The following is a 115,343-nucleotide window of genomic DNA, read 5'->3' as shown; positions in this document are numbered from 1 at the left end:
TCCCGGCCTTCGTCGAGATCACCAGGTCCCGGCGTGGCACCAGCCCCTCCATGAGCTGCCCGAGCAGATACTCGGCCTCCCCGTCGCCGTACACGTCCGCCGTGTCGACGAGGGTCCCGCCCGCCTCCCAGAACGCCTTCAACAGGTCCGCGGCGTCGTGCTCGTCGGTGTCCCGGCCCCAGGTGAGGGTGCCGAGTCCGATCCGGGACACACGCAGGCCGGTACGGCCGAGATGCCTCTGCTCCATGTGGGCTGAGATTACTGGCCCGAACTCAGTGCGGGGGGACCCTGTGGACAACCAGGATCACCCGAGCCCGAAGCCGTCCCCGCCCGGGCTCCCTGCCGCCGGGCCCGAGGGCGCGCTAGGGTGCCGCACAAGGGACGTTACTGATCAGTAAGGGGATCGGCCATGCAGCTCGGGATCAACCTCGGCTACTGGGGCGCCGGAATGGACGCCGACAATCTCACCGTGGCCAAGGAGGCCGACCGCCTGGGCTACGCGGTCTGCTGGGCCGCCGAGGCGTACGGCTCGGACGCGGCCACCGTGCTCACCTGGGTCGCCGCACAGACCGAGCGCATCGACGTCGGCTCGGCCATCTTCCAGATCCCGGCCCGCCAGCCCGCGATGACCGCGATGACCGCCGCGACGCTCGACTCGCTCTCCGGTGGCCGCTTCCGCCTCGGCCTCGGCGTCTCCGGACCGCAGGTCTCCGAGGGCTGGTACGGCGTCAAGTTCGACAAGCCGCTGGCCCGCACCCGCGAGTACGTCGAGATCATCCGCAAGGCGATGACCCGCGAGCGCCTGTCGTACGAGGGTGAGCACTGGACGCTGCCGCTGCCGGACGGGCCGGGCAAGCCCATCAAGCTGACCGTGCACCCGCAGCGCGAGCACATCCCGCTCTACATCGCGGCGATCGGCCCCAAGAACCTGGAGCAGACCGGCGAGATCGCCGACGGCGCCTTGCTGATCTTCCCCTCTGCCGAGCACCTGGAGGAGACCACGCTGCGGCACCTGCGCGCGGGCCGCGAGAAGGCCGGCCTGACGATGGACGGCTTCGACGTCTGCCCGACGCTGCCGATCGCCCTCGGCGACGACAAGGGCGTGGCCACGCTCGCCGACAACTTCCGCCCCTACACCGCGCTGTACGTCGGCGGCATGGGCAGCCGCAAGCAGAACTTCTACAACCAGCTCGCCCAGCGCATGGGCTACGAGAAGGAAGCCGCCGAGATCCAGGACAAGTACCTGTCCGGCGACAAGGAGGGCGCCGCAGCCGCCGTACCGCACGACCTGATCGACAAGACGACCCTGCTGGGCTCGGTCGACCGGATCGCGGACCGGATGAAGTCCTACGCCGAAGCCGGAGTCACCACCCTCACCCTCGCTCCCGCGGGCTTCACACTCGACGAGCGCCTCGCCTCGCTCCGCGCCGGCACGGAGGCCCTCGAACGCGCCGGACTGTGACACCGGACGACCGCGGTAGGTTTCCGCGGCCGTGGTGGGGGCTCGGGGGTCTTCCCCGCCACGGCCGTCACGGGGAACAACGCGCCGACAGCCCCCGTGGTTACGCGTCGCAGAGGCCTCCGGCGTCCATCGTTCGGCGGATTTGTCCGACACAGGTGTTGCCGCACCCCTGACAGCGCCTTTGACTCGTTCTTTGCGGAGTTCTGGGAGTTCTGCAGAGAAGGGGCAGTGATGCTTTCGGCCAAGAGTCTGTTCCAGGAGATCCTCGACAACGACGAGTCGTTCCAGCTCTTCTGTTCCATCGCCGTCAGCGGGGAGTCACAAGGGGGCTGGGAGAACGCGCGCATCGCGGCTCTCGTACCGGACAGTGAGCGCGCGCTCGCACCCAAGATCACCCGCCATGGCGTCGACGAGGACAAACACGGGCGCATCTTCAACGCCCTCATGAAGAAGCGTGGCCTGGAACCCGTCGAGGTCCCGCCTGCCACCGACTACACCATGCTCCTGGAGAACAACGGCATCGGCCTCGCCCACGAGAAGCTCAAGGGCGATCAGGCGCTCACCGTCCAGGACATCGTCACCTACCTCGCGCACAGCAGAGTCACCGAGCAGCGCGCCTCCGAGGAGATGGAGCTCCTCCGCAAGCACTTCGCCGACCATCCCGACCTCGGCCGAGCCGTCAAGATGATCTCCAACGACGAGGACAACCACCTCGCGTACTGCCACGAGGAACTGCTGCGCTTCGCGGCGGCGGGCCACGGCCGGATGATCCAGCGCATCCTGCGCGAGTGCGCGCTCGCCGAGATCCGCATCTACCGGGACGTCAGCCTCGCCGTGATGGCCAACATGGGGCGCATCCTCGGCTGGTCGAAGGCCAAGGCCGGCGTCCTCGCCGCGGGCATCCACGCCGTCTACCTGTACGAGCGGCTCGGCGGCTGGCGCCGCATGGTCTCCCTGAAGATGCCCGAGCGCCGCGACGCCCTGGGCGGGCCGGCTTCGGCGGCACCCGAGTTCGCCTGACGGCATGAGCCACGCGCGCGTGCCGCTCGTACCCGACAGGGGTACGGGGCACGCGCGCGTGGAGCCCGATCAGTGACACCGCGGAACTCCTGTGCCTCCCGAACCGGGGCACATCCCGGCGGCGGCTTACGCTGGGCCGCATGCCCACGTTGATCCTTGTCCGGCACGGACGTTCCACCGCCAACACCGCGGGACTGCTCGCCGGGTGGACGCCCGGCGTCTCCCTCGACGAGCGCGGCGCCGAACAGGCCGCCGAGCTGCCCGGGCGGCTCGGCGGGCTGCCGATATCCGAGGTCGTCACCAGCCCCCTGGAGCGCTGCCAGGAAACCCTGCGACCCCTGCTCGACGCCCGGCCCGAACTGCGCGCGCACACCGACGAGCGCATCGGGGAGTGCCACTACGGCGACTGGTCAGGCCGCAAGCTCGCCGAGCTGATGGACGAGCCGCTGATGGAGGTCGTACAGGCGCATCCGTCCGCCGCCGCGTTCCCGGGCGGCGAGTCGATGCGGGCGATGCAGACCCGGGCCGCCGAAGCCGTACGCGAGTGGAACGCGCGCGTGGAGCGCGATCACGGTGCCGACGCCGTGTACCTCATGTGCTCCCACGGCGACATCATCAAGTCCCTCGTCGCGGACGCACTGGGGCTTCATCTGGACCTCTTCCAGCGGATTTCCGTAGAACCATGTTCCATCACCGCGATCCGCTACACACGGCTGCGGCCGTTTCTCGTACGCCTCGGGGACACCGGCGATTTCGCCTCCCTCGCACCGCGTGAGGAGCCCCCGGGCGGTGACGCCACGGTGGGTGGCAGTGCGGGCGCACCGTGATCGTCAGCCGCAGTAGGGTGAAGCGGTCGAAGCAGCGCAGCAGTTGTCAGCAGCAGACGCAGTCGATGGCAGAAGCACTCGATCCAATGGAGACAGGACGTGTCCCGTCAGGTGTTCCTCTACGACCCACCGGACCGTTTCGTGGCCGGTACGGTCGGGCTGCCCGGGCGCCGTACCTTCTTCCTGCAGGCCACCGCCGGGCCCCGGGTGACCAGCGTGGCTCTGGAGAAGACGCAGGTGGCGGCGCTCGCCGAGCGGATGGACGAGCTTCTCGACGAGGTCGTACGCCGTACGGGAGGCAGCGCTGCCGTCCCGGCGGTGGCCCCGACGGAGGTCTCCGACACCGCACCTCTGGAGACTCCCGTGGAGGAGGAGTTCCGGGTCGGCACCATGGCGCTGGCCTGGGACGGTGACGAGCAGCGCATGATCGTCGAGGCGCAGGCCCTCGTCGAGTTGGACGCCGACTCCGAGGAGGACCTCGCCGCCGCCGAGGAAAGGCTCCTGCAGGACGAGGAGAACGGCCCGCCGATGCTCCGGGTCCGCCTCACCGGTGCACAGGCCAGGGCCTTCGCCAAGCGCGCCCTGGACGTCGTCAACGCGGGCCGGCCGCCCTGCCCGCTGTGCAGTCTCCCGCTCGATCCGGAAGGACACGTATGTCCGCGCCAGAACGGATACCGCCGCGAGGCGTGACGACCACGGCCGAGCTGCTCGCCGAGGGCGAGCTGACGGTGCGCGGCCAGGTGCGTGAGGCCTCCAACGCGGTCCTCCTGTGTGATGTGACGTACGAGGACCGCACCGAGCCCTGCGTCTACAAGCCGGTCGCCGGCGAGCGCCCGCTGTGGGACTTCCCCGACGGGACCCTCGCCCAGCGGGAGGTCGCCGCGTACGAGGTGTCCGAGGCGACCGGCTGGGGGCTCGTCCCCGCCACCGTGCTGCGCGACGGGCCGTACGGCGAGGGCATGTGCCAACAGTGGATCGAGCCGGTGCCCGGTGCCGAGCTGCTCGCGCTGGTCGACGGCGAGGAGTCCGGCGAGGGCTGGAAGGCCATCGGGTTCGCCGAGGTGGGTGAGGGGCGTACGGCGCTGCTCGTGCACGCCGACGACGAGCGGCTGCGCAGGCTCGCCGTACTCGACGCCGTGATCAACAACGCCGACCGCAAGGGCGGGCATCTGCTGCCCACCGGTGAGGGGCGGCTGTACGGCATCGACCACGGGGTGACCTTCAACACCGAGAACAAGCTGCGCACCCTGCTGTGGGGGTGGGCGGGGGAGAAGCTCACCCCTGAGGCCGTCGACGTTCTCGGAGGACTCAAGGACGCCCTGGACGGGGCGCTGGGCCTGCGGCTGGCCGAACTCATCACGCAGGCCGAACTGGACGCCACACGTGCGCGTGTCGCCGATCTGCTCACCACAGGACGGCACCCGGAGCCCTCGGGGGAGTGGCCCGCGATCCCGTGGCCGCCCGTGTAGTACGGCCGGCACGGCGAGGCATACGGCAGCCGCGTATGCAAGAGGGCCTTCCCGGCCACCGGGCCCGATGCGGTTCGTATACGGAAGATGCGTCCGGTTAGGCTCAAGACATGTATGCCTGGCCCGCTTCTGAGGTCCCCGCCCTGCCTGGACAGGGCCGCGGCCTCCGGATCCACGACACCGCGACCGGGGGTCTGATCACCCTCGATCCCGGACCCGTCGCCCGTATCTACGTCTGCGGCATCACCCCGTACGACGCGACCCACCTCGGTCACGCGGCGACCTACAACGCGTTCGACCTCGTTCAGCGCGTGTGGCTCGACACCAAGCGGCAGGTTCACTACGTCCAGAACGTGACGGACGTCGACGATCCGCTTCTCGAGCGCGCCGCCCGGGACGACGTCGACTGGGTGGCGCTCGCCGAGAAGGAGACCGCCCTCTTCCGCGAGGACATGACCGCCCTGCGGATGCTGCCCCCGAAGCAGTACATCGGCGCCGTCGAGGCGATACCCGGGATCGTCCCGCTCGTCGAGCGGCTGCGCGACGCCGGAGCCGCGTACGAACTCGAGGGCGACGTCTACTTCTCCGTGGAGGCGGACCCGCACTTCGGGAAAGTGTCCAACCTCGACGCTGCCGCGATGCGGCTGCTGTCCGCCGAGCGCGGCGGTGACCCGGAGCGTCCGGGCAAGAAGAACCCGCTCGACCCGATGCTGTGGATGGCCGCCCGGGAGGGCGAGCCCAGCTGGGACGGCGCATCGCTCGGCCGGGGCCGGCCCGGCTGGCACATCGAGTGCGTCGCGATCGCCCTCGACCACCTGGGCATGGGCTTCGACGTCCAGGGCGGCGGCTCCGATCTCGCCTTCCCGCACCACGAGATGGGCGCCTCCCACGCGCAGGCGCTGACCGGGGAGTTCCCGTTCGCGCAGGCGTATGTGCATGCGGGCATGGTCGCGCTCGACGGCGAGAAGATGTCGAAGTCCAAGGGCAACCTGGTCTTCGTGTCGAAGCTGCGGCGTGACGGAGTCGACCCGGCGGCCATCCGGCTCGCCCTGCTCTCGCACCACTACCGGGCCGACTGGGAGTGGACCGACCAGGTCCTCGAGGACGCCCTCGCGCGTCTCGACCGCTGGCGGGCCGCCGTGTCGCGGCCCGACGGACCGCCCGCCGACGCGCTCATCGAGGAGATCCGCGAGGCCCTCGCGAACGACCTGGACGCGCCCGCCGCGCTCACGGCCGTTGACCGCTGGGCCGCCCTCCAGCAGGAACAGGGCGGCAGCGACGAGGGCGCCCCCGGTGTCGTATCGCGTGCCGTGGACGCGCTCCTAGGGGTGGCCCTGTAAGGCTGCCGAGCAGGTTCAGAAGCAACCGAGGGCGGTGCGTCGCGTACGCACCGCCCTTGTGGTTCCGCTCCTACGGTTCAGTCCTCCGACGAGTCGTCAGCCGAGCCCTCGTCATCGGCCCCCGGGCGCTGCGGCTTCGAAGGCCGGGGACGGCCGCCCGGGTTGTCCCGGAGGAACGGGGCGGGGTCGCCGCTCTCCGTCGCATGACCGCCGGCCTGGCCCGCCGCCGGGCCGCTGCCGTCCCGCCGCCGCAGATAGCGCTCGAACTCGCGGGCGATCGCGTCGCCCGAGGCCTCGGGAAGCTCGGCGGTGTCCCGGGCCTCCTCCAGCGACTGCACGTACTCGGCGACCTCGCTGTCCTCCGCGGCCAGCTGGTCCACGCCCAGCTGCCAGGCCCGCGCGTCCTCGGGCAGCTCGCCCAGCGGGATACGCAGGTCGATGAGGTCCTCCAGACGGTTGAGGAGGGCCAGCGTCGCCTTCGGGTTCGGCGGCTGCGAGACGTAGTGCGGCACGGCCGCCCACAAGGAGACCGCCGGTACGCCCGCGTGTGTGCACGCCTCCTGGAGGATGCCGACGATGCCCGTCGGCCCCTCGTACTTGGTCTCCTCAAGGTCCATGGTGCGGGCCAGGTCCGCGTCGGACGTGACACTGCTGACCGGGACCGGACGCGTGTGCGGGGTGTCGCCGAGCAGGGCGCCCATGATCACCACCAGCTCCACGCCCAGCTCATGGGCGAAGCCCAGGATCTCGTTGCAGAACGAGCGCCAGCGCATGGACGGTTCGATGCCGCGGACCAGGACCAGGTCGCGCGGCTTCTCGCCGCCGACCCGGACCACCGACAACCTTGTCGTCGGCCAGGTGATCTTGCGTACGCCGCCGTCCAGCCACACCGTGGGCCGGTTGACCTGGAAGTCGTAGTAGTCCTCGGCGTCGAGCGCCGCGAAGACCTCGCCCTTCCACTCCCTGTCGAGATGCGCGACCGCGGTGGAGGCGGCGTCGCCGGCGTCGTTCCAGCCCTCGAACGCGGCCACCATGACCGGGTCGACCAGCTCGGGAACCCCCTCGAGCTCGATCACCCAGCGCCTCCTTCCGACGTGCCCTCACGTACGCCCCAACCTTACGGCGTGCGTACGGGGCGCCCGCAGCCCCCTTGCATGGGGGAGTGAACGCATCACTGCCCCGTTCGCCACCCCGGAACACCCCCAAGTCATCCGAGCTGTAATGGACGGTTCATCACAGGGTGCTGCGCAGCCACTGCTCCACACTCGCGATGTGCACCGTCGCCCAGGAGCGGGCCGCCTCCGCGTCGCGGTCGCGCAGGGCCGCGAGGATCGCGCGGTGCTCGTGCAGGGTGCGGCTGACCGCGTCCTCCTGGGTCAGCCCGCGCCAGATGCGGGCTCGGGTGGTGGGTCCGGAGAGACCGTCGAGGAGCGAGCAGAGCACGGAGTTGCCGGAGCTCTGCACGATGCCGCGGTGGAACTCCAGGTCGCAGGCGACGAGTTCCTCCACCGAGGGCTGCGCGCCCAGCGCGTCCAGCTGGGCCGTGAGCGCGTCGAGTTGCTGCTCGCTGATGCGCAGGGCGGCCATCGAGGTCGCGGCCGGCTCCAGGATGCGGCGTACGGCCAGGAACTCCAGGACCGTGTCGTCGCGGTGGAAGTCGACGACGAAGCTCAGCGCCTCCAGGAGGAGTTGCGGGTCCAGGCTGGTGACGTAGGTGCCGTCGCCCTGCCGTACGTCCAGGATGCGGATCAGGGACAGCGCCCGTACGGCCTCCCGAAGGGAGTTGCGGGACAGGCCCAGGTCGGCGGCGAGCTCGCTCTCCTTGGGCAGCCGGTCGCCGGGGCGCAGCGCGCCGGAGACGATCATTCCCTTGATCTTTTCGATCGCCTCATCGGTGACTGCCATGGCGGGCCTCCCTGTCGATCAGATATGTCGCTCAGACATCCGATGTCTCATTATGGGGCTTCGACGGCCCAGGTGAGGCCCGTGCGGGACGATCAAACACAACATGGGGGAGGGGCGGCTCCACCGGGTGGAAGCCGCCCCACGGGCCGGACCGCGCGGCCCCTGCTCCTTGTCGCTACTTCTTGTCGAGAAGATCCTGCACCTTGCCGCGGACCTCGTCCGTCGCGAGCCCGCGGATCGTCAGCGTCGTACGGCGGCGCAGCACGTCGTCCGCCGTCTCGGCCCACTCGTTGTCCCGGGCGTAGACGACCTGCGCCCAGATCTCCGGGGCGTCCGGGTGGACCCGCTCGGCGAGCTCCGGGTCGTCGTTCGCGAGGCGGGCGATGTCGAAGGCCAGCGAGCCGTAGTGGGTGGCCAGGTGCCTGGCGGTGTCCGGCGCCATGCGCGGTCCCGGTGCCGGGTGGTCGACGAGCAGGCGGTGCGCGACCGCGCGCGGGTTGGCGACCCCGGGCAGCGGCAGTTTCTTCGGCAGCTCGGAGACCGGCTCGAAGTCCTCGCCGAGCGGACGGCCCGGCAGCGACTCCAGTTGCCTCATGACCGTACGGCCGATGTGCCGGAACGTCGTCCACTTGCCGCCCGCGACGGACAGCATGCCGCCCCGGCCCTCGGTGACGACCGTCTCCCGCTTGGCCTTCGAGGTGTCGCCGGGCCCGCCGGGCAGGACGCGCAGACCCGCGAAGGAGTACGTGATCAGGTCACGGGACAATTGCTGGTCACGTATCGAGAACGCGGCCTCGTCCAGGATCTGCGCGATGTCCTTCTCGTTGACCGCGACGTCCGCGGGGTCGCCCTCATACGCCTCGTCGGTCGTGCCGAGCAGCAGCATGTCCTCCCAGGGGAGGGCGAAGGTGATGCGGTACTTGTCGATCGGGGTGGCCAGCGCCGCCTTCCATGGCGATGTCCGCTTGAGGACGAGGTGTGCGCCCTTCGACAGACGTATGGAAGGCGCCGCGTTCGCGTTCTCCATCCGGCGCAGGTGGTCGACCCACGGCCCGGTCGCGTTGAGCACAAGGCGTGCCGACACCCCGAACTCGCCGCCGTCGAGGCGGTCGCGCAGCTCGGCGCCGGTCACCCGGCCCTTGGTGAAGCGCAGGCCGGTGACCTCGGCGTGGTTCAGTACGACGGCGCCCGACTCGACGGCCGCGCGGACCGTCATCAGCGCCATCCGGGAGTCGTTCATCTGGTCGTCGCCGTACACGGCCACGGCCTTGAGGTTGTCCGTACGCAGCTCGGGCACGTCTTGCGCGGCCTTCGACGGGCTCAGCAGATGACCCACGCCGTCACCGAAGGCCGACAGCGCCGAGTACGCGAACACACCGGCCCCGAGCTTCGCCGCGCCGTGCGGCCCGCCCTTGTACACGGGGAGGTAGAACGTGAGCGGATTCGCCAGGTGGGGGGCCACCTGGCGGGAGACCGCACGGCGCTCGAAGTGGTTCTCCGCGACCAGCTTCACCGCGCCGGTCTGCAGATAGCGCAGACCGCCGTGGAGCAGCTTGGAGGAGGCGGAGGAGGTGGCACCGGCGAAGTCGCCGGCGTCGACCAGCGCCACCCGCAGCCCGGACTGCGCGGCATGCCAGGCGGTGGAGATGCCCAGGATGCCGCCGCCGATGACGAGAAGGTCGTACGTCGCCTTGGAGAGCCGCTCCCGGGTCTCGGCGCGGCTCACTGCTTTTGAATGCAACACAGCAAAGCCGGAGGCCGGGCGCGTACCGAGGGCAGGTACGGACTGCAGGGTGGACTGACTGGTCATGCGGATTCTTACTCCTGTCAGTTTTCTTCGTCTTCGAGCCAGCCCATGGTCCGCTCCACGGCCTTGAGCCAGCTCTTGTACTCGCGGTCGCGGGTCTCCGCGGCCATGTTGGGGGTCCACTCGGCGGCCCGGCGCCAGTTGGCGCGCAGGTCGTCGGTGCTGTTCCAGAAGCCGACGGCGAGACCGGCGGCGTAGGCGGCGCCGAGGCAGGTGGTCTCGGCGACCATCGGGCGCACCACGGGGGCGTCCAGGAAGTCCGAGAGGGTCTGCATCAGCAGGTTGTTGGAGGTCATGCCGCCGTCGACCTTGAGGGCCGCGAGTTCGACGCCGGAGTCCTTGGTCATGGCGTCGCTGATCTCACGGGTCTGCCAGGCAGTGGCTTCCAGAACGGCGCGCGCGATGTGCGCCTTGGTGACGTAGCGGGTCAGGCCGGCGATCACACCGCGGGCGTCCGGGCGCCAGTACGGGGCGAACAGGCCGGAGAACGCCGGGACGAAGTAGGCGCCGCCGTTGTCCTCCACCGACGAGGCCAGGGTCTCGATCTCGGCGGCGGTGCTGATCAGGCCCATCTGGTCGCGCATCCACTGCACCAGCGCGCCGGTGACGGCGATGGAGCCCTCCAGGGCGTAGACCGGCGCCTGGTCGCCGATCCGGTAGCCGACCGTGGTCAGCAGGCCCGAGTACGAGTTGATGATCTTGTCGCCGGTGTTCATCAGCATGAAGGTGCCGGTGCCGTACGTCGACTTGGCCTCGCCCTCGGCGAAGCAGGTCTGGCCGAACAGGGCCGCCTGCTGGTCGCCGAGCGCGGAGGCGACCGGGATGCCGCCGAGCAGGTCGCCCAGCTTGCCGCCGGTGATCTCGCCGTACACCTCGGCGGAGGAGCGGATCTCGGGCAGCATCGCCAGCGGGACACCGATGGACTCGGCGATCTTCTCGTCCCACTGCATCGTGTGCAGGTTCATGAGGAGGGTGCGGGAGGCGTTGGTGACGTCGGTGACGTGGTGGCCGCCGTCGACACCGCCGGTCAGGTTCCAGATGACCCAGGAGTCCATGGTGCCGAAGAGGATGTCGCCGGCCTCGGCGCGCTCGCGCAGGCCCTCGACGTTGTCGAGCAGCCAGCGTGCCTTCGGCCCGGCGAAGTACGAGGCGAGCGGCAGGCCCGTCTCGCGGCGGAAGCGGTCCTGGCCGACGTTGCGGCCGAGTTCCCTGCAGAGGGCGTCGGTGCGGGTGTCCTGCCAGACGATGGCGTTGTGGACGGGCTCACCGGTGTTCTTGTCCCAGAGCAGCGTGGTCTCGCGCTGGTTGGTGATGCCGATGGCCTTGATGTCGTCGCGGGTGATGCCGGCCTTCTCGATGGCACTGGCCACGACCTCCTGGACGTTGGTCCAGATCTCGGCGGCGTTGTGCTCGACCCAGCCCGGCTTGGGGAAGATCTGCTCGTGCTCCTTCTGGTCGACGGAGACGATCCGGCCGTCGCGGTCGAAGACGATGCAGCGGCTGGAGGTGGTGCCCTGGTCGATGGCGGCGATGAAGGGGCCTGCGGTGTGGGCGTCGGTCACGGTGTGCTCCCTGAAAATCCGTGGTCAAAGGGGCGGTCTGAGAGGCTGGCTCACGGCGTGTTGCTCGCGGCTACAAGTGAACGTACGGCGCTGAGGGGCCGCACGGCTCTAGGCAAAAGCGACGTTGTAGATACCTGCGGCGATCGCTCCGCCGATCAGCGGACCGACGACCGGGATCCAGGCGTAGCCCCAGTCGGAACCGCCCTTGTTGGGCAGGGGCAGCAGGGCGTGGACGATACGCGGGCCGAGGTCACGGGCCGGGTTGATCGCGTACCCGGTCGGACCGCCCAGCGAGAGGCCGATGCTGACGACCACGAGCGCGGTGATCAGCGCGCCGAGGGTGCCGAGACCCTTGCCGCTGTCGTTCAGGCCCTGGGTGAGGACCGCGAGCACCAGCACGATCGTGGCGATGATCTCCGTGGCGAGGTTCTGCGCGGCGATCCGGACCTCGGGGCCGGTGGAGAAGATGCCGAGCACCGGGCCGGCCTGGGCCTCCTGCGCCTCGACGGACTTGAGGTCCTGAGCTCCCGGACCGCCGACGATCTCCCGGTCGGTGAGGTGGGCGTGGAACTGTCCGTAGTACGCGACCCAGACCAGCGCCGCGCCGATCATGGCGCCGAGGAGCTGTCCCGCCCAGTAGGTGGGGACGTCGCCCCACTCACCGTCCTTGATGGCGATGCCGAGCGTGACGGCGGGGTTCAGGTGGGCACCGGAGAGGGGTGCCGAGGTGTAGACGGCGGTGAGTACCGCGAAGCCCCACCCGAAGGCGATGGCGAGCCATCCGGCGTTACGCGCCTTGGAGGCCTTCAGCGTGACGGCGGCACAGACTCCGCCGCCGAGGAGGATGAGTATGGCGGTACCGATGGTCTCGCCGATGAAGATGTCGGAGCTGGACACCCGCGACTCCTTTGTCCTTCGTCCAGGGGAATGCCGAACCCCGGGTCTCTCCGGTGGTCCGTGCTCTCAAGGATGAGAGCGATGCCGGCCCTTGGCGTTGCCACACTCTAGCGCGTATTGCCGGTAGCTGTTCGACAATGCCGACCGTTGGACGCGAGTCTTGTCCCAGGCTCAGCGGCACGTCAAGAGCTCTGTTGCCGAATCTCTTGCCGACCTCGTGATCGTTACTGATCGAAAGAGGGCCGGGGCATCGACGATGCCCCGGCCCTGACTCCTGCTGGTCTCCTGCGAACGCTCAGAACCGGGCGGCGCCCAGGTCCCGCGACACGGCGCGGGCGCAGTCGCGTACCGCCGCGATCAGCTCGGGGCGCAGCTCCCCGTTCGCACAGATCCGCTCCACGGCCCCGGTGACACCCACCGCGCCGACCGGCATCCGCCGCCGGTCGTGGATGGGCGCGGCGACGGACGCGACGCCCTCCCAGGTCTCCTCCACGTCGGCCCCGTATCCACGCGCGCGGGTGATGTCCAGGACCCCCTCGAACGCGTCCAGTTCGCTGATCGTGCGCGCGGTGAACGCCTTGCGCTCGGCCTCCACGACCTCGCTGTGCGCCACCGGGTCGTACGCCGACAGCACCTTGCCCAGCGCCGTGGAGTGCAGCGGCTGCATGGCACCGACCTCCAGGACCTGACGGCTGTCGTCGGGCCTGAAGACGTGGTGCACGATCAGCACTCCGTGCTGGTGCAGGACCCCGAGGTAGACGCTCTCGCCGCTGGAGCGGGCCAGATCGTCGGTCCAGACGAGGGCACGCGCGCGCAGCTCGTGGACGTCCAGATACGTGGTGCCGAGGCGCAGCAGCTCCGCGCCCAGCTGATAGCGCCCGGAGGCCGCGTCCTGCTCGACGAAGCCCTCCTGCTGAAGCGTGCGCAGTATCCCGTGGGCCGTGCCCTTGGCGAGACCGAGCGAAGAGGCGATGTCCGACAGGCCGAGCCGCCGCTCACCGCCCGCGAGGAGCCGCAGCATCGCGGCCGCCCGTTCGAGCGACTGGATGTTCCGTGCCATCGCAGTCCTGCCTCCGTCCCCTTCGACCGTCGACATGCGGACTCCTGTGCCGCCGTTCGACAATGCTGAACACTATCGGTCGTTGCCGACCTCCCGCTAATGGGTGGCCGTCAGATGTCGTCACAGGTTCCGGCCGGATCCTCACCGGCGCCCCGTCCGTCACGCCCGTCCGTCCTGCGGACTCCCCTGACCGTCCGAAGCGCTCCCGGCTACCCTGGCTTGGTGCGTCCTCCGCCGGAAGCCGCATAGCCGACAGCCGTCGCACCACAGGGAGCCCTTTCATGGCCTCGTCGCCAACCCCTTCCGCCGACAGCCGGACCCGCATCACCGCCCTTCGCGAGGCGCTCGCCACCCGTGTGGTGGTGGCCGACGGCGCCATGGGCACGATGCTGCAGGCCCAGGACCCGACGCTCGAGGATTTCGAGAACCTCGAGGGCTGCAACGAGATCCTGAACGTCACGCGTCCCGACATCGTGCGTTCCGTCCACGAGGAGTACTTCTCCGTAGGCGTCGACTGCGTCGAGACGAACACCTTCGGCTCGAACCACTCAGCTGCCGGCGAGTACGAGATCGCCGACCGGATCTTCGAGCTGTCCGAGGCGGGCGCCCGGATCGCCCGCGAGGTCGCCGACGAGTTCGGCGCCAAGGACGGTCGCCAGCGCTGGGTCCTCGGCTCGATCGGCCCGGGCACCAAGCTGCCGTCGCTCGGCCACATCGCGTACGACGCACTGCGTGACGGCTACCAGCAGAACGCCGAGGGCCTGCTCGCCGGTGGCGCGGACGCCCTGATCGTGGAGACCACGCAGGATCTGCTGCAGACCAAGTCAAGTCTGATCGGTGCGCGCCGCGCGATGGATGCCGTGGGCGTGAACGTGCCGCTGATCTGCTCGCTCGCCTTCGAGACCACGGGCGTCATGCTGCTCGGTTCGGAGATCGGTGCGGCGCTGACCGCGCTGGAGCCGCTCGGTATCGACCTGATCGGCCTGAACTGCTCGACCGGCCCGGCCGAGATGAGTGAGCACCTGCGCTATCTGGCCCGCCACTCGCGTACGCCGCTGATGTGCATGCCGAACGCCGGGCTGCCCATCCTCACGAAGGACGGCGCGTACTTCCCGCTGACACCGCCCGAGATGGCCGACGCCCAGGAGAACTTCGTACGCGATTACGGCCTCTCCCTGATCGGCGGCTGCTGCGGCTCGACGCCCGAGCACCTGCGCCAAGTCGTCGAGCGTGTACGCGATCTGGCCCCGGCCGAGCGCCACCCGCAGCCCGAGCCGGGCGCCGCCTCCCTCTACCAGACCGTGCCGTTCCGTCAGGACACCGCGTACATGGCGATCGGTGAGCGCACCAACGCCAACGGCTCGAAGAAGTTCCGCGAGGCCATGCTGGAGGGCCGCTGGGACGACTGCGTGGAGATGGCCCGCGAGCAGATCCGCGAGGGCGCCCACATGCTCGACCTGTGCGTGGACTACGTGGGCCGTGACGGCGTCGCCGACATGGAGGAGCTGGCCGGCCGCTTCGCCACCGCCTCCACGCTGCCGATCGTCCTGGACTCCACCGAAGTCGACGTGATCCGGGCCGGGTTGGAGAAGCTCGGCGGCCGCGCGGTCATCAACTCGGTCAACTACGAGGACGGCGACGGCCCCGAGTCCCGGTTCGCGAAGGTCACCAAGCTCGCCCAGGAGCACGGCGCCGCGCTGATCGCCCTGACCATCGACGAGGAGGGCCAGGCCCGTACCCCGGAGCACAAGGTCGCGATCGCCGAGCGGCTGATCGCCGACCTGACCGGCAACTGGGGCATCCACGAGTCGGACATCCTCATCGACACCCTGACCTTCACCATCTGCACCGGCCAGGAAGAGTCCCGTAAGGACGGCATCGCCACGATCGAGGCGATCCGCGAGCTCAAGCGCCGCCACCCGGATGTGCAGACCACGCTGGGCCTGTCGAACATCTCCTTCGGCCTCAACCCGGCCGCCCGCGTCCTGCTCAACTCGGTCTTCCTGGACGAGTGCGTCAAGGCGGGCCTGGACTCGGCGATCGTCCACGCGTCGAAGATCCTCCCGATCGCCCGCTTCACCGAGGAAGAGGTCCAGACGGCCCTCGACCTGATCTACGACCGCCGCGCCGAGGGATACGACCCGCTCCAGAAGCTCATGGCCCTGTTCGAGGGCGCCACCACCAAGTCCCTGAAGGCGGGCCGCGCCGAGGAACTGGCCGCCCTGCCGCTGGACGAGCGCCTCAAGCGCCGCATCATCGACGGCGAGAAGAACGGCCTCGAACAGGACCTGGACGACGCTCTCCAGGAGCGCCCTGCCCTGGACATCGTCAACGAGACGCTGCTGGACGGCATGAAGGTGGTCGGCGAGCTGTTCGGCTCCGGCCAGATGCAGCTGCCGTTCGTGCTCCAGTCCGCCGAGGTGATGAAGACCGCGGTCGCCTACCTCGAACCGCACATGGAGAAGGTCGAGGGCGACGAGGCCGGCAAGGGCACCATCGTGCTCGCCACCGTGCGCGGCGACGTGCACGACATCGGCAAGAACCTGGTCGACATCATCCTGTCCAACAACGGCTACAACGTGGTCAACCTGGGCATCAAGCAGCCCGTCTCCGCGATCCTGGAGGCCGCCGAGGAGCACAAGGCCGATGTCATCGGCATGTCCGGCCTCCTGGTCAAGTCCACGGTGATCATGAAGGAGAACCTGCAGGAGCTCAACCAGCGCAAGATGGCCGCCGACTACCCGGTCATCCTCGGCGGAGCGGCCCTGACCCGGGCGTACGTCGAACAGGACCTGCACGAGATCTACGAGGGCGAAGTCCGCTACGCCCGCGACGCGTTCGAGGGCCTGCGGCTGATGGACGCGCTGATCGGCGTCAAGCGGGGTGTGCCGGGAGCGTCCCTGCCCGAGCTGAAGCAGCGCCGGGTCAGGGCCACCGCCCAGACCGTCGTCGAGGAACGCCCCGAGGAGGGCGCGGTCCGCTCCGACGTGGCCATCGACAACCCCATCCCCCAGCCGCCGTTCTGGGGAACCCGTGTCATCAAGGGCATCCAGCTCAAGGAGTACGCCTCCTGGCTGGACGAGGGCGCGCTGTTCAAGGGCCAGTGGGGCCTCAAGCAGGCGCGTACGGGCGACGGGCCGACGTACGAGGAGCTGGTGGAGACCGAGGGCCGGCCGCGGCTGCGGGGACTGCTGGACCAGCTGCAGACCGGGAACCTGCTGGAAGCGGCCGTCGTCTACGGCTACTTCCCGTGTGTGTCCAAGGACGACGACCTGATCCTGCTGGACGAGGCGGGCAACGAGCGCACCCGCTTCACCTTCCCGCGCCAGCGCCGTGGCCGCCGGCTGTGCCTGGCCGACTTCTTCCGCCCCGAGGAGTCTGGCGAGACGGACGTGGTCGGCCTCCAGGTCGTCACCGTCGGCTCCCGGATCGGCGAGGAGACGGCGAAGCTGTTCGCCTCCGACGCCTACCGCGACTACCTCGAACTGCACGGCCTGTCCGTGCAGTTGGCCGAGGCCCTGGCGGAGTACTGGCACGCGCGCGTGCGTTCCGAACTCGGCTTCGCCGGGGAGGACCCGGCCGAGATCGAGGACATGTTCGCGCTGAAGTACCGCGGCGCCCGCTTCTCGCTGGGCTACGGCGCCTGCCCGGACCTGGAGGACCGCGCCAAGATCGCCGAACTGCTGGAGCCGGAGCGGATCGGCGTCCAGCTGTCCGAGGAGTTCCAGCTCCACCCCGAGCAGTCCACGGACGCGATCGTCATCCACCACCCCGAGGCGAAGTACTTCAACGCCCGCTGAGGCGGACCGCGAGGGCACCCGACAGGGCCCCGAGGGCACACTGAGATGGCCCCACGGCGGGTCTGGAGTGTGCCCTCGCACACGTCGGTCAAACGCGGCACTTCCGCGGCGAGAGTCGTACACTGGTCGGTCCAGCGCAGGCCGGTTCCTCACCAGGAGCCGGCCTTCTCGTCCCTCTCGGAGGTGTGCCCGGATGACCAGTACGGTCCCCGCATTCGGTACTCGTACGGCCGAAGGCTCCGCCCTGCAGGCGGTGCTCCTCGACATGGACGGAACCCTGGTGGACACCGAGGGCTTCTGGTGGGACGCCGAGGTCGAGGTGTTCGCGCGCCTCGGCCACCGGCTCGACGACTCCTGGCGGCATGTCGTGGTCGGCGGCCCCATGACCCGCAGCGCGGGTTTCCTCATCGAGGCCACCGGAGCCGACATCACCCTCGCCGAGCTCACGGTGCTGCTGAACGACGGATTCGAGGACCGGATCAGCCGCGCCCTGCCGCTGATGCCGGGCGCCGCGAGGCTGCTCGCCGAGCTGTCCGCGCACGAGATCCCCACGGCGCTGGTCTCCGCCTCGCACCGCCGCATCATCGACCGCGTACTGACCTCGCTCGGCCCGGCAAACTTCGGGCTGACCGTCGCGGGGGACGAGATCGAGCGCACCAAGCCGCACCCCGACCCGTATCTGCTCGCGGCCAGGGGCCTCGGCGCGGACCCGGCCAGATGCGTGGTCATCGAGGACACCGCGACGGGTATCGCGTCCGCCGAGGCCGCGGGCTGCCATGTGGTGGCCGTACCCTCCGTCGCGCCGATCACCCCGGCCGTTCGGCGCACCGTCGTGCCCTCGCTGGAAGAGGTCGACCTGTCCTTCCTGCGCGGGCTGCTGACGGTCTGAGGGACTGCCAGGACTGCTTGCGGACGGGAATGTGCCGGGCGCTCACCTCGCGTGAAAAGTTGAATACGAGAGAAAACTGGAAAGCACTACGTGTGCAGGCCACCCGAGTAATTCAATCTTCACCGGATGACTGAATTGCAGGGCGGTTCAACCCAGTTGGCCCTGTGATGTTCACCACCCATCAATAGGGTCGACATAAGGGCCGCGATATGCCGTAAGTCCCTTACTGGCGGTACGGGACGTGCCCTTGTGTCCCGTTTGGTGGAACCGTGCGCGACTCGTTCCACTGTCGGGTTTTCAGTGCGTCCACGCCCGGTTTCGCAGCGTGATGGGAAGTCAACTCCGGTATTGGCGAGACGTCCTGCTGGTGCGGACTAATCTCATTGGCGAGAACCTCGCCGTAACACCCGTGACCCGCTTGCGACACCCCGGCATGCCGGGTTCACGGATCGAAAGCTCTGGAGAACTTCGAGCATGAACCGTAAGACCTTGGTGCTGCCGGCCGTGATCGGCCTGCTCGCCCCGGTCCTCGCCGCCTGCGGCGGATCCGCCGGCGGGGGCAGCAGCGATGACGCCATAGTCGTGGGCACCACCGACCGGTTCGCCGCCTCGAAGGAGGCACCCGCGCCACTGGACCCGGCGTACGCGTACGACGTCGGCACCTGGAACGTCCTGAGGCAGACCGTCCAGACGCTGATGACCCTGCCCGACGGCGGCGGCGACCCCCAGCCGGAGGCCGCCCAGCGCTGCGGCTTCACCGACACCGGCAACGAGCGGTACGCGTGCACCCTGCGCTCGGGCCTCAAGTTCGCGAACGGCGACCCCGTGACCGCGGACGATGTGAAGTTCTCGATCGAACGTGCGCTGCGGATCCAGGCCGACAGCGGTGTTTTCGCACTGCTCTCGGGCATCGACACCGTCGAGACCAAGGGCGACCGCGAGGTGATCTTCCATCTCAAGAACGCCGACGCCACGTTCCCGTTCAAGCTGTCGACGCCGGTCGCGGGCATCGTCAACCCCGACGACTACGACAAGAACAAGCTGCGCGACGGCTTCTCGGTGGACGGCTCCGGCCCGTACACCCTCGATGCCGAGGTCAAGAACGACGAACTCGTCAACGCCGTCTTCACCAGGAACCCCAACTACCAGGGGCAGTTGAAGGTGAAGAACGACAAGGTCGAACTCCGCTCCTTCGACAGCGCCGACGCCATGGGTGCCGCGCTGAACAAGGGCACCGTCAACGTGATGACCCGCACCATGTCGCCCGCGCAGATCAGGAAGCTCCAGAACGCCAAGTCCACGGACATCGACCTGATCGAGCAGCCCGGCCTGGAGATCCGCTACCTGGGCTTCAACACCAACGACCCGTCGGTGAAGTCCAAGGCCGTCCGTCAGGCGATGGCGCAGGTCATCAACCGCGGTGAACTCGTCTCCGATGTGTACGGCACCGGCGCCGACCCGCTGTACTCCATGGTGCCGACCACCATCACAGGTCACGCCAACTCGTTCTTCAACAAGTACGGCGAGCCCGACACCGTCAAGGCCAAGGCCCTGCTGTCCGAGGCGAACGTCACCACGCCGGTGAAGCTGACCCTGCACTACACGGACGACCACTACGGGCCCGCCACCAAAGAGGAGTTCGAGCTGCTGAGGAAGCAGCTGAACGGCAGCGGCCTGTTCGAGGTCGACGTCAAGGGCGAGAAGTGGGCGACGTTCCGCCCGAACGAGCAGAGGGGCAAGTACGCGGTCTACGGCATGGGCTGGTTCCCGGACTTCCCCGACGCCGACAACTACCTCGCGCCGTTCCTCGACAAGAACAACACCATCAACTCGCCCTACGCGAACCCCGAGATCCGGGGCACCCTGATCCCGGAGTCCCGCCGGCAGGCCGACCGGCTCACCGCGGCGCGGAGCATCGAGGAGATCCAGAACATCGTCGCCGAGGACGTCCCCATGCTGCCGCTGTGGCAGGGCAAGCAGTACATCGCCGCACGGGACGACATCACCGGCGCCGAACGGACCCTCAACTCCACCGCCACGCTCCAGCTATGGGAACTGGGCCGCGGCGTCAGCAGCTGACCCAACACACCGTCAGCAGCCGACCCCCGCACGGCGAAAGCGGCTGACCGGAACTCACCGCCGGATTTCTCAGACCAACGACAAGGCACACGTACGTGAACATGCGCACCAAATGGTCGGTTCTGTCCACCGCGACGGCGCTGGCCGGCACTCTGCTGACCGGCTGCGGCTCCCAGGGGGGCGAATCCGGTGGCACCGGCTCGTCCGTCGTCATCGGGATGACCGACGACGTCCTGGCCACCGATCCCGCCTCGGGCTACGACCCGGGCTCCTGGCTGTTGTTCAACAACGTCTTCCAGTCCCTGCTGAGCTTCCCCAAGGGCGGCACGGAACCGGAGCCGGAGGCCGCGAAGTCGTGCTCCTTCACCGACGCGGACACCAGGGTCTACCAGTGCACCCTGCGCGACGGTCTGAAGTTCAGCAACGGTGACGAACTCACCTCTCAGGACGTCAAGTTCTCCTTCGACCGCATGATGAAGATCGACGACGCCGACGGCCCCGCGATCATGTTCCCTATGCTCGACAAGGTCGAGACCCCGGACGAGAAGACGGTCGTCTTCCAGCTGAAGGTCCCCGACGCCACCTTCCCCAGCAAGATCGCCTCCGGTGCCGGCTCGATCGTGAACCACCGGGAGTACGACGCGGACGGGCTGCGCGAGGACGGCAAGGCCATCGGCTCGGGCCCGTACCAACTCGACTCCTTCAGCGAGGACGAGGCCGTGTTCTCGGCCAACGAGAACTACAAGGGCAATGCCGACGTGCGGAACTCCGGCGTGACCCTCAAGTTCTTCCACGGCGACCGCTCACGCCTGCGCAAGGCCCTCACCGACACCAAGGTCGACGTCGCCTACCGCGGTCTCGCCGCCCAGGACGTCGCGGACATCGAGAACGACACGTCCACCAGCCAGGGCATCGACGTCATCGAGGGCTCCAGCGCCGAGGTGCAGCACCTGGTCTTCAACACCCAGGACCCGGTGGCGGGCAAGCTGAGCGTCCGCAAGGCGATCGCCCACCTCCTGGACCGCGAGGCCCTCGTCGAGGAGGTCTACGACTCCACGGCGACACCGCTGTACTCGATCATCCCGGCCGGCGTCACCGGCCACAACACGGCCTTCTTCGACACCTACGGCGCCCGCCCCTCGCGCACCAAGGCCGAGGACGTGCTGCGCGCCGACGGCATCACCGACAAGGTGAAGCTGACCCTCTGGTCGACCCCGACCCGCTACGGTCCGTCCACGGACCAGGAGTTCGAGGCGATCGCCAAGCAGCTCAACGCCAGCGGCCTGTTCGACGCGAGCGTGAAGTCGGTCGCCTACGACCAGTACGAGAAGGACATCGAGGCCGGCAAGTACGGCGTGTACGTGAAGGGCTGGGTGCCGGACTACCCCGACCCGGACAACTTCACGGCCCCGTTCTTCGGCGAGGGCAACGTCCTCGGCAACGGCTATACGAACTCCACGGTCACCGGCCGGCTCATCCCCGAGACCGCCGCCCTGAGCGACCGCGCCTCGACCGAGCAGCAGTACGGGCAGCTCCAGGACATCGTCGCCGAGGAGGTCCCGGTCCTCCCGATCTGGCAGGCCAAGCAGTACGCGGTCGTCCGCGACAACGTGTACGGCCTGGAGTACTGCCTCGACGCGTCGACCGTGTTCCGGTTCTGGGAGATCAGCAAGGACTGAGGCTTCCGCGTATACGGCGATGGCCGCCCCCGGTCTTCGGAAAGGGGGCGGCCATCGCCGTATACGGGTGCGCGGTCGGTCACTGCGCGCCGGGGCGCACCAGTCCGCTCTCGTACGCGTACACCGCCGCCTGTACGCGGTCACGCAGGCCCAGCTTGGTGAGGACGTGACCCACATGCGTCTTGACCGTGGTCTCGCTGACGAAGAGGTCCGCGGCGATCTCCGCGTTCGACAAGCCGCGGGCCACCAGCTTCAGCACCTCCACCTCACGCTCGGTCAGCGTGTGCAGCGTGTCCGGCACCGGCTCGTCGCCCGAGGGCAGATGACCCGCGTACTTGTCCAGCAGTCGGCGCGTGATGCTCGGCGCGAGCATCGCCTCGCCCGCGGCGACCACACGGATCGCCTGCACCAACTCGTTGGCCGGGGCGTCCTTGAGCAGGAAGCCGCTGGCGCCCGCGCGCAGCGCCTCCACCACGTACTCGTCGAGGTCGAAAGTGGTCAGCACCAGGACCTTCGCGGGTCCGTCCCGGCCGGGGCCGGTGATCTGCCGGGTCGCCTCGACACCGTCCATCCGTGGCATACGGATGTCCATCAGAACCACATCGGGCTGCAGGGCACGCACCTGGTCGAGTGCCTGGAGACCGTCTCCGGCCTCGCCGACGACCGCGATGTCCTGCTCCGCCTCCAGGATCATCCGGAAGCCGGTACGCAGCAGCGGCTGGTCGTCGACCAGTAGGACACGGATGGCCACGTAAGTCTCCTTCGCTAGTCCGGCCCCATTCTGCCCTGCGCGTGTGGTTCGGTCCGACTCCGGGGCTCTCCAGCCGCTGCCGGCTCCCCGCCGCCCGACTCGGGCCCCCTGACCGGCAGCGACTGCATCTCCCGGGGGGCAACCCCCGGACCCCCGGCCGAATCCGACTCGGCCACCCTCACCGGCAGCGGGTACGGCGGGGGAGTGCCACCGAATTCCGGGCATACCGCCTGGTGGTCGCACCAGCCGCACAGTTTGGTGGGCCGCGGTCGCCAGTCGCCCGTCTCGGTGGCCAGCCGGATCGCGTCCCACAGCGCGTGCAGCTTGCGCTCGACCCGCTCCAGGTCCGCGACCACCGGGTCGTACGTCAGCACATCACCGCTGCCGAGATAGACGAGCTGGAGGCGACGCGGGACGACCTTCTTCAGGCGCCAGACCACCAGGGCGTAGAACTTCATCTGGAACAGCGCGCCCTCGGCGTACTCCGGTCTAGGCGCCTTGCCCGTCTTGTAGTCGACGATCCGCACCTCGCCCGTCGGCGCGACATCGACCCGGTCGATGATCCCGCGCAACTTCAGACCCGACTCGAGCCGGGCCTCCACGAACAGCTCGCGCTCGGCGGGCTCGAGACGGGTCGGGTCCTCCAGCGTGAACCACCGCTCCACAAGCTGCTCGGCCTCGGCGAGCCAGCGCGCCAGCCGCTCACCCGCGGCCTGCTCGTCGGCGTCGGCGAACAACTCGGCCAGCTCCGGCTTCGCCGTCCGCAGCCGGTCCCACTGACCGGGGATCAGCGACTTCGCGCGCGGCACCGTGCGCTCGGTGGCCGGGGCGTCGAAGAGCCGCTCCAGGACCGAGTGCACCAGCGTGCCCCGCGTGGCCGCCTCGCTCGGCTTCTCGGGCAGCTTGTCGATCACCCGGAAGCGGTACAGCAGCGGACACTGCATGAAGTCACCGGCACGTGAGGGCGACAACGAGGCCGGGGGCACAGCCACGGCGGCCCTGGACCTGCTGCCGGAGCCCGTGCCGGTGCCCGGTTGCGCGACGCCGTCGTCGGTACTGGTTTCCATGCCGACAGACCTTACGGCCCGCCACTGACAACGCCACACACAGTGACCTGCGTACGGGCGCGACCGCCCGGGAAACAGTGAGGGTGCCGGGGCGAAGCGCACCGCGACGGCCGCATACCATCGACGGCAGAACCTCTCGCTCTGCATGATCGTGAGCGGGAGACGCGTCGAACGAGGGGACATCGTGGACGAGAGCGGCGGGAGCGGGCAGCCGCGATCCGGAACGGACGAAGCGACCGAGCACCCCGCGGTGCCGGACGCCACCACCGCACGCCCGCACCCAGACGCGGAGCCGACGAGCGCCGACACCCGCCCAGAGCCCACCGACTCCACCGCCCCCAACGGCCCGACGGACACGGTGGCTTGGGAAAAACAGCCCACACCCGCACACCGCTCCGGCACGACGGCGGACGCCACGGGGCCCTCGGCCACGGACGCCTCGGCCGAAGGCCCGGACGGCTCGATCGAGCCGGCCAAGGCCCGCCGAGGCGAGGGCACGGACGGTTCCGGCCCCGGCGGCGGTGCCCCGGACGCGCGGCCCCCCGCCGCAGGCGGCGGCTCCGGAACCCCGCCGCCGCAGCGCGGCAAGGGGCCCGGCGGCGGGCTGCTCATGGGCCGCCCGTTCGGAGTGCCCGTGTACGTCGCGCCCAGCTGGTTCCTCGTCGCGGCACTCATCACCTGGGTCTTCGGCGGCCAACTCGAGCGCGTACTGCCCGAACTCGGCGGCGCCCGCTACCTCGTGTCCCTCTTCTTCGCAGTCGCCTTCTACGCCTCCGTACTCGTCCACGAACTGGCCCACACGGTCGCCGCCCTGCGCTTCAAACTGCCGGTGCGCCGCATCCAGCTGCAGTTCTTCGGCGGCGTCTCCGAGATCGAGAAGGAGTCCGAGACCCCAGGCCGCGAGTTCATCCTCGCCTTCGTCGGCCCCCTGCTCTCCCTCGTCCTCGCCGGCCTCTTCTACCTCGCCCTGCTGACCGTCGAGCCGGGCACCGTCCCCGGCGTACTGCTGGCCGGCCTGATGATCTCCAACCTGATCGTCGCCGCGTTCAACCTGCTCCCCGGGCTGCCCCTCGACGGCGGCCGTATGCTCCGCGCCGTCGTCTGGAAGATCACCGGCAAGCCGATGACCGGCACCATCGCCGCCGCCTGGGTCGGCCGCGCCCTCGCGATCTCCGTACTGATCGGACTGCCCCTGCTCACCCAGTCCGGCGCACTCGGCGCCGAAGCCGAGGACATCGGCGGCATGGACACCGTCATGGACGCCCTGCTCGCCGCGATCCTCGCCGCGATCATCTGGACCGGCGCCGGAAACAGCCTCCGCATGGCCCGCCTCAGGGAACACCTCCCGGAGCTGCGCGCCCGCTCCCTCACCCGCCGCGCCGTCCCCGTAGAGACCGACACCCCGCTCTCTGAAGCGCTGCGCCGCGCCAACGACGCCGGTGCCCGCGCCCTGGTCGTGGTCGACGCCCACGGAGAGCCCCTCTCCCTGGTCCGCGAAGCCGCCATCGTCGGCGTACCGGAGCACCGCCGCCCCTGGGTCGCGGTCAGCGGCCTCGCCCAGGACCTCACGGACGGCATGCGGATCTCCGCCGAACTCGCAGGCGAGGAACTCCTCGACGTTCTGCGGGCCACCCCTGCCACCGAGTACCTGGTGGTGGAGGAGTCCGGCGAGATCTACGGTGTCCTGTCCGCGGCCGACGTGGAGCGCGCTTTCGTGAAGGCCATGGCCAGGCCCAGCTGAACTCAGGCGCACGCGCGCGTGGTCTGCGGCCTGCGCCCAGGCCGGTAGGCTGGTCACATGTCCGAACCGACCGGTGCCGCCCGCCGACGCGGGCCCTTCAAGGTCGGGGACCAGGTCCAGCTCACTGACCCCAAGGGACGCCACTACACGTTCACGCTCGAAGCCGGGAAGAACTTTCACACCCACAAGGGGTCCTTCCCGCACGACGAGCTGATCGGCGCCCCCGAGGGCAGCGTTGTCCGCACCACGGGGAACGTCGCCTATCTCGCGCTGCGCCCCCTGCTCCCCGACTACGTCCTGTCCATGCCCCGCGGCGCCGCCGTGGTCTATCCCAAGGACGCGGGGCAGATCCTGTCCTTCGCCGACATCTTCCCCGGCGCCCGCGTCGTGGAGGCCGGCGTCGGCTCCGGCTCGCTCAGCAGCTTCCTGCTGCGCGCCATCGGCGACCACGGCATGCTGCACAGCTACGAGCGCCGCGCCGACTTCGCCGAGATCGCCCAGGCGAACGTGGAGCGCTACTTCGGCGGCCCGCACCCCGCCTGGCAGCTCACCGTCGGCGACCTCCAGGACAACCTGTCGGACACGGACGTCGACCGCGTCATCCTCGACATGCTCGCCCCCTGGGAATGCCTGGAGGCCGTCTCCAAGGCGCTCGTCCCCGGCGGCATCCTGTGCTGCTACGTCGCGACCACCACCCAGCTCGCCCGGACCGTCGAGTCCATCCGCGAGATCGGCTGCTTCAACGAGCCGACCGCCTGGGAGTCGATGATCCGCAACTGGCACGTCGAGGGCCTCGCCGTCCGCCCCGACCACCGCATGATCGGGCACACCGGCTTCCTGCTCACCGCCCGCCGCCTCGCCGACGGCGTCGAACCCCCCATGCGCCGCCGCCGCCCCGCCAAGGGCGCATACGGCGAGGACTACACCGGCCCGAACGCCGACGGAGGCACCGGCCGCTGAGGCGGCCCCGTGCCGCACACAACGCGCAAGCACCGTGGTCGAGTTCCCGAAACCCCTCGGGAACTCGGCCACGGCGCTTTTCTGTTGACACCGCGACAGAACTGCGCACCCCGCCGTTCCCCCTCACTGTGACGTATGGCACCATGCTGGCCACCCCCACCGGCACAGCCCTCACAGGAGACACATCTCTCGTGCAGCAATCCGCCGTCCCGGAACTGGCACACACCCACGCCCGCCCGATCCACTGGGTCGCCACAGCCACCGCCCTGGCCGGAGTCGTCGCAGCCTCCGCCTTCCTCCAGCCCGACCAGGCCACCGCCGCCCAGCCCGGCCGCGGCGCACAAAGCGCCCCCGCCGCCACCGCGCCACCCGATCCCACCCGCGTCGACTTCCCCGTGGAGTGCGGCCCCACCAAGGTCATCGTGCAGAAGAAGGCCTCCGGAGACCTCGACGGCGACGGCCGCCCCGAAACGGTCGCCGTGGTCCGCTGCGACGCGATCGCGGGCGCTCCGCCGAGCGGCATGTACGTACTCACCCAGGCCGCCGACGCCACCGAACCCCACATCGTGGCCACCCTGGTCGACCCGAAAGACCGCCTCACCGTCACAGACTTCGTCGTACGTGACGCTTCCGTCACCGCCACCCTGCTCGGCTACTCCTCGCCCGACGTCCCGCGTTGCTGCCCGGACGTGGACGAACGCGCCAAGTGGCAGTGGAAAAACGGCACATTCGTCCGTTCCGTCCCCGCCGGCGCCCAGAGCGTGTGACCAAAGAGACAAACCAGAACGGCCCGGAACGCAAAGTGGCTTGACGTAACCGTCGAACTACTCCGCGTCCGGGCCGTACACCTCAGCCTTGTCCGAAACCCGACGCACATGGATGCACTCGCCCGGGCACTCCTTCGCGGAGTCGGCAACATCACGCAAAAGCGTCAGGGGCACGGGCGTTGTGGCCCCCGGAGCCTGCAACAACTCCTCGCCGGCCCCCTTTACATAGGCCAGTCCGTCGATGTCCAACTCGAAGACCTCGGGTGCATACTGGGCGCAGATGCCGTCGCCGGTGCAGAGGTCCTGATCGATCCACACCTCCAGGTCCTCGCCGCCGACGCCGGCCTCTTGCTGAACGCTCATGACTCCTGCCGATCCTGTGCCGAGCGAACCGGAATAAAACGCAAGTCGGCCCAGCTCTGACGGGTGTTGAACACTTCGACCCTACCTCCGCCCGCTTCCCAACCATGTTCAGTGGGTATTTCCCTGGCGTGAGGGAGAGCGCAAGGGTGAAGATCGGACACACCCCGACCGTCTTTGTGATCTAGGGGTTTCAATCGACACCCACCCAGGTAGGGTCTGGAAGCGTCCAGCTCCCCTTGGAGGAGGTGAGGACCGTGGCAGCCCACGACGACGACATGAACCGCGGCATCCGCCCGGGACGAGGGTCCGAGGACCCCGCCGGGCAGATTGCCTATCTTGAGCAGGAGATCGCCGTCCTGCGACGTAAGCTCGCCGACTCTCCGCGACACACGAGAATTCTCGAAGAGCGGATCGTCGAGCTGCAGACCAACCTGGCCGGCGTGTCCGCGCAGAACGAGCGGCTCGCCAACACACTCCGTGAGGCCCGAGACCAGATCGTGGCCCTCAAGGAGGAAGTCGACCGGCTCGCACAGCCGCCGGCCGGCTTCGGCGTCTTCCTCACGGCGAACGAGGACGGCACGGCCGACATCTTCACCGGCGGCCGCAAGCTCCGCGTGAACGTCAGCCCCAGCGTCGAACTCGACGAGCTCAGGCGCGGCCAGGAAGTGATGCTCAACGAAGCGCTCAACGTGGTCGAAGCCATGGAGTACGAGCGAGTCGGGGACATCGTCACCCTCAAGGAAATCCTCGAGGACGGCGAGCGCGCCCTGGTACTCGGGCACACCGACGAGGAACGGGTGGTACGGCTCGCCGAGCCGCTGCTGGACGTCACCATCCGCCCCGGCGACGCCCTCCTGCTCGAACCCCGATCCGGCTACGTCTACGAGGTCGTACCCAAGAGCGAGGTCGAAGAACTCGTCCTCGAAGAGGTCCCCGACATCGGCTACGAACAGATCGGCGGCCTGGGCAACCAGATCGAAATGATCCGCGACGCAGTCGAGCTCCCGTACCTCTACCCCGACCTCTTCAAGGAGCACGAACTGCGGCCGCCCAAGGGCGTCCTGCTGTACGGACCCCCCGGATGCGGCAAGACACTCATCGCCAAGGCCGTCGCCAACTCACTGGCCAAAAAAGTCGCCGAGGTGACCGGACAGGCCACCGGCAAGAGCTTCTTCCTCAACATCAAGGGCCCCGAGCTTCTCAACAAGTACGTCGGCGAGACCGAGCGGCAAATCCGCCTCGTCTTCCAGCGCGCCCGTGAGAAGGCCAGCGAAGGCACACCCGTCATCGTCTTCTTCGACGAGATGGAATCCCTCTTCCGCACCCGTGGATCAGGCGTCAGCTCAGACGTGGAAAACACCATCGTCCCGCAGCTGCTCGCCGAGATCGACGGCGTGGAAGGCCTGCAGAACGTGGTCGTGATCGGCGCCTCCAACCGCGAGGACATGATCGACCCCGCCATCCTGCGCCCCGGACGCCTCGACGTGAAGATCAAAATCGAGCGCCCGGACGCCGAAGCGGCCAAGGACATCTTCCAGAAGTACCTCACCGAGCGCCTCCCCCTGCACCCCGAGGACATCGGCGAGCACGGCGGCGACAAGGGCGCCACGGTCCAGGGCATGATCCAGACCGCGGTCGAGCAGATGTACGCCGAATCCGAGGAGAACCGCTTCCTCGAGGTCACCTACGCCAACGGCGACAAGGAAGTCCTCTACTTCAAGGACTTCAACTCCGGCGCCATGATCGAGAACATCGTCGGCCGCGCCAAGAAAATGGCCATCAAGGACTTCCTCGAACACAACCAGAAGGGCCTCAGGGTCGCCCACCTGCTCCAGGCCTGCGTCGACGAATTCAAGGAGAACGAAGACCTGCCCAACACCACCAACCCGGACGACTGGGCCCGCATCTCCGGAAAGAAGGGCGAACGGATCGTCTACATCCGCACCCTCATCACCGGAAAGCAGGGCGCAGACACCGGACGCTCCATCGACACGGTGGCGAACACCGGTCAGTACCTGTAAAAGACAGGGCGACTGCGGGTGCCCTCACCGGGTACCCGCAGTCGACTGTTTTCCAGGGCACCACCGGAGCGGAGCAATGACGCAAATGATCTCCCCACCAGCGCAAAGGCGTTCTAGGCTCTTCCATACCGCCGAGTCGCGCAGTGCGGGGACGGGCACCGCACACGCACCGGAGAACCAGCGGTACTTGAGCGGAGCCCCCGACCGAGGGCGCCGCCGGGCAAGGAGGGCCGCATGACCGTACGGCGAGTAATGGGCATCGAGACCGAGTACGGAATCTCCGTACCCGGCCACCCCAACGCCAATGCCATGCTCACCTCGTCCCAGATCGTCAACGCCTACGCGGCGGCGATGCACCGGGCGCGCCGCGCCCGGTGGGACTTCGAGGAGGAGAACCCGCTGCGGGACGCACGAGGCTTCGACCTCGCCCGCGAGGCCGCCGACGCCAGCCAGCTCACCGACGAGGACATCGGCCTCGCCAATGTCATCCTCACCAACGGAGCACGGCTGTACGTGGACCACGCACACCCCGAATACAGCGCACCAGAGGTCACCAACCCACGGGACGCAGTCCTGTGGGACAAAGCCGGCGAGCGCATCATGGCAGAAGCCGCCGAACGCGCGGCCCAGCTCCCCGGCGCCCAGCCGATCCACCTCTACAAAAACAACACCGACAACAAAGGCGCCTCCTACGGCACACACGAGAACTACCTGATGAAGCGGGAAACCCCCTTCTCAGACATCGTGCGCCACCTCACACCGTTCTTCGTCTCACGCCAGGTCGTCACCGGCGCAGGCCGCGTCGGCATCGGCCAGGACGGCCACGAACACGGCTTCCAGCTCAGCCAGCGCGCCGACTACTTCGAAGTCGAAGTCGGCCTGGAAACCACCCTCAAGCGGCCCATCATCAACACCCGCGACGAGCCGCACGCCGACGCGGAGAAATACCGCCGCCTGCACGTGATCATCGGTGACGCGAACCTGTCGGAGATCTCCACGTACCTGAAGCTGGGCACGACCGCCCTGGTCCTGTCCATGATCGAGGACGGCTTCATCGCGGTCGACCTCGCCGTCGACCAGCCCGTACGCACCCTCCACCAGGTCTCACACGACCCCTCACTGAAGCGCCTGGTCACCCTCCGCAGCGGCCGGACACTCACCGCAGTCCAACTCCAGATGGAGTACTTCGAACTCGCACGCAAATACGTCGAGGAACGGTACGGCGCCGACGCGGACACACAGACCAAGGACGTACTCACCCGCTGGGAAGACGTCCTCGGCCGCCTCGAAAGCGACCCCATGAGCCTCGCCGGCGAACTCGACTGGGTCGCCAAACGCGAGCTCATGGAAGGCTACCGACGCCGCGACAACCTCGAATGGGACGCAGCACGCCTCCACCTCGTCGACCTCCAGTACGCCGACGTACGCCCCGAAAAGGGCCTCTACAACCGTCTGGCGGCCCGCGGCAAGATGAAGCGCCTCCTGAACGACACAGACGTGGAACGGGCCCGCACCAAGCCACCGGAGGACACCCGCGCCTACTTCCGCGGACGCTGCCTCGAGCAGTACGCGGACGACGTCGCAGCCGCCTCCTGGGACTCGGTGATCTTCGACCTCCCCGGCCGGGACTCGCTCCAACGCGTACCAACCCTCGAGCCGCTTCGCGGAACGCGTAATCACGTGAAAGAGCTCCTGGACCGCTGCCGTACCGCAGAAGACCTGGTCAGGGTCCTCTCCGGCGGCTGAACGAACCCGGTCGGTCCCACCAGCGGAACGGGGCCGGCGGGGTGGAAAAGGGCGCCGTCCGGGAATCATGAAGGTGGCCCCCGGACGTTGTAGCAACTGTGGGGCCAATGTCGGACCCTGCTTGTAGGGTCTGATCAAGAACGTCGAACCGAGCGGGGTGAGGGTTATGGCGACCAAGGACACCGGCGGCGGCCAGCAGAAGGCAACGCGTTCCACCGAGGAGGTCGAGGAGACTGCACAGGATGCGCAGGCATCGGAAGACCTCAAGGAACGCCAGGAGAAGCTGAGCGACGACGTGGACTCCGTCCTGGACGAAATCGATGACGTCCTCGAGGAGAACGCAGAGGATTTCGTGAGGTCATTCGTTCAAAAGGGCGGGCAGTAGAGGCCAGGATCCATTTTCGCCTTCGATATGAAGGTTCGGGGTGGGTGAGTGGCCGAACGAGGGCAGCTGAAGCGCTGTGTGCGGTGTGGCGAGAGCAAGCCGTACACAGCCTTCTCCCGCAAGCGAACGAACCTTGATGGCTTGCAGCGCCACTGTCGGGATTGTGCAACCAACTATCACTGCACGAAGCAGGAGGTCTTGCCTCAGGGACTCCGCCCCAAGATGGATGTGCCCGAGGGGCATAAGCGCTGTCCGGGATGCGGTGAAGTGAAGCCGTACAGCGAGTGGCATCGCAGGAGAAGCGCTGCTGATGGCTTGGCCAGTCGCTGCAAGACTTGCAGAGCGGCGGCGGCGCCCGCAGGTCACCTGCGGCGTAAGTGCGGCATAACCGAAGCCGAGCGCGACGAGATGATCGCCTCCCAGATGGGGCTCTGTGTGATCTGCCTGAAAGCCCCGGCAGTCCAGGTGGATCACTGCCACAAGACGGGTAGGGTCCGTGGCGTACTGTGCTTCAACTGCAATTCCGGCCTCGGCCTGTTGAGGGATGACCCCGAAGCGATGAACCGAGCTGCCGACTACCTGGAAGGAAACGCGTGGAAGCCAACACTCGTAGCACCGGGCGTCTACCGGCTGCCTTCCTGACGCCTGGTTCGTCGTCCTTCATGGACTTCCTGTCCGATCACCAGCCCGAAATCCTGCCGGGGAACCGGCAGTTGCCCGCCGTCAAGGGAGTGATCGAGGCGCCGCACGGCACCACGATCGTGGCCACCACGTTCCCCGGTGGCGTCGTGCTTGCCGGTGACCGGCGGGCCACCATGGGGAATGTCATCGCGCAGCGGGACATCGAGAAGGTGTTCCCGGCTGATGAGTACTCGGCGGTGGGGATCGCGGGTACGGCGGGTCTGGCTGTTGAGATGGTGAAGCTTTTCCAGTTGGAGCTGGAGCACTTCGAGAAGGTCGAGGGTGCGCAGCTCTCCTTGGAGGGCAAGGCGAACCGTCTGTCGACGATGATCCGGTCCAATCTCGGCATGGCCATGCAGGGCCTGGCTGTGGTGCCGATCTTCGCGGGGTATGACGTGGACCGTGAGAAGGGGCGCATCTTCTCGTACGACGTCACGGGCGGCCGTTCGGAGGAGCATGGCTTCGCTGCCACGGGCTCGGGTTCGATCTTTGCGCGCGGTGCCATGAAGAAGCTGTACAGCGAGGACATGACTGAGGAGCAGGCGACGACGCTGGTCGTGCAGGCTCTGTATGACGCGGCCGACGACGACTCGGCGACCGGTGGTCCCGATGTCGCGCGTCGGATCTATCCGCTCGTCACCGTGATCACCGAGGACGGGTTCCGCCGTCTCACGGATGAGGAGTCTTCCGAGATCGCCCGCTCGATTCTGGAGCGGCGTATGGAGCAGCCCGACGGTCCGCGTGCCGCGTTGCTCTGACTGCGGCCCTTGTGGGCCCCTCTTGTCCAGGTGATCGAGTGACTTTCACAGAAAGGGACGGATAGCCGGTGTCGACGCCGTTCTATGTCTCACCCCAGCAGGCCATGGCCGACCGGGCGGAGTATGCGCGCAAGGGCATTGCCCGTGGCCGCAGCCTGGTTGTGCTGCAGTTCGCCGACGGCATTGTCTTCGTCGGCGAGAACCCGTCCCGTGCGCTGCACAAGTTCAGCGAGATCTATGACCGGATCGGCTTTGCGGCCGCCGGCAAGTACAACGAGTACGAGAATCTCCGCATCGGTGGTGTTCGCTACGCTGACCTGCGGGGTTATACCTACGACCGTGACGATGTGACCGCTCGCGGTCTTGCCAATGTGTATGCCCAGACGCTCGGCACGATCTTCTCGAGTGCGGCGGAGAAGCCGTATGAGGTGGAGCTTGTGGTCGCCGAGGTCGGGGTGACGCCTGATGGTGACCAGATTTACCGGTTGCCGCATGATGGATCGATCGTGGACGAGCATGGCTCGGTCGCGGTCGGTGGCAATGCCGAGCAGATCAGCACTTATCTGGATCAGCGTCACCGGGAGGGCATGACGCTCGCGGAGGCGCTGAAGCTGGCCGTTCAGGCCCTGTCTCGCGACACCAACGGGAGTGAGCGGGAGATTCCCGCCGAGCGCCTGGAGGTGGCGGTTCTGGACCGTACGCGTCCGCAGCAGCGCAAGTTCAAGCGCATTGTGGGCCGCCAGTTGTCCCGTCTGTTGCAGGGGGAGAGTGCGGACGGGGCTGGAGATGCCGCCGAGTCCGATGGATCCGATGAGGCCGATGGGTCTGAAGCGTCCGGCGCGTCCGACGAGAAGTAATCCCGGCCATTCACCCTTTGTGCCCCGGTCCCGCTTCGCTGCGGGGTCGGGGCGCAGTGGCGTTCAGGAGGGACGTGGCGGGGCCGTGGAGCCCCGTACGACCAGTTCGACGGGGATGTTGCCTTCCGGTGGTGTTTCGCCTTCCAGGACTGCGAGCAGGGCTGTCATGCCGCGCTCGCCGAAGAGTTCGGCGTCGAGGCGGACGGTGGTGAGTTCGGGTTCGATGGCTGTGGCGAGGGCCAGGTCGTCGAAGCCGGTCACGGAGATGTCGTGGGGGATGCGCAGGCCGAGGTGGCGCGCGGCCTTGTAGGCGCCGACAGCGAGTTTGTCGTCGTCGCAGACGACGGCGGTGGGCCGTGGGTCCGGGCCGTGCAGGGCGTCCTCGGCTGCGGCACGTGCACCCTCGATGGTGATCGGTGCCTTTGCCGTGCGTACCTCGGTGCCGGCTCTCTCTCCCACGCGGGCGGCGAGTTCCCGGGCGCGTACGTCGAAGGTCCAGGAGTCGATGTCCGCGGCGAGGTGCAGGAACCGGCGGTGGCCCAGTGTCAGCAGGTGTTCGGTGATCTGGCGCATGCCGTCGGTGATGTCGAGGTTGACGGTGGTGGCGCCTTGGCTGCCGGCCGGGTCGCTGTCCAGCATGACGAGGGGGAGGTCGTCGCCGCGGATTTCTGTGAGGGCTTCGGAGGCCATGGAGGAGGCGATGACGCCGTCCAGGGCGGCTCGTGCGGAGGCGAAGGGGTCGCGGGCAGGGCCGATGCCTTCGGGTGAGGGGTACAGGACGACGCCGAAGCCGTGTTTGGCGGCGATGCGGGCGGCTCCTTCGTAGACGGCGGCGAAGAACTCGTTGGTGAGCGCGGGCACCACCAGGAGGGCCGTTCGTGCCTGGCCGAGTCGTAGGTTGCGGGCGGCGAGGTTCGGCCGGTAGCCGAGTTCCCGTGCGGCCTGGCGTACTCGCTCGGCTGTTGCCTCGGAGACTCGTCCGCGCCATTTGTCGCCCAGTACGAGGGAGACGGCGGCCTGGGAGACTCCGGCGGCCTGGGCGACGTCGCGGCTCGTGGGGCGGGTGCTTCCTCGTGCCACCGTCGACCTGCTCTTTCTGCTGGACTCGCGGACTGGGCACATGGTACGTATGACCAAGGGCGTTATACGTACAACGTCAGTCGTCAAGGGCTACGAGAAGGGCGTGACATGGCCGCGCGTTACCTGGAGATCCTCAGAACGAGGCACGCTGCTCGGCTGCTGGTCGGCACTCTTGTGGGGCGGCTGCCGAACGCCGTGGCCGCGATCGCCGTCCTGCTGTTCGTCCGCGCCGAGGGCGGCAGCTACAGCCTCGCCGGCGCGCTGGCGGCGGTGTACGGGGTGTCGAATGCCGTGGGGCAGCCGGTGCTCGGGCGTCTGGTGGACCTCTTCGGGCAGCCGCGTGTGCAACTGCCTGCCGCGCTCGTCTCCGCCCTCGGTATGGCGGTGTTCGCCTTCACGGGCATCGGGGCGCTTGCGCTCGCGTATGTCCTGATGGTGGTGGCCGGGTTCTTCACGCCGCCTCTGGAGGGCGGTCTGCGGGCGTTGTGGCCCACGGTCCTCCGTAAGGAGGAACAGGTGCACACGGCGTACGCGATGGATGCCGTGGCGCAGGAAGTCATGTTCACCGTGGGGCCGTTGCTCGTCACGCTGTGTGTGTCGCTGTGGTCGGCGCAGGCCGCGCTTCTTGTGTTGAACGTCATAGGGGTGCTGGGCGCGCTCTCCGTGGTGGTGTCGCGGCCTTCGCGCGCGTGGCGTTCGGCGCCGCGGGAGGCGCACTGGCTCGGTGCGTTGCGCTCGGCCGGTCTGCTCGTCCTGCTCGGCGCGTTCCTTTTCGTGGGCATCGCGCTGGGCTCGATCAACGTTGCTGCGATGGCGTACGCGGACGACAACGGCGGGGATGTGACGTACGGCTGGCTGATGGCGGCCATCGGGCTCGGCGCGCTTGTCGGGGGCACCGTGTACGGGGCGCGGCAGTGGAGCGGTGCGCCGGAGCGTCGACTGCGGGTGCTTGTGGCGCTTCTGGCGGTGTTCTACGTACCGCTGACGTTGACGCCGGGTGTGGTTGCCATGGCGGTGCTGATCGCGCTCTCCGGGGTGTTTCTGGCGCCCTGTATCGCTTGCTCGTTCGTCCTGGTCGACCGGTATGCGCCGAGGGGCACCGTGACCGAGGCGTTCTCCTGGCTTGTGACGACGTTCACGGTGGGAATGTCGGTCGGGACGGGTCTCGCGGGACCGGTCGTCGAGTGGGGTGGCGCGGTGTCGGGCTTCGCTCTGCCGGGTGTCGCGGGGGCTGTTGCGCTGCTTGTTCTGCTGGCCACGGGGCGGGTCCTCGCAGCTACGGGCAGCGGTGCGGTGGTTGAAGTCGCATCGGAAAATGATCGAAACGGTGCACCCGAACCTCGTTTCAGCACAGGGCATCAGGCGTAATGTTCAGTCATGGACCGCCGCATTTTCGGGCTGGAGAACGAGTACGGCGTCACGTGTACGTTCAGGGGACAGCGTCGGCTGTCTCCCGACGAGGTGGCGCGGTACCTCTTCCGCCGTGTCGTGTCATGGGGCCGCAGCAGCAATGTCTTTCTGCGAAACGGCGCCCGCCTCTATCTCGACGTGGGGTCACATCCGGAATACGCCACACCGGAATGTGACAACGTGACAGAGCTCGTCACCCACGACAAGGCTGGCGAGCGCATTCTGGAAGGACTCCTGGTAGACGCCGAACGACGCCTGCACGAGGAAGGAATCGCGGGCGACGTCTACCTCTTCAAGAACAACACCGACTCGGCGGGCAACTCCTACGGCTGCCACGAGAACTATCTGGTGGCCCGCCATGGGGAGTTCTCCCGGCTCGCGGACATCCTCATCCCGTTCCTCGTCACCAGGCAGCTTCTCTGTGGTGCCGGCAAGGTGCTGCAGACCCCGCGTGGCGCGGTGTACTGCGTCAGTCAGCGGGCCGAGCACATCTGGGAGGGCGTCTCCTCGGCGACGACCCGTTCCCGGCCGATCATCAACACGCGTGACGAACCCCACGCGGACGCCGAGCGCTACCGTCGCCTGCACGTCATCGTGGGCGACTCGAACATGTCCGAGACGACCATGCTCCTCAAGGTCGGCGCCACCGATCTCGTACTGCGCATGATCGAGGCGGGCACGGTGATGCGCGATCTGACCCTGGAGAACCCGATCCGGGCGATCCGCGAGGTCAGCCATGACATCACGGGCCGCCGCAAGGTGCGCCTGGCCAGCGGCCGTGAGGCCTCCGCCCTGGAGGTGCAGCGGGAGTACTACGAGAAGGCCGTGGACTTCTGTGAGCGGCGCGGCATCCGCACCGGCACCGTCGAGCAGGTCCTCGAGCTGTGGGGCCGCACGCTGGACTCGATCGAGTCCGAGGACCTCGACCGGATCGGTACCGAGATCGACTGGGTGATGAAGTACAAGCTCATCGAGCGGTACCGCGCCAAGCACAACATGACGATGTCGCATCCGCGGGTCGCGCAGATAGACCTCGCATATCACGACATCCACCGTCGTCGAGGGCTGTACTACCTGCTGGAGAAGAAGGGGCAGGCCACCCGGATCTGCAATGACCTGAAGATCTTCGAGGGCAAGTCCGTGCCGCCGCAGACCACCCGGGCACGGCTGCGCGGCGACTTCATCCGGCGGGCGCAGGAGCAGCGCCGGGACTTCACCGTCGACTGGGTTCATCTCAAGCTCAACGACCAGGCACAGCGCACCGTGTTGTGCAAGGACCCGTTCCGTTCCGTCGACGACCGGGTGGAAAAGCTCATCGCCGGAATGTGAGCCGTCAGTTCCTGCCGATATTGCGGAACGCAACGCAGGGCGCCGTACGTTCTTCGTACGGCGCCCTTCTCACGCCGTAGAGTTGCGCGCACGCCCACCGCAAGATCGACCGATACGAGGCCCCCACTGTGCGCCGACGCTCACTCCTGATTGCCGCTCCCGCCGGACTGCTCACGCTCGCCGGCTGCGGTGGCGACGACACGGCCGACAAGGACAAGGCCAGCAGCAGTACGTCCCCCTCGGCGGCCCCGTCGGCCAGTGCGCCCCCGCCGCCGAAGCTCGTCGACGGGCCGTTGCCGGCCATCACCGCCGGTGCGAAGCTCGACGAGAAGCCGACCATTGCCAAGGGCAGCGGTGATCCCTCGAAGGACCTCGCGGTCAAGACGGTCATCGCGGGCAACGGCAAGACGCTGGCCGAGAACGACTTCGTCAAGGTGAACTACCTCGCTCAGGTCTGGACCACGGCGAAGGTCTTCGACAACTCCTACGACCGCAAGGCGCCCATCGTCATCCAGCTCGCTCAGGGCCAGGTCATGGACGGCTGGCGCTACGCCCTGATGGGCAAGAAGGCCGGCAGCCGCGTCCTGATGGCTGTGCCTCCGGCCTGGGGCTTCGGCGAGCAGGGCAACCCCCAGGCGGGCGTCAAGGGCACCGACACGCTGGTGTGTGTCCTCGATGTCCAGGACACCTTCAATGCGAAGAGCTCCGCCAAGGGCTCCGAGGTCGCGCAGGACAACATCGACCTGCCCAAGGTCGGCACCAACACCGACGGCAAGGCCCCCTCCATCGAGGTGCCGAAGAAGGACGCGCCGACGAAGCTCGTCGCGAACTACATCCTGGAGGGGGACGGCGAGGAGGTCGCGGCGAGCGACAGCGTCCTCGTGCAGTACAAGGGGGTGCTCTGGGCCGACGGCAAGGAGTTCGACTCCACGTACAGCAGGCAGCAGCTCACCTCGTTCTCGCTGCAGCAGGTCGTCAAGGGCTGGGCGCAGGGCCTGACCGGCAAGAAGGTCGGCAGCCGTGTACTCATCGTCGTCCCGCCGAAGCTCGGGTACGGCGACAGCCCGCCGCAGGGCAGCCCCATCAAGAAGGACTCGGTGCTGGTGTTCACGGTCGACATCCTCGCGAAGATGTAAGGCGTGCGGGGATGTAAGACTGTCGGTGTTGCCCCAGTTGCCTTTCGCATACAGCAGGAGCCAAAGACGTGAGCATCGAGAAGCCGGAGATCGACTTCCCCGAAGGCCCGCCCCCCGCGGACCTCGAGATCAAGGACATCTGGGAGGGCGAGGGGCCGGTCGCGAAGGCCGGCGACTTCGTCAAGGTCCATTACGTGGGCGTGGCCTACTCCAGCGGCGAGGAGTTCGACGCTTCCTGGAACCGTGGTACGCCGCTGGAGTTCCAGCTCGGTGTCGGCCAGGTCATCTCCGGCTGGGACCAGGGTGTGCAGGGCATGAAGGTCGGCGGACGCCGTCAGCTGACCATCCCCGCCCACCTCGCGTACGGCGATCGCGGTGCCGGTGGCGGCCGTATCGCGCCGGGCGAGGCGCTGATCTTCGTCTGCGACCTGGTCGCAGTCTGATCTTCGAGGTCTGAATCTTCGCGGGGGCCGTCCGCGAGTGGCTCGTGGCCCGGTCTTCGTACGCCGTGTGATCGCGGTCCGACCGGACCCGATCACCTGGGGCCCATGCCTGTCGGGCATGGGCCCTCGGCTTTTGCCACGACACTCCGGAGCGGTACGGTCATCGATCGGAAGCACCATAGGGAAGGGCGTCGATGGCCATTGCCAAGGCCGAGCGGCTGATGAACCTGGCGCTGTGTCTGCTTGGGACGCGGCGGCCGCTCAGCAAGCGTGAGCTGCGCGATTCCATCGAGGCTTACGTCGAGGCCTTCAGGCCGGGCAGCGGTGCGGTCGGCTCGGACGACTCCTTCAACCGGATGTTCGAGCGCGACAAGGACGATCTGCGCGAGCTCGGCCTGGTCATCGAGACGGTGGAGAGCCTCGACGGCGAGGTCGGCTATCTCGCCCGCCGCGACAGCAACCGCCTGCCGCCCATCACGCTCGACGCCGAGGAGGCCGCCGCCCTGGGCCTGGTCGCCAAGGTCTGGCAGCAGGCCCGCCTCGCGGGTGCGGCGAGCGGCGCCCTGCAGAAGCTGCGTGCGGCCGGACTACCCGAGGACGTCGACCCGTACGAGGCCCATGGCGCCCTGGAGCCGCACATCCCCGTGCACGAGGCGGCCTTCGAACCGCTGATGCTCGCCTGTCGCGACCGCCGCCCCGTCTCCTTCGACTACCGCAAGGCCACCGCCGCCCGCCCCGAGCCCCGCATCGTCGAGCCCTGGGCGCTGGAGTGCTGGCGCGGCCACTGGTATCTGGCCGGCTGGGACCGTGACCGGGGCGCCGAGCGCGTTTTCCGGCTGTCGCGGATCACCGGCAAGGTCCGTACCCGCAGCGGGAAGTTCACGGCTGAGGTGCCCGATGTCGTCACCGTGCGGGAGACCGTCGCGAGCTGGGCCGGAGAGACCGCCGACCGCTCCGCGCTGATCCGGCTGCGGACCGGGGCGGGTTACCCGCTGCGCGCCAAGGCCGTCTCGGTACGGGAACTGGGCGACGGCTGGGACGAGTTGGAGATCCCGTACGGGCATGGGCTTGACGCCTGGCTTGTGGAGTTCGGGCCCGATGTGGTGGTCCTGGAGCCTGCCGAGCTGCGGGCCGATGTCGTGGACCGGCTGCGCGCCGTGGCCAAGGGCTGAGAGGGCGTAGGAGAAGTGGCGGGAAAACCGGTCAGGCCCGTGAGTGCCATCGACCAGACGCGGCGGATGCTGTCCCTGGTGACGTATCTGCGGGAGCGCCCAGGTGCGCGCGTCAGCGATGTCGCCCGGGCCTTCGGGATCACCGAGGACGAGCTGATCTCCGACCTCGATGTGCTGCCGCTGTGCGGGACCAGCTTCCGCGGCGGCGATCTGCTGGACATCGACACCGACGGCGACCGGATCTGGTGGCGCAACCCGGGCGCCCTGGGCGCGGAGGCGGCCGAGCCGCTGCGGATCGCCGCCGACGAGGCGACCGCGCTGCTGGTGGCCGCCCGGGCCGTGTCCACCCTGCCCGGGCTGCGTGAGGGCGACCGGCAGGCGCTGCTGCGGGCCACCGCCAAGGTGGAGGCCGCGGCGGGCGAGGCGGCGGGTGCCAGTGCCCGGCTGTCGGTGACGTTCGAGTCCGAGGGCGGGGTCTTCGCGGACGTCGACCGGGCGATCTCCGAGCGGCGCCGACTGTGGATCCGCTACTACTCGCCCGGGCGCGACGAGCTCACCGAGCGCGAGATCGACCCGATCCGCCTGGTCAGCGTCGGCCACACCTACGTGGAGGCCTGGTGCCGCCGCTCCGAGGCGCGGCGCACCTTCCGGCTCGACCGGGTCGCGGAGATCCGCATCCTGGACGAGCCGTCCGCGCCGCCCGAGGTGGAACTGCGGGACCTCTCCGAGGGGCTGGTGCAGCCCGCCGCCGAGGATCCCGAGGTGGTCGTCGAGGTCGGGCCGGGCGGGCGCTGGGTCGCCGAGTACTACCCGCACGACAGCGCCGATGAACTCCCGGACGGCGGGCTGCGTATCACCCTGCGTGCCTCCGATCCCGCCTCGCTGCGCCGCCTCGCGCTGCGGCTCGGGCGGGACGGCCGGATCGTCTCGCCGCGGGAGGTCGCGGACAGTGCCCGGCAGGCGGCACATGAGGCGCTCGCGGCGTACGACGTGCCACAGGGCGTGGCGGCGAATCTCCCCGAGGAGCCGCACGGAGTTCAGGACGGGCTGTACGGCAGGCAGGAGCAAGGGCTGTGAGCAGGTCGGCGATGTCTGGTACGCAGGGAATGTCCGTGACGTCCGCGTTCTCGGGCATGACGAGAGTGGATCCCGTGGTGTTCAAGGCTGCCTGCCCCGACTGCCGCGCCCACTTCGAACTCTCCGCGAACGCCCTGCGCCTGGCGATCGGCGCCACACCGAAGACGACCTTCTACTCCTTCACCTGCCCGGAGTGCGACGCGGCGGTGCGCAAGCCGGCCGGCGAGCGGATCGTGGAACTCCTCACCGGCGGAGGGGTGCGGACCCTGCGGCTGCACTCCACCGTCTAGGCTCTGCGCATGTTCTGGCCGATGCTCGCGATCGCTGTGGGTTTCCTGGGAATCGCCGTACTCGGCGTCCTCGCCGTCCGGGTCTTCCTGGAAGCCGAGCGTCTGGGCAGGCAGGTCACGGATTCCGCACGTCGGATCAACCGCGCGGCAGAAGACCTGGAACGGGCCTCCGCGACCGCGGCGCGTTCTGTCGATGCGCTGTGAGCCGTCCCTGCCGGGCGCTTTGAGTCACTCTGACCTGTCAACTTCCCAGCATCGGCAGGTACGCTGCTGGACGCGGCCCCGAGAACGAGGCGCGGGCCGCAGACCGGGAGTACGCACAGGGATTGCCTCGCGTTCACCCCTGCGCGTTACGATCGCTGTCAGCACGATCCTCGGACAGGTGTCCGACGGGTCGGACGGCAACCCCGCCCCAGCCGCCTCGGTGAGAAGGTAAAGACATATGTTCGGAAGGCTCGGAGCTCCCGAGATCATTCTCATCCTCGTCGTCATCATCCTGCTCTTCGGCGCGAAGAAGCTTCCGGACATGGCTCGCTCCCTGGGCAAGTCCGCCCGCATCCTCAAGAGCGAGGCCAAGGCGATGAAGACCGAGGGCAAGGACGACAGTGCCACCCCGGCAGGTCCGCCGCACGACGACCAGCAGCCCCCGGCCCAGCGCACCATCCAGGCCGCGCCCGGCGATGTGACCAGCTCCCGCCCGGTCACCGAGCCGACGGACACGACCAAGCGCTGACGCAGGGCCGGTGACCTCCGGCCCGCTGCACGAGATGGGAACGTGGGTTGCTCAAGTCTGCCCGCAAGAACGAAGAGAAGGATCCCGAGGGGCGGATGCCCCTCGCGGAGCACCTTCGTGAGCTCCGCAACCGGCTCGCGAAGGCGATGCTGGCCATCGTCCTCGTCACGGTCGTCGCCGCCTTCTTCTACAACGACATCATCAACTTTTTCACCGAGCCGATCCTCAAAGAGGTCGGCTGCTCGAAGTCCTTCGAGGAACTGGCGCAGGCTTCCGACGACAGCAACCCCTGTGCGCGGATCACGATCAACGGTCTGATCACGCCCTTCACCCTGGCGCTGAAGGTGTCCCTCATGGCCGGCGTCGTCCTCGCCTCGCCGGTCTGGCTCTACCAGCTCTGGGCGTTCGTCGCGCCCGGACTGCACAAGGGCGAGAAGAAGTACGCCTATGCGTTCGTCGGGTCCGGTGTCCCGCTGTTCCTCATCGGCGCCTTCTTCGCGTACTCGGTGCTCCCCACCACCGCGAAGGTCCTGATCGAGTTCACGCCCTTCGGTGTGGACAACCTGCTGCCGCTGGACGATCTGCTCGACCTCGTCACGCGCATGGTGGTCGTCTTCGGGCTCTCCTTCGAGCTGCCGCTGCTCTTGGTGATGCTCAACATGACCGGGGCGATCTCCGGAAAGCGCATGGCCGGCTGGTGGCGCGGCATGATCATGGGCATCACGCTGTTCGCCGCGATCGCCACGCCGAGCACGGACCCGCTGACGATGATGGCGCTGGCCGCCCCCATCTGGATCCTGTACTTCTTGGCGACCGGCTTCTCACTGCTGAACGACCGTCGCAGGGCCCGCCGCGAAGCCATGGGCCCGGACGACGACGAGGCCTCCGAACTCGACCTGACGCCCGAGGACATCGGCGAGATCGAATCCGTCTCGGCCAGCCGCGCCCTGCCGGCGCAGACGGACACCGACCGCCAGCGCGATCCCGACCGGGTCAACGGCTACGACGACGTGACCTGACAGACGCACACCGGGACCGGCCCCGCGGGCCTGAGCTGGGTGGATTCCCGGTGGGCGGGGTCGGATCCGGATATTGATCGTCCTGTTGTCAGTGGCTGACGGTACGCTCGAAAGCACGATGACAGAGGATCTCTCACCGGCCGAGCGGTACGAGGCAGCGCGGCAGCGCGCTGTCGAGCAGGCCACCGCACTCGCGTCCTTCCGCGAGATGTACGACTTCGGCCTCGACCCCTTCCAGATCGAGGCCTGCCAGGCGCTCGAGTCGGGCAAGGGTGTGCTGGTGGCCGCGCCCACCGGCTCGGGCAAGACGATCGTGGGCGAGTTCGCCGTCCACCTCGCCCTCCAGCAGGGCAAGAAGTGCTTCTACACCACGCCCATCAAGGCGCTGTCGAACCAGAAGTACACCGATCTGGCGCGTCGTTACGGCGCCGAGAAGGTCGGCCTGCTCACCGGCGACAACAGCGTCAACTCCGACGCCCCGGTGGTCGTGATGACCACCGAGGTGCTCCGCAACATGCTCTACGCGGGCTCGCAGACCCTCCTCGGCCTGGGTTACGTCGTCATGGACGAGGTGCACTACCTCTCGGACCGCTTCCGCGGCGCCGTCTGGGAGGAAGTGATCATCCACCTCCCCGAGTCGGTGACGCTGGTGTCGCTCTCGGCGACGGTGTCGAACGCCGAGGAGTTCGGCGACTGGCTCGACACGGTGCGCGGCGACACCGAAGTGATCGTCTCCGAGCACCGCCCCGTGCCGCTGTTCCAGCACGTACTGGCCGGACGCCGCATCTACGACCTCTTCGAGGAGGGCGAGGGCCACAAGAAGGCCGTCAACCCCGACCTCACCCGCCTGGCCCGCATGGAGGCGACCCGGCCCTCGTACCAGGACCGCAGACGGGGCCGCAATATGCGCGAGGCCGACCGCGAGCGCGAGCGGCGGCAGAGATCGCGCGTATGGACACCGGGCCGCCCCGAAGTCATCGAACGGCTCGACTCCGAAGGGCTGCTGCCCGCCATCACGTTCATCTTCAGCCGCGCCGCCTGCGAGGCCGCCGTCCAGCAGTGCCTGTACGCGGGCCTGAGGCTGAACGACGACGAGTCGCGCCTCAAGGTCCGCGCCCTCGTCGAAGGACGTACGTCCTCCATACCGGCCGAGGACCTCCACGTCCTGGGCTACTACGAGTGGCTGGAAGGCCTGGAGCGCGGCATCGCGGCTCACCACGCGGGCATGCTGCCGACGTTCAAGGAGGTCGTCGAGGAGCTGTTCGTACGCGGCCTGGTCAAGGCCGTGTTCGCCACCGAGACCCTCGCCCTCGGCATCAACATGCCCGCCCGCTCGGTGGTGTTGGAGAAGCTCGTCAAGTGGAACGGCGAGCAGCACGCCGACATCACTCCCGGCGAGTACACCCAGCTGACCGGCCGCGCAGGTCGCCGTGGCATCGATGTCGAGGGCCACGCCGTCGTGCTGTGGCAGCGCGGCATAAGCCCCGAGCATCTCGCGGGCCTCGCGGGCACACGCACGTACCCGCTGCGCTCCAGCTTCAAGCCGTCGTACAACATGGCGGTGAACCTCGTCGAGCAGTTCGGCCGGCACCGCTCGCGCGAACTCCTTGAGACGTCGTTCGCGCAGTTCCAGGCCGACAAGTCGGTCGTGGGGATCTCCCGCCAGGTGCAGCGCAACGAAGAGGGACTTGAGGGCTACAAGGCCTCCATGACCTGCCACTTGGGCGACTTCGACGAGTACGCGCGACTGCGTCGCGAACTCAAGGACCGCGAGACCGAGCTGGCCAAGCAGGGCGCAGCGCAGCGGCGAGCGGAAGCGGCCGTGGCGCTGGAAAAGCTCAAGCCCGGCGATGTGATCCATGTGCCGACCGGCAAGTTCGCGGGTCTTGCGCTGGTGCTGGACCCCGGGCTGTCCGCCGGTCGGTCCAACGGCCACCGCGGCTTCGAGCACCACGACGGGCCGCGGCCCCTGGTCCTCACCGCCGAGCGGCAGGTCAAGCGCCTCGCCTCGATCGACTTCCCGGTGCCCGTCGAGGCGCTGGAGCGGATGCGCATCCCGAAGTCGTTCAACCCGCGCTCGCCGCAGTCACGCCGCGATCTCGCCTCCGCGCTGCGCACCAAGGCCGGACACATCGTTCCCGACCGGCACCACAAGCGGCGCTCCGAGGCCGTCGACGACCGGGAGATCGCCCGGCTGCGCACCGCACTGCGCGCACACCCCTGCCACGGGTGCAATGACCGTGAGGACCACGCCCGTTGGGCCGAGCGCTACCACCGGCTGCTGCGCGACACCTCGCAGCTGGAGCGGCGCATCGAGGGGCGGACGAACACCATCGCCCGTACCTTCGACCGGATCGTCGCGCTGCTGACCGAGCTCGACTATCTGCGCGGCGACGAGGTCACCGAGCACGGCAAGCGGCTCGCCCGGCTCTACGGAGAGCTGGACCTGCTCGCCAGCGAATGCCTGCGCGCCGGCGTCTGGGAAGGCCTCGCGCCGGCCGAACTGGCCGCGTGCGCCTCGGCGTTGGTGTACGAGGCCCGGGTCGGCGACGACGCGCTCGCGCCGAAGCTGCCGTCCGGCAAGGTGAAGGCCGCGCTCGGCGAGATGGTCCGCATCTGGGGTCGTCTGGACGCCCTGGAGGAGGACTTCCGGATCAGCCAGACCGAGGGCGTCGGTCAGCGCGAGCCGGACCTGGGCTTCGCCTGGGCGGCGTACGAGTGGGCCTCCGGCAAGGGGCTCGACGAAGTGCTCCGCGAGGCCGAGATGCCCGCCGGTGACTTTGTGCGCTGGTGCAAGCAGGTCATCGACGTACTCGGCCAGATTTCGGCGGCGGCGCCGGTTTCCGGCACCAAGGGGTCCACCGTGGCGAAGAACGCGCGGAAGGCTGTGGACGGGCTGCTGCGGGGGGTCGTCGCTTACTCGTCGGTGGGGTGAGCGGGCGTTCGTCTGCCGGCACCGGCCGGTTCCCGTGTCAGTCGCCGAGCGACTCCAGGTACGCGCGCCAGCCCCCGTACTCCGTGATGTCCCGCGCATCGTCGAGCGCGCCCGGCTCGCACAGGAATCCCGGTACGTCACTGCCGTCGGCCAGCGTCACCCGGCCCAGCGTCATCGGCCGGGGCAGCGCGGCGGTGAGGCGGCCGAGGCCCTCGGCGGGCAGTCGCCACACCTCGGCCTCGATCGCGGCCCCGTTGGCGCCGACGTGGACCAGGCCCGGCTTGGGCGGGTCGGTGGCCAGGGCGTGCAGCCGGTAGACGGGTGCGGTCTTCGTCGTACGTTCCAACTGGGCGCCCTGGGCGAGGAGTTGGCCGTTCAGGGGCTGGTCCGACAGGTGCGCGCCGAGTACGGCGAGCCGGACGGGCGGCGCTTCCAGGGTTCGGGCGATGCGGACGAGACGTTCGTCGGTGAACGCGGGGCCGATCAGCATGACGCCGAAGGGGAGCCCCGCCACCTGGCCCGCAGGGACGGCGACGGCGGCCAGGTCGAAGAGGTTGGTGGAGTTGGTGAAGCGGCCGAGGCGGGCGTTCGTGCCCAGCGGGTCGGCGGCTACCTCGGCGAGGGTGGGATGGCCGGGCGCGGTCGGCAGGAGCAGGGCGTCCGCGTCGCCGAGTGACTCCAGTGCGCGGGTGCGCAGGGCTGCGAGACGCTCCTGGTCGGCGAAGAGCTGGTGCGCCGGGATGTCCCGGGCGCGGGTGATGATCCCGGCGACCGTGGGATCCAGGCCGTCGCCGCCCTCGGAGAGCAACTTGTCGACAAAACTTCCTACAGCTGTGTAGCGCTCCGCCACGAAGGCTCCTTCGTAGAGCATCGTGGCGGCCGCCGTGAAGGGGGCGAGGTCGATGGTGCGCAACTCGGCGCCTGCGGCCTGTAGTTGGGTCACGGCTGCCTCATATGCCTGTGGCCAGCCCTCGTCCATTTCGCCGAGCTGGTCTCGGGGTGGGACGGCTATGCGCCAGGGGCCCGGGGCGCGCTGGGGGAGTGCGGGGAGTTCTCGGGCGGGTGGGGAGGTCATGTGGGTGAGGGCCTGTTCCGCCTCCGGGAGGGTGCGGGCGAAGACCGTTACGCAGTCCAGGGAGGCGCAGGCCGGGACCACGCCTTGTGTGGGGACGAGGCCTCGGGTGGGTTTCAGGCCGACGATTCCGTTGAACGCGGCGGGGACGCGGCCGCTGCCCGCGGTGTCTGTGCCGAGCGCGAAGTCGACGATGCCGAGCGCTACCGCTACGGCTGAGCCGGAGCTGGAGCCGCCGCTGATTCTTTGCGGGTCGATGGCGTTGCGTACGGCGCCGTGGGGGGAGCGGGTGCCGACGAGGCCTGTGGCGAACTGGTCCAGGTTCGTGGTGCCGAGGGCGATCGCGCCTGCCGCGCGTAGGCGGGCGACCGCCGGGGCGTCGGCCTCCGGCTGGTACGCGTAGGAAGGGCAGCCGGCGGTTGTGGGGAGGCCCGCTACGTCGATGTTGCCCTTCGCTGCGAACAGTTGCCCTGCGAGGGGGAGGTGTTCGCCTGCGGCCACCCGTGCGTCGATTTGACGGGCCTCTGTCTCGACCTCCGCCTTTGGGCGCAGGTCGATCCAGACCTCGGGGCGGTTCACCGTCTTGATGCGGGCGTAGGCCAATTGGACTCGGGTGACGGTGGAGGGCGACATCGGTGCTCCTTGCGCTGGGGTTTCGTTGTCGGGTGCGGCCCGGTGGCCGTCTGTGCCCACCCGTTCCGCTCTGCGGAACGCCTGCCCACAGACGAGCGGGACGCCTGCCCACAGACGAGCGGGACGCCTGCCCACAGACGAGCGGGACGCCCGCCCACAGACCGCCGGGCGGAGTCAGCTCGTGGGCGCCAGCACCAGCAGCGCCGTGCCCGGTTCCACCTGGGCCCCCGGCTTGGTGAGGATCTGTGTCACCACGCCGTCCATCGGCGCGTGCACCCTTGACTCCATCTTCATGGCCTCCAGGGCGAGGAGTGGCTGGCCCATGGTCACCTCGTCGCCCTGGGCGACGTTCAGCTGCCAGACCGACGCGGCGAATTCGGCCTCCACCAGGTGGCCGCCCGGTGGGACCGTCACCTCCGGCCGGGCTGGTGACGGAGCCGAGGCTGTCTCCGCCCTGGTGAACTCGCCCGATGCCTCCCAGGCGTCCCGTTCCGCTGCGAAGGCGGCGCCCTGGCGGGTCCTGAACTCGGCGATCGAGCCGGCGTTCTCGGTCAGGAACGCCTCGTACTCGGCGAGTGAGAAGACGCCCTCCTCGATCTGAGGAACGAAACGGCCCGAGATGATGTCGGCCCGTAGTTCCAGCAGTTCGTCCGGGGTCACCGGGTACCACTTGATGCGGTCGAAGAAGCGCAGCAGCCAGGGGGAGCCGGGTTCGAAGGCGCCGCGTTGCTGCCAGCCGGACCAGACCTGGGTCGTGCGGCCGACGAACTGGTAGCCGCCGGGGCCCTCCATCCCGTAGACGCAGAGGTACGCGCCGCCGATGCCGACCGAGTTCTCGGCGGTCCAGGTGCGGGCCGGGTTGTACTTCGTCGTGACCAGGCGGTGACGGGGATCCAGAGGCGTGGCCACCGGGGCGCCCAGGTACACATCACCCAGGCCGAGGACCAGGTACTCGGAGTCGAAGACCGTCCGGTACACGTCCTCCACCGAGTCCAGGCCGTTGACCCGGCGGATGAACTCGATGTTCCAGGGGCACCAGGGCGCGTCGTCGCGGACGCCCGCCATATAGCGGGCGATCGCCTCGCGGGTCGCCGGGTCGTCCCAGGAGAGGGGGAGGTGGACGGTTCGGGACGGCACGACCAGTTGGTCCGTCGAGGGCAGTGTGGCCACCAACGACCGTACTGCCGTGAGGAGTTGGTGCTGGGGGAGGCGGTGCGGATCCGTCTGGATCTGAAGGGAGCGGATGCCCGGCGTGAGGTCGGTGACTCCCTCGAGGCGGGCCTCCGTCACCGCCTCCATCAGGGCGTGCACCCGCATACGCAGCGCCAGGTCCAGCTGCATGGGCCCGAACTCGACCAGCAGATGGTCGTCGCCGCTGCGGCGGTACGTCACGTCGCCGTCCCGCGCCAGCACGCCACCGTCCACGATCGCGGGCCGCGCCGCACCCTCCCCCACTCTCGGCTCCGCTCGAGCGGGGGGACCCCCATCGTCCACCGGTACAAAGCGCACCGTGTCCCCGGGACGCAGCTGGCCGAGCTTCCAGCGCTCCACGCTGAGGACTGTCGCCGGGCACACGAACCCGCCGAGCGAGGGGCCGTCGGGACCGAGCAGGACCGGCATGTCGCCCGTGTAGTCGACAGCGCCGACCGAGTACGGGGTGTCGTGGATGTTGGACGGGTGCAGGCCCGCCTCGCCGCCATCGGAGCGGGCCCAGCGGGGCTTCGGACCGACCAGCCGTACGCCCGTGCGTGCCGAGTTGAAGTGCACCTTCCAGTCGGCCGCGTAGAAGTCGTGGATGTCCTCCTCGGTGAAGAACTCCGGTGCCGCGTGCGGGCCTTCGAGCGCGCCCACCTGCCATACGGCACTGAACACCGGCCGCTCGCCCTCCGGCACCGCCGCCCCCGAGGACGCGACCGCGCCCCCGTGCAGCACGTCCCCGGTCCGCAGCGCCCGCCCGCCGTGGCCGCCGAACCGGCCCAGCGTGAAGGTCGAGGCGCTCCCCAGGAACGCCGGGACATCCAGGCCGCCCGCGAAGAGTACGTACGTCCGCAGGCCGTGCTCGGCAGGAGTGCCGATCTCCAGTACGCCCCCTGCCGGCACCGTCACCGGCTCCCACTGCGCGACCGCCCCGCCGTCGACCGTCACCGGCGCCGGAGCACCCGTGACACACACCGTCGTCGCGTGCGTGAACCTCAATGACGGTCCCCGCAAGGTGCATTCGAGACCGGGCGCGCCCTCGTCGTTGCCCAGCGCGCGGTTGCCGAGCCGGAACGACAGGTCGTCCATCGGCCCGCACGGCGGCACGCCCACCTGCCAGTAGCCGGTCCGCCCCGGCCAGTCCTGGACCGTCGTCAGCGTCCCGCCGGAGACGACTTCGATACGCGGCGTGGGATCGCTCACGTCGGCGAGCGTCGCTGTCGAGTGCGCCGCCGCCCGGAAGTCGTCCGACGCGAGCGCCGCCCGCACCAGCCCCAGGTTCGTCTCGATGCCGTCGACCCGGGTCCCGGCCAGCGCCTCGTCCAGCCGTGCCAGCGCCTGCGCACGGTCGGAGCCGTACGCGACGAGCTTGGCGAGCAGGGGGTCGTACGACGTGGTGACCTCGGTGCCCGTCTCGACCCAGCCGTCCACCCGTACGTCCGGTGGGAATTCGACCCGGGTCAACAGGCCCGCGCTGGGCCGGTGTTCACGCGAGGGATCCTCGGCATACACGCGGGCCTCGACGGCATGACCGCGTGGCGCCCCAGGGTCTCGTACGACATCGAAGTCCCCGCGCGCCACACGCAGCATCCACGCGACGAGGTCGACCCCGTAGATCTCCTCGGTGACCGGATGCTCCACCTGGAGGCGGGTGTTGACCTCCAGGAAGTACGCCTCCTCGCGCACCGCGTCGTACACGAACTCGACGGTTCCGGCCGAGCGGTAGTCGACCGAGGCGCACAAGTCCCGGGCGGCGGAGGTCAGTTGCTCGCGTACGTGGGCGGGGAGCCCGGGTGCGGGAGCCTCCTCCACCACCTTCTGGTTGCGGCGCTGGAGTGAGCAGTCGCGGTCGCCGAAGGTGACGACGCGGCCGGCGCCGTCGCCGAAGACCTGCACCTCGACATGGCGGGCCTGCTCGACGAGCCGCTCCAGGAACACTCCGGCCAGGGAGAAGGAGGCCGCGGCGACGCGCTGTACCCGGTCCCAGGCCTCGGTCAACTCATCGGCAGAGCGACATGCCGACATACCGATCCCGCCCCCGCCCCCCGTGGCCTTGAGCATCACCGGGTAGCCGATGCGATCCGCGGCCTCCAGAGCCTCGTCCAGCGAGGCGAGCAGTCCCGTGCCCGGAGCGAGCGGCACCCCGGCCGCCTCAGCCGCCGCCCGGGCTGTGTGCTTCGCCCCGAACAGCTCCAGCTGCTCGGGCGTCGGGCCCACGAACACGATCCCCGCCTCCTCGCAGCGCCGCGCGAACGCCGCGTCCTCGGAGAGGAAGCCGTAGCCCGGGTGGATCGCTCCGGCACCCGTGTCCTTCGCCGCCTTCAGGACGAGATCGGCGTCGAGATACGACTCCTTGGCGGGTGCCGGGCCCAGCCGGACGGCTTGGTCGGCCAAGCGCACATGGGGCGCCGAGCGATCGGCGTCGGAGTACACGGCGACCGTACGCAGGCCCAACTCCCGTGCCGTACGCATGATCCGGACCGCGATCTCGCCCCGGTTGGCGACGAGGAGCGTGTCGAAGGCCGTTCCTCCCTCGCTCATCGAGCGCCCGCCTCACCGATGGTCATCTCCACGGCCGTCGGCTCGAAGCCGTTGCAAGGGTTGTTGATCTGCGGGCAGTTGGAGACCAGGACGAGTACGTCGCGCTCGGCGCGCAGCGTCAGCTTCAGGCCCGGGGCGGAGAGACCGTCGACGATGCCGAGGGTGCCGTCCTTCTCGACCGGCACGTTCATGTACCAATTGATGTTCGAGACGAGATCGCGCTTCCCGAGGCCGTACCTGGCGCCCTCCGCGAGGAAGTTGTCGACGCACGCGTGCTGCGACCAGGTGTGGTGGCCGTAACGCAGGGTGTTCGACTCCTTGGAGCAGGCGCCGCCCACCGTGTCGTGCCGGCCGACCTCGTCCTCGACCACGGTCATCAGCGGGGTGTGCTCGTTGGACATGAGCACACTGCCGGTGGTCAGGAAGATGTTGCCCTGGGCGTGGATCGTGTCGGGCGCGCTGTAGCGGACGGCCGTGTCATGGGCGTCGTACGCGAGGAAGTCGACGGCCTGGTTGCCGTGCAGGTCGGTGATGGTGAGCGTCTCGCCGCTCCGCACGATGGCGGACCAGGCGGAGCGGGCCGGGACGACGGTCGTGGCGGCGGTCATGCGAGCCCCCTCGCGGCAAGGAATTCGGCGGTGTTGAGGAAGGCTCGGCGGCCCTCGGGGGAGGCCTCCCACAGCGGGTCGCCGGGCGGCGTGGCTTCGGCGCGCCAGGCCAGCACCTCCAGCGGGGTGCTCGTGTAGTCGGCGCGCGGGTCGGCCGGGTGGGGCACATTGGCCAGCAGCACTGTGGCGTCCTGCTCGGCCCGCAGCGTCACGCTCCCGCCCTCTCCGGCCGAGCCGGTGAAGTCGAGGGAGCCGTCGTCGCGTACCTCCACGCCCTGGAAGAAGGACAGCGACGGCGGGAGATCCCGGGGTGCCAGACCGTTCTTCGCGGCGGCCAGCTTGAACAGCTCACGCCCGGCCGGAGACGCGGACTGCGGCGTCCCGTCCCCGTACCGCTCCGTGTTCCGTACGAGGGTGGAGGTGCCGCACAGCGCGTCGTGCCGCCCGGAGGTGTCGGCGATCACCGAGGCGAGGACGCGGCCCTGGTCGGAGAGGAGCAGCCGGTCCTCGCCGAGGTAGGCGTTCCACTGGACCTTGACCGTGTCCGCCACGTTCAGCCGTTCCCAGGGGCGGTCGGCGGCGAACAGGAGGAGATGCGCGCAGGCATCGCCCCTGAGGTCGGTCAGCCGCAGCTCCGTGCCGCGGGCCAGCACCCTGTGTGTGTAGTTGCCGCCCGCCACCGTCTCCGCCCACACCAGATGGCCCGCCTCGCAGGGCGGCGCGGGCCAGGCGCTCGCCGGGACCACCGGCATCGCCTCGGCGCGGGCGCCTTCCTGGGCGCGGGCGTGCGCCCGGGCTCCGTACGTGGTCGCAGTCGCCATCGCGGGACCTCCGGCTCGGCAGGGGCGGTCATGTCCGTGCGTGATGTCCGTACGTCATGTGGGTACGTCATGTCCGTACGGAATTTCTGTCGCCCGACAGAAATTAGGAGCCGTGCGGGTCGGTGCCGTTGCCCGGGCGTTGCCGCCCCGTTACCGATGTCTCACCGAGATCGCCGTCCGGGGCCGTGTGCGACGATCGAAGACATGGGCACCAGCGGACGACGAGTGGGCAGGCCACGGGCCGAGCGACGACCGGACAGCGGTCTCTCGCCGCGTGACGAACTGCTCGCCGCCGCCGCGGAGTTGTTCACGACGCGTGGGTACGCGGCCACGACCACCCGGGCCGTCGCCGAGCGGGCGGGCATGCGCCAGGCGTCGATGTACCACTACGTCTCCGGCAAGGAGGAGCTGCTCGCCGAGCTCCTGGAGTCCACCGTCACCCCCTCGCTGACCTTCGCCCGGGAGCTCCTCGCCGAGGACATGACTCCGGCCGAGGGCCGGCTGTGGGACCTGTGCCGCACGGACGTCGAGCTGCTCTGCGGGGGTCCGCACAACCTCGGCGGGCTCTATCTGCTGCCCGAGGTGCGCGCCGAACGCTTCGCCGGCTTCCATGCCGTACGGGCCGAACTCAAGGACACCTACCGGCAGTTGATCGCCGCGACCGAGGCGGGCGGCGCGCTCGTCAAGAGTGAGCTGGATCTGCGGACGGACCTGGTGTTCGGGCTCATCGAGGGCGTCATCCTGGTCCACCGCTCCGACCCCGACCGACCCGTCTCGGCCTTCGCCGAAGCCACCGCGGACGCGGCGCTGCGAATCGCGGGAATCTGAGCCGGAATTCGCCTCGGCGAGTCGGGCCTCACCCCTTCTGATGAGGGGTTTTCGTGCGCTCGTGCGCGGTGACGCATCGTGTTCGAATAGTGCCCGAGCGTATAAATGAGGCCGAGCGTACTCCTGCCGCGCGGGCGATTTCAGGCGCTTGCTGAATATGACTTGGCGATGATCTGGTCGGACTAAGCTCGCCCGCAGCGCCCCGAGTTGCGGCGTATTCGTGCGCTTGTTCCCCAATGTTCTGAAGATCCAGAGAACTCCCCCCAGATCCCCAGCCGATTTGTCTTAGAGGGCATACATGGTGAGTGTTCAATCGCCTCCCGTTGGCCGTGAACTTCCTTACGCCCGCGTGCTGTTGCTGCCGGCCATACTGATGGCCGCGGCGTCCGGAGCCGCCGTCGCCCTGGTCGCGGAAGCGGCCCGGGTCGCCGTCGGCTGGTGCGGAGGCATCGCGACGCTCCTGGTGATCGCGACCGCGGCCGAAGCGGTCCGCCGCGGGCGCCTCGTCCGTGCCGTCCGCGCCGAGCTCGCGCGCCGTACGGCCTACTTGGACCGGCGCATCGCCGCCCAGGACGACGAGATCTTCCACCTCGGCAAGGAGCTGCTGCCCGCCGCGCTGTACCGGCTGCGCAGTGGCGATTCCCCCGACGAGGCGATCCGTAAAACCGCCGAGGCGGACCCCGCCGTCCGGGAACTCCCCGAGTCCCAACGCGAGTTGCTGCGCATCCTGCTGTCGATCGTGGACCACGAGGAAGCGATGCGCGACGCTTCGCAGCGCGCCTTCGTCAATATCGCCCGGCGTGTCCAGGCGATCGTCCACCAGCAGAACAAGGAACTGCGCGAGATGGAGGAGGACCACGGGCGCAACCCCGAGGTCTTCGACGACCTGCTGCGCATCGACCACGGCACCGCGCTGATCGGCCGCCTCGCCGACTCCATCGCCGTGCTCGGCGGCTCCCGCCCGGGCCGCGTATGGCCCAAGCCCGTGCCGCTCTACAGCGTGCTGCGCGGTGCCATGTCCCGGATCCTGGAGTACCGGCGCATCGAGCTGCACTCCATCGCCAAGGTCAACGTCAACGGCCCGTCGGTCGAACCGGTCATCCACGCCGCCGCCGAACTCCTCGACAACGCCACGCGCTACTCGCCGCCGCAGACCAAGGTGCACGTCACCGCCGTCGAGGTGCAGACCGGTGTCGCCATCGAGATCGAGGACGCCGGCGTCAGCCTCAGCGAGGATGCGCGCCGCCGGGCCGAGGGCATGCTCGAGAAGGCCCAGATCGGTATCGACCTCAACGACCTCGGCGAGGCGCCGCGGCTCGGCATGGCCGTCGTGGGTCGCCTCACGCAGATGTACAAGATGCAGGTCTCGCTGCGGCAGTCCGCGTACGGCGGGGTGCGCGCCGTGATCGTCGTGCCCCGCGACATGCTCACCGAGGAAACCGACCCCGCCTCCGGCCTCGCCCACGGCATCGGCGCCTCCTCCGTACCCAAGGTGGACTTCGGCGGTGTCGAGGGACCGGAGCGCAAGCCCAAGCGGCGCCGTCCCACCACAGGCCCCCACGTCCCCGACTCGGTGGCCGCGATGGAGGACGACGTCCCCGAGGTGACCGAGTGGACGGCGAACGGTCTGCCGCAGCGCCGCAGCCGGGTCAAGATCCCGTTCAGCCAGCGGGTGGCCGAGGCCCGGGCGGCCGAGGCGGAGGCGGAGGCCGCGCGCAAGGCCGGCCGCCCCGTCATCGACTGGTCCGCCTCCTCCACCGCGGCGCAGCCCGAGCCGAAGAAGGACGAACCCGAACCCGGACTGTGGGTCGAGGCGTTCATGGCCGGCCTGAAGGGCGGAAACGACGACCAGGACGACCAGGACAAGACACCAGGCGCGAAGAACACTCCGGCCCCTGCCGAGGCCGACGACGAGGGGGACCTCAAGTGATCCAGCAGCGAGCCAACTTCGACTGGATGCTCAAGGAGCTGTCCGACGGGGTGCAAGGGACCCGGCAGGTCGTCGTGCTCTCCGCCGACGGCCTGCGCATCGCCCGGTACGGCGGTGATCCCGACGCCGCCGACCGCATCGCCGCGGCCTGCGCCGGACTGCAGAGCCTGGCCGCGGCTGTCGCCACCGAGATCCCGGACACCGACGGCCGGATGCGGATGGTGATCATCGAGATCCACGGCGGCTACTTCTACATGATGGCCGCGGGCCCGGGCGCCTATCTCGCCGTCCTCGCGGACGAGACCGTCGACGCCGGGCTCATGAGCAACCGCATGCGCGACCTCGTCGTACGGATCGGCGCCCACCTGACGAGTCCGCCCCGGCGGAACGGGACGGCCGTATGACTCCTCCGCAACGACGACGGCGCTTCCCCAAGGAACCGCCGGAGCACAGTCCCGAGCAGATCCCGGACCCGGCACAGGTGCCGACGATACGAGAGGGGCAGGGCGAGACGAACCAGCCGGGGAGGCTGTACATCCTCACCGGCCAGGTCGAGGACGGCGATCGTGCCCCGCTCGACCTGGTGACCCTCATCGTGGCGAGTGACGACGCGCCACCGCCCACCGCCCAGCCGGAACAGTCGGCACTGCTCCAGCTCTGCAGGACCCCTCTGTCCGTGGCCGAGCTCTCGGCCTATCTCAATCTGCCGTTCAGCGTGGTGACCGTACTGCTGACGGAGCTGCTGGCGGCCGAACTGGTACAGGCGCGCGCCCCGATCGTCCGCTCGGAGCTGCCCGACCGTTCCCTCCTCGAAGCGGTGATGCATGGACTTCAAAAGCTCTGACACCATCACGGGCCCTCGCGCCGAGGACCATCTTCCGCACACGGCGCAGGCCGCCGTGAAGATCGTGATCGTGGGTGGTTTCGGCGTCGGCAAGACGACCATGGTGGGCTCCGTCAGCGAGATCAGGCCGCTGACCACGGAGGAGACCATGACGCAGGCCGGCGTCGGAGTCGACGACAACTACGGCTCGGAGAGCAAGACGGCCACCACCGTGGCCATGGACTTCGGCCGCATCAGCATCACCGAACAGCTGGTGCTGTACCTGTTCGGCACCCCCGGCCAGGAGCGCTTCTGGTTCCTGTGGAACGGCCTGTTCGAGGGCGCCCTGGGCGCGGTCGTACTGATCGACACCCGGCGCCTGGAAGTCAGCTTCGACGTCATCGGCCGCCTGGAGGAGCGCGGGGTGCCGTTCGTCGTCGCCGTCAACGACTTCCCGGACGCGCCCCGTTACCCCATGGAGGACCTGCGCGCAGCACTCGACCTTCCCGAGGAGATCCCCATCGTGAAGTGCGACGCGCGCCGCAGGGCCTCCAGTCGTGACGTGCTGATGACCCTGATGCGCTTCCTGCACTCGATCGCCATGGCCTCCGCGTCCGCCTGATCTGCCCGTCAACTGCCAAGCCAACGACACCACTTCAGCTTCGAATTCGACCCCAGCTTCGAAAGCGACCACCGTGACGCCTGAACCCCACTCCCGAACCGGTATGGACGACCCCGGTATGTACGACTCCACGCCCGGCCCGCCGCCGGGCTGCCCGGCCCACGGCATGGGCCCCGGCGGACTGCGCCGCCTGTACGGCCCCGAGGCGGAGGACCTGGGGGCCCTGTACGAGAAACTCCGCGCCGAACACGGCAACGTCGCCCCCGCGCTGCTCCACAACGACGTGCCGATCTGGGTGGTGCTCGGCCACACCGAGAACCTGCACATGGTCCGCACCCCCTCGCAGTACACCCGCGACAGCCGCATCTGGAACCCCCTCCGGGACGGCACAGCGGGCCCCGATCACCCGCTCATGCCCCTCTTCGCCTGGCAGCCCATCTGCGCCATGGCCGAGGGCGACGAGCACCTGCGGTTGCGCGGGGCCGTCGTGGGCGCCATGTCGACCATCGACCACCGTGGCATCCGCCGCTCCATCAACCGCTCGACGCAGCGCCTGGTCAACCGCTTCTGCGAGGACGGCAACGCCGACCTGGTCAGCCAGTTCGCCGAGCACCTCCCGATGGCCGTGCTGTGCGAGATCCTCGGCATGCCCGAGGAGTACAACGACCGCATGGTGCACTCCGCCCGCGACATGATCAGGGGCACCGAGACCGCGATCGCCAGCAACGAGTACGTCATGGGCGCCCTGAACCGGCTCACCATCCGCCGTCGTGCCCAGCCCCAGGACGACTTCACCAGCCACCTCATCAGGCATCCGGCAGCGCTCACCGACGACGAGGTGGCGCAGCACCTGCGTCTCGTACTGATCGCCGCGTACGAGGCCACCGCCAACCTCATCTCCAATGTGCTGCGCATGGTGCTCACCGACCCGCGCTTCCGCGCCCAGCTCAACGGCGGCCAGATGACGGTGCCCGAGGCGGTCGAGCAGTCCCTGTGGGACGAGCCGCCGTTCAGCGCCGTCCTGGGCTACTTCGCCAAGCAGGAAACCGAGTTGGGCGGTCAGTGCATCCGCAAGGGCGACGGGCTGCTGCTCGGGATCGCACCCGGCAACGTCGACCCGCGCGTCCGCCCGGACCTCACGGCCAACATGCAGGGCAACCGCTCGCACCTCGCCTTCGGCAGCGGCCCGCACGAATGCCCGGGCCAGGACATCGGCCGCGCCATCGCCGACGTCGGCGTCGACGCGCTCCTGATGCGGCTGCCGGACGTCCGACTCGCCTGCGAGGAACACGAGTTGCGCTGGACCACGTCCATCTCCTCCCGGCACCTGGTGGAGCTCCCGGTGACGTTCATGGCGAAGCCGCCGCAGGACGACACGCAACAGCCCGGCGCACATCCCGCTGACCAGCGGCCGCGTGCGGACTGGCAGGTCACCACACCCGCCCCGCCGTCCGAACCCGCCCCGGCACCGCGGCCTGCGACTCCCCAGCCCGAGTCCGAGGCCGTGGCTCCGCCCGCGGGCCCCGAGCGCCGCCTCGGCGCCTGGCAGCGCTTCGTCCGCTGGTGGCGCGGCTACTGACGAGGCGTCACCGAGCGGCCCAGTTCTCGTACGCGGACCACGCCCCCAGCGTCCGGCCGCTCACGAACGAGTGGCTGCGCCCCGTGACCGGATCGGTGAACTCCAGCACCCGCGCCAGCAGTTGGAGCGGGCGCCGGAAGTCACCGGCCGGTACGGGGCCGGTCACCACCGGGTAGAGGGGATCGCCGAGGATCGGCACACCCAGCGCGTTCATGTGCACCCGCAGCTGGTGGGTCTGACCGGTGCGGGGCAGCAGCCGGTAGCGGGCGCGTCCGTCGCGGTGCCCGACCAGCTCGATCAAGGTCACGGCGTTCGGCTCGCCCGGCACCTCACGGGCGGCCGGCACCCCGCGCTCCTTCTCGATCCGGCTGCGCACGGTGCGCGGCAGCGTCAGCGACTCCCGGTACGGTGCCACCGCCTCGTACTCCTTGCGTACGAGGCGGTCGCGGAACAGCGACTGATACGCGCCGCGTTCCTCGGGCCGCACCGTGAACAGCACCAGCCCGGCCGTGAGCCGGTCGAGCCGGTGCGCGGCCGTGAGTGTGGGAATGCCCAGCTCCCGCCGCAGCCGCGCGAGAGCCGTCTCGGCGACATGACTGCCGCGCGGCGTCGTGGCCAGGAAGTGCGGCTTGTCGACCACGACGATGCGCTCGTCGCGATACACCACATCAAGGCCGAACGGCACCGGCACCTCGTCCGGCAGCTCCCGGTGGAACCACACGAACATCCCCGGCACATACGCCGCGTCGGCCGCCACCGCCCGCCCGTCCGCCCCGACGATCAGCCCCGCGTCGAGCATCCCGTCGATCACCCCGGCCCCCGCCGCGAGCCGCTCCACCAGATGCTCCCGCACGGTGCCCCACGCCCCCTCGACCGGCAACCGCACCCGCACCGGATCCACCCCCTCACGCTGCGGCAGGGGAGCGGGCGGAATCCGTTTCCTACGTCTCACCTGGTCAAGCGTACGCAGCGGCCTCCGCGACCGTCGTACGCGCCTTGTACACCCGATACGCGCCACCGAGGACGAGCGTCACGCCGAGGAACAGCACCGTGAACCACTGGAAGTACCAGTGCCCGCCCGCCGGGTCGTACACCTCCGCGCGGGGCCAGGCGAGGTTGATCGTCATGAACAGGCCGTAGAGCAGGGCGAGTGCGTTGACGGGGACGCCCCAGCGGCCGAGGGAGAAGTACGGGCGGCCCGTTTCGTCAGTGCCTGCGGCTCCTTCGGCGGCGAAGTTGCCACGCAGGCGCTGCCAGAGGAGCGGTCCGGTCACCATCGCGTACGCGAGATAGAGCATCACGATGCAGGTGGTGCCGATGGCGAGGAATGCCTCCGGCGAGGCGAAGTTGAGGAGCAGGAGGGCCGCGGCGAGGACGCCGACGACCAGGGCGGGCGCGCTCGGCATTCCGGTGCGCGGGTTGACCTTCGCGAGCCGTCGGGAGAACGGCAGCTGGCCGTCGCGAGCCATCGAGAACAGCATGCGGCAGGCCGACGTCTGGATCGCGAGGGTCGCCACCGCGATGGCCACCACCACATCGGCGAGCAGCAGCCGGCCCACCCCGTCGCCCAGGCTGCTGGTCAGGACGTAACTCAGGCCCTCGACGCCGAGCCGGCCGTCGGTCAGGCTGGGCGCGGCCAGCAGACCGCCGAGGATGATCAGTCCGCCGAGCAGGCCGGCCGCACCGAGCGCGGTGAGGATCGTACGGGGCGCGGTACGCCGCGGATGATGCGTCTCCTCGCTCATCTCACCCGCGCTGTCGAAGCCGATCATCACGTACGCCGCCGCGAACGAACCCACCAGCAGCGCCCCGAACAGGCCGGACTGGGCGGCCGTTCCGGTGTGGAATGTGATGCCGGGGGAGCGCTCGGAGTGGGTGAGCAGGAGCACGATGATGAGGACGGCGCCGATGATCTCCGCGGTGACGCCTACGCGGTTGATCAGGGACATCACACGGATGTCGATGACGTTCACGAAGGTCGTCAGGACCAGCAGGAGCACGCCGAACAGTGCCGCGTTGGCCGCGCCGCTCGCCGACGTCGGCGCCGGGTCGTCGCCGATCAGCTGGAAGCCGGACCAGATCGCGGGCAGCACCATCTGCAGGGCGAGCGCCGCGGCAGCGACCACCACGATCTGCCCGATCACCATGATCCAGCCGGCGAACCAGCCGAAGGTGAGGTTGGAGAGCCGGGACGACCACTGGTAGATGGCACCGGAGATCGGATAGCGCGCGGCAAGCTCCGCGAAGCACGCGGCCACCAGCAACTGGCCGATCAGCACGGCCGGCCAGGCCCAGAAGAACACCGGGCCGCCGAAGGTGTAGCCGAACGCGAAGAACTGGAAGACGGTCGTCAGCACCGAGATGAAGGAGAACCCGGCGGCGAACGAGGCATAGCGGCCCAGGCTGCGATGCAGCTCCTGGCGGTAGCCGAACTCGGCGAGGGAGCCGTCGCCGGAGGAGTCCGGTGGCTCGGAATGGACGTCGGAGGAGACGGTCGTCGTCACGGCGGCACCTGCCTTGGGCACAGGGGAGCGGAATGGGGAGCGCGGAATTCCTGTCGGGCGACAGAAATTAGGCAGCGGCTGTTTCGCTCGCATGACGCGGCCATGTCTGCCACGGGCCGAAGTCCTCACGCTCTTGCGGGCGGCTCCGAGTCGCTCGTGGGCAGCATTCAGGGCGAAGAGGCTCAACTCAGCTCAAAGCGTGCCTAGTTGTGCTGCGTCGGTGTGCACGATGGTGTCCTGCAAGGGGTGCGGGGCTGTCTCAATTTGCGGCTCCGTCGCGTGGGAGCGACCAGCCACCACGAACCCGTAGCCGAAGACGAACCCGAACACCCACGAACCCACCCCCTCAACCGCCAGAGGCGACCGTCAGCGACAGAAGATCCCGCGCCGGCCCCGCAGGCCGATGCCCCATCGGCCACACCGCGCGAAGCGCCCGGCTGAGGCGCACGTCCGCCACAGGGATCGAGACGAGGCGGCGAGCCGAAAGCTCCTCGCCGAGAGCGAGCTCGCTCAGAACCGCCGGCCCCGCACCGCTCACCGCGGAAGCCTTCACCGCCGTAGTGGACGAGAGCTCGATCAACGGCCGAGCGAGCCCTCCGAGCGCCGCGTCCAGCACCTGACGCGTCCCGGAACCCTTCTCGCGAAGGATCAGCGGCGTCGCCGCCAGCTCCGTCGCCTCGAGCGGCCGACGCCGCCGCGCCCACGGATGCCCGGGCGCCGTCACCACGATCAGCCGGTCGTGGGCGATGACCGCCGAGTCGAGGCCGGTCGGCACGGACAGCCCCTCCACGAAGCCGAGATCGGCCTCGTCGGCGAGAAGCCGCTCGGCCACGACAGCGGAGTTCCCGGCGTGCAACGACACGGCCGTGTCCGGACGCTGGGCGCGCAGCGCGATCAGCCACCCCGGCAGCAGATACTCCGCGATCGTCATGCTCGCGGCCACCCGCAACCTCGAGTCCCGCCGGTCACGCAACGCCTGCGCACCGGCATCGAACGCCTCCGCCGCCTCCACGATCCGCCGCGCCCAGTCCGTCACCAGCGCACCGGCGTCCGTGAGCCGCGACCCCGTGGGCGAACGGTCCACCAGAGCCACGCCCAACTGCCGCTCCATCGACCGGATCCGGCTGCTGGCCGCCGGTTGCGTGATCCCCAACTCCCGCGCCGCCCGCCCCAGACTCCCCAGCCGCGCCACAGCAAGCAGCAACTCCAACGCCCCGAGCTCGGGGACCCGGCGGGCAAGCCCGCCGGCGAACCCGGAAAACTCCTGTTCAGCCGCACTCATAAGCCCACTCTATGTGGGAGCGCCAAGCCCCAAGGGGCTCGCACCTGGCCTCCGGCGGTTGGGCGGGTTGGGTTCGTTGTCTTGTGCGGGTTCGTTGTGGCTGGTCGCGCCGTTCCCCGCGGGGTGCCTCCGGCGGTTGGGCGGTTGGGTTCGTTTTCAGGTGCGGGTGCGTGGTGGCTGGTCGCGCCGTTCCCCGCGCCCCTGGGTGGGTGGTGGGTGCGGGGCCGTGGGCCGGTGCGTCAGCCCGTCGCAGGCCGGGCATACGGCCCTTTGCTGGTACACGGTCCTGGTGGCCTGAGACAGAACCTAAGCGACGGGCATACGACGCACCGGCCCACGGCCCCTCCCGCCGGTGGGAGGGTGCGGGTGCGTTGGGGTGCGGGCTCTTTGGGAACCTGCTCAACCGATGGAGTTGCCAAGCACAGTCGGCGCCGCCACCAACGAAGGGCCGTACCAAGTGAGATGCCGCCCGCTGACCAGCGCGCAGGGCCGGCCCTCGAACGCCTCGGGGCCGTCCTCGGCCGTGAACCGGTACGGCTCGTCCGGCAGCACGACGTACTCCGCGGACCTCAACTCCTCGATGGGCACGCGCGGATAGCGCTCCGGGTGCGTCGCGTACACGTTGTCCACGCCCAGCCGCGCCAGTACGTCACCCGCGAAGGTGTCCCGGCCGAGCACCATCCACGGCCGCCGCCAGATCGGCACGACCGCACGGAGGCGGTGCTCCGGCACCGGCAGGTCCGCCCAGACCGCCTCCGCCTCGTCCAGCCACCGGGGCCGACCCCGAACCCCGCATGCCCCAAGCACCCGCTCCAGCTCACGAAACGCCTGCGGCACATCCCGCACCTCGGTCACCAGCACCTCGAGCCCCGCTTCCCGCAGGGCGGTCAGATCCGGCTCTCGGTTCTCCTCCTCGTTGGCGATCACGAGGTCGGGCGCGAGCCGCACGATCCGCTCGACGTCGGGGTTCTTCGTGCCCCCGATCCGTACGACATCGAGATCGACGGGGTGAGCGCACCAGTCCGTCGCCCCGGCCAGCACGCCCGGCGCAGTCACGGCCACGGCCTCCGTGAGGGATGGCACAAGGGACACCACCCTCACCGCTGTGCGTCCTCCGCCGCCTCGATGTGGTCCGCGACCGCCACGACCAGTACGCGGGTGTCCGGCACGGTCGCCCGCCACCGGTGCCGTACGCCACCGGTCATGTACAGCGTGTCGCCGCGCCCCAGCCGGTACGCGCGGCCCTCCGCCTCGACCTCGACGGCGCCGTCCGCGACGTACATCAACTCGTCGTTGCGGTGCTGGAATTCGCGGCCCGCGTCGTGGTCACCGCTGAACTCCATGGCGTGCAACTGGTGGTGACCGCGCACCAGGGGGCGCACGAGGGGCTCGTGGGTGAACTCGGAGTCGTCGGCGCGCACCACGTCTACGCTGCGCGCCGGGTCGGCGGCGGCGAGGAGTTCGACGCAGGTCGTCCCGAGGGCGTCGGCGACGCGCTGGAGGGAGCGCATGCTGGGCCGGGCCCGTTCGTTCTCGACCTGGCTCAGGAACGGTACCGACAGTCCGCTGCGCTCAGCGACGACGGCGAGGGTGAGCTCCAGTGCCCGGCGCCGCCGCCGGACGGCCGCGCCCACCCGAAGGGCATCTTTGTTGTCGTCCATCGCTTCGGCTCCCTCCTGTGCGTCGTCGGTGCGGACGGCTCGGTGACGGCCCGGTCTTCGTACATACGAGGTACTACGTACGAGGGACGTACGAGCCAATGTCTCCCGATGTTTTGTTTGCACCCTACGCACGTTCGGCAAACCGTTTCATGCGCCCGTCACAAGGCCGTAAACAAAGGGGTGGGCTTTCGCCGCACCGGAACCGCACGGTCCCGGCGGGCGAAGCCCACCCCTCGGCCGACTGCTGCCGTACTACCGCATGGCTACGGAGTCATCCGGCTCACCATGTCCGGGTGCTCCTTCAGCCACGCGGCGACGGCCTCCTCCTCGTTGCCCTGGCCGCGGTCCTTGATCTCGGCCTCCAGGGTGCCGAGTTCCTCCTCGCTCATCTTGAAGTTCTTGATCCACTTCGTGAGCTGCGGGTACTGGTCCGGGAACGCCTTGTTGGTGATCGTACGGATCGTGTTCCCCTCACCGAACAGCTTCTTCTCGTCCGACAGCTTGGTCAGCTCGTACTCGCTGTAGGCCCAGTGCGGGGACCACAGGACGGCGATGATCGGCTCCTTCTTGGCGTACGCGCGCTTCAGCTCGGCCAGCATGGCGGGCGTGGAGCCGTCGACGACCTCGTACTCCTTGTCCAGGCCGTAGCCCGGCAGGACGTCCTTCTTGAGCAGGTTCATCTCGCCGGTGCCCGGCTCGATGCCGATGATCTTGCCGCCGAAGGTGTCCGCCTTGCCCTTGAGGTCCGCCAGGGACTTGACGTCCTTCACGTACGAGGGCACGGCGAGCTCCAGCGAGGTCGGCTGGTACCAGGTGCCCAGGTCTCTCAGGTTGGCCTTGTACTTGTCCCAGTAGTTCGCCTGGGCGTACGGCAGCCACGCGTCGAAGTTGACGTCGATGTCGCCGGTGGACAGGCCCGTGTAGACCGGGCCGACGTCCATCTGCTTGAGGTTCAGCGTGTAGCCGCGGCGGGCCAGGACGTTCTTCCACAGGTAGGTGACGGCGACGTTCTCGTCCCAGGGGAAGAAGGCGACGTCCACCGGACGCTTCGCCTCCGCCAGGTCGCCGCCCGTGGAGTTCTCGACCGGGGCCAGCTTGTCGACGACGCCGGGATTCGACTTCAGCCAGGCCTTCACGGCCTGCGGCTGCTTGCCCTCGCCCGCCTTGTTGATCTCCGCCTCGAGGCTGGTGAGCTGCTTCTCGGTCATCTTGAAGTTCTTCAGCCACTGGCCGACGACCGGGTTGTCCTCGGTGAAGCCCTTGCGGGAGACCGTGTGCACCCCGTCGCCCTTGCCCCAGGCGCCCTTCGGGTCCTTGAGCTTCGTCAGCTTGTAGTCGTTGTACGCCCAGTGCGGCGACCACAGCGTGACGACGATGGGCTCCTGCTTGGCGTACGCGCGCTTCAGCTCGGCCAGCATGGCGGGCGTGGAGCTGTCGACGACCTTGTACTCCTTGTCGAGGCCGTAATCCTTGAGGACCTTGCTCTTGAGCAGGCTCATCATTCCGGCGCTGGACTCGATGCCGGTGATCTTGCCGCCGAATTCCGAGGCCTTGCCCTTGAGGTCCTCCATGGAGTCGATGCCCTTCATGTAGGAGGGCACGCTCAGCTCCAGGGACGTCGGTCCGTACCAGGAGCCCAGGTCTTCGAGCTCCTTGCCGTACTTCGTCCAGTACTGCTCGTGGGTGGTCGGCAGCCAGGCGTCCGTCTGGAAGTCGATGTCGCCGCCGGCGAGCGAGGTATACATCGGGCCGGCCTCGAGCTGCTTCGTCTCGACCTGGTAGCCGCGTTCCTGAAGGATCTCCTTCCACAGGAAGGTGGAGGCGACGCCCTCGTCCCACGGAATATAGCCAATGGTGATCTTCTTGCCCTGGCCGACGTTCGACGAGTCGGCGGCGGTGGTCTCGGAGTTCGTACCGCCGAAGACGCCCATGCCGCCCGCGACCAGAGCGAGCACGACGACACCGATCATGGCCACGGCGGGCCGGGGACGGTAGGACCAGATATTCAGGCCCTGCGCGGCGCGCAGCCTGGCGAGGGCGCGGCGGCCTAGCGGCGAGACCTGGGTGCCCAGCGAACTGGTCATACGGTCCAGGTAGATCGCCAGGATGACGATGGCGACTCCGGCCTCGGAGCCCAGACCGACGTTCAGCTGGCCGAGGGCCTCGTTCACGTCGCCGCCGAGTCCGCCGGCGCCGACCATGCCCGCGATGGCGGCCATGGACAGGCCCAGCATGATGACCTGGTTGACGCCGGCCATGACCGTGGGCAGCGCCAGCGGCAACTGGATACGCAGCAGGGTGTTGCCGGGGGTGGTGCCGAACGCGTCGGCGGCCTCGACCAGTTCCTTGTCGACCTGGCGGATGCCCAGCTCCGTCATCCGGACGCCGGGCGCCAGCGCGAAGATCATGGTGGCCACGATGCCCGCGGGGGCGCCGGTGCCGAAGAACAGGATCGCCGGGATGAGGTAGATCATCGCGGGCAGCGTCTGCATGAAGTCGAGCACCGGCCGGACCGTGTTGCTCACCCGGTCGGAGCGCGCCGCCCAGATGCCCACGGGTACCGCGATGGCGAGCGCGATGATCGTCGCCACGAGGACGAGCGACAGGGTCACCATCGCGTTCTCCCACAGTTCGAGGGAGTCGATGAAGGCGAATCCCACGAAGGTGAGGACACCGGCGGACGTGCCGCGCAGCCAGAACGCGATCACGGCGAAGATGCCCGCGAGGAGGAGCGGCTCCGGGGCCTGCAGGACGGCGTTGATTCCGTCGTACGTGCCCTCGAAGACGGTCTTGAAGAAGTCGAAGAGCCACGCCATGTGCTCGAGCAGCCAGTCGACCGTGTCGTTGACCCAGTCGCCGAAGGGGATCCTAGGCACCGGTCTTCACCACCTTGACAACCTTGTCACGCGGTGCGTCACAGGGCCTGGGCTCGCCCTGTTCGTCCCCGAGGAAGCCGATCAGCCGCTGCCGCGGTACGACTCCGACGAGCTTCTGCTTCTTGTCGAGCACCGCGACCGAGTGCGAGACGCGGGCGCTGATCGCGCAGAGGTCCACGAAGGAGCTGTCGGGCCGCGCGGTCTCGCAGCCGCAGTCCGCCTCGTCGCCCCGTACGTTCGTGTCCATGACGGCGTCGGCCGTGAGCACCCGGGAGCGGTCGACGTCCTTGGTGAAGGAGGCGACGTAATCGTTTGCGGGGCGGACCAGGATGTCCTCGGCGGTGCCGATCTGGACGATGCGGCCGTCGCGCATCACGGCGATACGGTCGCCCAGGCGCATGGCCTCGTTGAGGTCGTGGGTGATGAAGACGATGGTCTTCTTGAGCTTCTTCTGGAGCTCGATCAGCTGGTCCTGCATATCGCGGCGGATCAGCGGGTCGAGGGCGCTGAAGGACTCGTCCATCAGGAGCAGGTCGGCGTCGGTGGCCAGGGCCCGGGCCAGGCCCACGCGCTGCTGCATACCGCCGGACAGTTCGTCGGGCCAGGACTTCTCCCAGCCGCCCAGTCCGCACATGGCGAGGGCGTCGGTGGCGCGCATCTCGCGCTCGGCGCGCGGTACGCCCTGCACCTCCAGGCCGTACGCGGCGTTCTCGAGGACGCTGCGGTGCGGGAACAGCGCGAAGTGCTGGAAGACCATGCTGATCTTCTTCGAGCGGACCTCGCGCATCTCTCGGTCGCTCAGCGCGGTCAGGTCCTGACCGTCGAAGAGCACCTCTCCCGCGGTGGGCTCCAGCAGTCCGTTGAGCATGCGCAGCAGCGTGGACTTGCCGGACCCGGACAGACCCATGACGACGAAGGTCTGGCCCGGTTCGACCGTGAAGGACGCGTCGATCACCGCGGCGGTGGAGCCGTCGGCACGCAGTTCCTCACGGTCACCGCCCTTGTGGAGTCGCTCGACCGCTTTCTCGGGTCGTCGGCCGAACACCTTGTAAAGGTGCTCGGCTTGCAGCCTGGATGACACTTGTACCTCTCAAGTCGAACGAAGACGGCCCGCCTCCCCCGCCGGCGGGCCGTGGAGCGACGCGGGTTCCGCCCGCTCGGCCGGTCTCCTTTGTTCCCTGTTTGTCAGGTGTGGTTGAAAATGGGACCGGCTTCGCTCCGGATCGGCACCTGCCCCCACTTGTCTGGACCAAACGCAAGAGTGCCCCAGTTCACAGGGTGTTTACGTTTGACGAGTAGCGGTGTTCCATTTCGCCGACAGCCCGCTCCGGACAGTGACTGTCAGTGCCGTACGGCATGATGCTTGGCGTGACGCAGCAGACGCAGCCTTCTCGCCGAATCATGCTTCTCGACAGCGCTTCGCTGTACTTCCGCGCCTATTTCGGAGTCCCGGATTCCGTGAAGGCCTCGGACGGCACACCGGTGAACGCGGTGCGGGGACTGCTCGAATTCATCGACCGGCTCGTGCGGGACCGCCACCCGGACGATCTCGTGGCGTGCATGGACGCGGACTGGCGGCCTCAGTGGCGCGTCGACCTGATCCCCTCCTACAAGGCGCACCGCGTCGCGGAGGAGCGCGAGGCGGGCCCGGACGAGGAGGAGGTGCCCGACACTCTCTCGCCCCAGGTGCCCATCATCGAGGAGGTCCTGGACGCGCTGGGCATCGCCCGCGTGGGGGTCGAGGGGTATGAGGCGGACGATGTGATCGGCACGTTCACGGCCCGCGCCGCAGGCCCGGTCGACATCGTCACCGGCGACCGCGACCTGTTCCAACTGGTCGACGACAAGCGGCAGGTGCGGGTGCTGTATCCGCTCAAGGGCGTGGGCAGTATGCAGCTCACGGACGAGGCGCTGCTGCGCGAGAAGTACGGGGTGGACGGTCCGGGGTACGCGGATCTGGCGCTGCTGCGCGGCGACCCCAGCGACGGGCTGCCGGGGGTGCCGGGCATCGGCGAGAAGACGGCCGCCAAGCTGCTGGCCGAGTTCGGCGACCTGGCCGGGATCATGGCGGCGGTCGACGACCCGAAGGCGAAGCTCACGCCCTCGCAGCGCAAACGCCTCGACGAGGCGCGGCCGTACGTGGCTGTCGCGCCCAAGGTCGTCAAGGTGGCCGACGACGTACCACTGCCGGTGGTGGACACGGCACTGCCGAATGCGCCCCGCGACCCGGCGGCCCTGGAGGAGCTCGCGGTGCGCTGGGGGCTGGGCGGCTCACTGCAGAGGCTGCTGGTGACGCTCGGAACGTGAGCCGTAACAGCGTGCACTTCACCCTGTCGGGCCAGGCTTGCGCCATTTCTAAAGATGTGGTCATCAACACCCCAAGCGTGGTCATCGACTTATGGAGCGCGAGGTGTTAACTAGAGGGAGGTGCTAACTTAGGTAAGCCTTAGTACATTTCGGGAGGCCGTCATGGCAGAGCGTCCGGCACGCAGGGTTCCGAAGCCCCACTCCGCGCGGGTGGTCCGCACGGAGCGGCTCACCCCGCACATGCAGCGCGTGGTTCTCGGCGGCGAAGGCCTCGCCGAGTTCTCCGCGGGCAGCAGCACCGATCACTACGTCAAGCTGTTGTTCGGGGCGGAGGGTGTGACGTATCCGGAGCCCTTCGACATGGCCCGGATCCGCGAGGAGTTCCCGCGCGAGCAGTGGCCCGTGACGCGTACGTACACGGTGCGTGCCTGGGACCCCGAGCTGCGGGAGCTGACGCTCGACTTCGTGATCCATGGCGACGAGGGTCTCGCCGGGCCGTGGGCCATGCGGGTCCAGCAGGGCGAGATCGTACGGTTCCTGGGACCCGGCGGGGCGTACGCGCCCGATGCCGACGCCGACTGGCATCTGCTGGCCGGGGACGAGAGCGCGCTGCCCGCCATCGCCGCCTCCCTGGAGGCGATGCCCGACGGCGCCAAGGTGTACGCCTTCGTCGAGATCGAGGGCCCGGACGAGGAGCAGAAGATCGCCTCCGACGTGGAGGTCGTCTGGCTGCACCGCGGCGACCGGCCGATCGGCGAGGCGCTGGTCGAGGCCGTACGGGCGCTGGAGTTTCCGGAGGGCCGGGTATGCGCCTTCGTGCACGGCGAGGCGGGCTTCGTGAAGGAGCTGCGCCGACTGCTGCGCGTCGAGCGCCAGATCCCGCGCGAGGACCTGTCGATCTCTGGTTACTGGCGCCTCGGCCACAACGAGGACGGCTGGCAGGCGGCCAAGCGGGACTGGAAGGCGCAGGTGGAAGCGGAACAGGAGACTGCCGGGTCGGCAGCCTCCTGAGTTTCCGTCGTACGTGAGCTTCGGCCATGGCTCTTGGACAGGTCCCGCTGGACCGAGCATTCCAATGGAGGCACCCGGTCAGATGCAGGCGCGGATCAGCCCCTCCATCACCCGAACGTCGTCCCCCATCTCCGGATGCCACTGAACCCCCAACACCCAGCCCGGACCCGAGAGTTCCAGCGCCTCCACCGTTCCGTCCGGTGCGTGGGCCGAAGCCGTGAGGCCGGAGCCGAGGTGGTCCACGGACTGGTGGTGGTAGGTGGGGACTGAGGTCTCCTCGGGCACCAGGCCGGCGTAGAGGGTGCCAGGGACCGGCTTCACGGTGTGGTGGCCGAAGACGCCCACGACCTCGGCATGCCCCTCGATGTGCTGCACGAGCGTCCCCCCGAGGGCGACGTTCAGAAGCTGCATCCCGCGGCAGATCCCCAGCAGCGGAGTGCCGGAGGCCAACGCTGCGTCGATCAGGGCGAGTTCCCAGCTGTCCCGCTCGCGGGCCTCGGGCCCCGTACGAGGCCCGCGCACGGCGCCGTACCGTGCCGGATCCACATCCGGGCCGCCCGCGATCACCAGCCCGTCGAGCCGGGCCACGGCCGCGGCGGCGTACGCGGGATCGTCAGGGGGCAGCATCGCGGCCAGCCCGCCCGCGTCCCGCACCAGCCGCGGGTACCCGACGGGCAGCAGCGCCGCCTCCAGCTCCCACACACCCCAGCGCGCGGACTCCAGATACGTACTGACTCCGATCAGCGGCCTGCCGCCCACCATGAACCCCTTTTCGTGCTCTCCTGGATCAGTTCCGCTCCAACTCTGCCTCGGCGGCCGCCAGCGCCGCGAATTCCTCCTCCGGTGCCTTCGCCACCAGATGCTTGCGGCTGTAGAGGCCGAAGTAGGCGACCGCCACCACGTAGACCGCGAGCGCGATGACCGCCGCCGTCACGTCCACCAGGAACGTCGCCACCAGCGCGGAACACGCCAGCACCAGCGCCACCGAGGACGTCAGCACACCGCCCGGCGTACGGTACGGCCGCTCGAGGTCCGGTTCGCGGCGGCGCAGCACGATGTGCGAGAGCGACATCAACGCGTACGAGATGGTGGCGCCGAAGACCGCCACGTTCAGCATGCGCGCGCCGTTGCCCGTGGCCGCGGCCAGTGCGAAGCCGATCGCGCCCGGCACCAGCAGGCCCAGGTAGGGGGCCTTACGGCTGCTCGTCAGGGACAGGAAGCGGGGCAGGTAGCCGGCCCGCGAGAGCGCGAAGAGCTGACGCGAGCCGGCGTAGATCAGGGAGAAGAACGACGCGACCAGGCCCGCGAGACCCGCGTAGTTGACGATCCGGCTCAGCGTCGTCGCCTCACCGTCGGGCTGGAGCGCTTCGACGAGTGGGTTACCCGCTTCCTGGATGGCGTCCGAGCCGCGCGCCCCGGCGGAGGCGAAGAAGGTGAGCAGTGCCAGGACCACCAGGATGGCCATCGACCAGCGGATCGCCTTCGGCAGCGTACGCGCCGGGTCCTTGGTCTCCTCGGCCGCGAGCGGCACGCCCTCGACCCCCAGGAAGAACCACATGCCGAACGGGAAGGCGGCCCAGATGCCCAGCAGCCCCATGGGCAGCCAGGAGCTGGACCCGAAGGCACTCTCGTCCACCGCGATGTCGTCGAGATTCGAGGCGTCGAAGTCCGGGAACGCGCCGACCGCGAACACCAGCAGTGCCACCACCGCGATCCCCGTGACGACGAAGCTGAAGCGCAGCGCCTCACCGACGCCCCACAGGTGGATGCCGATGAAGATCACGAAGCAGGCCAGGTACACCGGCCAGCCGGAGGTGAGCCCGAACAGGCCCAGCGACTCGACGTAGTCGCCGATGAAGATGGAGATGGCGGCGGGCGCGAGGATGTACTCGATGAGGATCGCCGTGCCGGTCAGGAAACCGCCCCAGGGCCCGAGGGCCCGGCGCGCGAAGCCGTAGCCGCCGCCCGCCGTGGGCAGGATGGAGGACAGCTCGGCGAGCGCGAAGACCATGCACGTGTACATCAGGCCCATGAGGACCATGGCGATCCCGAGGCCGCCGAAGCCGCCCTCAGCGAGTCCGAAGTTCCAGCCGGAGTAGTCGCCGGAGACGACGTACGCGACACCGAGTCCGGTGAGCAGCAGCCAGCCGGCGCTGCCCCGGCGCAGGGTCCTGCGCTCCAGATAGTCGTCCGCCTCCGAGGTGGCGGGTGGTTTGGTGGAATCGAGGGACATGGGCGGACTCCCCACAGGGCGGCGGACGCTCGGGCGGAAGGGGGCCCCGGGGGCAGAGGAAAGACCCCGGCAGCGGTGGGACACACAATGGAACGGATCCACACCTTTGCGGGCGGCGGGGCCAGAAAGCAATAGCTGTGCGTTACGAGCCCGTTAATCGGTCTCGCGCCGGGAGGCCGTGGTGCGCGGCATGGGTCCCGAAGCCGCGTCACCGGCGTCGGCCCTGGCGTTCAGGTGGCGCGTCACGTGAGGAAGCCGCGCAGCAGGGCCGCCGTGCCCGCGCAGTGCTCGCGCATCATCTCCCGCGCACCGTCCGCGTCCCCGTCGAGCACCGCCTCGACGATCGCGGTGTGCTGCTGCTGGGAATGCTCCAGGTTCCGTACCAGGAGCGGGATGCAGTCGAGGAGGTCGTTCACGGTCGCGCGTACGGCCGCGTACTGGGCGGTGAGGCTCGGGGAGCCGCACAGTTCGGTGAGCGTGAGGTGGAGGAGCGTGTCGAGGCGCCGGTACTCCGCGAGCGGCGCGTCATGGGTGCGGGCGAGGGCGTCACGCAGGCGCGCGGACTGGTCGGCGGACAGGCCATGGGTCGCGCAGAGGCCGGCCGCGCCCACCTCCAGGACCTCGCGGAAGCGCAGTACGTCCTCGATGTCCACGCCCTCGACCCGGCGGCGCAACTCGGCCTCGCCGGGCGCCTCGGCCCTGGGCCGGACGAACGTGCCGCCGTACCGCCCGCGCCGCGACTCGACAAGGCCCTGGTCCTGGAGCACCTTCAGCACCTCGCGCAGCGTCACCCGGCTGATCCCGAGCCGCTCCGCCAACTCCCGCTCGGCGGGCAGCCGTTCACCACCGGGCACCAGGCCGAGCCGGACCACCTGGAGGATCTGCTCCAGTGCCTCCTCGAAGCCGTTGCCCGCGCGGACCGGCCGCAGGACGGGTGCCAGCTGATCGCTCGGCCGGTCGTTCACGCCGTGCGCATCCGGCTGCGTCATATGGCCGTGCCCCCTTCCCAAGCAATGGTTCTCGGCAATACCTTATGGCTCTCGGCCGACCGAAGGAGGCCTTTCCCGTGGCCCATCGCACACCACCCCTCAGCGTCGAGGAGTTGCACGCGCTTGTCGCGAGTGGCGAGATCGACACTGTCGTCCTGGCCTTCCCGGACATGCAGGGGCGACTTCAGGGCAAGCGGTTCGCCGCGCGCTTCTTCCTGGACGATGTCCTCCAGCACGGTACGGAGGGATGCAACTACCTCCTCGCGGTCGACACCGAGATGAACACGGTCGACGGGTACGAGATGTCCTCCTGGGACCGCGGCTACGGCGACTTCGCCATGCGTCCGGATCTCAGTACGTTGCGCAAGGTGCCGTGGAACGCCGGTACGGCCATGCTCATCGCCGACCTGGCCTGGAACAACGACGCACCCGTCGTCGCCGCGCCCCGCCAGATCCTCCGCCGCCAGCTGGAGCGCCTCGCCGAGCTCGGCTACACCGCGCAGGTCGGCACCGAGCTGGAGTTCATCGTCTTCAAGGACACCTACGAACAGGCCTGGGACGCCAACTACCGGGGGCTGACCCCGGCGAACCAGTACAACATCGACTACTCGGTGCTGGGCACGGGCCGTATCGAGCCCCTGCTGCGGCGTATTCGCAATGAGATGCAAGCCGCCGGGCTGATCGTCGAGTCCGCCAAGGGCGAGTGCAATCCCGGGCAGCACGAGATCGCGTTCAAGTACGACGAGGCCCTGGTCACCTGCGATCAGCACGCCATCTACAAGACGGGCGCCAAGGAGATCGCCGCACAGGAGGGCGTCTCGCTCACCTTCATGGCGAAGTACAACGAGCGCGAGGGCAACTCCTGCCACATCCACCTCTCGCTCGCCGACAAGGACGGCCGCAACGCCATGGCCGGCGACGGGCCCGGCGGCATGTCCGACGTGATGCGGCACTTCCTCGCCGGACAACTGGCCGCACTCAGGGACTTCTCCCTGCTGTACGCGCCCAACATCAACTCGTACAAGAGATTCCAGCCCGGCTCCTTCGCGCCGACCGCCGCCGCCTGGGGCTACGACAACCGCACCTGCTCCCTGCGTGTGGTCGGCCACGGCCGCTCGATGCGCTTCGAGAACCGGCTGCCCGGCGGCGACGTCAATCCGTACCTGGCCGTCGCGGGACTCGTCGCGGCCGGTCTGTACGGCATCGAGCAGAAACTGGAGCTGCCGGAGGCGTGCGCCGGGAACGCGTACACCGGCGAGTACGAGCACGTCCCCACCACCCTGCACGAGGCCGCCGAGCTCTGGGAGAACAGCCCCATCGCCAAGGCCGCCTTCGGGGACGAGGTCGTCGCCCACTACCGCAACATGGCCCGCGTCGAACTCCAGGCCTTCGACGCCGCGGTGACCGACTGGGAGCTGCGCCGCTCCTTCGAACGCATGTGAGAGGTCTGTCCGTGTCGTACGAGCATGAGCTCCAGGTCCTCAATCCGGCGACGGAGGAGGTCATCGCCACCGTCCCGGCCGCCGGCGCCGAGGACGTCGACTCCGCCGTCGTACGGGCGGCAAAGGCGCAGTCCCGGTGGGCCGCCCTCGCACCGGGCGAGCGGGCCCGGCTGCTGCGCCGCTTCGCCGTCGCCGTCGACGAACACCTCGAGGAACTCGCCCAGTTGGAGGTGCGGGAGGCCGGGCACACCATCGGCAACGCCCGCTGGGAAGCCGGCAACGTACGCGATCTGCTCGACTACGCCGCCGGGGGAGTGGAGCGGCTGACCGGGCGGCAGATCCCCGTCGCCGGCGGGCTCGACGTCACGATCCTCGAACCCCTCGGGGTCGTGGGCGTGATCGCGCCCTGGAACTTCCCGATGCCCATCGCGGCCTGGGGCACCGCTCCCGCGCTCGCGGCGGGCAACGCCGTCATCCTCAAGCCCGCCGAGACGACCCCGCTGACGGCGCTGCGGCTGGCCGAACTCGCCCTGGAGGCCGGGCTTCCCGAGGGGCTTTTCCAGGTACTCCCGGGCGTGGGTTCCGTCGCGGGCAACGCGCTCGTCGAGCATCTCGGAGTCGCGAAAATCGTCTTCACCGGGTCAACGGCCGTGGGCAAACAGGTGTTGGCCAAGGGCTCGGCGCTCCTGAAGCCCGTCACCCTCGAACTCGGTGGCAAGAGCCCCAACATCGTCTTCGCCGACTCCGACATCGAAGCCGCCGCCGCGGCCACCCCCATGTCCTTCCTCGACAACTCCGGCCAGGACTGCTGCGCCCGCACCCGCATCCTCGTCCAGCGCACGGCGTACGACCGCTTCCTCGAACTCCTCGCCCCCGCCGTCGAGTCCGTCCTCGTCGGCGACCCGGCCGACGAGAAGACCACGATGGGCCCGCTGATCTCCAAGGCCCAGCTGGAGCGCGTACGTTCATACGTCGCCGACGATCTGCGAGGCATCCGCGGCAGCGCCCCCGAAGGCCCCGGCTTCTGGTTCCCGCCCACCGTCCTGACCGGAATCGAGCCCCACGCGCGCGTGGCCGTCGAGGAGGTCTTCGGACCGGTCGCCGTCGTGCTGCCCTTCGAGGACGAGGCGGACGCGATCCGGCTCGCCAACGCCACCGAGTACGGACTCTCCGGCTCCATCTGGACCCGGGACGTCGGCCGGGCGCTGCGCGTGTCCCAGGCCGTACGCGCCGGGAACCTGTCCGTCAACTCCCATGCCAGCGTCCGCTATTGGACCCCGTTCGGCGGCTACAAGCAGTCCGGGCTCGGCCGCGAGCTCGGCCCGGACGCGCTCACCGCCTTCACCGAGACCAAGAACGTCTTCATCAGCACGGAGGGCCCCGCACAGTGACTGACGAAACCATCTGCCGCCGCCTCGTTGGCCGCACCGCCGTCATCACCGGTGCCGGCAGCGGCATCGGCCTCGCCACCGCGCGCCGCCTCGCCTCCGAGGGCGCCCATGTCGTCTGCGGAGACGTGGACGAGCAGCGCGGCAAGGGGGCCGCCGAGGAGGTGGGCGGGATCTTCGTGAAGGTCGACGTCACCGACCCCGAGCAGGTCGAGGCGCTGTTCAGGACGGCGTACGAGACGTATGGCTCGGTCGACATCGCCTTCAACAACGCGGGCATCTCGCCGCCCGACGACGACTCCATCCTGGAGACGGGCCTCGAGGCCTGGAAGCGGGTCCAGGAGGTCAACCTCACCTCCGTGTACCTGTGCTGCAAGGCCGCGATCCCCTACATGCGGCGCCAGGGCAAGGGTTCCATCATCAACACGGCGTCGTTCGTGGCCCGGATGGGTGCGGCGACCTCCCAGATCTCGTACACCGCCTCCAAGGGCGGCGTCCTCGCCATGTCCCGCGAACTGGGCGTGCAGTTCGCCCGCGAGGGCATCCGCGTCAACGCCCTGTGCCCCGGGCCGGTCAACACCCCGCTCCTGCAGGAGCTGTTCGCCAAGGACCCGGAGCGGGCCGCGCGCCGTCTCGTGCACATCCCGGTCGGACGGTTCGCGGAGGCCGAGGAGCTCGCCGCTGCGGTCGCCTTCCTCGCCAGCGACGACTCGTCCTTCGTGAACGCCACCGACTTCCTGGTGGACGGCGGGATCGCGGGGGCGTATGTCACGCCTATGTAGACGGCCGTGTACTGACGGTGGAGGGGCGCTTACAGTGCCGGAATGAGCATGACGCCCTCGCCCGGTTGGTACCGCGATCCCTCGGCGCCGCATGTCGAGCGCTGGTGGGACGGCACCAGGTGGACCGAGCACATGCGCGCCCCCGAAGCGCAACCTCAACAGCCCACGGCGCAGCCAGGGATGCAGCCCGGCGTGCCCCAACAGCCCTTGGCGCAGCCAGGGTTCGCCCCCGCACCCGGCGGCTCCGGCCGTGCGAAGGTCATCGCCATGGTCGCCGCGGCAGCTGTCCTGGTCGCCGCGATCGTCACCGGAGCCGTCGTCCTGAACCGGGACGACGGCTCCCCGGAGGCGAACACCACCCCGGCGCCCGAGTCGTCCGCGCCCGCTGGCGACCCGCCTTCGCCCACGCCCTCGGAGTCCACCTCCGAACCGTCGGCCGACGACCCCTCCGTGGTCGTGGACGACCTCAACGGCATCACCTTCCCGCTCCTCGACGGCTGGGTCAGACCCCAGTACGTCGCCGAGGACAACGTCGTCCTGACCACGCCCGACACCTACACCTGCCCGGGCGACGACGGACTGTGCCGCCACGGCAGGGTCATCTCGCGCACGGTGACCGCGAACGACGAGAAGTCCCCCGAGGCGCTCGCCAAGGACGACATCTCGGAGGCGGCGGACCAGGCGTACGACCGCGACCAGCTCGACCGCCGTCCCTACGGCGGCATCACGTCCAAGAAGCTGGTCAAGCAGGGGCCGGTCGCGGTCGCGGGCCGCACCGGGTACTTCGTGCGCTGGCAGGTCAAGACCGAGAAAGGGCCCGGGGGTTACGTCCAGTCGCTGGCGTTCCCGTCCAGCGTCGGCTCCCAGGCACCGGTCATGGTGCGGTTCGTGTTCGACGCCGGTCAGGACGGGCCGCCGCTCACCGACATGGACAAGATCACCAAGGGGATCCGGCCGGTGGGCGACGGGGACACGAGCGGAGGGGTGGGCAGCAGCGTCGGTCCCACGCAGTAGCGCGTACGGCAAATGGCGAATACGGCTACAGGAAGGTGTGGCCTTCTCCTCGATACGTCGGAACCGTCGCCGTCACCGTCTCGCCCTCCACGAGGTGCAGCACCTCGAACCGCTCGCACAGTTCACCGGCCTTGGCGTGCCGGAACCACACCTTGTCGCCGATCAGCAGATCGTCGGCGGGGGAGCCGAGCAGCGGTGTCTGTACCTCGCCGGCTCCCTCCTGAGGGTCGTACCGCAGCCCTTCGGGGAGGTACGGCTCGGGCAGCCGGTCGAGTCCCGCCGCACCCGAGGCCGGGTAGCCGCCGCCGAGGACGGTCACGACACCCACGCCAGGCCTGCGGACGACGGGCTGGGCGAAGAGCGCGGCCGGACGCCCGCTGAACGAGGTGTAGTTGTCGAAGAGACGCGGGACATAGAGCCCCGATCCTGCCGCGATCTCGGTGACGGAGTCCTCGGCGGCGGTGTGCTGGACGCTGCCCGTGCCGCCGCCGTTGACGAACTCCAGGTCCGGCGCCACGGCCCGTACCGCACGCACGACCTCTCCGCGCCGCTGGGCCAGCTCCCTGCGGGCCGCGGCCTGCATCAGCCGGATGGCACGCGAGCGCAGCGGCCGTCCGCGCAGGGCGTCGCCGACACCGGCGATGTGTCCCTCGTACGCCATGATCCCCACCAGCCGGAAACCGGGCCGCCGGGCCACCGCGCGGGCCATCTCGGCGACCTGGGCGGGGGAGTGCAGGGGCGAACGGCGGGCGCCGACGCGCACCCGCCCGCCGAGCAGCTTCAGCGAGGTGTCCAACTCCAGGCAGACGCGCACCACTTCGCGTCCGCCGTCCCGGGCGTCGTCGATCAGCTTCAGCTGGGCCGGGTCGTCGACCATGACGGTGACGGAGGCCGCGAGTTTGGGGTCGCCCGCCAGTTCCGCGTACGCCTTGCGGTCGGCGGACGGGTAGGCGAGCAGTACGTCCTCGAATCCGGAACGGGCCAGCCACAGCGACTCGTCGAGGGTGAACGACATGATCCCGGCGAAGCCGTCCCGGGCCAGGACGCGTTCGAGAAGGGCCCGGCAGCGTACGGATTTGCTCGCGACGCGTAGGGGCTTGCCTGCCGCTCTCCGTGCGAGATCCTCCGCGTTGGCGTCGAAGGCCTCCAGGTCCACGATCGCGACGGGGGCGTCGAGGTGAGCGGTGGCCCGGTCGTAGCGGGCCCGGTCTGCGCTGCGGCCAGTCATGCCCCGAAGCCTGCCAGACGTGATTACCGCAGGGTAGGGGGACGTTCCGGGCAGATGCCGCGGGCCCGCGTACTGGTTCCCACTCGCACAGTGTCAGCCCGTAGAGTGACGCGCACGCAGAAAGGGAACGGTCCGGGAGGAGTTCCTTTGGCGGGCCGGTTGCCCGAGTATGAGGAAACGGGGGGTGCATTGAGCACGGAAGCGCGTCGTACTCCCGTCCCCCCACGCCCGTCGACTCCGCCGGGCACACCGGCGGACCAGCCCTCCGAGGCGGCCCCCGAGGAAGCCGGAACGACGGGCCCGCTGCCGAGACGCGCCCCCGAAGGCTCGCCGCGGCGGTCCGGCATCGCGGGGGCGCTGCCCGGGAGTGGGGCGGCTCCGGCACGTGGGTTCGACGAGGACGGTCGCCGAGCCTTCGAGGAGGGCGACGATCGCGAGACCCCGCCGGTCGGTCCACTCCGTTTCCCGGACCTCCGGCCCATCGACGGCCAGCAGCGGCCCCCAGTAACGCCACCGCCTCCGCCCGCCTCGGCCCGCTTCCCGGACACGCCACCTCCGGCGACCGGTTCCCTGCCGCGCGTCGAGAGCCCGGACGTCCCACCGCGCCCGGCCACCGAGCCGCGCTCGACCACCAGGAACGGCGATGGCCCACTCGTGCCGCCGCCCCCCGCCACCGAGCCGAAGGCGACAGTCACTCCCCAGCGGGTGGCCCCCGGCTTTCCCCAGCGGCCCTTCGCGCCGCCGAGGCCGAGTGTGCCGGCGCCTCCGGTCGTGCCGCCCCAACGGGCGGGCGTGCCCGAGGAAGCCTTCAGTGAGGTCACGAGACGGCTTCGTCCCATTCCCGCCGAGCCGCCCGCCGATCCCCCGTCGAAACCGGCCTCGGCGCCAACTGGCGCTCCCGCCGGACGCCCCTTCGTCTCGCTCGCACCCCCGGACACGTACGACGACGACACCACGCGGCTGCGGCCCATAGGGGCCCGGGTCCGGCCCCGGGTCGCGGCTGCTGCGGCCTGTGTCGTACTCGGGCTCGGGCTCATCGGGGGTGCGGTGACCGGGAGTTGGCTGACCGGGGACGGTGGAGGGGACGCCGGGGCGCGGGACTCGTTCACGGCGGCCGGGGATCTCTGGCACAGCGTCCCTGTGGACGAGCTCTTTCCGCCGACCGTGGCGGGAGAGGGTGCGGGTCCCGGCGGAGCCGACCGTACCTGGACCCGTATCGCCGTCGCCCCGGACAGCGGTTGCGCGGACGCCTTCGACCCGCTCCTGCGCAAGGCCCTCGCCCCGGCCGGCTGCCTGCGCCTCCTGCGCGCGACGTACACGGACGCGACCCGCAGCCATGTCACCACCGTCGGCCTCCTGTTCACCAAGGCGGACTCCGCGGCCATGGGTGTGCTGAGCAGCCAGTTCGAGGACGAGGGGCTCGATGGGCGGCGCGACCTGATGCCCCGCCCGTACGCGGCGAAGGGCACCGTCGCCGCCGGTTTCGGCGACGACCAGCGCGCGTCGTGGACGGTGTCGGTCCTGACCGACGCCCCCGTGGTCGTCTACGCCGTCTCCGGCTTCGCCGACGGCCGCGCTGTCACCGAGCCGCAGCCCGCCGAGGACGCCATGAAGACCGACGCCACCACACCGCCCGCCCAGGCGGGCCTCGGCCACGACGCACAAGGCCTCGCCGACCGCATCGAGCGTGGTCTCCGCAAAACCGTCAACTCGGCCACGGAGAAGCCGTCATGACCCGTAAGGCCCGTAAGAACACAGGCTTGGGCGGCGCCCGCAGGACCGGCGTCCTCGCCGCCCTCCTCGCCGCATCGCTCGCCCTCGTCCCGCCCACCACCGCGCACGCCGACGGCATACGCGCCAAGCAGTGGGCCCTGGACGCGATGCGCGCCAAGCAGGCCTGGCAGACGACGAAGGGCGAGGGCATCACCGTCGCCGTCCTCGACACGGGCGTCGACGCCCAGCACCCGGACCTCGCCGACAACGTCCTCACCGGCAAGGACATGGTCGGTTTCGGCGCCGGCCGCGGCGACCGTGCCTGGGCCCGCCACGGCACCGCGATGGCCGGCATCATCGCCGGCCACGGACACGGCCCCGGCAACGCCGACGGAGTCATGGGCATCGCCCCCGAGGCCAAGATCCTCCCCGTCCGCGTGATCCTCGAAGACGGCGACTCGGCCCGCGGCAAGGCCCGCAACACCCGCGGCAACGCCCTCGCCGAAGGCATCCGCTGGGCCGCCGACCACGGCGCCGACGTCATCAACCTCTCCCTCGGCGACGACTCCAAGTCCGCCCACCCCGAGGCCACCGAGGACGCCGCCGTGCAGTACGCCCTGAAGAAGGGCTCCGTCGTCGTAGCCTCGGCCGGAAACGGCGGCGAGAAGGGCGACCACATCTCGTACCCGGCCGCCTACCCGGGCGTCATCGCCGCCACCGCCGTCGACAAGTACGGCACCCGCGCCTCGTTCTCCACCCGCCGCTGGTACGCCACCGTCAGCGCACCCGGCGTCGACGTCGTCATCGCCGACCCGGACCGCAAGTACTACGAAGGCTGGGGCACCAGCGCCGCCTCGGCCTTCGTCTCCGGCGCCGTCGCCCTCATCCGCGCCGCCCATCCGAACCTGGCCCCGGCCCAGATCAAGGAGCTCCTGGAGGACACGGCCCGCAACGCCCCCAGCGGCGGCCGCGACGACTCCCGCGGCTTCGGCTTCGTCGACCCCGCGGCCGCCATCGAGCAGGGCGGCAAGCTCAAGCCGGAGGGGCTGAGCTCGGCCGCGTACGGCGACAAGTACTTCGGCTCGGGCCCGGACACCCCGGACGACGACTCCTCGACCGGCTGGGCGGGGCCCGTCGCGGGCGGCATCGGCGGGGTGCTCCTGATCGGCGCGGTCGTCCTGTGGCGCGGCCGCCGCGGACCACGCCACCACGAATTCACCACGACTTCTGGCCACCACGACTTCTAGGCGTCAGCCTCCCGCAAGGACGACACCGCCGCCTTCGCCGCAGCCTCCACCAGCGAAATCCCCTTCACCTTCGTGGAGTTGCCCTTCGACAGCGCCGCGACGAGATACGCGTGGCCGTCCACCGTCACCCGGCCGATGCTGTTGATGTCCCACAGCCCGGTCTGACTGCGCGGCAACCACCCGTTCTTCAGGGCGAATCCGGACCCGGCGGACCCAGCGGACCCATCGGGCTCGACGGACCCGTCAGGTTCGTCAGATCCGACGGCGGACACACCCCAGTCCTGGCCCACCGCGATGTCCCCCATCAGCCCCCGCAGATACGCCCGCGACGCCTCACTCAGCTCCGAGTCGTCCCCGAACACCTGCTCAAGCAGGGTGAGTTGATCGACCGCCGTGGTCTGCGTCAGCCCCCACAACGCCCCGTCCCCGCCCTCGGTGCCGCTGAGCCCGAACCGCTCGTTCGCCGCCGCCAGACCCTCCGCCCGCCCGATCACGTCCCACAGCTTGCTCGCCGACACATTGTCGCTGTTCTTGATCATCACGGTGGCGTACGTCTTCTCCGACGCCGTCAACTCCCGCCCCGCATCCTGCGCCTGGAGCAACAGCGCCGCCAGGATGTCGACCTTGACGATGCTCGCGGTGTCGAACGTCCCGTCCCCGTACACCGCGCTCTCCCCGGACTCCGGATCAAGCACCGCCACCGACACCTCAGCGCCGTCCTCCACGGCCACGGACTCCATCGCCTCGGCGAGTAACGCGTCCCGGTCCACCGTGGGAGTCGGGGTGGGGGTCGGGCTCACAGCCGCCGCCACGGATTCCACTGCCGCCTCCGGGGTCCGGGATGCCTCCGCTGCCTGGGTGCCCGCGCTGGGCGCTGCCGAGGACGATACGAGACCGCCGGGCGCCTGCGCCCGCACGTACGAGGACCCGGAGGCCGTGACGCCGACGAGCACGATGGAGGCCACACCGGTGTAGAGGAGAGGCCTGCGCCAGGACGGGCGGGCGCCGGGCCGACGAACTCTCTGCGGGTCCATCCCGCGATGCTGGGGCCCGGCGCTGTGTCTACGGTTAGCCGCACGTCAGAAGCATGTAAACGTTCGCTGAGAAAACCCTGAGCCACTTGAATCCTCCCCCGGCTGAAGCAGGGGATTCCTGGCTCACGCCGCCCGCGGGTCAGCGACCCGACAGGTCTTCCACGATCAGCACCAGCCGGGTTGAAACCAGCCCGGGTTCGTACCGCAAAACCTGGAGGTGCATGTGCTGTCTTGGCTCTCGATCAGCACGGCGTACGCGCTTGGTCTCGCCACGCACGGCAGTCAGCCTACCCGGCCGTGTGGGCCGTCGGGCCCGCGGGAATCACGTGAGTGACACCCGCATAGAGTCGGTGACCGTGGCGAACAAGAACATTCCCGACTCCGGCTTCTCCGACGACGACGGCTCCGCCGACCCCCGGCTGAGCGCCGCGCTCGCGGCCTGGGCCGAGGACCGGTCCGCACACGCACCGGTCCTTGATGCGCTCAAGGGCGCCCGGCTCCTCGTACCCGTCGTAGCTGTCCTCGGGGAGGTCGAGGAGGACGAGAAGGGGCTGCGTCGCGAGAAGACCAGCGACATGGCGGTCCCCACACTCAAGGCCGGGACCCGGACCGCCCTGCCCGCCTTCACTTCCACGGATTCGCTCGCCAGCTGGGACCCGGCGGCCCGCCCCGTCGCCGTACCCCTGCACCAGGCCCTGCAGGCCGCCGCCCACGAGAAGGCCGACACGATCGTGCTCGACGTGGCCGGCCCCGTGCCGTACGAACTCACCGGCCCCGCCCTGCTCGCCCTCGCCGAGGGCCGCACCAGCACGGACCCGCTCGCCGACCCCGCCGTGACCGACGCCGTACGAGCCGCCGTCGCCGCCGAGCCCGCCGTCCTGCGCGCCCACCTCGGCCCCGGCCAGGCCGACGGCACCCTCGCCCTCGTACTGGACCCCTCCGCCACCCCTGCCGAAACCGCCCGTTCCGTCGCCCGCCGCCTGGCTGCCGACGACACACTGAGGGCCCGCCTGGTACGCGGCCTCGACCTGGCACTCCTGCCGACCGAGGCGACCCCACCGGGCGAGCCCCTTTACGTACGGCCCTGAAGTCTCGTACGTCTCTCGCGTTTCTCATACGTCCCCGGAGTCGGCCTCAGCCGAAGACCGGACCCGTGTACTTCTCGCCCGGCCCCTGACCCGGCCCGTCCGGGACGACCGACGCCTCGCGGAACGCCAGCTGCAGCGACTTCAGGCCGTCGCGCAGGGGCGCCGCGTGGAAGGAGCTGATCTCGGTCGTGCTCGCGTCCAGCAGCCCGGCCAGCGCGTGTACCAGCTTGCGCGCCTCGTCCAGGTCCTTGTGCTTCTCGCCCTCCTCCGTCAGACCGAGCTTCACGGCGGCGGCGCTCATCAGGTTGACGGCGACCGTCACGATCACCTCGACCGCGGGGACCTCGGCGATATCGCGGGTCATGGCGTCGAAGTCGGGGTTCTCAGGAGGGGTGTCACTCATGCCCCACACGATAGGCCCGGCGTCCGGCGGCCCCGACCGCAGGTGTCTCCAGAGATTCCTGGAGATCCGACTAGCCCGAATTAGCGGTTTCCGGAGGGCGCTGCTAACCTTGTGTAACGACCGGTCGGACGCGCCAGGAAACATGTAGCGTGCCCGACCCGCAAGTGGAGGCTCCGATCTCCCACCTGGCCGTCCTCCGGGACGGCGGGTCACCCGGTCAGGCGGCCACCATCGTTCCGTACGGACGATGGAGCCGCAGGATATGCGCCCCGCGGGCTACCGCGGCGGTGCTCCGGTTGTCATTGGAGCCCCGCCTGCGTCCCGTCCGGGGCATTTTTCGTGGCTCCCGGTGGTTGGTCCCAGTTGAAGAGACGTACGCGAGCTGTCTGCCAGACAGCCGTGTGGTGCTAACCGAGGAGGATCCATCAGCGCCGAGCCCCGCATCAACGACCGGATTCGCGTTCCCGAGGTGCGACTTGTCGGTCCCAGCGGCGAGCAGGTCGGAATTGTTCCGCTTGCCAAGGCCCTGGAGCTTGCGCAGGAGTACGACCTCGACTTGGTCGAGGTGGCCGCGAACGCACGTCCGCCGGTCTGCAAGCTCATGGACTACGGGAAGTTCAAGTACGAGTCGGCCATGAAGGCCCGTGAGGCGCGCAAGAACCAGGCGCACACGGTCATCAAGGAGATGAAGCTCCGGCCGAAGATCGACCCGCACGACTATGACACCAAGAAGGGTCACGTCGTCCGGTTCCTCAAGCAGGGCGACAAGGTCAAGATCACGATCATGTTCCGTGGTCGCGAGCAGTCCCGGCCCGAGCTGGGCTACCGACTGCTGCAGCGTCTCGCGGAGGACGTCCAGGACCTCGGTTTCGTCGAGTCGAACCCGAAGCAGGACGGCCGGAACATGATCATGGTTCTCGGTCCGCACAAGAAGAAGACCGAGGCGATGGCCGAGGCCCGCCAGGCGCAGGAAGCCCGGAAGGCGGAAGCGAAGGCCAACCCTGGCAAGTCGCAGAACGTCGCCGAGGAGGCTCCGGCCGAGGCTTCCGCCGACGCCTGATTCCAGGGCGCAGGTCCTGGGGTCCAGGTCCCTGGACGAGAGTCCGGGGATGCCAACCGATACATCTGACGTTCCGCCGTGCCCGGTTTCACGACCGGGCATCGGAACGCCACTGACGAGGAGAGAACGGCGCTATGCCGAAGAACAAGTCGCACAGCGGTTCCAGCAAGCGCTTCAAGATCACCGGCTCCGGCAAGGTGCTCCGTGAGCGCGCCGGCAAGCGCCACTATCTCGAGCACAAGTCGTCCCGTCTGACGCGTCGCCTCACCGGTAACGCCGAGATGGCCCCGGGCGACGCCAAGAAGATCAAGAAGCTTCTCGGCAAGTGACGTCGGGAACGCATCGCGTACCTGATCTCTGACCGGGACCCAATCGATTTCGGGCCGTGTGAGTCCAACCACGGCCCCGCTACAAGGAGTTAATCAAGTGGCACGCGTCAAGCGGGCAGTCAACGCCCACAAGAAGCGCCGGGCGATCCTCGAGCAGGCTTCCGGCTACCGCGGTCAGCGTTCGCGCCTGTACCGCAAGGCCAAGGAGCAGGTCACCCACTCGCTGGTCTACAACTACAACGACCGCAAGAAGCGCAAGGGTGACTTCCGTCAGCTGTGGATCCAGCGGATCAACGCCGCTGCCCGCGCCAACGGCATCACCTACAACCGCTTCATCCAGGGCCTCAAGGCCGCGAACGTCGAGGTCGACCGCAAGATCCTCGCGGACCTCGCCGTCAACGACGCCAACGCGTTCGCTGCGCTCGTCGAGGTCGCGCAGAAGGCGCTGCCGTCGGACGTGAACGCGCCGAAGGCGGCGTGACGCTGCGCTCGGCTTCAGCCGCGTATGTAACGTCAACCGGACCCGCAGGCTGTCCACCGCGCCTGCGGGTTCGAGTGTGTCCGGGGGCGGCGGGGGCGAGAAACCGCACGAACCCCCCTCCGCCATCCCACCGAAGGTGAACCCATGCCATCCGTCCCCGAGCTGATCTCCCCGCGCTCCGCCCGTGTGTCCGCCGCGCGGCGGCTCGCCAAGCGGAACTTCCGGGTCAAGGAGCGGCTGTTTCTCGCCGAGGGGCCGCAGGCTGTGCGGGAGGCGGCCGGGCATCGGGGCGGCACCGGGCCCACGCTCGTCGAGCTGTTCGTGACTCTCGACGCCGCGGAGCGGTATGCCGACATCGTGGGGGAGGCCCGGGATGCGGGAGCCCGGGTGCACCTCGCCGACGAGGACGTGATCGCGGACATCTCCACGACCGTCACCCCGCAGGGCCTCGTCGGGATCTGCCGGTTCCTGGACACGCCGTTCGAGGAGATCATCGAGGCCGGGCCCGGACTGGTCGCCGTACTGGCGCATGTGCGGGACCCCGGGAACGCCGGAACCGTGCTGCGGTGCGCGGACGCCGCGGGAGCGGACGCCGTCGTCCTCACCGACGCCTCCGTGGACGTCTACAACCCCAAGGCGGTGCGGGCGTCGGTCGGTTCGCTGTTCCATCTGCCCGTCGCCGTCGGGGTGCCCGTGGCGGACGCCGTCGCGGGGCTCAAGGGCGCCGGAGTACGCATACTGGCCGCCGACGGGGCCGGTGAGCACGACCTGGACGACGAACTCGACCGCGGCACCATGAGCGGGCCCACCGCCTGGGTGTTCGGGAACGAGGCGTGGGGGCTGCCGGAGGAGACGCGTGCGCTGGCGGACGCCGTGGTACGCGTACCCATTCACGGAAAGGCCGAGAGCCTGAACCTCGCGACCGCGGCCGCCGTATGTCTCTACGCGTCCGCCCGTGCGCAACGCACCCGCGGTGCACGTCCCTGAGGGGGTCCGTTCCGTCACTATGAGCTAGTAGGGTGACGGGCTCGGGGGCCCACTCGCCAGGTCCGAGAGGTGGGGTACGGGGATGAGTGTCGGAACGAGCGGTGCGCAAAGGGCACTGCGAGCACGGGACGTGCACAGCGCAGCCGCGTCCCTGCGCGGTGATCTCACCGACCTCGGCATCGACCCCGACGACCTGCCCGACGGACTGGTGATCGCCGACGAGCGAGGCCGCGTGATCTGCTTCAACGCCGCCGCCGCCCGGATCACCGCCGTCCCCGCCGCCGACGCGCTCGGCCGGCAGCTGGAGTGGGCGCTCCCGTTAGAAGACCTGGAAGGCCGCCGCTGGTGGCAGCTGACCGACCCGTACGGCGGCCTCGCGATCCGCGTCGGACAGCCCGAGCGCAACCTGCTTCTCCCCGGGGGCCGCGAGGTTCTGGTCTCCGCGCGGTACGTACGCACCGCGCCCACCGGCCCCGTCCGCCGCGTCGTCGTCTCGCTGCGCGACACCGAGGCCCGCCGCCGCACCGAACGCAGCCACGCCGAGCTGATCGCCACGGTCGCCCATGAACTCCGCTCGCCGCTCACCTCCGTGAAGGGCTTCACGGCGACACTGCTCGCCAAGTGGGAACGGTTCACCGACGACCAGAAGAAGCTCATGCTGGAGACGGTCGACGCCGACGCCAACCGCGTCACGCGTCTGATCGCCGAGCTCCTCGACATCTCCCGCATCGACTCCGGGCGCCTCGAGCTGCGCCGCCAGCCCGTCGACCTCGGCGTCGCCGTCGGCCGGCACATCCAGGCGTACGTCGCCTCCGGCCAGTCCGCCGACCGCTTCCTGCTCCGCATCGGTCAGCCGCTGCCCGACCTGTGGGCCGACCCCGACAAGGTCGACCAGGTGCTCAGCAACCTGCTGGAAAATGCCGTGCGGCACGGCGAGGGAACCGTCACCATTGACGTAGAGCCCGCCCCGTCGCCCCGCGAACGGGAATGCGCCAGTACGTCGGTCACGGTGAGCGACGAGGGCCCCGGCATCCCGGAGGAGTCCATGAACCGCGTCTTCACCCGCTTCTGGCGGGGCAGCAAGCGCGGCGGCACCGGCCTCGGGCTGTACATCGTCAAGGGCATCGTCGAAGCCCACGGCGGCACCATCACGGTCGGCCGCGCCCCCGGCGGCGGCGCCCAGTTCCGATTTACGTTGCCCGTGGGCACCCCGGCGTATCTGCTGTAACGCCGACGAGGCCCCACGGGCGCATTCGCACACCCTGGGGCCCCTCTCGGTCTGGCGTCTGAGAGGACCCCTCACCCCCGTTAGACTCGGCCTTTGGCACCTTGCGTCCGAAGTCAGAGACGATTCGTCTCCGAGTCGTAGACGGGGACCTTCAGCCAGCCAACCGGAAGCACGGGAAGAGATGTCGGCACCGAACAAGTCGTACGACCCTGTAGAGGTCGAGGCACTGAAACCGGAACAGATCGAGCGCATGCGGGACGAGGCGCTCGCCGCCTTCGCCGCCGCGGACTCCCTCGACGCACTCCATGAGGCCAAGGTCGCCCACACCGGCCCCACCTCGCCGCTGGCGCTCGCCAACCGCGAGATCGGCGCCCTGCCCCCGCACGCCAAGGCCGACGCCGGCAAGCGTGTCGGCCAGGCCCGCGGCGCCGTGAACAAGGGGCTCGCCGCCCGCCAGACAGAGCTGGAGGCCGAGCGTGACGCCCGGGTGCTGGTCGAGGAGGCCGTGGACGTCACGCTGCCGTACGACCGCGTCCCGGCCGGCGCCCGGCACCCGCTGACGACCATGATGGAGCGGGTCGCGGACGTCTTCGTGTCCATGGGATACGAGATCGCGGAGGGCCCCGAGGTCGAGGCCGAGTGGTTCAACTTCGACGCCTTGAACTTCGGCCCGGACCATCCGGCCCGGCAGATGCAGGACACGTTCTTCGTCCAGGGCCCCAAGGGTGCTGACAGCGACGGCGAGTCCGGAGTCGTACTCCGGACCCACACCTCGCCCGTGCAGGCCCGCGCCATGCTCGACCGCGAGCCGCCGGTCTACGTCGTCTGCCCCGGCCGGGTGTTCCGCACGGACGAGCTGGACGCCACGCACACCCCCGTCTTCCACCAGATCGAGCTGCTGGCCGTCGACGAGGGCCTGACCATGGCCGACCTCAAGGGCACCCTCGACCACATGGTCCAGTCGCTCTTCGGCGCCGACATGAAGACGCGGCTGCGCCCGAACTACTTCCCGTTCACCGAGCCGTCCGCCGAGATGGACATGCTCTGCTACGTCTGCAAGGGCGAGTCCGTCGGCAACCCCGACCGCCCCTGCCGCACCTGCTCCAGCGAGGGCTGGATCGAGCTCGGCGGCTGCGGAATGGTCAACCCGCGGGTGCTGACCGCCTGCGGTGTGGACCCGGAGAAGTACAGCGGGTTCGCCTTCGGGTTCGGGATCGAGCGGATGCTGATGTTCCGCCACAACGTCGAAGACATGCGAGACATGGTCGAGGGTGACGTCCGGTTCACCCGGCCGTTCGGGATGGAGATCTGATGCGGGTCCCGCTTTCTTGGCTGCGGGAGTACGTCGACCTGCCGGCGACTCAGACCGGGCGCGACGTCCAGGCCAAGCTCATCGCCGCCGGTCTCGAGGTCGAGACCGTCGAGCAGCTCGGCGACGGCCTCAAGGGGCCGCTCGTCGTCGGCCAGGTGCTGACCATCGAGGAGCTGACGGAGTTCAAGAAGCCGATCCGCTTCTGCACCGTCGACGTCGGTCAGGCCAACGGCACCGGCGAGCCCCAGGAGCTCATCTGCGGCGCCCGCAACTTCGCCGTCGGCGACAAGGTCGTCGTGGTCCTGCCGGGCGCCGTGCTGCCCGGCGGCTTCGAGATCTCCGCGCGCAAGACGTACGGCAGGACCTCGCACGGCATGATCTGCTCCAGCGACGAGCTGGGCATGGGCGACGACGGAAGCAAGGGCATCATCGTGCTGCCGCCGCAGCACGAGGTCGGCACCGACGCGATCGAACTGCTCGAACTCGTCGACGAGGTCCTCGACATCGCGGTCACACCCGACCGCGGCTACTGCCTCTCGCTGCGCGGTGTCGCCCGCGAGGCCGCCATCGCGTATGGGGTGCCGCTGCGCGACCCGGCCCTGCTCGACGTACCGGCGCCGAACGAATTCGGCTACCCGGTCGAGGTGTCCGACCCGCTCGGCTGCGACCGCTTCACCGCACGTACGGTCACCGGCCTCGACCCGGAGGCGCGCTCCCCGATCTGGCTCAAGCGCCGCCTGCAGAAGGTCGGCATGCGCCCGATCTCACTGACCGTCGACATCACCAACTACGTGATGATGGAGCTCGGCCAGCCGCTGCACGCCTACGACCGCAACCTCGTCCAGGGCGCGATCGGTGTGCGCCGCGCCGAGCCGGGCGAGAAGCTCACCACGCTCGACGGCGTCGTGCGCACGCTGGACGCCGAGGACCTGCTGATCACCGACGACCGCGGGCCGATCGGCCTCGCGGGCGTCATGGGCGGCGCCAACACGGAGATCGCGGACCACGAGGACGAGGCCGGTACCACCGAAGTCGTCATCGAGGCCGCCCACTTCGACCCGGTCTCCATCGCGCGTACGGCCCGCCGCCACAAGCTGGCCTCCGAGGCGTCCAAGCGCTTCGAGCGCGGCGTCGACCCGCTGGCCGCGTCCGCCGCGGCCCAGCGGACCGTCGACCTGCTCGTGCTCCTCGCGGGCGGCACCGCCGAGGCCGGCGTCACCGAGGTCATCGCGCCCTCGGCGCCGCGCACCATCAGCATCCCGGCCGACCACCCGGACAAGGTTGCGGGCGTCGCGTACGGCCGCGAGACCGTCGTACGCCGTCTCCAGCAGGTCGGCTGCGACGTCTACGGGCAGGACCGGCTGACCGTCACCGTGCCGTCCTGGCGGCCCGACCTGACCGACCCGAACGACCTGGCCGAAGAGGTCATTCGGCTCGAGGGCTACGAGAACCTGCCCTCGACCCTGCCCAAGCCCCCGGCGGGTCTGGGCCTGACCGACCGGCAGCGGCTGCACCGGCGGGTCGGGCGTGCGCTGGCCGGTGCGGGTTACGTCGAGGCGCTGAACTACCCGTTCATCGGGACCGAGGTCCTCGACCAGCTCGGCCTGGAGGCCGACGACCCGCGCCGCACCTTGGTCAAGCTGGTCAACCCGCTCTCCGACGAAGAGCCGGCGATGCGCACGACTCTGCTGCCGGGGCTGCTCGGCGCGCTGCGGCGCAACGACGGCCGGGGCTCGCACGACCTGGCGCTCTTCGAGACGGGCCTGGTCTTCCGGCCGACCGGCCAGGAACACAAGGCCGAGCGCCTCTCCGTCGACCGGCGTCCCACCGACGAGGAGGTCGCCGGAGTCAACTCCGCGCTGCCGCGCCAGCCGCGTCGCGTCGCCGTCGTCCTCGCGGGCGCCCGCGAGCAGGCCGGCTGGTGGGGCAAGGGCCGTCCGGCGGACTGGGCGGACGCCGTCGAGGCGGCTCGTACCGTCGCTCGCGAGGCCGGTGTCGAGCTGACCGTGCGCAGCGATCAGCACGCTCCCTGGCACCCGGGCCGCTGCGCCGCGCTGTATGTCGCGGTGGACGGCGAGGAGACCCTCGTCGGTCACGCCGGTGAGCTGCACCCGCGGGTCATCAAGGCGCTGCACCTTCCGGAGCGCAGCTGCGCCATGGAGGTCGAGCTCGACCTCCTGGAGCAGGCGGGCACCGGCGCCCTTCAGGCGCCGCGTATCTCTGCCTTCCCGGTCGCCACGCAGGACGTCGCGCTGGTCGTCTCCCGGGACGCCCCGGCGGCCGACGTGGAGGCCGCGCTGCGCGAGGGCGCCGGTGAACTCCTCGAGTCCATCCGGCTGTTCGACGTCTACGAGAGCGAGCAGCTCGGCGAAGGCAAAAAGTCCCTGGCGTACGCGCTGCGCTTCCGCGCCGACGACCGCACGCTCACCGTCGAGGAGGCCTCGGCCGCCCGCGACGCGGCGATCACCCTCGCGGGCGAGCGCACGGGGGCGGTGCTGCGCGGGGCGTGACTCCGGCACATGCCCGCTGACCTGCGACGAGGGGCCCATCCGAAGCCACGGAGGGGCCCCTCACTCATTCGGGTGAGAATTCGGTGCCAACGGGCCATTCGGGTATGGACGTCGACAGAATCGATCCGGTCGATCGGCCGTCCACGAGCGCCGACCAGGGAAGGCCCCGCGACCGCCGTATCGCAGTCTGGGGGTCCGTCGGCATGATCCGTACCATCGCTCGGGGCGGCGCGCGCGTCGGTGCCTCCCGTGCGTGGCGGACACTCGTTCTCGTCCTGCCGGGTCTCTGGGTCGTCACCGTCGTCCTGTGGGAGGTCCTCCACCCCACCGGGGCCCAGCTGATCCAGCTCCTCGCCGCCGCCCCGGCCATCGCCTGCGCCGGCACGGGCCGCCGCTCGTGCGTACTGCTGGGCGGCGTGTGCGCGGTCTTCGCGCTCGTCCCGATCGGCTCGGCGGGCCGGGACGAGAGCATAGGCACCCGGTGCGGCACGTTCGCGGCCATCCTCGCCGTCGTCATCGCCAGCTATCTCACGGCCGGACGCCGCGCCCGGCTGCTGCGCGAACTCGAAAGCGCCCGCGCCGTCGCCGACGCCGCCCAGGCCGTGGTGCTCCGCCCGCTGCCGCCGCGACTCGACGGACTCGCCCTGGCCGCCGGGCAGTTGTCCGCGAGCCGGGGCGCCGTGGTGGGCGGCGATCTGTACGAGGTGATGGCTACGGCACACGGGGTGCGGGTGGTCATGGGAGATGTACGGGGCCACGGCCTGGCGGCGATCGGAACGGTCGCGTCGCTGCTGGGCAGCTTCCGTGAGGCGGCCCATGACGAGGCCGAGTTCGCCAGTGTGCTGCGCCGTCTGGAGCGTGCTCTGGAACGCCACCTTCGGGAACGGTCCCGCCATGAACACCCGTCGGTCTCCGATACGGATCCCCAGAGCCCGATCGCCGAGGACTTCGTGACCGTACTGCTGCTGGAAATCCGCCACGACGGCAAGGTGCACGCCCTCAACTGCGGTCATCCCTGGCCGTATCTGCTGCGCGCAGGCCGCGCGGAACTCCTCGCCCGCGCCGAACCCCTGCCCCCGCTCGGCCTGTTCCCACTCCCTGCCGAACTGCCGCCCACCGACTGCGGCCAACTTCAGCCCGGCGACGCCCTGTTCCTCTACACGGACGGCGCAGAGGACGCACGGGACAGCACCGGCCACTTCTTCCCGCTGCCAGCCGCGTTGACCGAGGCCGCCAAGGCAGATCCTGTCTCCCCGAGGGACGTGTTGCGTGACGTCTTCACCGGCCTCCAACGCCACACCGGCGGAAGCACGTCGGACGACATCGCGATACTGGTACTTCGCAACGACCGCCCAGCATTAGGCGCCCCTTTAGGGGCGCGGGGAACTGCGCGACAAGCCACGACGCACCCGCAGCCGACAAACCACCCGTAGCCCCCGCTGCTTAGTCGCCCTGCCCAACCCAGCGGAGCGAAAGGCGCCGCCCGCCCCAGCCACGGAGTGTCGGGCAGGCAGCTGGGCGGGCGGCGCGAAGACGGGCCACCGTACTGTACGAGGGGGAGCCGGCGGCCCGGCCGGCCTCTTTGCGAGGCAGTTCAGTCAACCGGCCGGAAACTCTCCGCAACAGCGCGCGCACAGCGCGGATTCGAGCACTCCGTTCACACCCCGTGTGAAGACGAACGCACTACTCTGTCCGCACCGAGCCACCCGGAGGGCCTTCATGCAGCCCAACACTCTGCTCGACGCGATTCTCGACGAGGCCGGGATATCCCACGCGGGACTCGCCGCCCATGTGAACCAGGCGGGGAGGAGCCGTGGCCTCGCGCTCCGTTACGAACACACCGCCGTAGCACGGTGGTTGAAGGGCCAGCGCCCGCGCGGCCAGGTGCCCGACCTGATCTGCGAGGTGCTCGCCACGCGCTTGCAGCGGCCCGTCACACTCGACGACATCGGCCTCGGCGTACCCGGCGAGTCGGCCTCTCCGCACGGCACGACCCTCTCCGGGTTCGTCGAACGGGCCACCGCCCTGTGGCGCTCCGACGAACAGCAGCGCCCGCACATCCTCGGCGCCCCCGCCGTCACCGGAACGCCTGCCGTGATGCCCGTATGGGAATGGGAGAACCCTCCCGAGGACACGGACGTCTCGCGCGGAGGCAGGCAGCGCGTGAGCATGGCCGACATCGAGATGCTGCGCGCCGCCCGCGCCCACTACGAGCAGATGTACCGCAAGACCGGCGGCATCGCGACCCGCAGCCGTATCGTCGGGTTCCTCAACTCCGAGACCGCGCCGCTCCTCAGAGGCAGCTACACCGACGCCACCGGCCGCCAACTCCACCGCGCGACAGGGGGGTTGGTGGCGATCGCGGGCATCTGCGCGTACGACTCCGATGCGCACGGCCTCGCCCAGCGCTACTTCCACCAGGCGCTCAGGCTCGCAAAGGCCAGCGGTGACCGGGGACTTGGCGCGTATGTCATCGCCCTGCTGGTCAACCAGTCGTTGTTCATGCGCGAGCACCGGCAGGCCGTCGCCTTCGCCGAGGCCGCGCTGCGCGCCGCGGGGCGGCACATCACACCGGCGCTCGCCTCCGACCTCTACGCGATGCAGGCCAAGGCGTACGCACACCTCGGCGACGGCAGCAGCGCCCTGTCCTGCATACGGCGTGCGGAGTCGGCCGCCGAACACATCCGGCGCGGTTACGAGCCGGACGAGACCGGCTATGTCCAGCCGGGCCTGGTCAACGTACAGGTGGCGGAGGCGCTGTTGAGCCTCGGTGACCTGACCGCCGCGCAGGAGCATGCCGCGGCTGCCGTGGACACTCCGGCGCACGACCGGGGCCGGGTGCACCGGCTCGCCATGCTCAGTCAGATAGAGCTGCGCCAGGGCAATGCGGACAAGGCGGTGGTCACCGCGGTCGAAATGGCCGAGCAGGCGCGGGGAATGGAGTCCCAGCGGCTGCGCGACAGACTGCGGGCGGTACGCGAGCACCTGGTGGCCAGTGACTGCGCGGGGACGTCCGAGGCCGCCGAACTCATCGCCGGGGCACTGCGCGTACCGCTGTAGGCAGAGCCCCGGGCACTGCGCCTACCGCCGCGAGCGGACCGCCGGCGGACCACCATGAGTCTGCTGTGAAGACGCTCCTGCTGCGATATTGCCATCTACTCGGCGGAAGGTGGCAGAACCGTGCAGTGGACGAAACAGAACGAACAAACTGTGTATGCAAACCGCTGGTTCAGCGTCAATCTCGCGGATGTGGAGCTGCCGGACGGTCGGCACCTCGACCACTTCCTGATACGGCTGCGGCCCGTCGCCGTGGCCACCGTGGTGAACGAGGCCAACGAGGTGCTGTTGCTGTGGCGGCACCGCTTCATCACCGACAGCTGGGGGTGGGAGCTCGCGGCGGGCGTCGTCGAGGACGGCGAGGACATCGCCGTCGCGGCGGCCCGTGAATTGGAGGAGGAGACCGGGTGGCGGCCGGGACCCCTGCGCCATCTGATGAGCGTCGAGCCCTCCAACGGGCTCACCGACGCCCGGCACCACATCTACTGGGCCGACGAAGGCGCGTACATCGGACACCCCGTGGACGACTTCGAGTCGGACCGTCGGGAATGGGTTCCACTCAAGCTCGTCCCCGACATGGTCGCCCGCGGAGAGGTCCCGGCCGCCAATATGGCAGCCGCGCTGCTCCTCCTGCACCATCTCAGGCTCGGGCAGGACGCTTTGCCCTGATCCCCCCACCGCGTCCTGGGACCTAGTGGCCCAGAGCCTGCCAGACCGCCACGGCGAGTGCGCCCACGGCCGTGACGACCGCGACTGCGCGCAGTGGCCAGCGGGTGTGTTCCAGTGCGACGACGCGTGCGCTGAGGTCGTCGAGATCCTTGGCGGTCTGTTCGGCGCGATGACTGAGCAGAGCCTGTCCTCCCTCGACGCGGGCATGCGCCACATCGAGGCGACGGCGTAACTCTGCGAGTTCTCCATGGACCACGGGATGCTCCGGGTCGGCGGTCACGAGTCCGCTCCTTTCAGTAGTCGTCACATCCCTTACGTGCGCACGGAAAGTCAACCCGCCCTGGTGGGCACCTGGGGAGCGTGTGCGAGGGGCATATGCGGGCTCGGTGCGCACACGGTGTGTGAATGGCGCGGGCCCGGCGCTCGGAAGAGGGCCGGGCCCGTCGGCCTGAGACGTACGGACCGTGGTCGGTACGAGGATGCCGCTAGGCGTAGGTGTAGAAGCCCGAGCCCGACTTCCGGCCCAGGCGGCCCGCGTCCACCATGCGCTGGAGCAGTGGGGGAGCGGCGTACAGCGGTTCCTTGTACTCCTCGTACATCGAGTACGCCACCGACGCGACCGTGTCCAGGCCGATCAGGTCGGTCAGCTTGAGCGGGCCCATCGGGTGGGCGCAGCCCATCTCCATGCCGTTGTCGATGTCCTCGCGGCTCGCGATGCCCGACTCGAACATCCTTATGGCGGACAGCAGATACGGGATCAGCAGGGCGTTGACCACGAAACCCGAGCGGTCCTGGGCCCGGATCGAGTGCTTGCCCAGGATCTTCTCGACCAGCGACTGCGCCCGGCCGATCGTGACCTCGGAGGTGGTGAGCGCCGGGATCAGCTCGACCAGCTTCTGCACGGGGGCCGGGTTGAAGAAGTGGATGCCGATGACCTGGTCGGGACGCGAGGTGGCGACGGCGAGCTTCACCAGCGGGATGGAGGAGGTGTTGGAGGCCAGGATCGCGTCCTGACGGGTCACCACCTGGTCGAGCACCTGGAAGATCTCCGTCTTCACCTGCTCGTTCTCGACGACGGCCTCGATCACCAGGTCGCGGTCGGCGAACTCGCCCAGATCGGTGGTGAAGGTGAGCCGCGCCTGTGTGGCAGCCAGCTCCTCCTCGGAGATCTTGCCGCGCTCGGCGGCTTTGGAGAGCGAGTTGTAGAGCCGGGTCCGGCCGATCTCCAAGGCCTCGCCGGTGGTCTCGGCGACCATCACATCGAGCCCGGCACGGGCGCACACCTCGGCGATGCCCGCTCCCATCTGACCGCAGCCCACCACTCCGACACGTGAGATGTCTCCGAAGGTGTCCGTCACATCGTCCCTTTCGCTGGTCCATGGGGGTGGCAGGACCCCGGGGGCGCCTGCTCCATCCGGGAACGTTACTCTCGGGGGCCCGATGATCGATCGTCCGGGTGCGGCATGCTGTCTGCCCGGAAGCGATACGTGACCAGGCCGATCCGGTGCGTATGGGGGGAAACCCATGGGGCGAGTGACACGTAGGGCGTTCGCGGGAGCGATGCTGGCCGGACTCACGGCCACCGGAGGCGCGGTGGCCTGGGGCGCGACGACCGGCGACGAGACGGACGAGAACGAGAAGGCCGAGGCCCGGCGCCGCGCCGACTCCGGTGAGCTGCGCGGCATGTGGCTGTCGACCGTCACCAACCGCGACTGGCCGTCCAAGACCGGGCTGACCGCCGCCGAGCAGCGCTCCGAACTGCTCGCGCATCTCGACATGGCCGTACGCTGCCGCCTCAACGCGGTGATCTTCCAGGTGCGCCCCACCGCCGACGCCCTGTGGCCCTCGCCGTACGAGCCCTGGTCGCAGTACCTCACCGGCGTCCAGGGCGAGGACCCCGGCTGGGACCCCCTCGGCACCGCCGTCGAGGAAGCGCACGCGCGGGGTCTGGAACTGCACGCCTGGTTCAACCCGTACCGCATCGCCAACCACGCCGACCCCACCAAGCTGGTCGCCTCCCACCCCGCCCGCGAGCACCCCGACTGGGTCGTGCCGTACGGCGGGAAGCTCTACTACAACCCGGGGCTGCCCGAGGTCCGCGCCTTCGTCCAGGACGCGATGCTCGACGCGGTGAAGAAGTACGCCGTCGACGCCGTGCACTGGGACGACTACTTCTACCCGTACCCGGTCGAGGGCGCGGTCTTCGACGACGACGCGGCGTACGAGGAGTACGGCGGCGACTTCGAGGACCGGGCGGCCTGGCGGCGGGACAACATCGACAAACTGGTGCGCGAGACGGCGGCCCGTGTCAAGAAGATCCGGCCGGGCACGCAGTTCGGGATCAGCCCGTTCGGAGTGTGGCGCAACGCCGCCACGGACTCGCTCGGCTCGGACACCCAGGCCGGCGTGCAGACGTACGACGATCTGTACGCCGACACCAGGAAATGGGTGCGCGAGGGCTGGATCGACTACATCTGTCCGCAGCTGTATTGGTCGGCACACCCGCTTGACCAGGAGGTTCCCGCCAACTATGCAGTCCTTCTGCCCTGGTGGGCAGAGGCCGCGAGGGGGTCGGGGACACGGCTCTACATCGGGGAGGCCCTCTACAAGGCGGGCGACCCGGCACAGCCCGCGGCCTGGCAGGACCCGGCCGAACTGTCCCGACACCTCACCCTCGGCAAGGAGCACCCAGAGGTGCGGGGTCAGGTGTTCTTCGCGGCCAGGGAGGTCGGGGAGGACAAGATCGGGGCCGTGGCCCGGGTGGTTGCCGACCACTACCAGCGGTCGGCGCGGACGCCCCGATGATTGAGGGGCAGGCCACCTACGGGGTGCTCACGGAGATCCTGAGCCGGCATCCTGAGTGGGAACAGGCCCAGATACCGGGCCTATTGTTCCCCCACCCTGCGGCTGCCCCGGATGAGCGGCGGCCGCCCCGCTGCCGCGTAGAGGGGCTGGCGGTGGCTTCATCAGGGTCGCAGTCAAAAGGCAAGGGACCAAGTCCCCGGGAGACCCTGCAGAGCAGCCGGGCTCAATGCCCGCCGACTGGCTGAGTCAGGCAGGCAGGTTCATTCTTCGCACGGACGACGCGATGGGTGAAAGTCCCGGGGCGGGGTCACCTTCCCTACAGCGCTGTACGGTGCGTAACCCGCACCGTTAAAGATCTCTAGAGACTGTCTTCAGTTGTGATCAAGACCGGGTCCGCTTTGTAGCGTCTTCGGGTTCCAGCTCGAACGTGAAATAGATGCTCAACATGTAGGGCTCCTCTTCGTCGTGCATGAAGTCCCATGAGACAGCTGCCAGGAAGACTTTGTGTTCCCCCACCCACTCATGGGCTTTCCTGAAGGCTTCCGCGGCAGTTGTTGCGGGGAACAGCTTCCTGGCCATGGGATGGACCTGAGTCTCAGCATCTGTGTCGTCGAAACCCTGCGGAACGTCCAGGCAGAAGTCGGGATCGAGCTCCATGGACTGCGCCCTTTCCAGTCGGTTACCAGTACGAGTCGACAGAGGCTGACCCTCTGAACACGACGCCCGGTAAGACCGCCGCACGCCCGGAAGGGTTGCTTCCGGCGACCACGCGGCGAGGTGCCGCAGCCGGTGTCGCGGCCCCGCAGTGATCCAAGCGTGGTTGTGATCAATCAGTTGCCTGCAGGAGGTCATTGACCCAGATCACCGAGCAGGGCTTGCTTCAAGACGGCCGTGGGGCGCGCCGCGAATCGCCGGCATCGCCTACGGCAACGGCAAGCACGGGTTCACCTGGAGCAGCGACTCCGGCACGATGATGGTGTCGGACAACGTCACATCGACAACACCGAGCGCAGCATCGACTTCGGCGGCGGCATTTCGGTGTTCCGCAGCAACACCTCCTGCAACGCCGTAACCGGTCGAACCCCCAGGTCCGACCTGGGGGTTCGACCGGCGGGTCAGCGTGCGACGTCGAAGGTGGCGGCGCGGGGCACGAACGTCGTGTCCCCGTCCTCGGCCGTCGCCAGTGCCGAGACGTACCATGTGCCCTTGGCCAGTTCGGCCGCCTCCCGCTTCGTGACCTTCAGCGTGTAGGTGCAGCGGGTGGTCTCGTCCGAGGTGCTCCGGCACTTGGCGCTCTCCGCCGAGCGAAGCTCCGCCTCGGTCGGGTCGAGCTTCGAACTCGCGGGCCACGCAAGGACTTTGAGGTCCCGGATGCCCGAGTCGTCGCTCACGTCCGCGGTGAAAGTGAGCGAGCCCGCGCTGCCGTCGGACGGAGCCGCGTAGCGGGCCGAGCCGTGCTCCAGGGTCGGCTCCGTGGGGGCCGAGGCCAGGGCGAGGCCGCCGGCGGCCACTCCGCCGAGGGCGACGGCGCCGATGAGCGACGAGAAGAGAATGCGCTTGGACATGGGAGATCCCCCTGAGTTCGTTGGAGAGTTGGCTTGGATACGCGGAAAAGCGTGGAAGAACCGCTGGTAGTACGCGGTCTTGGAAGTGGTCGTAGAAGCGGTGGCCGACCGCGTTCTCGATGTGATCGAGCCTATGGCCCAGGGCATGGCGCCGTCCTCGCGCTGCGGGACGATTGGCGCCTCGAACCGCAGGTAGAGACTCTGCAACCCAGGTAAGAGACCGGAATCCGCCTCCAGCCGGAGTCGGGCCGCTCACCTGCGGCCATAGCCTTGATCCGCCATGAAATCCGTCATGAACCGAACCGACGACCGGCTGCTCCCGGTCCTGCTGATCTGCGCCCAGGCCGTGGTGTGGCCCGGGGCGACGCTGGTGCGCGGGGCCGTCCCGCCCGCGTCCGCCCTTCTCGTGGCGGCCCTGGTCGCCGGAGTGGTGACGGCCGCACTCGCCCTCCGCCGTGTCCGCCCGGTGGCCACCCTCGTCGTGGTCGCCGCTGCCTGTGCGCTGGGCGCCGGGCCGCTGCCCGCCGGGGCGATGGCGGTACTCGGCACCGCGGGTGTCGCGCAGGCCCTGTTCACCGTGGCGACCGAACGCGACGCCTTCACCGCCGTGTTGTGCGTGGTGTCGCTCGCCGCCTGGCAGCTCCTGCAGGGCATCAGCCTGCACGGGCTCAGCGACCGCAATGGACTCGACCTCGTTCTGACCGCGGTGCTGTACGCCGCCGTGTGCGGCGCCGGCCTCCTCGTACGGCGGAGAAGTCGCGCGCGGAAAGCGGCCGAACAGCTGCTGAAGCGGGCCGAGTCCGAGCGCCACCGGCTCCCGGCGGTCGAACGGCGCCGTATGGAAAGGGAGTTGCACGACGTCAGCGCTCACCATCTGACAGCCGTGGTGGTCACGGCGGGGGCGGCCCTCGGGCTGCGCGAACGTCGTCCCGAACTGGCCGAAGACGCACTGGAGTTCGCGGTCGAGACCGGCCGCGAGGTCACCCGCGCGCTCGGCGCGGTACGAGCACCGGCTCCCTCCCGCGAGGACGTGCCGTCACCGGAGCAACGGCTGCTGGACCTGGTCGCGGGGTTCCGGCGCCTGGACCAGCAGGTGGACTGCGAGATCGACTCTCTGCCGGACGGCGCCGTCGCGGACGCGGCGTACGGCATCGTGCGCGAGGCGCTGACCAACGTGGCACGGCACGCCCCTGGTGCGCATACGAGGGTGCGGGTCCGGTACGGCGACACTCGCACGGACGTCGTGGTGACGAGCGCGGTACCGCCGGCCGGTGCGGCGGCGCACGGTGCGGGGCTCGGGGGCGGTCGCGGCCAGGGCTTCCTGAGGTCGCGGGCCCGGGAGGTGGGCGGCAGCCTCACCACCGGCCCGACGGCGGAAGGCGGTTGGGAGGTGCGCGCGGTCCTGCCCGGTCGGACCGCCACCCCGGTGGAGCGGTCCGTCCCGCGGAGCTACCGCCTGGCGCAGCTGACGGCCGCCGTCGGCCTGGTCGTACAGCCGCTGCTCCCGGCGCTGGTCATCCGGGCGGAGGACGCGTCGAGCGGTACGCGGGTGTCCGCGGGCGTGCTCTTCGCGCTGCTGGCCGCGGCGCAGGTGGTCGCACTTTTGTGGCTGCGCCGTGCGCCCCGCGCGGCCCATGGAGTCCTGTTCGGTCTGGCCCTGCTCTGGCCGGTGGCGATGGCCACGGGCGACTACACCGGTCCGGTGGTCCTGCCCCCTGCGCTGAGCCTGCTGGCCACCTGCGCGGCGCTTGCGGCGGACGCCGCCCGTACGGCAGTCGGTCCGTCTCTCGCCGAAGACCGCCCGCGCCTTTCCCTGCCGGCCCTCCCGGTCGCCGCCGTGGCAGCGCACGCGGCGGCCGCGACGGCAGCTGTCCTGGACCGGGGCACGACGGTCCCCGTCTGGGCGGTCGCCGCGTCGGCGACGGCCGGGGCGTCCCTGGCGGTCGGCGCGGTCCGCTGGGCCGGAGCCCTGCGCGGGCGGCGTGACCGGGTTGCCCGGGGCACGCAGAACGAACGCCTCGCCGCCTGGACCGAGGAGGCCGTCCGGGACGCGTGGGCCGAGCGCCGCCGGATCGCCGCCGGCCTGGAGACCACCGTCCTCTCCCGCACCGCCGACATGGTCGCTCAGGCGGAGGCGGGCCGGCTCGACGTGACCGCCGAACGCGCCCGCGAGGCCCTGGCCGCGATGCGCGCCCTGCTCGATGCGGTCCGGGAGGGCGAGACAGGGCTCGAGCTGCGGCCGCAGCCCACCCTCCAGGCGCTCGACCTGCTCGCCCACCAACTTCGGGCCACCGGCCGCGACATCGAGATACGGCTGACCGATCGCGTACCGGAACGGCTGCCCACCGCTGTCGATCTGGCCGCCTACCACGCCGCCGAGACGGTGCTAGCGGCCGGCGGCGAGGAACCCGCGGTGCTCGAACTCGACGCGGACGGCGGTACGTTGACGCTCACGGCCACCGGGGTGCCCCGCGCCGCCGACCCCGCCGTACGGGAGCGGCTGACCACGCGGGTCTCGGCACTCGGCGGCACCCTGACCACCGGCCCGCAGGGCACCGTCCGCCTCCGGCTGCCACTCGCAGTCACGCCGGACAACGAGGAGAGACAACGATGAGCCTCAACGTGCTGGTCGTCGACGACCAGGGCATCGTACGGGCGGGGTTCGCCGCCGTGATCGACGCCGAGGAGGACATGACGGTCGTCGGCGAGGCCGCCGACGGCGCCGCCGCGGTACGGCTCGCCGAAGAGCTGGCACCCGACGTGGTCGTCATGGACGTACGCATGCCCGAACTGGACGGCATCGCCGCCACCCGCATCATCACCGGCCGCCAGGACGCGCCCCGTGTCCTCGTCCTGACCACCTTCGACCTCGACGCGTACGTCTTCGACGCGCTGCGCGCCGGCGCCTCGGGCTTCCTCCTCAAGGACGTACATCCCTCCGAACTGCTGCGGGGCATCCGGGTGGTGGCGGCCGGCGAGAGCGTGCTCGCCCCGTCCGCGACCCGCCGCCTCATCGGCCACTACGCGTCCGGACCACCCGCCGCGGTCCCGGCCGGGAGCTCCCCCGAGCTGGACAGCCTGACCGGCAGCCAACGGGGCGTCCTCACCCTGGTCGCGTCCGGCCTCACCAACGCGGAGATCGCCGAGCAACTCGGCATCACCGTAGGCACCGTGAAGTCCCACGTGAACGCGCTGCTCCGCAAACTCGGCCTGCGCGACCGCGTACAGGCGACGATCCTCGCGTACGACCTCGGCCTCGCCCGCCCGAATCCGCCCGGCGCCCACCTCTGACCACCGCAACGCAACCAAGGAGCCATCCCCGTGACCGATACCGGTTCCGGCCGATCCGTCGCCCGCCGTCTGCGCGACGCCGTCGGCGTCGTTGGCCTCGTCTACCTCGTGGTCTGTGCCGTCCTGCTCGTGTGGGCGCTCGTGGTGACCGCGGGCGACAGCTCGGGCGAGTCCATGGCGGGCGTCATCCCACTCCTCGCCACCGCCCCGGCCAGCCTCGTGCTGCTCGTACTCCCGGACGGCGCCGTGATGCTCGTCGCGGCCGTCGTTCTCGGGGCGCTGGTCAACGCCGCGATCATCGGCTGGTGCGCCCGCGCACTGCGCCGCGGCAACAGCCCGGACCCGGCGTCCTGAGCCCCGGCACCTGCAGGAGGCTGCTCATCCGACTGCGCCAGGAGGCAGTCGGCACTTTTACGACGCACACCGTCACATCGTTTCGAGGCTGCCGTAGATGAGGACCGCGACGCCGGCGACGACCGCCAGGTAGGAGCCGCCGGCGGTGAGCAGCGCTCTGCGGATGCCGATCCGGGAGCGCGCCACCGTGTACGCCAGGACGGCGGCCGCCAGGCCCACCACCACTTCGAGCAACGCGAGCAGCCACCCGATGCCCATCACTTTCTCCTGTTCCGGTGTTGCTGTGTTTCTGTGTTCATTCGGTGCTGCCCAGTGCGGTCATCGGGGTGATGCGCGCGGCGCGGCATGCGGGGAGGAGGCCGGCGAGGGCGGTGAGGGCGGCCAAGCCGGTGAAGACGGCCAGCAGTTGTCCTCCGGGCAGTCGCAGGGGGGCCTCGGCGACGAGGATGCGGACGAAGAGCCAGGCGTAGGGGATGCCGAGGGCCAGGCCGAGGACGCCGCCGAGGACTCCGTACAGGCCGGCCTCCATGGTGATGGTCCGGCGCAGTGCGCCGTCGCCCAGCCCCAGCGCGCGCAACAGCCCGAACTCACGGGTGCGTTCGATCGCGGTCAGGCTGGTGGTGGCGGTGACGCCGACGACGGCGATGAGGACGGTCAGGGCGACGAGCCCGAGTGCGATGGTGCCCATCATTCCGATCGCGTCCTGGTTGCTGTCCCGGTCGTCGGCCAGGACGCTCACGCTGACGTCGTCGGGGTTCGAGACGTGGTCGAGGATCGTGGTCTCCAGCGCCCGGTGCGCTTCGCCCCGGGCGGCGAGGCCCTCGGCGGCGGCGTCGGCGAGGATGCCGCTCGCATTCTTGGCGGCACCCATCCGGTCGAGGTCGGCGGGTACGACGAGTACGTCCGCGAGGAGCGGGCCCTGACCGGGCAGCGTGGCGGCGACGGTCAGCTCGATGTTGCCGCGGCGGGACGGGAGGGTGAGGGTGAGGGTGTCGCCCGCCCGTACTCCGAGGAGGTCGGCCAGCTCGGATGCGACGACCGCGCTGCCCTGGTCCAGGTCGTCGAGGGTGCCGGTGGCGGTGTCGATGTACTTGCCGGTGGGCAGGGCGTCCGGATCCAGGTCCGACACCTCGAACTCCTTGCGCAACTCCTCGGGGCCGACGGTGACTTGGCGGGTGCGGTAGCTGGTGACATGGGTGAGCTGGGGGGACGCGGCGAATTGTCGTACGACGGTGGCGTCCAGGCCCTGGCCGTCGGCCGTCACCCGGAAGTCGGCGGGAGTTTCGACGGCGGCGGTGCGTTCCGTGTAGCCGTTGAGAGAGGCGACGCCGACGAGGGCGCCGGAGACCAGGGCGACTCCGAGGGCGACGACGACGGAGACGGCCGCGGCACGGCGCGGCGTGCCTCCGACGCCGCTGACGGCCAGTCTGCCGCTGGTGCCCAGTCGGCGCAGCGGCCAGCCGGCCACGGAAAGGACGGGGCGGACCAGGAGCGGGCCCAGGGTGATGAGCGCCAGGAAGGCGAGGCCTGCCGAGGCGACGGTGACCAGCATGGCGAAGTCGCTGTCGGAGTTCTCCTGGCCGGGCTGGGGCAGTTGGTCGAGGAGCACAGCGGCGAGCCCCGTGGCCGCGGCGGCGAGGAGGACTCCGGCAGCGAGCCGGGCGGGGTGGATGCGGTGTTCGCCCGTGACGGTGCCGGCGGCGCGCAGTGCCTGGAGCGGGGACACCCCGGCTGCCGAGAGGGCCGGGGCGAGGACCGCACCGACCGTCACCAGCATCGTTCCTATGATCACCAGCACGGCGTACAGCACGGGGAAACCCGGTGCGGACAGCTCCTGTCCCACGACGAGGAGGCGGGCGGCCGACGGGGCGAGGTGTCCGGCGCCCAGTGCCGTCAGCACACCGAGCGAGCCCGCGACCGCGCCCACCACGGCGCCCTCGACGGCGAGCGCGGTCACCAGCCGGGGCTGCGGGGCGCCGATGGCGCGCAGGAGTGCCAGCTGCCGCAGCCGTTGCGCGAAGACGATACGGAACGTCGAGGTGGCGACCAGGGCAGCGGCTCCCACGGCCACGGCGAGGAACACGGAGATGAGCAGGAAGAGCTCACTGAGGTCGCCGCTCACGGCCTCGCGTGCCTCCTGGGCGCGGACAGTGTCGCCGGACGTGAGCGACGCGGACGCGCCGGAGGACGCCTTGCCGAGCACGGCGCGCACCTGCTGGGCCAGCTCGTCCTCCGGGACACCGTTCTTGGCCCGGATGTCCACGCGCGGATAGCCCGGCAGCTCCGCGAAGCGCGAGAGGTACGCGTCGGTGGCGTAACCGCCGGCCTGCTGCTCGGCTGTCGCGGTGCTCTTCACCACGCCGGTGACGGCGACGGTGAACTTGACGGTCTTTTCCGGGTCCTTGGGGTCGGGGAGGAGCAGGGTCGTGCGGGTGCCGGGGGCGAGCTCCAGTTCTTCGGCGGCCCGGCGGTTGACCGCGATCTGGCCGGCGCCCTCGGGATAGCTCCCCTTGACGAGCTTGACTTGGGACAGCGGCCCGGTGCCGGGGTCGGAGTGGAGCTGCAGCCAGCGCTCGAGCGGACCGGCGATCGGTGCGCCGGTGTCCAGGCGGCCGACGGCCTCGGCCGCACCGGGCAACGCGCGGATCCGCTCCAGCGTGGCATCGCTGATGTTGGTGGCCGACTCGTCGCCGGCGGTCGCGACCAGGCTTACGGCTTCGGGTGTGCCGCGGAAGCGGTCGAGGGCGGTGTTGGTGGTGATCTGCTGGGCCATGACGGTGGCGAAGACCACGAAGGCGGCCACCAGGACCGACAGTCCGGTCGTCACCAACCGGCCGGGCCGCCGCAGCAGTTCGGCCAGCTGCGATCCCAGGACGCTCGCGCGCCAGGGGGTGTTCACGTGCCGGGGGGCGTTCATCGGGCCCTCCCCACGGTCTGCATGGCCTGTGTGACATCGGCGCCGGCCGCCGCGTCGACATCGTCGACGATGCGTCCGTCGGCGAGGACGAGCACGCGGTCGGCGTAGGCGGCGGCTCGCGGGTCGTGCGTCACCATGACCACGGTCTGGCCGAGGTCGCGCACGGAGCGGCGCAGGAAGTCGAGTACCTCCGTGCCCGACCGCGAGTCCAGGTTGCCGGTGGGCTCGTCGGCGAAGACCACGGCGGGCCGGGCCACCAGGGCCCGGGCCAGCGCCACGCGCTGCTGCTGGCCGCCGGACAGTTCACCGGGCCGGTGGGACATCCGGTCGCCGATGCCCAGCACACCGACGAGGTGGTCGAGCAGGTCGTGATCCAGGCGCTGGCCGGACATGGTGACAGGCAGCGCGATGTTCTCCAGAGCGGTCAGCTGGGGCAGCAGGTTGAACGCCTGGAAGACGAAGCCGACCTTGTCCCGCCGTACGCGGGTCAGCGCCCGGTCGGACAGACCAGTCAACTCCGTGTCGTCCAGGACAACTTGGCCCGAGCTGGCTGAGTCGAGACCGGCCAGGCAGTGCATCAGCGTCGACTTGCCCGAGCCCGACGGGCCCGCGATGGCCGTGAACTGCGCGCGGGCGAAGCCGACGGTCACTCCGTCCAAGGCCCTGATCTGCGTCTCGCCCTGCTGATAGATCTTGACCAGATCCACGGCTGCGGCGATGTGCTCACCAGCGGCTGCGGACATTCCCGTTACGTGCGGCATAGCCATGACGTGAATTCCCTTTGCGGCGACGGGTCAGGACGCGACCGGAGGAAATGCGAGCTTGACCCCGGCGTCTGCACAGTGGCCGTTGGCCTTCTTCGCCAGCTTGTCCACTTCCCGGTCCGCCGGGGGTGTGCCCTCCCCCTTCGCGTTCAGAAACGCCCACCCTTGGTATATGGAGATCTGGGCGCTGAGGTGTCCGTCCTTCATCTGCGACCTGCGCAGCTCTCCCGTGCTCTGCCACCACTCTTCGACGGCTGCCTTGCCGCTGGGGAGTTCCTGCGCCTCGTCGACGAGTTTCTGCGCCAGCACGCAGTCGGCCTTCGACGCCTGGCTGGGCTCGTTGCGCTCGTTCCACCAGCGGCTGCCCGCGACCGCGAGCGCCGTGAGAAACAGCGCTGCAATGACGCCGAACAGAATTGCCTTGTTGCGTTGCGTGGGCTTGTTTCGCGTGGGCGCGAAAACAGTCATGATGACCTCCGAGAATTTCTTCCGAAGCTGTTCGTCGACGTTCGTCGACGCATCTCGACGTTTGTCGATCAGCTACGGGTAATTCTCGAAGAACGGGCATCGCGGCACATCGGCTCAGAACCTGATCTCCGCGCCGCGGAACTGCAACCGGAGACAGAGGGCGGGACTACGACCGCAGTCGCAGTCCCGCCCCGTAACAGCGGGAGTCGCTGACGAGTGGTCAGTCGGCGGGGCTGGCGAGGCCCGTGTCGTAGGCGAATATGACGGCCTGCACGCGGTCACGCAGGTCCAGCTTGGTGAGGATCTTTCCGAAGTGGGTCTTCACGGTCGCCTCCGCGATGAACAGGCGCGAGGCGATCTCGCTGTTGGACAGGCCCTCGGCGACGAGACCGAGCACCTCTCGTTCGCGAGTGGTCAGCGTCTCCAGCCGCTCGTCATGGCGGGCCGAGGGCGCCAGCTTGCCCGCGAACCGGTCCAGGAGCTGGCGGGTGACGCGCGGGGCGACGACGGACTCGCCGGCCGCCACGACACGGATCGCCGCCACGACCTCCTCGGGCGGGGTGTTCTTCAGCAGGAAGCCGCTCGCTCCGGCCTGCAGCGCGGCGAAGGCATCCTCGTCGGTGTCGAAGGTGGTGAGCACCAACACCCGGGGCCTGTCCGGGAGTTGACCCAGGCGCCGCGTCGCCTCCACCCCGTCCATGACGGGCATACGGATGTCCATGATGACGACGTCGGCCTCGGTGCGGGCCAGCAACGCCAAGGCGTCCGCGCCGTTCTCCGCCTCGCCCACGACCTCGATGTCGCTCTGCGCGGCCAGCACCATCGCGAACCCCGCCCGGATCAGCGGCTGGTCGTCCACCACGACGACACGGATCACCCCACTCGCACCCTTCATCCCGTCACTCGCCCCGTCCTTCATCCCGCCGTCCTCACCGGAAGTTCCTTGATGGGAAGCTCCGCATCGACCTGCCACCCCGCGCCCAGACGTGGCCCGGCGGTGAAACTGCCGCCGGACACCTCCACCCGCTCGCGCATGCCCACCAGCCCGTTCCCACCGCTGACCCGCTCGGCCGCCATCGCAGCGCCGGCCAGCTTGCCGGCCCCGTCGTCGACCACGCTGATCAGCACCGCGTCCTCGTCGAACCGCAGCGTGATCGCGACCTGTGCGCCGGGACCGGCATGCCGCAGCACGTTGGTCAGGCTCTCCTGGACGACCCGCAATACGGTCAGTTCGTCCCCCGTCGACAGCCCGCCCCGTTCACCCTCGACCGCCAGGTCCACCTTCAGCCCCGCGGCACGGGCACGCTCGGCCACCGTCTCCAGGTCGTCCAGCGAGACCCGGCGGCGACCGCCGTCCGCATCCTGCGCCTCGCCCTGGCCGGAGCCCCGGCCGCCGCGCAGCACCCGCACGATGCGGTGCATGTCCTCCAGCGCGTCACGCCCCGTGTCTCCGATCGCCTTCAGCGCCGAACCCGCCTTGTCCGGATCCGACTTGAGGGCGTAGCCGGCCCCGTCGGCCTGCAGGATCATCACGGCCAGACTGTGGGCCACCACATCGTGCAGTTCCCTGGCGATCTCCGCGCGCTCTTCGGCGGCCGCGAGCCGCACCAGGTGCTCACGCTCCCGTTCAGCCGTGGCGGCCCGGGCTTCCAGACTGGCCACGTACAGCCGACGTGTCCGCAGCACCATGGCGGTCAGCCACACGGCCGCACAGACACCACCGAGGGCGACGATGTCGCCGAAGGACTCGCCCTCCTGCCCGCCGAAAGGGATGAACCCGCCGAAAGCCACGGCCACGCCCAGCAGTACGACCGCACCCGCCGTGTAGGCATGCCACATCTGCCGGGTATGGGTCACCACCGAAACCATCGCGACGAGCAGCGCCACGTCGTACGCGGCCGGTTCGGACGTCGGCACGAACTGGACCAGCGCAAGCCCCGAGACCAGGCCCATCACCGTCATCGGCCGACGCCGACGGAACACCAGTGCCAGGGCCATCGCCCAGCCGATGAGCTGGTCAAACGCATCGGTGTAGCGCGAGGCCAGGCCGACCACCAGCACCGCGATCGCGACGTCGTACGCCGTGTGTATCCACGGCAATGCCTGTATGCGGCGCAACATGGCGGACAGGCTACGACATGGCGCCGCGCTGCGTTCTTGAAAGTAAATCAATTCCCGACAACCGTCCGACAATTTCTGTGCAACGAACCGGAGTTGCCCGATCGGCGGACCGCGTACGATCCTCATCCCTCACCTGGGTCATCGATTCGGACTCCGCAGCCCAGGAGGAACTCATGCGTAAATTGGCGTCAGTTGTCGTCAGCTCCGTAATGGCATTCGCTGGTATGGCCGCGATGGTCAGCACCCCGGCCCAGGCGGCGACAGGACTGGAATACGTGGCTCTGGGGGATTCATACGCATCCGGAGTCGGCGCGGATACGTACGACGCCTCCAGCGGCGACTGCAAGCGGAGCCCGGACAACTACCCGCACCAGTGGGCGGCCGTTCACCCCGGTTACACGCTGAAGGACGTCACCTGCAGCGGTGCGACCATCGCGGACATACGGAACAACCAGCTGTCCGCCCTGAGCTCCACGACCAACTTCGTCACCCTCACGGTGGGCGGCAACGACGCCCAGTTCGCGTCGGTGGTGGAGACGTGCCTCACCAAGGACGACTCCACCTGCTCGTTCGCCACGCAGTGGATGTCGTACTACGCCAAGAACCAGCTGGTGACGGAGCTCGTCGTCCTGTACGCCGACATCAAGGCCCGCGCACCCAAGGCTCTGATCCTCGTCCTCGGCTACCCGAAGACGCTCTCCTCGACCGGATCGTGCGGCGCCATCGACCTCAGCTCCGCCAAGCGCACCGCCACGAACGGCCTGGCCGACGCCCTGGCCGAGGGCACCCTGGCCGCGACGGTCAAGGAGCCCGTCTGCTTCCTCGACATGCGGAAGCAGTTCACCGGCCACGAGGCGTGCGGCTCCGACCCGTGGATCAACGATCTGACCAACCCGACCGCGGTCTTCCATCCCAACGCCGCGGGTTACACGAAGGGCTACGCCGCGAAGCTCAAGGCCACCTGGGGCTGACCCCTTGGCGGCCTGGGGCGGGGAACCGTCCCGGGCCGTCACGCCACTGCCGACGCCCCGCTCCGTGTCGTCGCCCAGGCAACTGGCCCGTCGGGCTCCGCCGTCCTGCGGTAGGCACTCAACGCTGAGCAACGCTTTGGCCTTGGTTCCCGTCCTCTTCTCAGAAATGTAGGAGGCGCCCGGGAAGCCTGGGACAACTGGGATGCCCGGGCACAAGGGCCAACCAGGAGGAGGAGCGTTGAATCGTGTCCGGCGCACAATAGTCGCCGCTGTGGCGTTATGCGCGGTGATGGTGGGGTCGCCAGGATTGGCGCACGCTCAACCGGCAGCCGATCCCGTACCGTCCGCGCCATCGGCCGACCCCGACGGAGGGCTTCCAGCGGGTTGGCAGATCACCGGCACGGGCTCCGGTCAGCAGCTGACCTGGCACTCGACCGCACCGGTGCCCATGGGCGACGCCGCCGTCGAGTTCTACGCCGGAGACCGGCTCCTCGGCCGGCCCATGGCCGCCGAGGACCGTCGTACGTTCAGCCTCAGCCTCGACGGCGTACGCCTCGGGCCGGTGACGGAATTGCAGGTGCGGGCCGGTGGGCGCCGCCTCGACGGATCCGAGGCCGCGGCCGACCCGCAACGGCGGCGCTCCACAGCGCCGGTGAAACCGTCGGCCCCGCTGCCGGCCAACCCCGTAGACCCCGGGGTCCCCGGCCCGTACCGGACGACCACCGGCGAGTACGAGCTGAAATCGGTGCAACTGCCCGGCTTCCCCGCCCCGGTGGAAATGCGCGGAACCGTGGTGGCGCCGACCGGGGCCCCGGGCCGCCGGCCGCTGGCCCTGTTCCTGCACGGCCGCCACTCCACCTGCTTCACCGCTGAGGGCGGCGAGGGCGACGAGGGCGAGACGCTCGGCGCGTGGCCCTGCCCCACCGGATCGAAGCCGATACCGAGCCACCGCGGCTACCTGCATGACCAGGAACTGCTGGCGTCCCAGGGCTATGTGACGGTGTCGATCTCCGCCAACGGCATCAACGGGCAGGACTACTTGGCGGAGGACGGCGGAGCGCAGGCCCGCTCGTCCCTGGTACGGCAGCACCTCGCCCGCTGGGCGGACTGGGCGGGTGCCGGACGGGCCTCGGCACCTGCGATCGTACGGACCACCTCACGGGCCGACCTGTCCCGAGTGCTCCTTGTCGGACACTCGCGGGGCGGCGAGGGCGTGAACCGGGCCGCGATGGACAGCCTCACCAAGCCGCCCGCCGACCAGGACGGTTACCGAGGACCGGTGCGCTGGAAGATCCGCGGGACCGTCCTCATCGGTCCCACCGTCTTCGGGCAGAACCCGGCTCCCGAGGTGCCGTCGATGACGATCCTGCCCGGCTGCGACGGCGACGTGGCCGATCTGCAGGGTGAGATCTACGTCGACGGCACACGCGGCGTCAGCCGTGGCGCCGCCCTGCACAGCGCGGTCTACATGGTGGGCGCCAACCACAACTTCTTCAACACCGAGTGGACACCAGGGCAGGCCGAAGCACCGGCCTTCGACGACTTCTGGAACGACGAGGAGGAGCCGGACCCGGTCTGCGCACCGGGCACCGCGACCCGGCTGACCGCCGAGCGCCAGCAGGCCGCCGGTGCCACGTACATCGCCGCCGCGGCCCGGCTGTTCGTCGCGGGGGACGACCGGGTGCGTCCGCTGCTGGACGGCTCGGGCGTGCGAGCGAAGTCGGCGGACCCCGCGCGCGTACTCACACACGCAGTCGGCGCCCGTCGCACGGCCGCGTTCCTGCCGGACGGCGACGCCTCGGTCACGGTGGACGGCGGCCGGCTCTGCGCACAGGTGGACCCCGACCCGGCCACCGCCTGCCTGGACCCCGACGGGCCTGGTCGGTCACCGCACTTCGCCCCATGGGAGACGTCTGCGGAACCGGGCCGCAACGCCGTGGCGCTGGACTGGTCGGCACCGGGTTCCGCGGTAAGTGTCCGGCCCGCCCGGCCGGTCTCCGTGTCCGGAGCCAAGGCACTGACCCTGCGGGTCATCGTGCCGCCGAACACCACCGGCACCCGGCTGGACGTGTCCCTCACGGACACCGCAGGCCGACGGGCGACACTCGGCCAGGTCCGCGTCGACGGACTGCCGGGGACGGAGCGGACCGCCTCGTACTGGGGGCGGGAGGTACGCGTACCGCTGACGGCAGCGGCCAGGTCCGGCCTGGACCTGAAGCGGGTGAAGGCGCTGGAACTGACCCCCCGTAACCAGTCCGGGCAGGCCTGGCTGATGGATGCCTGGGGCTGGAGCCCCGGCATGGCGACGGTCCGGCCCGTCACGCTGCCACGCGTCGACATCGGCCGGCTGAAGGTCGAGGAAGGCGACTCCGGAGTACGGAACTACAGGGTGCCGGTGCGGGTCTCCGGACAGGGCAGCGGCCAGGTCCGGCTCTTCGTCGCCGATCCCGCCACAAAGGAGGTCACGTCCCGGGTGGTGACGGTGCGCCCGGGCAGCGACGACATCGAGGTGCCCGTCGAGGTGCACGGCAACACCCGCTTCGACTACGGCACCTCGCATGACGTGTTCGTGAAGGCGGTCCACGGCGCCGTGGTCGGCAACCACCGCGGCGGCGTGGCCGTGAAGAACGACGACCCGATGCCCACGTTCAGTGTGACGCCGGTCGCGGACCGGGTCACCGAAGGGCAGAGCCTGACCTGGCGGATCACACAGTCCGCGGTCGCCGACACGGACATCTGGTTCGACACCGCCTTCGTGCCGGTCAACGGCGGCGCCGAACTGTCCACGACGGACCTCGACCCGGACTGGTTCGAGGAGAACGTCGGCGAGTCACCGAGCCCTTCCCGACCGCTGTCCGAGGTGCAAGCGTTCTACCTGCCCGTATGGATCCCCGCGGGGCAGCTGACCACCGAGGTGAGCGTAGCCACCGCCGTGGACGGGGCGAGCGAGCCGGAGGAGTCACTGCGGATCGAGCTGACCACCTGGGACGAGCAGTGGGAGCCGCTGGAAGGCCCGGTACTCACAGGAACGGTGCTGGACGCGCGGTAGGCCGTGCATCACAAGGTCTCAGGGACGTGGGG

99 protein-coding genes (1 of these 99 running past the window's edge) are annotated in these 115,343 nt (G+C 69.5%); 61 read left to right on the top strand and 38 right to left on the bottom strand.

Annotation, left to right across the window (positions count from 1 at the left end; genetic code table 11):
- On the bottom strand, window positions 1–247 hold the start of the coding sequence (locus ACYVO6_RS01710) for an aldo/keto reductase (protein ID WP_461056576.1). The gene continues 737 nt to the left of window position 1, outside the view; the window shows 247 of its 984 coding nt (coding positions 1–247); the start codon lies at window positions 245–247; its stop codon lies off the left edge, out of view.
- A gap of 162 nt (window positions 248–409) precedes the next feature.
- Between ACYVO6_RS01710 and ACYVO6_RS01705 the strand changes: the two genes are divergently transcribed.
- From ACYVO6_RS01705 to mshC, 6 genes are all read left to right on the top strand, one after another.
- Entirely contained in the window at window positions 410–1,462 is a 1,053-nt protein-coding gene (locus ACYVO6_RS01705; RefSeq protein ID WP_461056575.1) for an LLM class F420-dependent oxidoreductase, read from the top strand.
- A gap of 231 nt (window positions 1,463–1,693) precedes the next feature.
- Window positions 1,694–2,482 (top strand): ferritin-like domain-containing protein, encoded by a 789-nt coding sequence (locus tag ACYVO6_RS01700; RefSeq protein WP_461056574.1) that lies wholly within the window; start codon window positions 1,694–1,696, stop codon window positions 2,480–2,482.
- A 140-nt stretch (window positions 2,483–2,622) separates the two neighbouring features.
- Window positions 2,623–3,309, top strand: coding sequence for a histidine phosphatase family protein (locus tag ACYVO6_RS01695; RefSeq protein WP_461056573.1), 687 nt, complete (start codon window positions 2,623–2,625; stop codon window positions 3,307–3,309).
- 99 nt (window positions 3,310–3,408) lie between these two features.
- Complete coding sequence (locus ACYVO6_RS01690; protein ID WP_461056572.1) at window positions 3,409–3,999, top strand: DUF3090 domain-containing protein; 591 nt, start codon at window positions 3,409–3,411, stop codon at window positions 3,997–3,999.
- Window positions 3,963–4,778 carry an SCO1664 family protein gene (locus ACYVO6_RS01685; RefSeq protein ID WP_461056571.1) on the top strand — a complete coding sequence of 272 codons (816 nt, stop codon included), beginning with the start codon at window positions 3,963–3,965 and terminating at the stop codon, window positions 4,776–4,778. Before ACYVO6_RS01690 ends, ACYVO6_RS01685 begins: the two co-directional genes overlap by 37 nt.
- 110 nt (window positions 4,779–4,888) lie before the next feature.
- Window positions 4,889–6,118, top strand: a complete 1,230-nt coding sequence (gene mshC, locus ACYVO6_RS01680; protein WP_461056570.1) for a cysteine--1-D-myo-inosityl 2-amino-2-deoxy-alpha-D-glucopyranoside ligase — start codon at window positions 4,889–4,891, stop codon at window positions 6,116–6,118.
- A gap of 77 nt (window positions 6,119–6,195) precedes the next feature.
- Here mshC and ACYVO6_RS01675 read toward each other — a convergent pair whose 3' ends face one another.
- From ACYVO6_RS01675 to ACYVO6_RS01650, 6 genes are all read right to left on the bottom strand, one after another.
- On the bottom strand, window positions 6,196–7,194 hold the full coding sequence (locus ACYVO6_RS01675) for a PAC2 family protein (protein ID WP_461056569.1): 999 nt from the start codon (window positions 7,192–7,194) through the stop codon (window positions 6,196–6,198).
- Between the two features lie 157 nt (window positions 7,195–7,351).
- Window positions 7,352–8,023: a FadR/GntR family transcriptional regulator gene (locus tag ACYVO6_RS01670; RefSeq protein ID WP_461056568.1), complete on the bottom strand. Its 672-nt coding sequence runs from the start codon at window positions 8,021–8,023 to the stop codon at window positions 7,352–7,354.
- Window positions 8,024–8,198: 175 nt separating this feature from the next.
- The gene (locus ACYVO6_RS01665; protein WP_461056567.1) at window positions 8,199–9,833 is read right to left on the bottom strand and encodes a glycerol-3-phosphate dehydrogenase/oxidase; all 1,635 of its coding nucleotides are present in this window, start codon (window positions 9,831–9,833) and stop codon (window positions 8,199–8,201) included.
- Between the two features lie 17 nt (window positions 9,834–9,850).
- A complete protein-coding gene (glpK, locus tag ACYVO6_RS01660; RefSeq protein ID WP_461056566.1) occupies window positions 9,851–11,392 on the bottom strand; it encodes a glycerol kinase GlpK in 1,542 nt (513 codons plus the stop codon).
- A 108-nt stretch (window positions 11,393–11,500) separates the two neighbouring features.
- Complete coding sequence (locus ACYVO6_RS01655) at window positions 11,501–12,289, bottom strand: MIP/aquaporin family protein (RefSeq protein ID WP_461056565.1); 789 nt, start codon at window positions 12,287–12,289, stop codon at window positions 11,501–11,503.
- 295 nt (window positions 12,290–12,584) lie between these two features.
- Entirely contained in the window at window positions 12,585–13,349 is a 765-nt protein-coding gene (locus ACYVO6_RS01650; RefSeq protein WP_461056718.1) for an IclR family transcriptional regulator, read from the bottom strand.
- Between the two features lie 281 nt (window positions 13,350–13,630).
- Between ACYVO6_RS01650 and metH the strand changes: the two genes are divergently transcribed.
- The 4 genes from metH (at window position 13,631) to ACYVO6_RS01630 (ending at window position 21,796) form a co-directional block, all read left to right on the top strand.
- Entirely contained in the window at window positions 13,631–17,149 is a 3,519-nt protein-coding gene (metH, locus tag ACYVO6_RS01645; protein WP_461056564.1) for a methionine synthase, read from the top strand.
- A gap of 193 nt (window positions 17,150–17,342) precedes the next feature.
- The gene (locus tag ACYVO6_RS01640; RefSeq protein WP_461056563.1) at window positions 17,343–18,038 is read left to right on the top strand and encodes an HAD family hydrolase; all 696 of its coding nucleotides are present in this window, start codon (window positions 17,343–17,345) and stop codon (window positions 18,036–18,038) included.
- A 474-nt stretch (window positions 18,039–18,512) separates the two neighbouring features.
- Entirely contained in the window at window positions 18,513–20,117 is a 1,605-nt protein-coding gene (locus tag ACYVO6_RS01635) for an ABC transporter substrate-binding protein (protein ID WP_461056562.1), read from the top strand.
- A 95-nt stretch (window positions 20,118–20,212) separates the two neighbouring features.
- Window positions 20,213–21,796: an ABC transporter substrate-binding protein gene (locus ACYVO6_RS01630; protein WP_461056561.1), complete on the top strand. Its 1,584-nt coding sequence runs from the start codon at window positions 20,213–20,215 to the stop codon at window positions 21,794–21,796.
- Window positions 21,797–21,875: 79 nt separating this feature from the next.
- Here the strand turns inward: ACYVO6_RS01630 and ACYVO6_RS01625 are convergent, their stop codons facing one another.
- Both ACYVO6_RS01625 and ACYVO6_RS01620 read right to left on the bottom strand, forming a co-directional pair.
- Window positions 21,876–22,547 carry a response regulator gene (locus ACYVO6_RS01625; RefSeq protein ID WP_016639462.1) on the bottom strand — a complete coding sequence of 224 codons (672 nt, stop codon included), beginning with the start codon at window positions 22,545–22,547 and terminating at the stop codon, window positions 21,876–21,878.
- Between the two features lie 14 nt (window positions 22,548–22,561).
- Window positions 22,562–23,614, bottom strand: coding sequence for a RecB family exonuclease (locus ACYVO6_RS01620; RefSeq protein WP_461056560.1), 1,053 nt, complete (start codon window positions 23,612–23,614; stop codon window positions 22,562–22,564).
- Between the two features lie 184 nt (window positions 23,615–23,798).
- Here ACYVO6_RS01620 and ACYVO6_RS01615 point away from each other — a divergent pair, with 184 nt between their 5' ends.
- The 3 genes from ACYVO6_RS01615 to ACYVO6_RS01605 all read left to right on the top strand — a co-directional run bounded on the left by ACYVO6_RS01615 (window position 23,799) and on the right by ACYVO6_RS01605 (window position 27,082).
- The gene (locus ACYVO6_RS01615) at window positions 23,799–25,355 is read left to right on the top strand and encodes a site-2 protease family protein (RefSeq protein WP_461056559.1); all 1,557 of its coding nucleotides are present in this window, start codon (window positions 23,799–23,801) and stop codon (window positions 25,353–25,355) included.
- Window positions 25,356–25,412: 57 nt separating this feature from the next.
- On the top strand, window positions 25,413–26,315 hold the full coding sequence (locus ACYVO6_RS01610; RefSeq protein WP_352371328.1) for a tRNA (adenine-N1)-methyltransferase: 903 nt from the start codon (window positions 25,413–25,415) through the stop codon (window positions 26,313–26,315).
- A 191-nt stretch (window positions 26,316–26,506) separates the two neighbouring features.
- The gene (locus tag ACYVO6_RS01605) at window positions 26,507–27,082 is read left to right on the top strand and encodes a hypothetical protein (protein WP_461056558.1); all 576 of its coding nucleotides are present in this window, start codon (window positions 26,507–26,509) and stop codon (window positions 27,080–27,082) included.
- 57 nt (window positions 27,083–27,139) lie between these two features.
- Here ACYVO6_RS01605 and ACYVO6_RS01600 read toward each other — a convergent pair whose 3' ends face one another.
- On the bottom strand, window positions 27,140–27,445 hold the full coding sequence (locus ACYVO6_RS01600; protein ID WP_461056557.1) for a ferredoxin: 306 nt from the start codon (window positions 27,443–27,445) through the stop codon (window positions 27,140–27,142).
- Window positions 27,446–27,699: 254 nt separating this feature from the next.
- Between ACYVO6_RS01600 and arc the strand changes: the two genes are divergently transcribed.
- From arc to prcA, 6 genes are all read left to right on the top strand, one after another.
- Entirely contained in the window at window positions 27,700–29,466 is a 1,767-nt protein-coding gene (arc, locus tag ACYVO6_RS01595; protein ID WP_461056556.1) for a proteasome ATPase, read from the top strand.
- 234 nt (window positions 29,467–29,700) lie between these two features.
- Window positions 29,701–31,212, top strand: a complete 1,512-nt coding sequence (dop, locus tag ACYVO6_RS01590) for a depupylase/deamidase Dop (protein WP_461056555.1) — start codon at window positions 29,701–29,703, stop codon at window positions 31,210–31,212.
- A gap of 166 nt (window positions 31,213–31,378) precedes the next feature.
- Complete coding sequence (locus ACYVO6_RS01585; protein ID WP_251411117.1) at window positions 31,379–31,597, top strand: ubiquitin-like protein Pup; 219 nt, start codon at window positions 31,379–31,381, stop codon at window positions 31,595–31,597.
- A 222-nt stretch (window positions 31,598–31,819) separates the two neighbouring features.
- Window positions 31,820–32,239, top strand: coding sequence for an endonuclease VII domain-containing protein (locus ACYVO6_RS01580; protein ID WP_461056554.1), 420 nt, complete (start codon window positions 31,820–31,822; stop codon window positions 32,237–32,239).
- Entirely contained in the window at window positions 32,191–33,036 is an 846-nt protein-coding gene (prcB, locus tag ACYVO6_RS01575) for a proteasome subunit beta (RefSeq protein WP_461056553.1), read from the top strand. Before ACYVO6_RS01580 ends, prcB begins: the two co-directional genes overlap by 49 nt.
- A gap of 68 nt (window positions 33,037–33,104) precedes the next feature.
- Window positions 33,105–33,893, top strand: coding sequence for a proteasome subunit alpha (gene prcA, locus ACYVO6_RS01570; RefSeq protein ID WP_461056552.1), 789 nt, complete (start codon window positions 33,105–33,107; stop codon window positions 33,891–33,893).
- 63 nt (window positions 33,894–33,956) lie between these two features.
- Here prcA and ACYVO6_RS01565 read toward each other — a convergent pair whose 3' ends face one another.
- Entirely contained in the window at window positions 33,957–35,015 is a 1,059-nt protein-coding gene (locus ACYVO6_RS01565) for a LacI family DNA-binding transcriptional regulator (RefSeq protein ID WP_461056551.1), read from the bottom strand.
- Window positions 35,016–35,081: 66 nt separating this feature from the next.
- Between ACYVO6_RS01565 and ACYVO6_RS01560 the strand changes: the two genes are divergently transcribed.
- The 11 genes from ACYVO6_RS01560 (at window position 35,082) to ACYVO6_RS01510 (ending at window position 46,517) form a co-directional block, all read left to right on the top strand.
- Window positions 35,082–36,341 carry an MFS transporter gene (locus tag ACYVO6_RS01560; RefSeq protein ID WP_461056550.1) on the top strand — a complete coding sequence of 420 codons (1,260 nt, stop codon included), beginning with the start codon at window positions 35,082–35,084 and terminating at the stop codon, window positions 36,339–36,341.
- A 9-nt stretch (window positions 36,342–36,350) separates the two neighbouring features.
- A complete protein-coding gene (gene pafA, locus ACYVO6_RS01555) occupies window positions 36,351–37,712 on the top strand; it encodes a Pup--protein ligase (protein ID WP_037670540.1) in 1,362 nt (453 codons plus the stop codon).
- A 128-nt stretch (window positions 37,713–37,840) separates the two neighbouring features.
- A complete protein-coding gene (locus ACYVO6_RS01550) occupies window positions 37,841–38,848 on the top strand; it encodes an FKBP-type peptidyl-prolyl cis-trans isomerase (RefSeq protein ID WP_461056549.1) in 1,008 nt (335 codons plus the stop codon).
- 68 nt (window positions 38,849–38,916) lie between these two features.
- Complete coding sequence (locus ACYVO6_RS01545) at window positions 38,917–39,291, top strand: FKBP-type peptidyl-prolyl cis-trans isomerase (RefSeq protein WP_461056548.1); 375 nt, start codon at window positions 38,917–38,919, stop codon at window positions 39,289–39,291.
- Window positions 39,292–39,485: 194 nt separating this feature from the next.
- Window positions 39,486–40,463 (top strand): helix-turn-helix transcriptional regulator, encoded by a 978-nt coding sequence (locus ACYVO6_RS01540; protein WP_461056547.1) that lies wholly within the window; start codon window positions 39,486–39,488, stop codon window positions 40,461–40,463.
- 15 nt (window positions 40,464–40,478) lie between these two features.
- Window positions 40,479–41,540 (top strand): helix-turn-helix transcriptional regulator, encoded by a 1,062-nt coding sequence (locus tag ACYVO6_RS01535; RefSeq protein ID WP_461056546.1) that lies wholly within the window; start codon window positions 40,479–40,481, stop codon window positions 41,538–41,540.
- A gap of 11 nt (window positions 41,541–41,551) precedes the next feature.
- The gene (locus tag ACYVO6_RS01530) at window positions 41,552–41,830 is read left to right on the top strand and encodes a hypothetical protein (protein ID WP_461056545.1); all 279 of its coding nucleotides are present in this window, start codon (window positions 41,552–41,554) and stop codon (window positions 41,828–41,830) included.
- 9 nt (window positions 41,831–41,839) lie between these two features.
- Window positions 41,840–42,034: a hypothetical protein gene (locus ACYVO6_RS01525; protein WP_352371307.1), complete on the top strand. Its 195-nt coding sequence runs from the start codon at window positions 41,840–41,842 to the stop codon at window positions 42,032–42,034.
- A gap of 238 nt (window positions 42,035–42,272) precedes the next feature.
- Entirely contained in the window at window positions 42,273–42,563 is a 291-nt protein-coding gene (tatA, locus tag ACYVO6_RS01520; RefSeq protein ID WP_165261740.1) for a Sec-independent protein translocase subunit TatA, read from the top strand.
- Window positions 42,564–42,610: 47 nt separating this feature from the next.
- On the top strand, window positions 42,611–43,582 hold the full coding sequence (gene tatC, locus ACYVO6_RS01515) for a twin-arginine translocase subunit TatC (RefSeq protein WP_461056544.1): 972 nt from the start codon (window positions 42,611–42,613) through the stop codon (window positions 43,580–43,582).
- Between the two features lie 73 nt (window positions 43,583–43,655).
- Window positions 43,656–46,517: a DEAD/DEAH box helicase gene (locus tag ACYVO6_RS01510; protein ID WP_461056543.1), complete on the top strand. Its 2,862-nt coding sequence runs from the start codon at window positions 43,656–43,658 to the stop codon at window positions 46,515–46,517.
- A gap of 37 nt (window positions 46,518–46,554) precedes the next feature.
- Here the strand turns inward: ACYVO6_RS01510 and atzF are convergent, their stop codons facing one another.
- The 4 genes from atzF to ACYVO6_RS01490 all read right to left on the bottom strand — a co-directional run bounded on the left by atzF (window position 46,555) and on the right by ACYVO6_RS01490 (window position 53,389).
- Complete coding sequence (gene atzF, locus ACYVO6_RS01505) at window positions 46,555–48,222, bottom strand: allophanate hydrolase (RefSeq protein WP_461056542.1); 1,668 nt, start codon at window positions 48,220–48,222, stop codon at window positions 46,555–46,557.
- 174 nt (window positions 48,223–48,396) lie between these two features.
- Window positions 48,397–51,960, bottom strand: a complete 3,564-nt coding sequence (gene uca, locus ACYVO6_RS01500; protein WP_461056541.1) for an urea carboxylase — start codon at window positions 51,958–51,960, stop codon at window positions 48,397–48,399.
- Window positions 51,957–52,568, bottom strand: a complete 612-nt coding sequence (locus ACYVO6_RS01495) for an urea amidolyase associated protein UAAP2 (protein WP_461056540.1) — start codon at window positions 52,566–52,568, stop codon at window positions 51,957–51,959. The genes uca and ACYVO6_RS01495 overlap by 4 nt, the downstream gene beginning before the upstream one ends.
- The gene (locus tag ACYVO6_RS01490; RefSeq protein WP_461056539.1) at window positions 52,565–53,389 is read right to left on the bottom strand and encodes an urea amidolyase associated protein UAAP1; all 825 of its coding nucleotides are present in this window, start codon (window positions 53,387–53,389) and stop codon (window positions 52,565–52,567) included. The genes ACYVO6_RS01495 and ACYVO6_RS01490 overlap by 4 nt, the downstream gene beginning before the upstream one ends.
- 204 nt (window positions 53,390–53,593) lie before the next feature.
- Between ACYVO6_RS01490 and ACYVO6_RS01485 the strand changes: the two genes are divergently transcribed.
- From ACYVO6_RS01485 to ACYVO6_RS01460, 6 genes are all read left to right on the top strand, one after another.
- Window positions 53,594–54,217 carry a TetR/AcrR family transcriptional regulator gene (locus ACYVO6_RS01485; RefSeq protein WP_461056538.1) on the top strand — a complete coding sequence of 208 codons (624 nt, stop codon included), beginning with the start codon at window positions 53,594–53,596 and terminating at the stop codon, window positions 54,215–54,217.
- Between the two features lie 298 nt (window positions 54,218–54,515).
- Window positions 54,516–56,147 (top strand): sensor histidine kinase, encoded by a 1,632-nt coding sequence (locus ACYVO6_RS01480; RefSeq protein ID WP_461056537.1) that lies wholly within the window; start codon window positions 54,516–54,518, stop codon window positions 56,145–56,147.
- Entirely contained in the window at window positions 56,144–56,551 is a 408-nt protein-coding gene (locus tag ACYVO6_RS01475; protein WP_033323402.1) for a roadblock/LC7 domain-containing protein, read from the top strand. Before ACYVO6_RS01480 ends, ACYVO6_RS01475 begins: the two co-directional genes overlap by 4 nt.
- The gene (locus tag ACYVO6_RS01470) at window positions 56,548–56,991 is read left to right on the top strand and encodes a DUF742 domain-containing protein (RefSeq protein WP_461056536.1); all 444 of its coding nucleotides are present in this window, start codon (window positions 56,548–56,550) and stop codon (window positions 56,989–56,991) included. The genes ACYVO6_RS01475 and ACYVO6_RS01470 overlap by 4 nt, the downstream gene beginning before the upstream one ends.
- The gene (locus tag ACYVO6_RS01465; protein ID WP_189324006.1) at window positions 56,972–57,592 is read left to right on the top strand and encodes a GTP-binding protein; all 621 of its coding nucleotides are present in this window, start codon (window positions 56,972–56,974) and stop codon (window positions 57,590–57,592) included. The genes ACYVO6_RS01470 and ACYVO6_RS01465 overlap by 20 nt, the downstream gene beginning before the upstream one ends.
- A 73-nt stretch (window positions 57,593–57,665) precedes the next feature.
- Window positions 57,666–59,171 carry a cytochrome P450 gene (locus ACYVO6_RS01460; protein WP_461056535.1) on the top strand — a complete coding sequence of 502 codons (1,506 nt, stop codon included), beginning with the start codon at window positions 57,666–57,668 and terminating at the stop codon, window positions 59,169–59,171.
- A 7-nt stretch (window positions 59,172–59,178) separates the two neighbouring features.
- Here ACYVO6_RS01460 and ACYVO6_RS01455 read toward each other — a convergent pair whose 3' ends face one another.
- The 7 genes from ACYVO6_RS01455 to ACYVO6_RS01425 form a co-directional block, all read right to left on the bottom strand.
- Window positions 59,179–60,123 (bottom strand): RluA family pseudouridine synthase, encoded by a 945-nt coding sequence (locus ACYVO6_RS01455; protein WP_461056534.1) that lies wholly within the window; start codon window positions 60,121–60,123, stop codon window positions 59,179–59,181.
- Between the two features lie 4 nt (window positions 60,124–60,127).
- The gene (locus tag ACYVO6_RS01450; protein WP_461056533.1) at window positions 60,128–61,675 is read right to left on the bottom strand and encodes an amino acid permease; all 1,548 of its coding nucleotides are present in this window, start codon (window positions 61,673–61,675) and stop codon (window positions 60,128–60,130) included.
- 346 nt (window positions 61,676–62,021) lie between these two features.
- Entirely contained in the window at window positions 62,022–62,957 is a 936-nt protein-coding gene (locus ACYVO6_RS01445) for a LysR family transcriptional regulator (RefSeq protein ID WP_461056532.1), read from the bottom strand.
- A gap of 399 nt (window positions 62,958–63,356) precedes the next feature.
- Window positions 63,357–64,058 carry a helical backbone metal receptor gene (locus ACYVO6_RS01440; protein ID WP_461056531.1) on the bottom strand — a complete coding sequence of 234 codons (702 nt, stop codon included), beginning with the start codon at window positions 64,056–64,058 and terminating at the stop codon, window positions 63,357–63,359.
- Window positions 64,055–64,618 carry a helix-turn-helix domain-containing protein gene (locus ACYVO6_RS01435; RefSeq protein WP_461056530.1) on the bottom strand — a complete coding sequence of 188 codons (564 nt, stop codon included), beginning with the start codon at window positions 64,616–64,618 and terminating at the stop codon, window positions 64,055–64,057. Before ACYVO6_RS01435 ends, ACYVO6_RS01440 begins: the two co-directional genes overlap by 4 nt.
- 263 nt (window positions 64,619–64,881) lie before the next feature.
- The gene (locus ACYVO6_RS01430; RefSeq protein ID WP_461056529.1) at window positions 64,882–67,494 is read right to left on the bottom strand and encodes an ABC transporter permease/substrate binding protein; all 2,613 of its coding nucleotides are present in this window, start codon (window positions 67,492–67,494) and stop codon (window positions 64,882–64,884) included.
- On the bottom strand, window positions 67,487–68,575 hold the full coding sequence (locus ACYVO6_RS01425; protein ID WP_461056528.1) for a quaternary amine ABC transporter ATP-binding protein: 1,089 nt from the start codon (window positions 68,573–68,575) through the stop codon (window positions 67,487–67,489). The genes ACYVO6_RS01430 and ACYVO6_RS01425 overlap by 8 nt, the downstream gene beginning before the upstream one ends.
- A 278-nt stretch (window positions 68,576–68,853) precedes the next feature.
- Here ACYVO6_RS01425 and ACYVO6_RS01420 point away from each other — a divergent pair, with 278 nt between their 5' ends.
- Together ACYVO6_RS01420 and ACYVO6_RS01415 are read left to right on the top strand one after the other, a co-directional pair.
- A complete protein-coding gene (locus ACYVO6_RS01420; protein ID WP_461056717.1) occupies window positions 68,854–69,801 on the top strand; it encodes a 5'-3' exonuclease in 948 nt (315 codons plus the stop codon).
- Window positions 69,802–69,963: 162 nt separating this feature from the next.
- The gene (locus ACYVO6_RS01415; protein ID WP_461056527.1) at window positions 69,964–70,812 is read left to right on the top strand and encodes a siderophore-interacting protein; all 849 of its coding nucleotides are present in this window, start codon (window positions 69,964–69,966) and stop codon (window positions 70,810–70,812) included.
- 78 nt (window positions 70,813–70,890) lie between these two features.
- On the opposite strand, the gene ACYVO6_RS01410 is transcribed toward ACYVO6_RS01415, so the two are convergent.
- The 3 genes from ACYVO6_RS01410 to ACYVO6_RS01400 form a co-directional block, all read right to left on the bottom strand.
- Complete coding sequence (locus ACYVO6_RS01410) at window positions 70,891–71,574, bottom strand: gamma-glutamyl-gamma-aminobutyrate hydrolase family protein (protein ID WP_461056526.1); 684 nt, start codon at window positions 71,572–71,574, stop codon at window positions 70,891–70,893.
- 25 nt (window positions 71,575–71,599) lie between these two features.
- The gene (eat, locus tag ACYVO6_RS01405; RefSeq protein WP_461056525.1) at window positions 71,600–73,045 is read right to left on the bottom strand and encodes an ethanolamine permease; all 1,446 of its coding nucleotides are present in this window, start codon (window positions 73,043–73,045) and stop codon (window positions 71,600–71,602) included.
- Window positions 73,046–73,287: 242 nt separating this feature from the next.
- Entirely contained in the window at window positions 73,288–74,034 is a 747-nt protein-coding gene (locus ACYVO6_RS01400; RefSeq protein WP_461056524.1) for a FadR/GntR family transcriptional regulator, read from the bottom strand.
- Window positions 74,035–74,111: 77 nt separating this feature from the next.
- On the opposite strand from ACYVO6_RS01400, the gene ACYVO6_RS01395 reads away from it, so the two are divergent.
- The 4 genes from ACYVO6_RS01395 to ACYVO6_RS01380 are packed head-to-tail and all read left to right on the top strand — an operon-like array spanning window position 74,112 to window position 78,660.
- Window positions 74,112–75,476: a glutamine synthetase family protein gene (locus tag ACYVO6_RS01395; RefSeq protein ID WP_461056523.1), complete on the top strand. Its 1,365-nt coding sequence runs from the start codon at window positions 74,112–74,114 to the stop codon at window positions 75,474–75,476.
- An 11-nt stretch (window positions 75,477–75,487) separates the two neighbouring features.
- Window positions 75,488–76,867, top strand: coding sequence for an aldehyde dehydrogenase family protein (locus ACYVO6_RS01390; protein ID WP_461056522.1), 1,380 nt, complete (start codon window positions 75,488–75,490; stop codon window positions 76,865–76,867).
- Window positions 76,864–77,646 (top strand): 3-oxoacyl-ACP reductase, encoded by a 783-nt coding sequence (locus ACYVO6_RS01385; protein WP_461056521.1) that lies wholly within the window; start codon window positions 76,864–76,866, stop codon window positions 77,644–77,646. The genes ACYVO6_RS01390 and ACYVO6_RS01385 overlap by 4 nt, the downstream gene beginning before the upstream one ends.
- Window positions 77,647–77,688: 42 nt before the next feature.
- Window positions 77,689–78,660 (top strand): DUF2510 domain-containing protein, encoded by a 972-nt coding sequence (locus tag ACYVO6_RS01380; RefSeq protein ID WP_461056520.1) that lies wholly within the window; start codon window positions 77,689–77,691, stop codon window positions 78,658–78,660.
- Between the two features lie 25 nt (window positions 78,661–78,685).
- Here the strand turns inward: ACYVO6_RS01380 and ACYVO6_RS01375 are convergent, their stop codons facing one another.
- On the bottom strand, window positions 78,686–79,888 hold the full coding sequence (locus tag ACYVO6_RS01375; protein ID WP_461056519.1) for an amino acid deaminase/aldolase: 1,203 nt from the start codon (window positions 79,886–79,888) through the stop codon (window positions 78,686–78,688).
- A gap of 189 nt (window positions 79,889–80,077) precedes the next feature.
- Here ACYVO6_RS01375 and ACYVO6_RS01370 point away from each other — a divergent pair, with 189 nt between their 5' ends.
- A complete protein-coding gene (locus ACYVO6_RS01370) occupies window positions 80,078–81,622 on the top strand; it encodes a hypothetical protein (protein ID WP_461056518.1) in 1,545 nt (514 codons plus the stop codon).
- Window positions 81,619–82,848 (top strand): type VII secretion-associated serine protease mycosin, encoded by a 1,230-nt coding sequence (gene mycP, locus ACYVO6_RS01365; RefSeq protein WP_461056517.1) that lies wholly within the window; start codon window positions 81,619–81,621, stop codon window positions 82,846–82,848. Before ACYVO6_RS01370 ends, mycP begins: the two co-directional genes overlap by 4 nt.
- Here the strand turns inward: mycP and ACYVO6_RS01360 are convergent.
- A complete protein-coding gene (locus ACYVO6_RS01360) occupies window positions 82,845–83,882 on the bottom strand; it encodes a serine hydrolase (protein ID WP_461056516.1) in 1,038 nt (345 codons plus the stop codon). The two genes, mycP and ACYVO6_RS01360, sit on opposite strands and share 4 nt — an antisense overlap.
- A 356-nt stretch (window positions 83,883–84,238) precedes the next feature.
- Here ACYVO6_RS01360 and ACYVO6_RS01355 point away from each other — a divergent pair, with 356 nt between their 5' ends.
- Complete coding sequence (locus ACYVO6_RS01355; protein WP_461056716.1) at window positions 84,239–84,970, top strand: SseB family protein; 732 nt, start codon at window positions 84,239–84,241, stop codon at window positions 84,968–84,970.
- A gap of 46 nt (window positions 84,971–85,016) precedes the next feature.
- Here ACYVO6_RS01355 and ACYVO6_RS01350 read toward each other — a convergent pair whose 3' ends face one another.
- Complete coding sequence (locus ACYVO6_RS01350; RefSeq protein ID WP_461056515.1) at window positions 85,017–85,373, bottom strand: DUF1844 domain-containing protein; 357 nt, start codon at window positions 85,371–85,373, stop codon at window positions 85,017–85,019.
- A 424-nt stretch (window positions 85,374–85,797) separates the two neighbouring features.
- Here ACYVO6_RS01350 and infC point away from each other — a divergent pair, with 424 nt between their 5' ends.
- The 10 genes from infC (at window position 85,798) to ACYVO6_RS01300 (ending at window position 97,006) form a co-directional block, all read left to right on the top strand.
- Complete coding sequence (infC, locus tag ACYVO6_RS01345; RefSeq protein ID WP_344393655.1) at window positions 85,798–86,433, top strand: translation initiation factor IF-3; 636 nt, start codon at window positions 85,798–85,800, stop codon at window positions 86,431–86,433.
- 134 nt (window positions 86,434–86,567) lie between these two features.
- Window positions 86,568–86,762, top strand: coding sequence for a 50S ribosomal protein L35 (gene rpmI / locus ACYVO6_RS01340; protein WP_033323442.1), 195 nt, complete (start codon window positions 86,568–86,570; stop codon window positions 86,760–86,762).
- Between the two features lie 97 nt (window positions 86,763–86,859).
- The gene (rplT, locus tag ACYVO6_RS01335; protein WP_033323444.1) at window positions 86,860–87,243 is read left to right on the top strand and encodes a 50S ribosomal protein L20; all 384 of its coding nucleotides are present in this window, start codon (window positions 86,860–86,862) and stop codon (window positions 87,241–87,243) included.
- A gap of 144 nt (window positions 87,244–87,387) precedes the next feature.
- Window positions 87,388–88,230 carry a TrmH family RNA methyltransferase gene (locus tag ACYVO6_RS01330; RefSeq protein ID WP_461056514.1) on the top strand — a complete coding sequence of 281 codons (843 nt, stop codon included), beginning with the start codon at window positions 87,388–87,390 and terminating at the stop codon, window positions 88,228–88,230.
- Window positions 88,231–88,312: 82 nt separating this feature from the next.
- Complete coding sequence (locus tag ACYVO6_RS01325) at window positions 88,313–89,458, top strand: sensor histidine kinase (RefSeq protein WP_461056513.1); 1,146 nt, start codon at window positions 88,313–88,315, stop codon at window positions 89,456–89,458.
- 181 nt (window positions 89,459–89,639) lie between these two features.
- Complete coding sequence (gene pheS, locus ACYVO6_RS01320) at window positions 89,640–90,770, top strand: phenylalanine--tRNA ligase subunit alpha (RefSeq protein WP_461056512.1); 1,131 nt, start codon at window positions 89,640–89,642, stop codon at window positions 90,768–90,770.
- The gene (gene pheT, locus ACYVO6_RS01315) at window positions 90,770–93,280 is read left to right on the top strand and encodes a phenylalanine--tRNA ligase subunit beta (protein ID WP_461056511.1); all 2,511 of its coding nucleotides are present in this window, start codon (window positions 90,770–90,772) and stop codon (window positions 93,278–93,280) included. The genes pheS and pheT overlap by 1 nt, the downstream gene beginning before the upstream one ends.
- Window positions 93,281–93,483: 203 nt before the next feature.
- Window positions 93,484–94,713, top strand: coding sequence for a PP2C family protein-serine/threonine phosphatase (locus ACYVO6_RS01310; RefSeq protein WP_461056510.1), 1,230 nt, complete (start codon window positions 93,484–93,486; stop codon window positions 94,711–94,713).
- Window positions 94,714–94,999: 286 nt separating this feature from the next.
- Window positions 95,000–96,340, top strand: coding sequence for a transcriptional regulator (locus tag ACYVO6_RS01305; RefSeq protein ID WP_461056509.1), 1,341 nt, complete (start codon window positions 95,000–95,002; stop codon window positions 96,338–96,340).
- A 120-nt stretch (window positions 96,341–96,460) separates the two neighbouring features.
- Window positions 96,461–97,006 (top strand): NUDIX hydrolase, encoded by a 546-nt coding sequence (locus ACYVO6_RS01300; protein ID WP_165338362.1) that lies wholly within the window; start codon window positions 96,461–96,463, stop codon window positions 97,004–97,006.
- 22 nt (window positions 97,007–97,028) lie between these two features.
- Here the strand turns inward: ACYVO6_RS01300 and ACYVO6_RS01295 are convergent, their stop codons facing one another.
- Window positions 97,029–97,286, bottom strand: coding sequence for a hypothetical protein (locus ACYVO6_RS01295; protein WP_033323455.1), 258 nt, complete (start codon window positions 97,284–97,286; stop codon window positions 97,029–97,031).
- 205 nt (window positions 97,287–97,491) lie between these two features.
- A complete protein-coding gene (locus ACYVO6_RS01290) occupies window positions 97,492–98,364 on the bottom strand; it encodes a 3-hydroxybutyryl-CoA dehydrogenase (RefSeq protein WP_461056508.1) in 873 nt (290 codons plus the stop codon).
- A 166-nt stretch (window positions 98,365–98,530) separates the two neighbouring features.
- Here ACYVO6_RS01290 and ACYVO6_RS01285 point away from each other — a divergent pair, with 166 nt between their 5' ends.
- Window positions 98,531–99,811, top strand: coding sequence for a glycoside hydrolase family 10 protein (locus tag ACYVO6_RS01285; protein ID WP_461056507.1), 1,281 nt, complete (start codon window positions 98,531–98,533; stop codon window positions 99,809–99,811).
- Between the two features lie 381 nt (window positions 99,812–100,192).
- Here the strand turns inward: ACYVO6_RS01285 and ACYVO6_RS01280 are convergent, their stop codons facing one another.
- The gene (locus tag ACYVO6_RS01280) at window positions 100,193–100,468 is read right to left on the bottom strand and encodes a hypothetical protein (RefSeq protein ID WP_461056506.1); all 276 of its coding nucleotides are present in this window, start codon (window positions 100,466–100,468) and stop codon (window positions 100,193–100,195) included.
- Between the two features lie 458 nt (window positions 100,469–100,926).
- Window positions 100,927–101,376, bottom strand: a complete 450-nt coding sequence (locus ACYVO6_RS01275; protein WP_461056505.1) for a DUF5707 domain-containing protein — start codon at window positions 101,374–101,376, stop codon at window positions 100,927–100,929.
- Window positions 101,377–101,668: 292 nt separating this feature from the next.
- Here ACYVO6_RS01275 and ACYVO6_RS01270 point away from each other — a divergent pair, with 292 nt between their 5' ends.
- Genes ACYVO6_RS01270 through ACYVO6_RS01260 form a run of 3 tightly spaced genes read left to right on the top strand, consistent with a single transcriptional unit; the run spans window position 101,669 to window position 105,021 of the window.
- Window positions 101,669–103,990, top strand: a complete 2,322-nt coding sequence (locus ACYVO6_RS01270; protein ID WP_461056504.1) for a sensor histidine kinase — start codon at window positions 101,669–101,671, stop codon at window positions 103,988–103,990.
- Window positions 103,987–104,667 carry a response regulator gene (locus tag ACYVO6_RS01265; protein WP_461056503.1) on the top strand — a complete coding sequence of 227 codons (681 nt, stop codon included), beginning with the start codon at window positions 103,987–103,989 and terminating at the stop codon, window positions 104,665–104,667. Before ACYVO6_RS01270 ends, ACYVO6_RS01265 begins: the two co-directional genes overlap by 4 nt.
- Window positions 104,668–104,697: 30 nt before the next feature.
- Window positions 104,698–105,021, top strand: a complete 324-nt coding sequence (locus ACYVO6_RS01260) for an SCO4225 family membrane protein (RefSeq protein WP_461056502.1) — start codon at window positions 104,698–104,700, stop codon at window positions 105,019–105,021.
- A gap of 72 nt (window positions 105,022–105,093) precedes the next feature.
- Here the strand turns inward: ACYVO6_RS01260 and ACYVO6_RS01255 are convergent, their stop codons facing one another.
- From ACYVO6_RS01255 to ACYVO6_RS01230, 6 genes are all read right to left on the bottom strand, one after another.
- The gene (locus ACYVO6_RS01255) at window positions 105,094–105,279 is read right to left on the bottom strand and encodes a hypothetical protein (RefSeq protein ID WP_461056501.1); all 186 of its coding nucleotides are present in this window, start codon (window positions 105,277–105,279) and stop codon (window positions 105,094–105,096) included.
- Window positions 105,280–105,316: 37 nt separating this feature from the next.
- Window positions 105,317–107,938 (bottom strand): FtsX-like permease family protein, encoded by a 2,622-nt coding sequence (locus ACYVO6_RS01250; protein ID WP_461056500.1) that lies wholly within the window; start codon window positions 107,936–107,938, stop codon window positions 105,317–105,319.
- On the bottom strand, window positions 107,935–108,681 hold the full coding sequence (locus ACYVO6_RS01245; protein ID WP_461056499.1) for an ABC transporter ATP-binding protein: 747 nt from the start codon (window positions 108,679–108,681) through the stop codon (window positions 107,935–107,937). Before ACYVO6_RS01245 ends, ACYVO6_RS01250 begins: the two co-directional genes overlap by 4 nt.
- A gap of 51 nt (window positions 108,682–108,732) precedes the next feature.
- Window positions 108,733–109,170: a hypothetical protein gene (locus ACYVO6_RS01240; RefSeq protein ID WP_461056498.1), complete on the bottom strand. Its 438-nt coding sequence runs from the start codon at window positions 109,168–109,170 to the stop codon at window positions 108,733–108,735.
- A 220-nt stretch (window positions 109,171–109,390) separates the two neighbouring features.
- Window positions 109,391–110,089 carry a response regulator gene (locus ACYVO6_RS01235; RefSeq protein ID WP_461056497.1) on the bottom strand — a complete coding sequence of 233 codons (699 nt, stop codon included), beginning with the start codon at window positions 110,087–110,089 and terminating at the stop codon, window positions 109,391–109,393.
- The gene (locus ACYVO6_RS01230) at window positions 110,086–111,417 is read right to left on the bottom strand and encodes a sensor histidine kinase (protein WP_461056496.1); all 1,332 of its coding nucleotides are present in this window, start codon (window positions 111,415–111,417) and stop codon (window positions 110,086–110,088) included. Before ACYVO6_RS01230 ends, ACYVO6_RS01235 begins: the two co-directional genes overlap by 4 nt.
- Window positions 111,418–111,524: 107 nt before the next feature.
- On the opposite strand from ACYVO6_RS01230, the gene ACYVO6_RS01225 reads away from it, so the two are divergent.
- The gene (locus tag ACYVO6_RS01225; RefSeq protein ID WP_461056495.1) at window positions 111,525–112,262 is read left to right on the top strand and encodes an SGNH/GDSL hydrolase family protein; all 738 of its coding nucleotides are present in this window, start codon (window positions 111,525–111,527) and stop codon (window positions 112,260–112,262) included.
- 289 nt (window positions 112,263–112,551) lie between these two features.
- Window positions 112,552–115,311, top strand: a complete 2,760-nt coding sequence (locus tag ACYVO6_RS01220) for a hypothetical protein (RefSeq protein ID WP_461056715.1) — start codon at window positions 112,552–112,554, stop codon at window positions 115,309–115,311.
- Window positions 115,312–115,343 lie beyond the last annotated feature (32 nt).

The sequence above is a fragment of the Streptomyces pseudoechinosporeus genome (assembly GCF_054783935.1).
Note: the sequence above shows the minus strand (reverse complement) of the source record. Positions and strands in the feature narration are given on the sequence as shown.

Bases quoted from the DNA above. Each gene is read 5' to 3' on its own strand.
- ACYVO6_RS01305 (WP_461056509.1), top strand. From the start codon at position 95,000: ATGCAGCCCAACACTCTGCTCGACGCGATTCTCGACGAGGCCGGGATA.
- ACYVO6_RS01530 (WP_461056545.1), top strand. From the start codon at position 41,552: ATGTCTGGTACGCAGGGAATGTCCGTGACGTCCGCGTTCTCGGGCATG.
- ACYVO6_RS01275 (WP_461056505.1), bottom strand. From the start codon at position 101,376: ATGTCCAAGCGCATTCTCTTCTCGTCGCTCATCGGCGCCGTCGCCCTC.
- ACYVO6_RS01350 (WP_461056515.1), bottom strand. From the start codon at position 85,373: ATGAGTGACACCCCTCCTGAGAACCCCGACTTCGACGCCATGACCCGC.
- ACYVO6_RS01285 (WP_461056507.1), top strand. From the start codon at position 98,531: ATGGGGCGAGTGACACGTAGGGCGTTCGCGGGAGCGATGCTGGCCGGA.
- ACYVO6_RS01265 (WP_461056503.1), top strand. From the start codon at position 103,987: ATGAGCCTCAACGTGCTGGTCGTCGACGACCAGGGCATCGTACGGGCG.
- ACYVO6_RS01410 (WP_461056526.1), bottom strand. From the start codon at position 71,574: ATGGTGGGCGGCAGGCCGCTGATCGGAGTCAGTACGTATCTGGAGTCC.
- ACYVO6_RS01695 (WP_461056573.1), top strand. From the start codon at position 2,623: ATGCCCACGTTGATCCTTGTCCGGCACGGACGTTCCACCGCCAACACC.
- ACYVO6_RS01620 (WP_461056560.1), bottom strand. From the start codon at position 23,614: ATGGAAACCAGTACCGACGACGGCGTCGCGCAACCGGGCACCGGCACG.
- ACYVO6_RS01490 (WP_461056539.1), bottom strand. From the start codon at position 53,389: ATGGCGACTGCGACCACGTACGGAGCCCGGGCGCACGCCCGCGCCCAG.
- ACYVO6_RS01600 (WP_461056557.1), bottom strand. From the start codon at position 27,445: ATGAGCGTTCAGCAAGAGGCCGGCGTCGGCGGCGAGGACCTGGAGGTG.
- ACYVO6_RS01400 (WP_461056524.1), bottom strand. From the start codon at position 74,034: ATGACGCAGCCGGATGCGCACGGCGTGAACGACCGGCCGAGCGATCAG.
- ACYVO6_RS01250 (WP_461056500.1), bottom strand. From the start codon at position 107,938: ATGAACGCCCCCCGGCACGTGAACACCCCCTGGCGCGCGAGCGTCCTG.
- rpmI (WP_033323442.1), top strand. From the start codon at position 86,568: ATGCCGAAGAACAAGTCGCACAGCGGTTCCAGCAAGCGCTTCAAGATC.
- ACYVO6_RS01705 (WP_461056575.1), top strand. From the start codon at position 410: ATGCAGCTCGGGATCAACCTCGGCTACTGGGGCGCCGGAATGGACGCC.
- ACYVO6_RS01235 (WP_461056497.1), bottom strand. From the start codon at position 110,089: ATGAAGGACGGGGCGAGTGACGGGATGAAGGGTGCGAGTGGGGTGATC.
- ACYVO6_RS01700 (WP_461056574.1), top strand. From the start codon at position 1,694: ATGCTTTCGGCCAAGAGTCTGTTCCAGGAGATCCTCGACAACGACGAG.
- ACYVO6_RS01685 (WP_461056571.1), top strand. From the start codon at position 3,963: ATGTCCGCGCCAGAACGGATACCGCCGCGAGGCGTGACGACCACGGCC.
- ACYVO6_RS01240 (WP_461056498.1), bottom strand. From the start codon at position 109,170: ATGACTGTTTTCGCGCCCACGCGAAACAAGCCCACGCAACGCAACAAG.
- ACYVO6_RS01670 (WP_461056568.1), bottom strand. From the start codon at position 8,023: ATGGCAGTCACCGATGAGGCGATCGAAAAGATCAAGGGAATGATCGTC.
- ACYVO6_RS01220 (WP_461056715.1), top strand. From the start codon at position 112,552: ATGGTGGGGTCGCCAGGATTGGCGCACGCTCAACCGGCAGCCGATCCC.
- ACYVO6_RS01280 (WP_461056506.1), bottom strand. From the start codon at position 100,468: ATGGAGCTCGATCCCGACTTCTGCCTGGACGTTCCGCAGGGTTTCGAC.
- pafA (WP_037670540.1), top strand. From the start codon at position 36,351: ATGGACCGCCGCATTTTCGGGCTGGAGAACGAGTACGGCGTCACGTGT.
- ACYVO6_RS01465 (WP_189324006.1), top strand. From the start codon at position 56,972: ATGGACTTCAAAAGCTCTGACACCATCACGGGCCCTCGCGCCGAGGAC.
- tatA (WP_165261740.1), top strand. From the start codon at position 42,273: ATGTTCGGAAGGCTCGGAGCTCCCGAGATCATTCTCATCCTCGTCGTC.
- mshC (WP_461056570.1), top strand. From the start codon at position 4,889: ATGTATGCCTGGCCCGCTTCTGAGGTCCCCGCCCTGCCTGGACAGGGC.
- ACYVO6_RS01525 (WP_352371307.1), top strand. From the start codon at position 41,840: ATGTTCTGGCCGATGCTCGCGATCGCTGTGGGTTTCCTGGGAATCGCC.
- mycP (WP_461056517.1), top strand. From the start codon at position 81,619: ATGACCCGTAAGGCCCGTAAGAACACAGGCTTGGGCGGCGCCCGCAGG.
- ACYVO6_RS01485 (WP_461056538.1), top strand. From the start codon at position 53,594: ATGGGCACCAGCGGACGACGAGTGGGCAGGCCACGGGCCGAGCGACGA.
- atzF (WP_461056542.1), bottom strand. From the start codon at position 48,222: ATGTCGCCCTCCACCGTCACCCGAGTCCAATTGGCCTACGCCCGCATC.
- ACYVO6_RS01480 (WP_461056537.1), top strand. From the start codon at position 54,516: ATGGTGAGTGTTCAATCGCCTCCCGTTGGCCGTGAACTTCCTTACGCC.
- eat (WP_461056525.1), bottom strand. From the start codon at position 73,045: ATGTCCCTCGATTCCACCAAACCACCCGCCACCTCGGAGGCGGACGAC.
- ACYVO6_RS01380 (WP_461056520.1), top strand. From the start codon at position 77,689: ATGAGCATGACGCCCTCGCCCGGTTGGTACCGCGATCCCTCGGCGCCG.
- ACYVO6_RS01420 (WP_461056717.1), top strand. From the start codon at position 68,854: ATGCTTGGCGTGACGCAGCAGACGCAGCCTTCTCGCCGAATCATGCTT.
- ACYVO6_RS01445 (WP_461056532.1), bottom strand. From the start codon at position 62,957: ATGAGTGCGGCTGAACAGGAGTTTTCCGGGTTCGCCGGCGGGCTTGCC.
- pheT (WP_461056511.1), top strand. From the start codon at position 90,770: ATGCGGGTCCCGCTTTCTTGGCTGCGGGAGTACGTCGACCTGCCGGCG.
- ACYVO6_RS01665 (WP_461056567.1), bottom strand. From the start codon at position 9,833: ATGACCAGTCAGTCCACCCTGCAGTCCGTACCTGCCCTCGGTACGCGC.
- ACYVO6_RS01495 (WP_461056540.1), bottom strand. From the start codon at position 52,568: ATGACCGCCGCCACGACCGTCGTCCCGGCCCGCTCCGCCTGGTCCGCC.
- ACYVO6_RS01650 (WP_461056718.1), bottom strand. From the start codon at position 13,349: ATGGCACGGAACATCCAGTCGCTCGAACGGGCGGCCGCGATGCTGCGG.
- ACYVO6_RS01255 (WP_461056501.1), bottom strand. From the start codon at position 105,279: ATGGGCATCGGGTGGCTGCTCGCGTTGCTCGAAGTGGTGGTGGGCCTG.
- ACYVO6_RS01310 (WP_461056510.1), top strand. From the start codon at position 93,484: ATGATCCGTACCATCGCTCGGGGCGGCGCGCGCGTCGGTGCCTCCCGT.
- ACYVO6_RS01415 (WP_461056527.1), top strand. From the start codon at position 69,964: ATGGCAGAGCGTCCGGCACGCAGGGTTCCGAAGCCCCACTCCGCGCGG.
- uca (WP_461056541.1), bottom strand. From the start codon at position 51,960: ATGAGCGAGGGAGGAACGGCCTTCGACACGCTCCTCGTCGCCAACCGG.
- ACYVO6_RS01640 (WP_461056563.1), top strand. From the start codon at position 17,343: ATGACCAGTACGGTCCCCGCATTCGGTACTCGTACGGCCGAAGGCTCC.
- ACYVO6_RS01360 (WP_461056516.1), bottom strand. From the start codon at position 83,882: ATGGACCCGCAGAGAGTTCGTCGGCCCGGCGCCCGCCCGTCCTGGCGC.
- ACYVO6_RS01540 (WP_461056547.1), top strand. From the start codon at position 39,486: ATGGCCATTGCCAAGGCCGAGCGGCTGATGAACCTGGCGCTGTGTCTG.
- metH (WP_461056564.1), top strand. From the start codon at position 13,631: ATGGCCTCGTCGCCAACCCCTTCCGCCGACAGCCGGACCCGCATCACC.
- ACYVO6_RS01565 (WP_461056551.1), bottom strand. From the start codon at position 35,015: ATGTGCCCAGTCCGCGAGTCCAGCAGAAAGAGCAGGTCGACGGTGGCA.
- ACYVO6_RS01330 (WP_461056514.1), top strand. From the start codon at position 87,388: ATGCCATCCGTCCCCGAGCTGATCTCCCCGCGCTCCGCCCGTGTGTCC.
- ACYVO6_RS01560 (WP_461056550.1), top strand. From the start codon at position 35,082: ATGGCCGCGCGTTACCTGGAGATCCTCAGAACGAGGCACGCTGCTCGG.
- pheS (WP_461056512.1), top strand. From the start codon at position 89,640: ATGTCGGCACCGAACAAGTCGTACGACCCTGTAGAGGTCGAGGCACTG.
- ACYVO6_RS01270 (WP_461056504.1), top strand. From the start codon at position 101,669: ATGAACCGAACCGACGACCGGCTGCTCCCGGTCCTGCTGATCTGCGCC.
- ACYVO6_RS01585 (WP_251411117.1), top strand. From the start codon at position 31,379: ATGGCGACCAAGGACACCGGCGGCGGCCAGCAGAAGGCAACGCGTTCC.
- ACYVO6_RS01325 (WP_461056513.1), top strand. From the start codon at position 88,313: ATGAGTGTCGGAACGAGCGGTGCGCAAAGGGCACTGCGAGCACGGGAC.
- ACYVO6_RS01435 (WP_461056530.1), bottom strand. From the start codon at position 64,618: ATGGACGACAACAAAGATGCCCTTCGGGTGGGCGCGGCCGTCCGGCGG.
- ACYVO6_RS01375 (WP_461056519.1), bottom strand. From the start codon at position 79,888: ATGACTGGCCGCAGCGCAGACCGGGCCCGCTACGACCGGGCCACCGCT.
- ACYVO6_RS01470 (WP_461056536.1), top strand. From the start codon at position 56,548: ATGACTCCTCCGCAACGACGACGGCGCTTCCCCAAGGAACCGCCGGAG.
- ACYVO6_RS01245 (WP_461056499.1), bottom strand. From the start codon at position 108,681: ATGTCCGCAGCCGCTGGTGAGCACATCGCCGCAGCCGTGGATCTGGTC.
- ACYVO6_RS01225 (WP_461056495.1), top strand. From the start codon at position 111,525: ATGGTCAGCACCCCGGCCCAGGCGGCGACAGGACTGGAATACGTGGCT.
- ACYVO6_RS01610 (WP_352371328.1), top strand. From the start codon at position 25,413: ATGTCCGAACCGACCGGTGCCGCCCGCCGACGCGGGCCCTTCAAGGTC.
- ACYVO6_RS01230 (WP_461056496.1), bottom strand. From the start codon at position 111,417: ATGAGGATCGTACGCGGTCCGCCGATCGGGCAACTCCGGTTCGTTGCA.
- dop (WP_461056555.1), top strand. From the start codon at position 29,701: ATGACCGTACGGCGAGTAATGGGCATCGAGACCGAGTACGGAATCTCC.
- ACYVO6_RS01580 (WP_461056554.1), top strand. From the start codon at position 31,820: ATGGATGTGCCCGAGGGGCATAAGCGCTGTCCGGGATGCGGTGAAGTG.
- ACYVO6_RS01635 (WP_461056562.1), top strand. From the start codon at position 18,513: ATGAACCGTAAGACCTTGGTGCTGCCGGCCGTGATCGGCCTGCTCGCC.